At 60.2% G+C, this 115,343-nt stretch carries 101 protein-coding genes and 2 tRNA genes (1 of these 103 running past the window's edge); 27 read left to right on the top strand and 76 right to left on the bottom strand.

The genetic code is table 11. From position 1 onward, the window contains the following. Nucleotides 1-888, bottom strand: partial view of an FtsX-like permease family protein gene (locus tag ACQQ92_RS00515; protein WP_427795511.1) — the start only. The gene continues 1,314 nt to the left of window position 1, outside the view; 888 of the gene's 2,202 nt are visible here — the first part of the coding sequence; the start codon lies at nt 886-888; its stop codon lies beyond the left edge, outside the window. Continuing rightward, on the bottom strand, nt 878-1,663 hold the full coding sequence (locus tag ACQQ92_RS00510) for an ABC transporter ATP-binding protein (RefSeq protein WP_427795510.1): 786 nt from the start codon (nt 1,661-1,663) through the stop codon (nt 878-880). Before ACQQ92_RS00510 ends, ACQQ92_RS00515 begins: the two co-directional genes overlap by 11 nt. A 262-nt stretch (nt 1,664-1,925) precedes the next feature. On the opposite strand from ACQQ92_RS00510, the gene vsr reads away from it, so the two are divergent. Next, entirely contained in the window at nt 1,926-2,915 is a 990-nt protein-coding gene (gene vsr, locus ACQQ92_RS00505) for a DNA mismatch endonuclease Vsr (protein ID WP_427795509.1), read from the top strand. A 359-nt stretch (nt 2,916-3,274) separates the two neighbouring features. Here vsr and ACQQ92_RS00500 read toward each other — a convergent pair whose 3' ends face one another. After that, nucleotides 3,275-4,132 (bottom strand): class II fructose-bisphosphate aldolase, encoded by an 858-nt coding sequence (locus ACQQ92_RS00500; protein ID WP_022095149.1) that lies wholly within the window; start codon nt 4,130-4,132, stop codon nt 3,275-3,277. Between the two features lie 334 nt (nt 4,133-4,466). Here ACQQ92_RS00500 and ACQQ92_RS00495 point away from each other — a divergent pair, with 334 nt between their 5' ends. Continuing rightward, complete coding sequence (locus tag ACQQ92_RS00495) at nt 4,467-5,270, top strand: DeoR/GlpR family DNA-binding transcription regulator (RefSeq protein WP_427728567.1); 804 nt, start codon at nt 4,467-4,469, stop codon at nt 5,268-5,270. A gap of 64 nt (nt 5,271-5,334) precedes the next feature. Here the strand turns inward: ACQQ92_RS00495 and ACQQ92_RS00490 are convergent, their stop codons facing one another. Together ACQQ92_RS00490 and ACQQ92_RS00485 are read right to left on the bottom strand one after the other, a co-directional pair. After that, complete coding sequence (locus ACQQ92_RS00490; protein WP_427795508.1) at nt 5,335-6,495, bottom strand: FprA family A-type flavoprotein; 1,161 nt, start codon at nt 6,493-6,495, stop codon at nt 5,335-5,337. 129 nt (nt 6,496-6,624) lie between these two features. Next, the gene (locus ACQQ92_RS00485; protein WP_427795563.1) at nt 6,625-7,611 is read right to left on the bottom strand and encodes a LacI family DNA-binding transcriptional regulator; all 987 of its coding nucleotides are present in this window, start codon (nt 7,609-7,611) and stop codon (nt 6,625-6,627) included. 383 nt (nt 7,612-7,994) lie between these two features. Between ACQQ92_RS00485 and ACQQ92_RS00480 the strand changes: the two genes are divergently transcribed. Together ACQQ92_RS00480 and ACQQ92_RS00475 are read left to right on the top strand one after the other, a co-directional pair. Then, a complete protein-coding gene (locus tag ACQQ92_RS00480) occupies nt 7,995-9,200 on the top strand; it encodes a galactokinase (protein WP_427795507.1) in 1,206 nt (401 codons plus the stop codon). After that, nucleotides 9,191-10,819 (top strand): UDP-glucose--hexose-1-phosphate uridylyltransferase, encoded by a 1,629-nt coding sequence (locus tag ACQQ92_RS00475; RefSeq protein WP_427795506.1) that lies wholly within the window; start codon nt 9,191-9,193, stop codon nt 10,817-10,819. The genes ACQQ92_RS00480 and ACQQ92_RS00475 overlap by 10 nt, the downstream gene beginning before the upstream one ends. A 269-nt stretch (nt 10,820-11,088) precedes the next feature. Here the strand turns inward: ACQQ92_RS00475 and ACQQ92_RS00470 are convergent, their stop codons facing one another. The 6 genes from ACQQ92_RS00470 to ACQQ92_RS00445 form a co-directional block, all read right to left on the bottom strand. Beyond that, nucleotides 11,089-12,024 (bottom strand): hexose kinase, encoded by a 936-nt coding sequence (locus ACQQ92_RS00470; RefSeq protein WP_427795505.1) that lies wholly within the window; start codon nt 12,022-12,024, stop codon nt 11,089-11,091. 342 nt (nt 12,025-12,366) lie between these two features. Beyond that, nucleotides 12,367-12,891: a galactose-6-phosphate isomerase subunit LacB gene (gene lacB / locus ACQQ92_RS00465; RefSeq protein WP_196032983.1), complete on the bottom strand. Its 525-nt coding sequence runs from the start codon at nt 12,889-12,891 to the stop codon at nt 12,367-12,369. Nucleotides 12,892-12,954: 63 nt separating this feature from the next. After that, nucleotides 12,955-13,383: a galactose-6-phosphate isomerase subunit LacA gene (gene lacA, locus ACQQ92_RS00460; protein WP_006234830.1), complete on the bottom strand. Its 429-nt coding sequence runs from the start codon at nt 13,381-13,383 to the stop codon at nt 12,955-12,957. Nucleotides 13,384-13,693: 310 nt separating this feature from the next. Then, on the bottom strand, nt 13,694-14,704 hold the full coding sequence (locus tag ACQQ92_RS00455) for a hypothetical protein (RefSeq protein ID WP_427747998.1): 1,011 nt from the start codon (nt 14,702-14,704) through the stop codon (nt 13,694-13,696). A 411-nt stretch (nt 14,705-15,115) separates the two neighbouring features. Further along, the gene (locus ACQQ92_RS00450; RefSeq protein ID WP_055252615.1) at nt 15,116-15,454 is read right to left on the bottom strand and encodes a PTS lactose/cellobiose transporter subunit IIA; all 339 of its coding nucleotides are present in this window, start codon (nt 15,452-15,454) and stop codon (nt 15,116-15,118) included. 214 nt (nt 15,455-15,668) lie between these two features. After that, nucleotides 15,669-16,673 carry a LacI family DNA-binding transcriptional regulator gene (locus ACQQ92_RS00445; protein WP_427795504.1) on the bottom strand — a complete coding sequence of 335 codons (1,005 nt, stop codon included), beginning with the start codon at nt 16,671-16,673 and terminating at the stop codon, nt 15,669-15,671. A gap of 357 nt (nt 16,674-17,030) precedes the next feature. Here ACQQ92_RS00445 and ACQQ92_RS00440 point away from each other — a divergent pair, with 357 nt between their 5' ends. Together ACQQ92_RS00440 and lacG (ACQQ92_RS00435) are read left to right on the top strand one after the other, a co-directional pair. Continuing rightward, nucleotides 17,031-18,806, top strand: coding sequence for a lactose/cellobiose PTS transporter subunit IIB (locus ACQQ92_RS00440; protein ID WP_427728585.1), 1,776 nt, complete (start codon nt 17,031-17,033; stop codon nt 18,804-18,806). A 66-nt stretch (nt 18,807-18,872) separates the two neighbouring features. Beyond that, nucleotides 18,873-20,312, top strand: a complete 1,440-nt coding sequence (lacG, locus tag ACQQ92_RS00435) for a 6-phospho-beta-galactosidase (protein ID WP_427795503.1) — start codon at nt 18,873-18,875, stop codon at nt 20,310-20,312. A 357-nt stretch (nt 20,313-20,669) separates the two neighbouring features. Here the strand turns inward: lacG (ACQQ92_RS00435) and ACQQ92_RS00430 are convergent, their stop codons facing one another. Then, nucleotides 20,670-21,671, bottom strand: coding sequence for a LacI family DNA-binding transcriptional regulator (locus ACQQ92_RS00430; protein ID WP_427795502.1), 1,002 nt, complete (start codon nt 21,669-21,671; stop codon nt 20,670-20,672). 285 nt (nt 21,672-21,956) lie between these two features. On the opposite strand from ACQQ92_RS00430, the gene ACQQ92_RS00425 reads away from it, so the two are divergent. Beyond that, nucleotides 21,957-23,735, top strand: a complete 1,779-nt coding sequence (locus ACQQ92_RS00425; RefSeq protein ID WP_427795501.1) for a PTS lactose transporter subunit IIBC — start codon at nt 21,957-21,959, stop codon at nt 23,733-23,735. A 75-nt stretch (nt 23,736-23,810) separates the two neighbouring features. Then, on the top strand, nt 23,811-25,232 hold the full coding sequence (gene lacG, locus ACQQ92_RS00420) for a 6-phospho-beta-galactosidase (protein ID WP_427795500.1): 1,422 nt from the start codon (nt 23,811-23,813) through the stop codon (nt 25,230-25,232). A 511-nt stretch (nt 25,233-25,743) separates the two neighbouring features. Here the strand turns inward: lacG (ACQQ92_RS00420) and ACQQ92_RS00415 are convergent. Continuing rightward, on the bottom strand, nt 25,744-26,508 hold the full coding sequence (locus ACQQ92_RS00415) for a DeoR/GlpR family DNA-binding transcription regulator (protein ID WP_427795499.1): 765 nt from the start codon (nt 26,506-26,508) through the stop codon (nt 25,744-25,746). Between the two features lie 206 nt (nt 26,509-26,714). On the opposite strand from ACQQ92_RS00415, the gene ACQQ92_RS00410 reads away from it, so the two are divergent. Both ACQQ92_RS00410 and ACQQ92_RS00405 read left to right on the top strand, forming a co-directional pair. Then, the gene (locus ACQQ92_RS00410; RefSeq protein WP_427795498.1) at nt 26,715-27,767 is read left to right on the top strand and encodes an aldose epimerase family protein; all 1,053 of its coding nucleotides are present in this window, start codon (nt 26,715-26,717) and stop codon (nt 27,765-27,767) included. A gap of 206 nt (nt 27,768-27,973) precedes the next feature. After that, nucleotides 27,974-28,049: transfer RNA gene (locus ACQQ92_RS00405), tRNA-Thr, on the top strand. A 297-nt stretch (nt 28,050-28,346) separates the two neighbouring features. On the opposite strand, the gene ACQQ92_RS00400 is transcribed toward ACQQ92_RS00405, so the two are convergent. The 4 genes from ACQQ92_RS00400 to ACQQ92_RS00385 form a co-directional block, all read right to left on the bottom strand. Then, nucleotides 28,347-28,562, bottom strand: a complete 216-nt coding sequence (locus ACQQ92_RS00400) for a DUF3006 domain-containing protein (RefSeq protein ID WP_427795497.1) — start codon at nt 28,560-28,562, stop codon at nt 28,347-28,349. A gap of 11 nt (nt 28,563-28,573) precedes the next feature. After that, complete coding sequence (locus ACQQ92_RS00395; RefSeq protein ID WP_427795496.1) at nt 28,574-29,791, bottom strand: ComEC/Rec2 family competence protein; 1,218 nt, start codon at nt 29,789-29,791, stop codon at nt 28,574-28,576. Between the two features lie 275 nt (nt 29,792-30,066). Continuing rightward, the gene (locus ACQQ92_RS00390) at nt 30,067-30,744 is read right to left on the bottom strand and encodes a DUF4357 domain-containing protein (protein ID WP_427795495.1); all 678 of its coding nucleotides are present in this window, start codon (nt 30,742-30,744) and stop codon (nt 30,067-30,069) included. A gap of 30 nt (nt 30,745-30,774) precedes the next feature. Then, nucleotides 30,775-35,760: a type ISP restriction/modification enzyme gene (locus tag ACQQ92_RS00385; RefSeq protein WP_427795494.1), complete on the bottom strand. Its 4,986-nt coding sequence runs from the start codon at nt 35,758-35,760 to the stop codon at nt 30,775-30,777. A 152-nt stretch (nt 35,761-35,912) separates the two neighbouring features. Here ACQQ92_RS00385 and ACQQ92_RS00380 point away from each other — a divergent pair, with 152 nt between their 5' ends. Then, on the top strand, nt 35,913-36,902 hold the full coding sequence (locus tag ACQQ92_RS00380; RefSeq protein WP_427795493.1) for a restriction endonuclease: 990 nt from the start codon (nt 35,913-35,915) through the stop codon (nt 36,900-36,902). Nucleotides 36,903-37,021: 119 nt separating this feature from the next. Here ACQQ92_RS00380 and ACQQ92_RS00375 read toward each other — a convergent pair whose 3' ends face one another. Both ACQQ92_RS00375 and ACQQ92_RS00370 read right to left on the bottom strand, forming a co-directional pair. Continuing rightward, on the bottom strand, nt 37,022-37,918 hold the full coding sequence (locus tag ACQQ92_RS00375) for an HNH endonuclease (protein WP_427795492.1): 897 nt from the start codon (nt 37,916-37,918) through the stop codon (nt 37,022-37,024). 71 nt (nt 37,919-37,989) lie between these two features. Next, nucleotides 37,990-38,229 (bottom strand): hypothetical protein, encoded by a 240-nt coding sequence (locus ACQQ92_RS00370; protein ID WP_427795491.1) that lies wholly within the window; start codon nt 38,227-38,229, stop codon nt 37,990-37,992. 358 nt (nt 38,230-38,587) lie between these two features. On the opposite strand from ACQQ92_RS00370, the gene ACQQ92_RS00365 reads away from it, so the two are divergent. Next, a complete protein-coding gene (locus ACQQ92_RS00365) occupies nt 38,588-38,887 on the top strand; it encodes a DUF2958 domain-containing protein (protein ID WP_158567277.1) in 300 nt (99 codons plus the stop codon). 4 nt (nt 38,888-38,891) lie between these two features. Further along, nucleotides 38,892-39,491: a hypothetical protein gene (locus ACQQ92_RS00360; protein WP_427795490.1), complete on the top strand. Its 600-nt coding sequence runs from the start codon at nt 38,892-38,894 to the stop codon at nt 39,489-39,491. Nucleotides 39,492-39,933: 442 nt separating this feature from the next. Here ACQQ92_RS00360 and ACQQ92_RS00355 read toward each other — a convergent pair whose 3' ends face one another. The 4 genes from ACQQ92_RS00355 to ACQQ92_RS00340 all read right to left on the bottom strand — a co-directional run bounded on the left by ACQQ92_RS00355 (nt 39,934) and on the right by ACQQ92_RS00340 (nt 44,338). Then, on the bottom strand, nt 39,934-40,869 hold the full coding sequence (locus ACQQ92_RS00355; RefSeq protein ID WP_427795489.1) for a relaxase/mobilization nuclease domain-containing protein: 936 nt from the start codon (nt 40,867-40,869) through the stop codon (nt 39,934-39,936). Nucleotides 40,870-40,895: 26 nt separating this feature from the next. Further along, nucleotides 40,896-42,800 (bottom strand): type IV secretory system conjugative DNA transfer family protein, encoded by a 1,905-nt coding sequence (locus ACQQ92_RS00350; protein WP_427795488.1) that lies wholly within the window; start codon nt 42,798-42,800, stop codon nt 40,896-40,898. Nucleotides 42,801-42,809: 9 nt separating this feature from the next. Continuing rightward, nucleotides 42,810-43,148 carry a plasmid mobilization protein gene (locus tag ACQQ92_RS00345; protein WP_427795487.1) on the bottom strand — a complete coding sequence of 113 codons (339 nt, stop codon included), beginning with the start codon at nt 43,146-43,148 and terminating at the stop codon, nt 42,810-42,812. 323 nt (nt 43,149-43,471) lie between these two features. After that, complete coding sequence (locus ACQQ92_RS00340; RefSeq protein WP_427795486.1) at nt 43,472-44,338, bottom strand: DnaB-like helicase C-terminal domain-containing protein; 867 nt, start codon at nt 44,336-44,338, stop codon at nt 43,472-43,474. A 504-nt stretch (nt 44,339-44,842) separates the two neighbouring features. Here ACQQ92_RS00340 and ACQQ92_RS00335 point away from each other — a divergent pair. Next, nucleotides 44,843-45,607, top strand: coding sequence for a hypothetical protein (locus ACQQ92_RS00335; protein WP_427795485.1), 765 nt, complete (start codon nt 44,843-44,845; stop codon nt 45,605-45,607). Between the two features lie 27 nt (nt 45,608-45,634). Here ACQQ92_RS00335 and ACQQ92_RS00330 read toward each other — a convergent pair whose 3' ends face one another. The 18 genes from ACQQ92_RS00330 to tmk all read right to left on the bottom strand — a co-directional run bounded on the left by ACQQ92_RS00330 (nt 45,635) and on the right by tmk (nt 66,038). Further along, entirely contained in the window at nt 45,635-46,618 is a 984-nt protein-coding gene (locus ACQQ92_RS00330) for a site-specific integrase (protein ID WP_427795484.1), read from the bottom strand. A 778-nt stretch (nt 46,619-47,396) separates the two neighbouring features. Continuing rightward, nucleotides 47,397-47,870, bottom strand: coding sequence for a YhcH/YjgK/YiaL family protein (locus tag ACQQ92_RS00325; RefSeq protein ID WP_427795483.1), 474 nt, complete (start codon nt 47,868-47,870; stop codon nt 47,397-47,399). Nucleotides 47,871-47,902: 32 nt separating this feature from the next. Then, nucleotides 47,903-49,072: an N-acetylglucosamine-6-phosphate deacetylase gene (gene nagA, locus ACQQ92_RS00320; RefSeq protein WP_427728596.1), complete on the bottom strand. Its 1,170-nt coding sequence runs from the start codon at nt 49,070-49,072 to the stop codon at nt 47,903-47,905. 143 nt (nt 49,073-49,215) lie between these two features. Continuing rightward, nucleotides 49,216-49,947: a GntR family transcriptional regulator gene (locus ACQQ92_RS00315; RefSeq protein WP_427718969.1), complete on the bottom strand. Its 732-nt coding sequence runs from the start codon at nt 49,945-49,947 to the stop codon at nt 49,216-49,218. Between the two features lie 232 nt (nt 49,948-50,179). After that, the gene (locus ACQQ92_RS00310; protein WP_427728598.1) at nt 50,180-51,670 is read right to left on the bottom strand and encodes a PTS transporter subunit EIIC; all 1,491 of its coding nucleotides are present in this window, start codon (nt 51,668-51,670) and stop codon (nt 50,180-50,182) included. Nucleotides 51,671-52,202: 532 nt separating this feature from the next. After that, complete coding sequence (locus tag ACQQ92_RS00305) at nt 52,203-53,288, bottom strand: hypothetical protein (RefSeq protein ID WP_427795482.1); 1,086 nt, start codon at nt 53,286-53,288, stop codon at nt 52,203-52,205. Between the two features lie 126 nt (nt 53,289-53,414). Then, entirely contained in the window at nt 53,415-54,500 is a 1,086-nt protein-coding gene (locus ACQQ92_RS00300) for an isocitrate/isopropylmalate dehydrogenase family protein (RefSeq protein ID WP_427795481.1), read from the bottom strand. Nucleotides 54,501-54,506: 6 nt separating this feature from the next. Further along, on the bottom strand, nt 54,507-55,205 hold the full coding sequence (locus tag ACQQ92_RS00295) for a hypothetical protein (protein WP_427718960.1): 699 nt from the start codon (nt 55,203-55,205) through the stop codon (nt 54,507-54,509). Between the two features lie 15 nt (nt 55,206-55,220). Further along, nucleotides 55,221-55,649 carry a hypothetical protein gene (locus ACQQ92_RS00290; protein WP_427795480.1) on the bottom strand — a complete coding sequence of 143 codons (429 nt, stop codon included), beginning with the start codon at nt 55,647-55,649 and terminating at the stop codon, nt 55,221-55,223. Between the two features lie 5 nt (nt 55,650-55,654). Beyond that, entirely contained in the window at nt 55,655-56,734 is a 1,080-nt protein-coding gene (locus tag ACQQ92_RS00285) for an NAD(P)-binding domain-containing protein (protein ID WP_427795479.1), read from the bottom strand. 98 nt (nt 56,735-56,832) lie between these two features. Next, nucleotides 56,833-57,786 carry a DegV family protein gene (locus tag ACQQ92_RS00280; RefSeq protein WP_427794010.1) on the bottom strand — a complete coding sequence of 318 codons (954 nt, stop codon included), beginning with the start codon at nt 57,784-57,786 and terminating at the stop codon, nt 56,833-56,835. Between the two features lie 80 nt (nt 57,787-57,866). Beyond that, nucleotides 57,867-58,451, bottom strand: a complete 585-nt coding sequence (hpf, locus tag ACQQ92_RS00275; RefSeq protein WP_055285508.1) for a ribosome hibernation-promoting factor, HPF/YfiA family — start codon at nt 58,449-58,451, stop codon at nt 57,867-57,869. A 317-nt stretch (nt 58,452-58,768) separates the two neighbouring features. Beyond that, nucleotides 58,769-59,761, bottom strand: a complete 993-nt coding sequence (locus ACQQ92_RS00270) for a substrate-binding periplasmic protein (RefSeq protein ID WP_427794017.1) — start codon at nt 59,759-59,761, stop codon at nt 58,769-58,771. Between the two features lie 750 nt (nt 59,762-60,511). Next, nucleotides 60,512-61,621, bottom strand: coding sequence for a hypothetical protein (locus tag ACQQ92_RS00265; protein ID WP_427795478.1), 1,110 nt, complete (start codon nt 61,619-61,621; stop codon nt 60,512-60,514). A gap of 10 nt (nt 61,622-61,631) precedes the next feature. Next, on the bottom strand, nt 61,632-62,390 hold the full coding sequence (locus ACQQ92_RS00260; protein ID WP_427795477.1) for a ComF family protein: 759 nt from the start codon (nt 62,388-62,390) through the stop codon (nt 61,632-61,634). Nucleotides 62,391-62,540: 150 nt separating this feature from the next. Then, on the bottom strand, nt 62,541-64,235 hold the full coding sequence (locus ACQQ92_RS00255) for a PSP1 domain-containing protein (RefSeq protein WP_427795476.1): 1,695 nt from the start codon (nt 64,233-64,235) through the stop codon (nt 62,541-62,543). Continuing rightward, a complete protein-coding gene (locus ACQQ92_RS00250; protein WP_427794013.1) occupies nt 64,226-65,353 on the bottom strand; it encodes an ATP-binding protein in 1,128 nt (375 codons plus the stop codon). The genes ACQQ92_RS00255 and ACQQ92_RS00250 overlap by 10 nt, the downstream gene beginning before the upstream one ends. Nucleotide 65,354: 1 nt before the next feature. After that, the gene (tmk, locus tag ACQQ92_RS00245) at nt 65,355-66,038 is read right to left on the bottom strand and encodes a dTMP kinase (protein ID WP_427795475.1); all 684 of its coding nucleotides are present in this window, start codon (nt 66,036-66,038) and stop codon (nt 65,355-65,357) included. Nucleotides 66,039-66,334: 296 nt separating this feature from the next. Between tmk and ACQQ92_RS00240 the strand changes: the two genes are divergently transcribed. Then, nucleotides 66,335-67,321 carry a zinc-ribbon domain-containing protein gene (locus ACQQ92_RS00240; RefSeq protein ID WP_427795474.1) on the top strand — a complete coding sequence of 329 codons (987 nt, stop codon included), beginning with the start codon at nt 66,335-66,337 and terminating at the stop codon, nt 67,319-67,321. A 152-nt stretch (nt 67,322-67,473) separates the two neighbouring features. Here ACQQ92_RS00240 and ACQQ92_RS00235 read toward each other — a convergent pair whose 3' ends face one another. The 7 genes from ACQQ92_RS00235 to ACQQ92_RS00205 all read right to left on the bottom strand — a co-directional run bounded on the left by ACQQ92_RS00235 (nt 67,474) and on the right by ACQQ92_RS00205 (nt 74,423). Continuing rightward, nucleotides 67,474-70,062, bottom strand: coding sequence for a DNA topoisomerase I (locus tag ACQQ92_RS00235; protein ID WP_427795473.1), 2,589 nt, complete (start codon nt 70,060-70,062; stop codon nt 67,474-67,476). Nucleotides 70,063-70,116: 54 nt separating this feature from the next. After that, entirely contained in the window at nt 70,117-70,800 is a 684-nt protein-coding gene (hypB, locus tag ACQQ92_RS00230) for a hydrogenase nickel incorporation protein HypB (protein WP_427795472.1), read from the bottom strand. Nucleotides 70,801-70,854: 54 nt separating this feature from the next. Then, the gene (gene hypA, locus ACQQ92_RS00225; RefSeq protein ID WP_152068469.1) at nt 70,855-71,211 is read right to left on the bottom strand and encodes a hydrogenase maturation nickel metallochaperone HypA; all 357 of its coding nucleotides are present in this window, start codon (nt 71,209-71,211) and stop codon (nt 70,855-70,857) included. 6 nt (nt 71,212-71,217) lie between these two features. Then, on the bottom strand, nt 71,218-72,012 hold the full coding sequence (tatC, locus tag ACQQ92_RS00220) for a twin-arginine translocase subunit TatC (protein WP_193221504.1): 795 nt from the start codon (nt 72,010-72,012) through the stop codon (nt 71,218-71,220). Next, on the bottom strand, nt 72,012-72,584 hold the full coding sequence (locus ACQQ92_RS00215; RefSeq protein ID WP_427794240.1) for a twin-arginine translocase TatA/TatE family subunit: 573 nt from the start codon (nt 72,582-72,584) through the stop codon (nt 72,012-72,014). Before ACQQ92_RS00215 ends, tatC begins: the two co-directional genes overlap by 1 nt. Nucleotides 72,585-72,737: 153 nt before the next feature. Then, on the bottom strand, nt 72,738-73,052 hold the full coding sequence (locus tag ACQQ92_RS00210) for an STAS domain-containing protein (protein WP_154515032.1): 315 nt from the start codon (nt 73,050-73,052) through the stop codon (nt 72,738-72,740). 66 nt (nt 73,053-73,118) lie between these two features. Further along, nucleotides 73,119-74,423: an aminotransferase class I/II-fold pyridoxal phosphate-dependent enzyme gene (locus ACQQ92_RS00205; RefSeq protein ID WP_427795471.1), complete on the bottom strand. Its 1,305-nt coding sequence runs from the start codon at nt 74,421-74,423 to the stop codon at nt 73,119-73,121. A gap of 158 nt (nt 74,424-74,581) precedes the next feature. Here ACQQ92_RS00205 and ACQQ92_RS00200 point away from each other — a divergent pair, with 158 nt between their 5' ends. Then, nucleotides 74,582-74,836 carry a hypothetical protein gene (locus ACQQ92_RS00200; protein ID WP_154515036.1) on the top strand — a complete coding sequence of 85 codons (255 nt, stop codon included), beginning with the start codon at nt 74,582-74,584 and terminating at the stop codon, nt 74,834-74,836. Nucleotides 74,837-74,936: 100 nt separating this feature from the next. Here ACQQ92_RS00200 and nhaA read toward each other — a convergent pair whose 3' ends face one another. From nhaA to ACQQ92_RS00185, 3 genes are all read right to left on the bottom strand, one after another. Next, nucleotides 74,937-76,295, bottom strand: coding sequence for a Na+/H+ antiporter NhaA (nhaA, locus tag ACQQ92_RS00195; RefSeq protein WP_427795470.1), 1,359 nt, complete (start codon nt 76,293-76,295; stop codon nt 74,937-74,939). Between the two features lie 263 nt (nt 76,296-76,558). Further along, on the bottom strand, nt 76,559-77,482 hold the full coding sequence (locus ACQQ92_RS00190) for a manganese-dependent inorganic pyrophosphatase (RefSeq protein WP_427718922.1): 924 nt from the start codon (nt 77,480-77,482) through the stop codon (nt 76,559-76,561). A gap of 166 nt (nt 77,483-77,648) precedes the next feature. Beyond that, nucleotides 77,649-78,602 (bottom strand): ROK family protein, encoded by a 954-nt coding sequence (locus ACQQ92_RS00185; RefSeq protein ID WP_427728539.1) that lies wholly within the window; start codon nt 78,600-78,602, stop codon nt 77,649-77,651. 340 nt (nt 78,603-78,942) lie between these two features. On the opposite strand from ACQQ92_RS00185, the gene ACQQ92_RS00180 reads away from it, so the two are divergent. Next, the gene (locus ACQQ92_RS00180; protein ID WP_427795469.1) at nt 78,943-79,662 is read left to right on the top strand and encodes a GntR family transcriptional regulator; all 720 of its coding nucleotides are present in this window, start codon (nt 78,943-78,945) and stop codon (nt 79,660-79,662) included. Between the two features lie 72 nt (nt 79,663-79,734). Continuing rightward, entirely contained in the window at nt 79,735-80,667 is a 933-nt protein-coding gene (locus ACQQ92_RS00175; RefSeq protein ID WP_427795468.1) for a type I phosphomannose isomerase catalytic subunit, read from the top strand. Nucleotides 80,668-80,954: 287 nt separating this feature from the next. Here ACQQ92_RS00175 and ACQQ92_RS00170 read toward each other — a convergent pair whose 3' ends face one another. Beyond that, nucleotides 80,955-83,858 (bottom strand): ATP-dependent helicase, encoded by a 2,904-nt coding sequence (locus ACQQ92_RS00170; RefSeq protein WP_427795467.1) that lies wholly within the window; start codon nt 83,856-83,858, stop codon nt 80,955-80,957. 146 nt (nt 83,859-84,004) lie between these two features. Continuing rightward, the gene (locus ACQQ92_RS00165; protein WP_427795466.1) at nt 84,005-84,985 is read right to left on the bottom strand and encodes an undecaprenyl-diphosphate phosphatase; all 981 of its coding nucleotides are present in this window, start codon (nt 84,983-84,985) and stop codon (nt 84,005-84,007) included. Nucleotides 84,986-85,227: 242 nt separating this feature from the next. Between ACQQ92_RS00165 and ACQQ92_RS00160 the strand changes: the two genes are divergently transcribed. Then, a complete protein-coding gene (locus ACQQ92_RS00160; RefSeq protein ID WP_154515052.1) occupies nt 85,228-85,665 on the top strand; it encodes a universal stress protein in 438 nt (145 codons plus the stop codon). Nucleotides 85,666-85,938: 273 nt separating this feature from the next. On the opposite strand, the gene ACQQ92_RS00155 is transcribed toward ACQQ92_RS00160, so the two are convergent. From ACQQ92_RS00155 to purH, 4 genes are all read right to left on the bottom strand, one after another. Further along, nucleotides 85,939-86,982, bottom strand: coding sequence for a sensor histidine kinase (locus ACQQ92_RS00155; protein ID WP_427795465.1), 1,044 nt, complete (start codon nt 86,980-86,982; stop codon nt 85,939-85,941). 9 nt (nt 86,983-86,991) lie between these two features. Continuing rightward, nucleotides 86,992-87,663: a response regulator transcription factor gene (locus tag ACQQ92_RS00150; protein WP_427728526.1), complete on the bottom strand. Its 672-nt coding sequence runs from the start codon at nt 87,661-87,663 to the stop codon at nt 86,992-86,994. Between the two features lie 177 nt (nt 87,664-87,840). Next, nucleotides 87,841-88,548 (bottom strand): hypothetical protein, encoded by a 708-nt coding sequence (locus ACQQ92_RS00145; RefSeq protein WP_427795464.1) that lies wholly within the window; start codon nt 88,546-88,548, stop codon nt 87,841-87,843. A 278-nt stretch (nt 88,549-88,826) separates the two neighbouring features. After that, entirely contained in the window at nt 88,827-90,434 is a 1,608-nt protein-coding gene (gene purH / locus ACQQ92_RS00140; RefSeq protein ID WP_427795463.1) for a bifunctional phosphoribosylaminoimidazolecarboxamide formyltransferase/IMP cyclohydrolase, read from the bottom strand. 277 nt (nt 90,435-90,711) lie between these two features. Here purH and ACQQ92_RS00135 point away from each other — a divergent pair, with 277 nt between their 5' ends. After that, complete coding sequence (locus tag ACQQ92_RS00135; protein WP_427728515.1) at nt 90,712-91,353, top strand: GNAT family N-acetyltransferase; 642 nt, start codon at nt 90,712-90,714, stop codon at nt 91,351-91,353. A 459-nt stretch (nt 91,354-91,812) separates the two neighbouring features. Here ACQQ92_RS00135 and ACQQ92_RS00130 read toward each other — a convergent pair whose 3' ends face one another. Beyond that, nucleotides 91,813-93,756, bottom strand: a complete 1,944-nt coding sequence (locus tag ACQQ92_RS00130; RefSeq protein WP_427795462.1) for a DUF2207 family protein — start codon at nt 93,754-93,756, stop codon at nt 91,813-91,815. Between the two features lie 525 nt (nt 93,757-94,281). Between ACQQ92_RS00130 and gluQRS the strand changes: the two genes are divergently transcribed. Then, the gene (gene gluQRS, locus ACQQ92_RS00125) at nt 94,282-95,292 is read left to right on the top strand and encodes a tRNA glutamyl-Q(34) synthetase GluQRS (RefSeq protein WP_427795461.1); all 1,011 of its coding nucleotides are present in this window, start codon (nt 94,282-94,284) and stop codon (nt 95,290-95,292) included. Nucleotides 95,293-95,307: 15 nt separating this feature from the next. On the opposite strand, the gene ACQQ92_RS00120 is transcribed toward gluQRS, so the two are convergent. Both ACQQ92_RS00120 and ACQQ92_RS00115 read right to left on the bottom strand, forming a co-directional pair. Further along, nucleotides 95,308-96,033 carry a metallophosphoesterase gene (locus ACQQ92_RS00120; RefSeq protein WP_427795460.1) on the bottom strand — a complete coding sequence of 242 codons (726 nt, stop codon included), beginning with the start codon at nt 96,031-96,033 and terminating at the stop codon, nt 95,308-95,310. Between the two features lie 85 nt (nt 96,034-96,118). Next, nucleotides 96,119-96,358: a hypothetical protein gene (locus tag ACQQ92_RS00115; protein ID WP_427795459.1), complete on the bottom strand. Its 240-nt coding sequence runs from the start codon at nt 96,356-96,358 to the stop codon at nt 96,119-96,121. 555 nt (nt 96,359-96,913) lie between these two features. Here ACQQ92_RS00115 and ACQQ92_RS00110 point away from each other — a divergent pair. The 3 genes from ACQQ92_RS00110 to ACQQ92_RS00100 are packed head-to-tail and all read left to right on the top strand — an operon-like array spanning nt 96,914 to nt 99,536. Continuing rightward, on the top strand, nt 96,914-97,456 hold the full coding sequence (locus ACQQ92_RS00110; RefSeq protein ID WP_427795458.1) for a DUF4342 domain-containing protein: 543 nt from the start codon (nt 96,914-96,916) through the stop codon (nt 97,454-97,456). An 18-nt stretch (nt 97,457-97,474) separates the two neighbouring features. After that, nucleotides 97,475-98,260, top strand: a complete 786-nt coding sequence (locus ACQQ92_RS00105; protein ID WP_427795457.1) for a response regulator transcription factor — start codon at nt 97,475-97,477, stop codon at nt 98,258-98,260. Continuing rightward, a complete protein-coding gene (locus ACQQ92_RS00100) occupies nt 98,244-99,536 on the top strand; it encodes a sensor histidine kinase (protein WP_427795456.1) in 1,293 nt (430 codons plus the stop codon). Before ACQQ92_RS00105 ends, ACQQ92_RS00100 begins: the two co-directional genes overlap by 17 nt. A 291-nt stretch (nt 99,537-99,827) precedes the next feature. Here the strand turns inward: ACQQ92_RS00100 and ACQQ92_RS00095 are convergent, their stop codons facing one another. Beyond that, nucleotides 99,828-100,202 (bottom strand): VOC family protein, encoded by a 375-nt coding sequence (locus ACQQ92_RS00095; RefSeq protein WP_427718886.1) that lies wholly within the window; start codon nt 100,200-100,202, stop codon nt 99,828-99,830. Nucleotides 100,203-100,213: 11 nt separating this feature from the next. Next, a complete protein-coding gene (locus ACQQ92_RS00090) occupies nt 100,214-100,501 on the bottom strand; it encodes a PTS sugar transporter subunit IIB (protein WP_055252380.1) in 288 nt (95 codons plus the stop codon). A gap of 163 nt (nt 100,502-100,664) precedes the next feature. Between ACQQ92_RS00090 and ACQQ92_RS00085 the strand changes: the two genes are divergently transcribed. Both ACQQ92_RS00085 and ACQQ92_RS00080 read left to right on the top strand, forming a co-directional pair. Beyond that, nucleotides 100,665-101,288, top strand: coding sequence for a hypothetical protein (locus ACQQ92_RS00085; protein ID WP_154515083.1), 624 nt, complete (start codon nt 100,665-100,667; stop codon nt 101,286-101,288). Nucleotides 101,289-101,319: 31 nt separating this feature from the next. After that, nucleotides 101,320-101,404, top strand: a tRNA-Leu gene (locus ACQQ92_RS00080). 152 nt (nt 101,405-101,556) lie between these two features. Here ACQQ92_RS00080 and ACQQ92_RS00075 read toward each other — a convergent pair. From ACQQ92_RS00075 to larC, 5 genes are all read right to left on the bottom strand, one after another. After that, a complete protein-coding gene (locus tag ACQQ92_RS00075; RefSeq protein ID WP_427795455.1) occupies nt 101,557-102,558 on the bottom strand; it encodes a hypothetical protein in 1,002 nt (333 codons plus the stop codon). Between the two features lie 19 nt (nt 102,559-102,577). Further along, on the bottom strand, nt 102,578-103,162 hold the full coding sequence (locus ACQQ92_RS00070) for a hypothetical protein (RefSeq protein WP_427795454.1): 585 nt from the start codon (nt 103,160-103,162) through the stop codon (nt 102,578-102,580). Nucleotides 103,163-103,507: 345 nt separating this feature from the next. Then, a complete protein-coding gene (mazG, locus tag ACQQ92_RS00065) occupies nt 103,508-104,368 on the bottom strand; it encodes a nucleoside triphosphate pyrophosphohydrolase (RefSeq protein WP_427795453.1) in 861 nt (286 codons plus the stop codon). A 2-nt stretch (nt 104,369-104,370) separates the two neighbouring features. Continuing rightward, complete coding sequence (yfcE, locus tag ACQQ92_RS00060) at nt 104,371-104,919, bottom strand: phosphodiesterase (RefSeq protein WP_427728491.1); 549 nt, start codon at nt 104,917-104,919, stop codon at nt 104,371-104,373. A 68-nt stretch (nt 104,920-104,987) separates the two neighbouring features. Then, complete coding sequence (larC, locus tag ACQQ92_RS00055) at nt 104,988-105,464, bottom strand: nickel insertion protein (protein ID WP_427728489.1); 477 nt, start codon at nt 105,462-105,464, stop codon at nt 104,988-104,990. 338 nt (nt 105,465-105,802) lie between these two features. Here larC and ACQQ92_RS00050 point away from each other — a divergent pair, with 338 nt between their 5' ends. Further along, nucleotides 105,803-106,714, top strand: a complete 912-nt coding sequence (locus tag ACQQ92_RS00050; RefSeq protein WP_427795452.1) for a hypothetical protein — start codon at nt 105,803-105,805, stop codon at nt 106,712-106,714. 110 nt (nt 106,715-106,824) lie between these two features. Here the strand turns inward: ACQQ92_RS00050 and hisE are convergent, their stop codons facing one another. The 9 genes from hisE to hisG all read right to left on the bottom strand — a co-directional run bounded on the left by hisE (nt 106,825) and on the right by hisG (nt 114,988). Next, on the bottom strand, nt 106,825-107,142 hold the full coding sequence (gene hisE, locus ACQQ92_RS00045) for a phosphoribosyl-ATP diphosphatase (protein WP_006235893.1): 318 nt from the start codon (nt 107,140-107,142) through the stop codon (nt 106,825-106,827). Between the two features lie 46 nt (nt 107,143-107,188). Continuing rightward, on the bottom strand, nt 107,189-107,518 hold the full coding sequence (gene hisI, locus ACQQ92_RS00040) for a phosphoribosyl-AMP cyclohydrolase (RefSeq protein WP_154515095.1): 330 nt from the start codon (nt 107,516-107,518) through the stop codon (nt 107,189-107,191). 142 nt (nt 107,519-107,660) lie between these two features. Further along, complete coding sequence (gene hisF / locus ACQQ92_RS00035; RefSeq protein WP_117769949.1) at nt 107,661-108,443, bottom strand: imidazole glycerol phosphate synthase subunit HisF; 783 nt, start codon at nt 108,441-108,443, stop codon at nt 107,661-107,663. Between the two features lie 3 nt (nt 108,444-108,446). Continuing rightward, nucleotides 108,447-109,190: a HisA/HisF-related TIM barrel protein gene (locus ACQQ92_RS00030; protein WP_427718862.1), complete on the bottom strand. Its 744-nt coding sequence runs from the start codon at nt 109,188-109,190 to the stop codon at nt 108,447-108,449. Then, nucleotides 109,187-109,888, bottom strand: a complete 702-nt coding sequence (locus tag ACQQ92_RS00025) for an imidazole glycerol phosphate synthase subunit HisH (protein WP_427718859.1) — start codon at nt 109,886-109,888, stop codon at nt 109,187-109,189. Before ACQQ92_RS00025 ends, ACQQ92_RS00030 begins: the two co-directional genes overlap by 4 nt. A 137-nt stretch (nt 109,889-110,025) precedes the next feature. Then, the gene (hisB, locus tag ACQQ92_RS00020; protein ID WP_427795451.1) at nt 110,026-110,613 is read right to left on the bottom strand and encodes an imidazoleglycerol-phosphate dehydratase HisB; all 588 of its coding nucleotides are present in this window, start codon (nt 110,611-110,613) and stop codon (nt 110,026-110,028) included. Further along, entirely contained in the window at nt 110,614-111,729 is a 1,116-nt protein-coding gene (gene hisC / locus ACQQ92_RS00015) for a histidinol-phosphate transaminase (protein ID WP_427795450.1), read from the bottom strand. It abuts the gene before it with no gap. 1 nt (nt 111,730) lies between these two features. Further along, a complete protein-coding gene (gene hisD, locus ACQQ92_RS00010; protein ID WP_152067999.1) occupies nt 111,731-113,167 on the bottom strand; it encodes a histidinol dehydrogenase in 1,437 nt (478 codons plus the stop codon). 105 nt (nt 113,168-113,272) lie between these two features. After that, entirely contained in the window at nt 113,273-114,988 is a 1,716-nt protein-coding gene (gene hisG, locus ACQQ92_RS00005) for an ATP phosphoribosyltransferase (protein WP_427728471.1), read from the bottom strand. Nucleotides 114,989-115,343: the final 355 nt, after the last annotated feature.

Here is a 115,343-nt window from a genome sequence, read left to right as displayed (position 1 = left end):
GCACACCGTGTTGACCTTGGCCGCAAGCTGGCGCACGATAAACATGTTGAGGCCGCGCCAATACACGCCGCGCAGGCTCTGCAGCAGCTTGATAAGCATGCCCGAGAGTCCCCAAAACAGGGCAAAGGTACCCACGGTAACCATAGCGGTCGTAATGCCAAACTGGTTCATGGCCTCTTGCAGCTTGCTGTCCGTCGCGGTTAGCGGGAACCCATCACGTAGCAGACGGTAATAGGCCACGCCCACAAGCACCACGCCCACAGCAAAGATGGCAATCGCGATCCAGGGGTTGCGTGTCTTGATGCTCTCGTTGCGACGCTCGGCACCCATAAGCTCGATGAGTTTGGTACGACGTACGGCGCGAAGGTTCAGCAGTAGCGTGAGCACAAACATTACGAGCATGCAGGCAAGGGTCAGGTTGAACGCATGCACCGAGAAAAAGAAGTGGAAATTGGCGATCTGTGTCTTAAAGAGCGAGGCCGTAAAGAACGTCATGAGCTGGGAGAGTCCCACACCCAGCACAATGCCGGCGACAAAGGCCACAACCGATACTATCACGGTCTCGAGCGCCATGATCGTGGCGACGCGCCCGCGCCCCATGCCGAGTACCTGGTACAGGCCAAACTCCTTCTTGCGGCGTTTCATGATGAAGTTATTGGCATACACCATCAAAAAGGCCATGACACCGGCCAAAAAGTACGTCAGGTAGCCGAGCATGCTGCCCATAACCTGCGCCAAGCCCTCTTCATCGATTCCGGCGATGTCGACCTGCATCGAGATGGTGTTAAAGGCATAGAAGACCGTGACGCCCAGGGTGAGCGTCAAAAGGTAGACGAGGTAGTCGCGGCCGGCGCGGCGGACGTTGCCCCAAGCGAGTTTACAGAGCATCGGAGCCCTCACCGCCCATCATGGCAACGACCTCCATAATGCGGTCGAAGAACTCGCGGCGGTCGGTGTCTCCGCGGCGCAGCTCGGTGAAGATCTTGCCGTCGCGAATAAACAGCACACGGCTCGTGTAGCTGGCGGCAAAGCTGTCGTGCGTGACCATGAGCACGGTGGCGCGCAGGCGGCGGTTAAGGGCCTCCAGGATCTCGAGCAGCAGGCGAGCGCTCTTGGAATCGAGGGCGCCGGTGGGCTCGTCGGCCATGATCATGGTGGGGTCGGTGACGAGCGCGCGAGCCGCGGCAACGCGCTGCTGCTGACCGCCGGACATCTGGTAGGGATACTTGTCGAGCACCTGACTGATGGACAGGCGCGCTGCCACATCCTGCACGCGGGTCGAGATCTCTGCCGAGCTTGTGCGGGCGATGGTGAGCGGCAGGGCGATGTTCTCGCGTGCCGTGAGCGTATCGAGCAGGTTGGAGTCCTGGAAGATAAAGCCGAGCTCCTCGCGGCGGAACTGCGAAAGCTTAACCTGCTTCATGCGCGTCACGTCCTGGCCGTTGATGCGGATCGTGCCACTTGTGGCACTATCGATGGTCGACACGCAGTTGAGCAACGTCGACTTGCCCGAGCCCGAAGCGCCCATGATGCCAACGAATTCGCCGCGGTTGACGGTAAAGCTGACGTCGTTGAGCGCGCGGGTCACGTTGCCCAGCGCTCCGTATACCTTTTCGAGATGCACGACTTCCAGTACCGGAGTCGCCATGTGCGTGGTTTGCATACCGAGTCCTTTCTTGCGATTAGTCTACGTCATCTATAGTCGCAAGAAGCCGAGTCGGCTACCATCGATATCGCTTACGCTTGCCTTACCGTTGCGTAAGGTAGGGGTAGTCTTTTTGGGACGGGGCTTTTTTAGCTACCCTATCCGTAGCCTTCGAAGCATGAGGCCGCATTTGACATAGGGCAGCTAAAAAAGCCCCGTCCCAAAAAGACTACCCAAATGAGCTACCCTGCCACGTGTTGATGCTGAGAGAGGACTCCTGTTGAAGACTGTTCATGTTGCCGCTGGGATCATTCGCAAGGAAGGATCCGATGAGCTGCTTGCCGTGCAGCGCGGCTACGGCGACATGCAGGGACTTTGGGAGTTCCCCGGTGGCAAGCTCATGCGCGGCGAGACGCCCGAGGACGCCGTACGCCGCGAGCTCATAGAAGAGCTGCAGGTAAAAGTCACCAACCTGCGCGATTTCTATACCGTTGAGTACGACTACCCCGATTTTCATCTCTCCATGGAGTGCTACTACTGCTCGCTCGCCGATGACTCCGATGAGCCCCAGAAGCACGACCGCCAGCTCGATATCCGCTGGATTCCGCGCACCTCGCTTGCCACCGTTGAGTGGATGCCCGCCGACAAAGGGCTTATCGATGCTCTGATTGAGTTGAAGGAAGATCGGCTTGAGGCCAACGGCGCCGCCGATGACGCCACGCCCAACACGGCCGACAAACCCGCCACCAAGCCCAAGCGCGCACCTAAGCGCCGCAGCAAAAAGCGTCCCAAACCAGGTCTGCTCGACGGCATCGATACCTCGGACCTCTCCGCTGACGAGCGCGAACTGGTGCGCCGTCGCGCCGCTATAAAAAAGTCCATGAAGGGCAACAAGCGCGCCAACACCAAACCCGAGCTGCTCGTTCGCCAGCGCCTGCGGGCAGCGGGCCTTACGGGATACCGTCTGGAATGGAAGGTACCCGGCAAGCCTGACATCGCCTTTCCCGGGCGCAAGATCGCCATTTTCGTCAACGGCTGCTTTTGGCATCGCTGCCCTAAGTGCAATCCGAGCCAGCCCAAGCGCAATGTTGAGTTTTGGGAGGCAAAGTTTCGCCGCAACGTCGAGCGCGACCGAGCCGCCATCGACGCGCTTACCCAAATGGGCTGGACGCCCATCACCGTCTGGGAATGTGAGCTCAAGAAAGACCGCATCGACGCCACCATGGAAAAGGTCATCGAACAGGTACGCGCCGCCGCACCGCAGCGCTAACAGCGATCATTCACACGCTCCGCACGTCCGCGCCACATCCGAGCCGCAAACCTTAGAAAGCCCTTAAGCTCAAAATCTTTCAAGAGTGTTATTCGATACCTTTGACCTGCGGTTTCATTGTTATATCAAACCTGATTAAGCCTTTCTTTAGTGCTTCTTTGCAGCAGCCGCGGCATAATACTGCCAACGAACGGGACCTAGCAGCACACCCCGTGCGCAACCTTTTGGTGGACATCGAGACGGAGGAAGCCCCGCAGCGCGTAGCGCGCAGCGGGGCTTCCGACATGTCCGAGGACGTTCTGAGAGATAGGCCCTTTTCCGTTTCCGGACGGCCCGGTGGGATCAGAGTACCCTTGCTGTTACTCTGCTTTGCCCACAGAGTTGAGGTTGGTCATGCGGATCTTAACCAGCTCGGTGATCTCACGCATGCCCTCCTTGGCCGGCTTCTTGGGATCGAAGCAGGCGGGGTTCTCGGCCATGTAGGCCATGAAGCCCTTGGTGTAGGCCTGACGCAGCTCGGTAGCGTAGTTAACCTTGCAGATGCCGTTCTTCACAGCCTCGGCAACCTGCTCATCGGGCACACCGGAAGTGCCGTGCAGAACCAGCGGCACGTCGACGGCGTCGCGGATAGCCTTGACCACGGACTGCTCGATGTGCGGATCGCTCGTGTACACGCCGTGGCTGGTGCCAACGCCAATGGCCAGCGAGGTGCAGCCGGTGCGCTCGACGAACTCCTTGGCCTCGGCAGGATCGGTGTAGGGGCTCTCGCCCTCAACCGCGGGACCGTCGTCCTCCTTGCCGCCAACCTTGCCGAGCTCGGCCTCGACGGGCACGCCCATGGCGCGGCCAGCGTCGGCGACGGACTTGGTCAGGGCAATGTTGTCCTCGAAGGACTCGTGCGAGCCGTCGATCATGACGGAGGTGTAGCCCGTGCGGAAAGCCTGCATGCAGCGGTCATAGCCATCGCCGTGATCGAGGTGCAGAGCGACGGGCACGGAAGCGCGCTCGGCAGCGGCCTTCACCATGCCGTAGAAGTAGTCCAGACCAGCGGTCTTGATGGTGCCCGGGGTGGTCTGCATGATGACGGGGGACTTGGTCTCCTCGGCAGCGGCCAGAACGGCCATAACAAACTCGAGGTTCTCGACGTTGAACGCGCCGACGGCGTAGTGGCCGGCCTGAGCGTCCTTGAGCATCTTTTCGGTGGTAACAAGTGCCATGAGCGTTTGCTCCTCTCCCTCGCCCGCATCTGGACATCGGGCGTAGTTGTTCACAAGGCGTTTTACCTTGCGTTTTACTGCGCTCATTGTATGAAATTCAGCGGCTTTGCACGTGCGAGATATTGAGTCCATGCAGGCCAATACAGTCGTTTTTGAAAAGTAAACGGAAGGAATCGGAACCGAGTGGGCGTGTTCGATATTGAATTTTGAGCGTTTAGCGTCTTTCTTTTATAGAAAAGATAAGTAATCGAAAGGTGTTTTCTTACTCAAAAAGAAAATGAACGAAAATAGAGTCAACACAATTCCTGCAAATATAGCCGAGAATGGAGCAAACATGGCCCAAGCTACCAACCGTGCTTTTGCTGACGAGCGCCGTACCGCCATTATGGAAATACTCGAGCATAACGCCTCGGTGCAGGTAGCAGAAATCGCCCAGACCTTTGGTGTGTCCTCCGTCACCGCCCGCGCCGACCTGGACGCGCTCGCCGAAGCAGGCAAGCTGCGTCGCACACATGGTGGTGCCGTATCGCTCCACAAACGCCTGACCGTCTCCACGCAAGATCGCCGCATCAATGTCAACGTCGCCGCCAAGCAGGCCATCGCGCAAAGCGCCATCGAGCTCGTTAATGACGGCGACACGCTGCTCGTCGACTCGGGCACCACGGCGCTCGAATTCGTCCGGCTCCTCGATCAGCGCGACGGCATCACCGTTATCACGGCCGACATTACCATCGCCGATTATATTGACGAGAGCATGCCCTCGGTCGATGTCGTCATGCTGGGCGGGGCACTGCGCAAAGGTCATCGCTATCTGTACGGCCCACTTACCATGCAGGCGCTCCAAATGGTCCACGCCGACCTTGCCGTCATGTGTCCTGGCGCTTTTGTTCCCGGCTGCGGCTTTACGACCGACTTTCCGCAGATGGCCGAGACCAAAGCGGCTATGGTCGGTGCCGCCCGTCAAAGCGTCGCCCTCATGGACGCCAGTAAGGTCAACGGACGCGGCATGTACCGTTTTGCCGAGCTTGCCGACGTCGACATCATCGTGATGGACAGCGACCCCGACGCCGCCGTCGCCACCTCAATCGCCGAGGCCGCCGACAGCGCACGTCCAGCCCTCATCATCGCCGGCGCTTAAACAAAAACCACCACAAAGGGCCTGTCCCTTTGTGGTGGTTTTGCCCGTTAAAAGCGAAATATCGCTACTTGGAAAGCTCGTCGGCGAGGGCCTCGATCTGGGCGCGTGATGTGTCGTTGAGCGAGCCCAGCACGGTCACCTTGTTCTGCGCCAGGGTGATGTCCTTCATGCCCTCGAGCTCCTTGGTCATAACCTTGGCAGCGGCGGGCGTCCAGGAACCGGCCTCGACGAGCGCCACGGTGCGGTTCTGGTAGGCATGCTCGGCGAGCGTGTGGATAAAGGTGCTCATGAACGGGAAGATCTCGCCCTGATAGGTGATGGAGGCGAGCACCAGGCGGTCATAGCGGAACGCATCCTCAACGGCCTCGGCCATGTCGTCGCGAGCTAGGTCAAAGACGGAAACCTTCTGGCCGCGAGCCTCGAGCGCAGATGCGAGCTCCTCGACGGCAGCCTTCAGATGTCCATACACACTCGCGTAGGCAATCGTGATGCCCTCGTCCTCGGGCTGATAGCTCGACCAGGTGTTGTAGGTGTCGAGGTAATAGCCCAGATTCTCGGTAAGGACAGGACCGTGGAGCGGGCAGATGATCTGAATATCCAGATCGGCAGCCTTTTTGAGCACGGCCTGCACAAACTTGCCAAACTTTCCCACGATGCCAAAGTAGTAGCGGCGAGCCTCACAGGCCCAGCCCTCGGGATCCTCGATGTCGTTGGCGCCAAACTTGCCAAAGCCGTCGGCGCTAAAGAGCACCTTGTCGGTGGCCTCATAGGAGAAGAGCACCTCGGGCCAGTGAACATTGGGAGCACCGATAAAGGTCAGGCTGTGGCCGCCCAGGTCGAGCACGTCGCCCTCTTTGACAACCATTTTGCGCTCGGGGAAGTCGGTGCCAAAGTAGTTGACCATCATGCGGAAAGCACCCATGCTGGCCACAATCTGCGCCTGGGGATAGCGCTCCATAAAGGCGGCGATACCGGCGGAGTGATCAGGCTCCATATGATGGATGACCAGGTAGTCGGGCGTACGGCCATCGAGCGCGGCCTCGAGGTTGCCGAGCCACTCGTCGACAAAACCACCGTCGACCGAATCAGCGACAGCGATTTTATCGCCCAAGATAACGTAGCTGTTGTATGCCATACCGTTCTCGGACACATCGTACTGGCCCTCGAACAGGTCAATGTCGTGATCGTTGACGCCAATGTAGCGGATATCCTTGGTGATCTCCATCAGGCACAGCCTCCTAGATAGACAAAATAACCTGTCTATCATAGCACTTGGCAGCATTCCAACTGTTGTCTGCCGGCATCCTTACCGATTGTTATTAAAATACGATAAATCGCCGTTTACCTGCCTAAACTATGAGCATGGCATCGCTGTGCTATGTCGGATAATGAGCTGGCCGGGAATACGAATAGCAACGGTTTTGCCCGCCGTACCCGCCTCGGGAACCGCGTGCTCAAACACCTCGCGTCCACGCTGATGTAAATCGAATCGAACGGTCGTGAGCTCGTTATGCGCGACAAAATCGTCGAGCGAATCGTCGACGCCCACCACGCTTACGTCCTCGGGCACGCGCAGGCCGCTATCACGCAGCGCGGTAATCGCGCCATTTGCCATCTGATCGTTTGCCGCATAAATCGCCGTCATGGTGCGATCGTGCTCGGCCAGGTACCTGCCGGCCTCGTAGCCGCTGTTGGCAGACCAGTCGCCCTCGAGCGGCGCCTGCGGCTTAATGTGCTTGTGCTCGAGCGCATCCTGCCAGCCGGCGCGACGAAATTGCTCGTCGACCGAGAACGACGGGCCGCCAATATAGCGAATTTGCTCGTGCCCCAGCTCAAACAGATGATCCATAAGCAAGAGCGAGCAGCCGTAATGGTCGGAGTCGACCGTGGTCACCCGCGGGTGCGCGTACATGGTAACAATAACCGTGCCAATGCCCGGCAGCGGATCAAACGTCTCAAAATCGGGCGCCATGCGGCTCATGCCGATGATGATGCCGTCCACCGGCAGCGCAGCCATACGACGCGTGGCCTCGGCAAGCGAAAACTCCTCGGTCTTGGACATCTCGACCAGCGTAATGGCGCAATTATGCTCGCGAGCAGCGCTGGCGATGCCGTCGATCATTGAGAGGTTGCCAAACTTGGTGATATCGTTGACGCACAGACCGACCGAATGGTAACGGCCGTCGCGCAGCGAGCGGCCGGCATAACTCGGACGAAAACCGAGCTCTTGCATAGCGGCCTGCACGCGCTGGCGCGTCTGCTCGTTAACGTTGGGCAAGCCGTTGGCGACGCGCGAAACCGTCTGCTGCGAAACACCGGCAGCGCGGGCGACGTCGGCCATGGAGACCGGACGCGTACCTGTATCGTTGGACGAGTGCCTTGCCACAGAATCACCTTCACCCTTGCGAGATCTGAATAGCGTGCATGCCGGCCCGGGCAGAAATACACCCCGCGCCGAGGCCCGCTATCGTCGGACGCATGTTAACGTACTCTACTTTTTCTATCTGCATCTCTTCTGCTTTATAAGTCCATACGGCGGTACCGTTCACGGCTGTAATTCTACCGACTACCGGATTCTCAAAAAGTGGCAAGCGTTGTGTTATGAGTACGTTAACATAGCCCGTAACGTGCGGCATCGTGAACACTTGGTTCATGCCGCTTCAAGTTGTTAACGTACTCATAGCGACGCAAAACTCACCCGTGCGCGCCAAGGAAAGGACTCCCATGACCACCCCCGACGAAAAGACACTCACCATGCTCACCAAGCTGTTTGAGGAGGAGTTTGGACCCATCGGCGACCGCCAGGTGCTCTACGTGCACGCGCCCGGGCGTTCTGAGATCAGCGGCAATCACACCGATCACGAGGGCGGCCATGTTATCGCCGGCTCGCTCGATGTCGCCGTTGACGGTATCGCCGTGGCAACCGACTCCAACAAGATCCGCGTCGCCGACGAGGGCTATCCCACCTTTGAGATCACGCTCGACACGCTGGATATTCAAGAGCCCGAGAAGGGCACGTCCGCGAGCCTCGTCCGCGGTATGGCCCACGAAATCGCCGCTCTGGGCGTTGAGCCCCAGGGCTTCGACTTCGCCTTCACCTGCTCCGTCCCCTCGGGCGGCGGCCTTTCCAGCTCTGCCGCCGTCGAGGCGGCGTACGGTCGTGCCATGGAGACGCTCTGGGGCGCACCCGCCATTGAGCCCGTCGCGCTCGCCCAGATGAGCCAGCGCACCGAGAACAACTATTACGGCAAGCCCTGCGGTCTGATGGACCAGGCCGCCGTTTGCTTGGGCGGCCTCGCCTACATGGACTTTGAGGACCAGGCTCAGCCTAAAACCCAGAAGCTCGAACTCAACTTTGAGGATCACGGCTATGCGCTCATGCTCGTTAAGGTTGGCGCCGACCATGTGGCAGCTACCGACGACTACGCCGCCGTTCCGCGCGAGATGCAGGACGTCGCCGCCGAGTTTGGCAAGACACGCCTGTGCGAGGTAAACGTGGCGGATTTTGACGCCAAGCTCCCTGAGCTACGCGCCAAGCTGGGCGACCGTGCCTGCTTGCGCGCCGTTCACTACTGGTACGAGAACGGCCTGGTCGATAAGCGCTGGGCAGCCCTTAGCGCCGGCGAAATCGACCAGTTCCTGGTCCTGACGCGCGAGTCCGGTGCCAGCTCCGCCATGTACCTGCAGAATGTCGTTGCCAAGCTGGGCTCCGAGCAGCCCTCGATGTATGCCCTAGCACTGGCTGAGCATGTGCTTGACGGCCGCGGCGCCGTCCGCATCCACGGCGGCGGCTTTGGTGGCACTATCCAGGCCTTCGTGCCGCTCGACCTGGTCGACACCTTCATCACCAAGATGAACGGCTGGCTGGGCGAGGGCTCTGCCCGCCACTACGCAATTTCTGACAAGGGGGCTTACGCGGCATGGCTGTAATGACTGATGTGCGCGAGGCCGCACAGGGCCTGATTGAGTATGCCATCCATCGATCCATGATCGGGCAGGATGACCGCATCTGGGCCTACAACACCATTCTCGAGTGCATCGGCGCCACGGGTCCCGCGCTCGACATGGCTTGGGCGATGCAGAACGAGAAGCTCTCGCTCTTGCACCCCGATATGCTCCCCAATTTTGACCTGGAGGGCACGCTTGCCGCGCTTTCCGAGGACGCCGTTGCCAACGGCGCTGCCGAGGACACGGCGTCGGGCCGTGACCGCATCGCCATGCGCATCATGGGCGCGCTCATGCCGAGGCCTTCGGTTGTAAACGAGGAGTTCAACGGACGCATGGGCGTCAACGAGCCCCGCGCCGCGACCGACTGGTTCTATGGTCTGTGCTGTGACGCCGGTTACGTGCGCCGCGCCGCCATCGCGCGCAATATCAAATGGAGCACCCCCACCAACTGGGGCGACCTGGAAATCACCATTAACCTGTCGAAGCCCGAGAAGGACCCGCGCGACATTGCCGCGGCCGGCGCCGCAAAGAACACGGGCGAGAAGTATCCCGCCTGTCAACTGTGCATCGAGAACGAGGGCTACCCTGGACGCTCCGCCGCAGCCGACGGCGGCGCCCATCCCGCTCGCCAGAACCTGCGCGTTATCCCCATCCAGCTCAACGGCGAGCGCTGGGGCTTCCAGTACAGCCCGTACGCGTACTTTAACGAGCACTGCATTGCTATGAGCTCCGAGCATCGCCCGATGCACGTCGACCGTAAGGGACTGACCTGCCTGTTCGATTTTGTGGACCTGTTCCCGCACTACTTTATTGGCTCCAACGCCGACCTGCCCATCGTAGGCGGCTCGATTCTGTCGCACGACCACTTCCAGGGCGGCGCGCACGAGTTCCCCATGATGCATGCCGCCGAGGTCTCGCAGTTTAACGTGCCCGGCTTTGACCAGGTCAGCGGCACCGTGTTGCTGTGGCCGCTCTCGGTGCTGAGACTGCGCTCGCACGACCGCGCCCAGCTGCTCGACGCCGCCGAGAAGATTATCCTCGCCTGGCGCGAGTGGACCGATGAGTCTGTGGGCGTCATCGCGCACACAGCCGACGGCGTGGCGCATAACACTGTGACGCCCGTCATCCGCCGCGTCGACTCTCGCGGCAATGCCGGCGGCAAGATCTACGAGGCCTACCTGGCGCTTCGCTGCAACATCACAACCGACGAGCATCCGCTGGGCGTATTTCACCCGCATGCCGAGTACCACCACATCAAGAAAGAGAACATCGGCTTGATCGAGGTCATGGGCCTGGCCATTTTGCCGCCGCGCTTGGTTCCCGAGCTCGGCGCTGTCCGCGAGCACTTGCTGGCAGCCAAGGCCGATGTCAGTTACGACCTTGCCGGCGCGCTCGAGTGCGACGACCTTTGCCGCAGCCACGCCGCATGGGCCGAGGATGTCTTTGCCCGCCGCGCCGACGAGCTTACGGCCGACAACGCCATCGACATCCTGCACGAGGAGGTCGGCATGGTGTTTGGCCACGTGCTCGACAACGCCGGCGTCTTTAAATGGGACGAAGCCGGTCGCGCCGCCCAGCAGCGCTTTATCAACTCGCTGTAATGATCCCTCTGGGACGGAGGAAAACGGATCATTTCGTCTTCAAGACAACGGCGCCCGCCGGCAACATCGCCGGCGGGCGCCGTTTTTGGTGCAAGGGCAGCTAATTTGGGACGGGGCTATTTTGACTACTTTGCATCTAGAAGTAGTCAAAATAGCCCCGTCCCAAATTAGCTGCCTCTCATGAGAGTGGAAAATCTCCCACTCTAAGCCCGCTTGCGAGCCCAAAATGGGAGATTATCCACTCTCGTTTTGTTCGGTACGCCGTAACTCTAAAGTTCGGTTACCTCTACGCTGTTGTAGACCTCGTCCCAGCGGTCCATGACCAGGTGGCCGGTCTTGGGATCCATGGCGTTGAGCTTGCCGCAGGTATTGGCGGTCTTGAGCACCGTGACGTCGTCGGCACCAGCAGCAATGGCATGCGCAAAACCGGCGATGGTCGAGTCACCGGAACCCGTCGCGTTCACAGCCGCAATCGCGGGCGTCTTGGCGCGGAACGCGCGGCCCTCATGGAAGCCCACCGAACCGGCAGCGCCCATCGAAACGACGACCCAGGGAATACCGGCAAAACGGTCATCGGCGGCAAGCGCCTCGCGCAGGGCATCGACATCATCAGTCGTAAAGGACGTACCCAGCAGGCCGTTAATCTCGGTCAGGTTGGGCTTTACGAGCTCGGGCTTAGCGTCGGACTCCAGCGCGGCCTCCAGCGATGCACCCGAGGTGTCGAGTAGCACCTTGGCGCCCGCCTCCTCGGCGATCTTAACGAGCTCGGCATAGTAGCCGGCATCGATGCCACGCGGCAGCGAGCCCGAAAGCGTCACAACGTCCGCCTTCGCTGCAAGCTCGGCGAACTTGGCCGTAAAGGCCTCGAGCTCGGTCGGGGCGATCTGCGGGCCGCTCTCCAAAAGCTCGGTCTGATTGCCCTCGTGCAGAATATTCAGGCAAATGCGCGTCTCGCCGGCAATGGGCACAAAGTCGTTCTTGACGCCGTCGGCATCCATGAGCTCGGCCATATAGGCACCCATGTGACCGCCAAGCAGGCCGGTTGCAAGTACGTCGTCGCCTAGCTGCAGCAGCACGCGGCTCACGTTGAGGCCCTTGCCGCCAGCGGTCTTTTCGGGCGTCACACGGTTAACATCGTCGATGACCAGCTTATCGAGCTGATAGCGCGTATCAATCGACGGGTTCATGGTAACAGTCAGAATCATATTGAACTCCTGTTTAAAAAACCGGCCCGCGCCCCATCACAGAAACGCGAGCCGTCAATTAAAAAGCTGCAGAATGCCGGGTCCGTCAATAACGAAGCACACAAGTCAAGCCAAGCAAACGTGTTATCGGAGCAGCTCGCCGAGCCAGAACGCTTCGCAACAACAGCGGTAACCCCGCAGGTACCCCCAACGTCAGCGAGAAGCCAGCTGGCGAGGCAAGGTGCCGTGAAGCGAGGCGGCATTGACCTTCTGGTCATGCCGTCGAAGCTGAACGGCAGATTGCCCGCCAGATGGCTTCGCAGCGTCGGCCGGTCCGGCGTTCGGTAGAACGCCGGAATCTCCTTAGTCGTGGTATTCGCCGCGGTCCCACTTCTCCAGGAACTCGTCAAAGAAGTGCGGGTCAGTCTGAGCCTCGGCGTCGGCCTTATTGCAAGCATCGATCTTGGCGATCAGGGCATCGTGCTCGGGGGTCTTCTCGTAAGGCTCCTCCAGGAAGGCAAGCATGATGTCGGCCATCAGGAACTCGCCGGTGATCTTGCCACCAAAGCCCACGATGTTGGCGTTGAGCTCACGACGGGCATACAGGGCAGAGGTCATGTCGCGAACCAGGGCGCAGCGGGCGCCGGGAACCTTGTTGACGGCGTTGGTGATGCCGATGCCGGTGCCGCACAGGGCCACGCCAAAGTCGGCCTTGCCGCTGGCAACAGCCTCGCCCACGGCCTTGCCGTAGATGGGATAGTGCGTACGGGTGTGGCTGTAGGTGCCGCAGTCGAGCACCTTGTAGCCAGCCTGCTCCAGGCGGTCGGCCAGATAGATCTTCTCGTCCGTAACGATATGGTCGCAACCGATTGCGATGGTCTTCTTCATCAGAACGTCCTTTCGTCTGAATTCACAAGTTGAGGTAGAAGTTCGAGTTCTCGGTGGCTCTCGTTAGGCCATCTTGTTGAGCATGTCGACACGGATCTGGTGACGGCCGCCGGCGTACTGTGCACGCAGGAACTCGCGGGCGATCTTCTTGGCGACCTCGGTGCCCACAACGCCCGGGCCCATGGTGACCATGCGCGAGCCGTTGTGCTCGCGGGTCATGTAGGCGGAACGCTCGTCGGAAATGTTGGCGACGACCATGCCCTTGATCTTGACGGCGGCCATATAGGAGCCGACACCGTACTTATCGAATGCGAAGCCCTGGGAATCCTTGTGCTCCAGCAGGTCCTTGGCAACGGCGGTAGCGGAATCGACAAAGTCCGCGGCAGGGGTCTCGGAATAGTCGACGACCTCGTGACCATCGGCGATGAGCATCTCCTTGATGGACTCCTTCATCGACATACCGTCGGCATCGGAAGCGATTACAACCCTCATGACATCCTCCTTGAGAGATACGCAGGTGCGTTGTTTCTGTTTGGAAGTGTTGAATCTCGTTCAGGTCCGGGCATCTGAATGTGCGATTCTTCACTGTTCATGTTTATTTGAACACATTCGAACAGTAACTGCAACAACTATTTGTTTATCTTTGTTCTTTTTTGAACAAATACCGTTCACGGATGATTGCTGACCGTTTGGACCGGGCGCGGGCGTAGCGACCATGTGTTCAACAAACAAAAGGGCGGCCGAGAACGTGTCTCGGCCGCCCTTCGGCGGTATTCCCCGGTATATACAGCTGTTTTAGCTACTAGGACTGCCCGCCCTTCTTGGCATGCTTGGACGGAGTGCCCAGAAAGCGGCCCGTCAAATAATTCGTCGGCCCGGAAATATCAATCCCCAGCAGTGTGTGCCCCAGCCACAAAAACGCCGCGAGCACCAGCAATGGGATAACGCACGAGGTCACTATCATCACGATGACGCCTTCGATCAGATCGGTCACCTGCTGCACAATCTCATCGGTCATCTGCTTGGCGCCGCTGGTCACCGTCGTGACGAGACCCGAGGCACCGTCGGCAAGCTGTTCAAGCACGTTCTTGGACTCTGCGGACTCAGTCTTTTTCTTGGTTGCTTTGGAGCTATCGCTATCTGCCGCACTCGCAGCGTCAGTCGCCTTTTGCTCGGCCGCCTCGATGCTCACTCGATACGTTTCATCGACCTTCTGCGACACCCATACGCTCGCGGGCACCAACACCATGCTAATGATGGCGACCACCAGCACACGCGTTGCCACGCGACGAATGACCGTGCTCGTGCTCCAGCGTCCGTGAATGCCAAGCGACGCTGCAAAGAGCACCAGCGCAAACGGGATCAGGATGCCAAGGCCAACCGACCACAAAATCGTGAGTAAATATTTCTCTAGGTATAGCACGGCAAGCACGATACCAAGATTACCCGAAAGCTGAGCGAGCTGCTCAGCAACCGGCGTTCCCGTATCGCCCGGCAGCGCAGTGATACCCGCAGATAGGGCGACGCACGAGGTCGTGAGCGCCAATACATTGCCCTTCTTTTGATCGATGACCTCGATGGTAGAGTCCCAAGTCTTGGTATCGGCAAAATGCGGACGAGCCACAAACCCCGACAGCAGCGCCAGTGCCACGAGCGCAACGATGAGGCCAATCTGCAGTTTTTTGTTTGCGCACACGACATCGGATAGGCTGGGCTGCAGCTCGGTCACCGTTGTTTGCTCGGTTATCTGGACAGGACGCCCATGAGCCATCTCGCTCGCGTCTCTCTTTTGAATCGATCCGTTGTCCGGCATTTGGATACCTCCTCATTCCGGCCTGTATTGCGGATGGAAGTATACCCACCCAGCGAAAAACCGAACGGCAAGAGGCGCAACAGACTGCTGCATGGCCTGCCCGCCATGAAATGGGCCCATCTACTACGTTTAACCGCCTATCTCCGACCATGCCCCGTGGCGTAAAAACAAAACCACAGGTAGAACGCTTGCAGTTTTTCATGAAACGCAGGTGTGTTCGGGGGTATCGGGTTAAACGTAGTAGATGCGCCAGTTTCGTGGCGACGCTGCCAACCGATCCCCTGGGGACGGAGGAGAACGGATCATTTTGGGCCGTCAGCCCCTATTTCACCGCAACTTGGAGGAGGACAGAAAAAGCCCTGCTGCGGGTAGCGGCAGGACTTTTGGAAGGGGCTTGGTTGTGAGGGCTCGTTAGGCGAGCTTGGCCTCGAGCTCGGCGATGCGCTTGTAGGCATCGATGGTAAAGCGGGCCTGCTTCTCCAAGATCATAGTGGTCATGAGGGTGTCCTGAGCGTGAGCCATGATGAAGGTCATCTCCATCTCGCCGCCGCCGGCCTCCTGCGAAAGCAGCTTGGTCTGCGTGTCGTGGGCGCCGATGAGTGCATCGCTGGCATCCTTGTGCAGCTGTTCGGCCTTCTCAAAGTCACCCTCGCGAGCAGCATCGAGCGCTGCAAGCAGATCGGTCTGGGCGTCACCTGCGTATGCGACAATCTCGAATCCAACCATCGAGATTTCTTCTTTGGTTGCCATATTGCGTTCCTTTCACATATGAACCAACGGAGAGCATCGCGTCCGGGCATCCGCGCTGCGCTGTGTATGACAGAAACATTAACATTCAAACAAAAAAGAACAATACAAAACGTAATTTCGAGCTATGAACGGTCACTTTTAACCCGCGAACGGTTTCCAAACCATTTCGAACAATATCAAACATGATTAACGGAAACCCAAACAGGACCGCGCCCTAACGCAAATCGCGCACCGTATCGCCCTCTACGAGCACGCCGGGGATCAGCATGTGCTCCACGCCAGACGCAACTCCCTCGGCGCCGGCGATCTTGTCGACTGCCCACATGCCGACACGCTTGTTGTCAAAGCGCACGGTGGTCAGGCGACGATCGGGCACGATGTCGCCCAGACTATCATCAACCCCCACCACGCTCACGTCCTCGGGCACACGCCTTCCGCGCGACTCGAGTCCGCGAATGCAGCCGTAGGCCATGGCGTCATTGGAGGCATAGATGGCAGTACAGGTCGGATCGTCCGCCAGAGCCTGGCCTGCGGCATATCCACTCCGCGCCGTCCAGTCGCCACGGATGAGTCGCGGCAGCTCAATACCATGCGCGCGCAATGTCTCGCGCCAGCCCTCCTCGCGCTGCATGCCCGAAAGCGAGCGTTCGGGACACGAGATAAAGTGCACGGTCTTGTGTCCCTGCCCCAGCAAGTACTCGACAACCTGGCGCGAACAATCGAACTGATCGTTATCGACCGTCGAGCACAGCGGGTGCTCCAGCATGGTAACGAGCACCGTCTGCATACCAGGCAGCGGCTCAAAGGTGCCAAAGTCCGCCGGCATGCGATTCATGATCACAACCATGCCGTCTACCGGCAGTGCGCTCATGCGCGACGATGCGCTCTCGAGGGTATAGGGATGTCCATCTACTTTAGTGAGGGTAATGGCGTAGCCGTGCTTATCGGCGGCGGCGGCAAAGCCCTCCATACGGTCGAGGTTGCCGGTACCGGTAATGTTGAACATGGCGACGCCGACGGTCTTAAACTTGCCGCGGCGCAGCGATCGACCGGCAAAATTGGGGCGATACCCCAGCTCGCGCATGGCGGCACGCACGCGCTCCTTGGTCTCGGGGCGCACGCTGGGCGAATCGTGGACGGTGCGCGAGACCGTCTGTTCTGAGACGCCCGCGAGGCGCGCCACATCCTTAACGGAAACCGATTTTTTAACAGCGGCCATAGGTCGATCTTTCTATGTCAACGATGCCATTGGTGGCACCCTACGCAGTCAAATGAAACGTCTTCAAGTATATCTAACGCCTCACCCACCATACGCTCACCACCCAAAACCTACCGTTCACCGACATTTTTGCTTCCCCGAACGGCTTTTATCGCCCAAATGTTAACGTTGCCATTGTGCAAACACAGAGCCACCGGGCGGCTCAAACGTTTACGCGCAAGAAATCGACGGTCCGCAGGCACAGGGGCCATCGGTTCGCATCTTATTTTGTGTCACAAAATGGCAACGTCAGCATTTTGGCAACCAAACGTCAAAAGCTACCATCGTTGCTAACCCACCGACTCTTAGGAGCTTTGCATGGAGCAACTCATCGCCACCATCGAAAAGGGCCAGCCCTTTTTCAACGCGATCGCCCGCAACAAGTACCTCAAGGCGATCCGCGACGGTTTTATCTCCGTCATCCCCATCATCATCTTCTCGTCCATCTTTTGCCTGGTAGCCTCGGTCCCCAACATCTGGGGTTTCTACTGGCCCGATGACATCAACAACGCCCTGTGGAAGTGCTACAACTACTCCATGGGCATCCTGGCCATCGCCTGCGCCGCTACCACGGCCAAGCATTTCGCCGACGCCCAGAACCGCGATCTGCCCAAGAATAACCAGATCAACTTTATCTCGTGCATGTGCGCGGCCATCATCGGCTTCTTGCTCCTTTCGAGCGACACCATCGCCACGGATGCCGCCAGTGGCTTCAACACCACCTACCTTGGTTCCAAGGGCCTACTGACCGCCTTCATCGCTGCGTTTGTGACCGGCATCATCTACAAGTTCTTTATCAAGCGCAACATCACCGTCAAGATGCCCGAGCAGGTTCCGCCCAACATCTCGCAGACCTTTAAGGACATCATCCCCTTCTCCGTCTGCATCACCGTCTTTTGGGTCTTTGACATCGTCTTCCGCGCTGCCTTTGGCTTCTGCTTTGCCCAGGGCGTCATCCAGGTGTTCCAGCCCCTGTTCACCGCTGCCGACGGCTACATCGGCCTTGCTGTGATTTACGGCGCCATGAGCCTGTTCTGGTTCGTGGGCGTCCACGGCCCCTCGATCGTCGAGCCCGCCATCGCCGCCGCCCTCGTTGCCAACATGACCGACAACCTGGCTGCGTTCCAGGCCGGCCAGCACGCTTCCGCTGTCCTGACCCAGGGTGCCCAGTACTTCGTCGTCTGCATGGGCGGCACCGGCGCCACGCTCGTCCTGGTCTTTATGTTCTGCTTCCTGGCCAAGTCCCAGGAGATGCGCGCTGTCGGTAAGGCCGCCATCGTCCCCGTGTGCTTTGCCGTCAACGAGCCGCTGCTGTTCGCCGCGCCTATCGTGCTCAACCCCGTCTTCTTTGTCCCGTTTGTCTTTGCCCCGATCGCCAACATCTGGATCCTCAAGATCTTTATCGACTTCTTGGGCATGAACGGCTTTATGTACACCCTGCCTTGGACCGTCCCCGGCCCCATCGGCACCATCATGGGCCTGGGCTTCCAGCCGCTCGCCTTTGTGATGCTCGCCCTTATCCTGGTCGTCGACTTCGTTCTGTACTATCCGTTCTTCCGTGCCTATGACGCCCAGAAGTGCGCCGAGGAGGCCGAGATTTCCCAGGAGGAGCTCGCCGCCAAGAACGCCGAGAAGGCCGCCAAGCTCAACGATGCCTTCCAGGGCAAGGCCGACGCCAAGAGCGTTGCCGCCGGCGCTGCTGCCGAGGCCGTGGAAGCCGGCGCTCCCGCCGCTTCCGCAGCACCCGCTGCCGAGGCAACGGCCACCAGCGACCTCAACGGCAAACGCGTGCTCGTGCTCTGCCAGGGTGGCGGTACCTCGGGCCTGCTCGCCAACGCGCTGGCCAAGGCCGCCAAGGAGCGCGGCATCAATCTTGAAACCGCTGCCGAGGCCTATGGCAACCACGTGGACATGCTCCCCGACTTCGATCTGGTCGTCCTGGCCCCGCAAGCCGCAAGCTACCTGGCCGACCTGCAGAAGGACTGCGAGCGCGTGGGCAACAAGTGCGTCGCCTGCCGCGGTAAGCAGTACATTGAGCTTTCCCAGAACGGCGATAAGTCTCTCGCCTTCGTAAGCGAGCAACTCTCGAAGTAAGTAACGCACAGGGCCAGCCGACCATCCAAGACCGGCTGGCCCTTCGATTTAGACGATTGGATCATCATGCCCGTTAACCCTGCTAGCGTCACCAACCCGCCTGCGCAGTTTCCCGAGGACTTTGTCTTTGGCGGCGCCACTGCTGCCTACCAGGTAGAGGGCGAGACCCGCACCCACGGTAAAGGCAAGGTTGCCTGGGACGACTTCCTGGAGGCCCAGGGGCGCTTTTCCCCCGATCCCGCTTCGGACTTCTACAACCAGTACCCCGTCGATCTGGAGCTGTGCGAGGAGTTCGGCATCAACGGCATTCGCCTCTCCATTGCCTGGAGCCGCATCTTCCCCAACGGCACCGGCGAGATCAACCCCGAGGGCGTGCAGTTCTACCACGATCTCTTCGCCGAGTGCCACAAGCACCACGTTGAGCCGTTTGTCACGCTGCATCACTTCGACACGCCGCTTGCCCTCTTTGAGAAGGGCGACTTCCTCAACCGCGAGACCATCGATGCCTTTGTGGACTTTGCCACCTTCTGCTTTAAGGAGTACGCCGACCAGGTGACCTACTGGTTCACCTTTAACGAGATTTGGGCCGATGCCTCCAACACCTACATCGAGGGCACCTTCCCCGGCGGCGTCAAGGCGCATCTGGCCGAGGCTTTCCAGTGCGAGCACAACATGATGCTCGCCCACGCCAAGGCCGTACTGGCCTTCCACAACGGCGGTTTTAAGGGCAAGATCGGCGTCATTCAGTCGTTGGAGTTTAAGTATCCGCTCAACGAGAACGACCCCGCCGACATCAAAGCCGCCAACAACGAGCACGTGTTGCAGAACCAGTTCTTGCTCGACGCCACCTTCCGAGGCGACTACGCGCCCGACACCCTCGAATGCGCCAACCGTCTGGCTGCCGTCTCGGGCGGCACCATCGAGATCTTGGACGAGGACCTCGAGATTATGCGCGAGGCCGCGCTCTACAACGACTACCTGGGCGTCAACAACTACCAGTGCCGCTTCTTGAAGGCTTACGACGGCGAGAACGACCTGCACCACAACGGTACGGGCGAGAAGGGCACCGGCCGCTGGCGCGTTAAGGGTATTGGCGAGCACGTGAACAAGCCTGGCATCCCCACCACCGACTGGGACTGGATCATCTATCCCGAGGGCCTGTTCGATCTGCTCGTCTACATTAAGCAGCGCTACCCCAACTACAAGCAGATCTTCATTACAGAAAACGGCATGGGCTACAAGGATCCCTACAAGGACGGTTTTGTGGACGATCAGCCGCGCATCGACTACATCGAGCAGCACTTGCGCTGGCTGCTCAAGGCCATGGAGGTGGGCGTCAACGTGGGCGGCTACTTCCTGTGGAGTCTGCAGGATCAGTTCTCCTGGACCAATGGTTACAACAAGCGCTATGGCTTCTTCTACGTTGACTTTGAAACCCAGAAGCGCACGCCCAAGGCAAGCGCCTACTGGTACAAGCACGTGGCGCAGACCCGTCGTCTGGACTAGCGGCTGGCGACCAGCGGAATTGCCCCGCTCACATAACCTGTCCCCATTTCTCAGCCGGGGGTGGCACGTCACACGGCGCGCCGCCCCCGGCCTTTTGTTTTTGTTCGGCTGGGGGGCCGTTTGTCTCGATCTGTAACATCTAGCCGAGTTTTTGGTCCCTAGCTGTTACAAATCAAGACAAACCGGGAAGACGGGGCCGAATTGTCTAAATCTGTAACACTAAAACCGGTTTTGGACGTCTGGTTGTTACAGATTGAGATAAACGCACAGGACAATCCTCTCAATCTCGATCTGTAACATCTAGCCGAGTATTTCGGTCCTAACTGTTACAGATTGAGATGAACGAGCTGAGCACGTCTACGCCCGCAGGTCCTTTACGCTGGAACGCTCGATCAGCACGCCCGACACAAGCGTACGGCTTCTGGAGCTCGGAGCCTCAAGACCTGCGACGACCTCGTTAAGTGCACGGATGCCCAGCTCGCGATGGCGAAACTTCACCGACGTCAGAATCGAGTTGGGAATCGTCTTGTAGAGCTCATCGTCGAAGCCGATCACGGACACGTCGTCGGGCACACTGAGCCCTTTGTCACGTAGAGCCATCATCACGCCGTTTGCCATGCAGTCGTTAGCAGCGAGGACCGCCGTGCAATCGGGTTTATCGGCAAGCACAAGGCCCGCGGCATAGCCACTATCCGCATTCCAATCACCTTGCAGAGGCTCGGGCGGCTCAATGCCACGCGTCTCGAGTGCCGCACGCCAACCTTTCATACGGCACTGGCTCGACAGCGACTCTTTCTTACCAGAAACGAAATACACGTTCTTGTGCCCGTGATTCAAGAAGTACTCGCACGCCATGCGCGCGCCGCCCTCTTGGTCGTCACTGACGGTAGAGCAGGTAGGATGCTCCATCGGTGTGATAATCACCGTCTTGAGGTCTTTCGGCGCCTCAAAGGTATCAAAGTCATCGACCATCTGACGTAGGTTGAAGATCATGCCATCAACAGGCAGCTGCGACATCCTGCGCGCCGCTTCGGCAAGGGTCATCTTCTCCCCCGCCCGCTTTTTGATCATCGTGAGCGCAAAGCCTCGCTCTTCGGCGGCATCGGCGATACCGTCAATCATGTCCACGGCGCCGCCCGACAAGTGGAACATCACCACGCCGATGCACCCGTAACGGCCCAACTTGAGTGAACGCGCGGCAAAGTTCGCCCGGAACCCAAGCGCCTCCATGGCAGCATGGACCCTATCGCGTGTCGACTCTCGTACGCTATCGGGCTCGTTGATTACGCGCGACACCGTCTTGAGAGAAACGCCCGCGGCAATCGCCACATCATTCATTGAGACATTTTTCTTGTCCATCGTTGCCACTGCTTCTCCAGTCGGTTCTCTATCGCTTGTTTTTTTGTGTTCTAGCATATACTACCTGCCTGACTGATAAATCAGCCGTTTATCGGACGATATCGACCGTTCACCTGTAAATCCTTGTTGCTCATCCAAAAATGTCTTACGTTGTCATTAACGAAATGACAACGTTGTCATTTCGCAATGCCTTCCTTAAGCGGGAAGGTTTCCGGGCAGTCCTGACCATCCATCGACGACCAGTTCCATCCACATGCATCGCGCATCAAGTAGCAAAGGAGCTCTATGGACGCCATCGTAAAGATGCTCGAAAAGCATCAACCGTTCTTTGAGAAGATCTCGAGGAACATCTACCTCCAGGCCATCAAGGACGGATTCCTTGGGTGCATGCCCATTGTCCTCACCTCTTCGATCTTCCTGTTGATCGCCACCCTTCCTGGCGTAGTTGGCATCACGCTGCACCAGCCGCTCATCGACTGGTGCAACAAGCTGTACAACTTCACCATGGGCGTCATGGGCATCATGGTCGCCGGTACCACCGCCAAGAACTTTACGGCTTCCATGAACCGTCGCATGCCCGCCGGCAAGGTGCTCAACGACGGCTCCACCATGGTAGCCGCCCAGTGCAGCATGCTGCTGCTCGCTGTTACGCAGTTCACCACCAAGTTCGACGGCTCCGAGCTTTCGGTCTTCGATTGCACCAGCATGGGTACGCGCGGTCTGTTCTCGGCCTATATCGCCGCGTTCATTACCGTGTGGGTCTATAAGTTCTGCGTCTCGCGCGATCTGACCATTAAGCTGCCCAAGGAGGTTCCGGGCGCCATCGCTCAGAACTTCCGCGACATCATCCCCTTTGGCGGCGCCGTCATCATCTGCGGCATCATCGATGTCGTCGTGCGCAACCTCATGGGCGTTCCGTTCTCCGAGCTGCTCATCAAACTGCTCTCCCCGCTCTTTACCGCTGCAGAAACCTATCCTGGCCTTATCCTTATCCAGGCAGCCACCGCGTTCTTCTGGTTCATCGGTGTCCATGGTCCTTCGATTGTCCAGCCGGGCATCGACCCCATCCGTCTTGCCAACCAGGCCGAGAACCTGCAGGTTCTGCTGGCCGGTGGTCACCCCGCCCATTCCCTCACCTTTAACATGTCGCTCGTGGGTGAGTTCGGCGGCACCGGCGCCACGTTCATCGTGCCGCTTCTGCTGATTCTCTTTATGAAGTCCAAGCAGCTCAAAGCCGTCGGTAAGGCCTCGATCGTACCGGTCGCCTTTGCTGTCAACGAGCCGCTGCTCTTTGGCGCGCCCATGATCCTCAACCCCTACATGCTCATCCCCTTTGTTGCTGCCGGCTGCGTCAATGTGAGTGTTGCCAAGTTCTTTATCGATAACGTGGGTATGAACGGCTTCTCCTTCGTGGTGCCTTGGGCCACCCCCGCCCCCATCGGCATTTTCATCACCACAAACTTCCAGCTTATCGCCCTAGTATTTGTCGCGATCATCATCTTGCTGGACGCCATCATCTACCTGCCGTTCTTGAAGGCATACGACAAGCTGCTCTGCGACCAGGAGGCCGAGCGCGCCGCCGAGCTGGGTCTTGAGTCCGATGGTGCTGCCACCATCGCCGCCAGCACCTCCGCACCCGCTGTCGAGCAGGCTACCGCTTCCGTCGAGCCGACCGCCGCTGCCACCGACAGCAAGCCTGTCGCCGATCAGCCCGAGCCCGCCGCCGATGCATCCGCCAAGAAGGATGTCGACGGTCTGAAGGTCCTCGTCCTGTGCGCCGGCGCCGGCACCTCTGCCATGCTTGCCAACGCCATCAAGGAAGGTGCCGCGCAGACCGGAGAGAACATCGCTTCCTCCGCGGGCGCTTATGGCCAGCACACTGCCATCATGGATCAGTACGACGTTATCGTGCTTGCCCCGCAGGTCCGTAGCTACTACAACGACATGAAGGCCGACACCGATCGTCTGGGCATTAAGCTGCTCGCCCCGCGCGGTAAGGAATATATCGACCTTACCCGCGACCCCGCTGGCGCCATCAAGTGGCTCCGCGAGAACCTCGACTAGCTCCTCCCTCTGTTGGTGCCCGAATCCCCAGTTCGGGCACCTCTCCCTATTCGTATCCCACAGAAAGGATGCCTCATGACCAACCCCATGCAGTTCCCCGACGGCTTTGTGTTTGGCGGCGCCACCGCTGCTTACCAGGTTGAGGGCGAGACCCGTACGTACGGCAAGGGCAAAGTGCCCTGGGACGATTTCCTGGCTGCCCAGGGTCGCTTCTCCCCCGACCCCGCAAGCGACTTCTACAACAAGTACCCGGTCGATATCGACTTGTGCCAGCGCTTTGGCATTAACGGCATTCGCGTCTCCATCGCTTGGAGCCGCATCTTCCCCAAAGGCACCGGTGAGATTAACCCCGAGGGTGTTGCCTTCTATCACGAGCTCTTTGCCACCTGCAACAATGCCGGCGTTATCCCCTATGTCACGCTCGATCACTTCGATACGCCCGAGGCCTTTTACCAGAACGGCGGCGAGGGTTTCCTGACGCGCACGACGATCGACGCCTTTGTCGAGTACGCCAAGTTCTGCTTTGCCGAGTTCACCGAGGTCAAGCACTGGTTCACGTTTAACGAGATTCCCGCAACCGCCGAGGGCAGCTTTATCGTCGGCAACTGGCCGCACGGCGAGAAGTACCGCCTGGACAAGGCCTTCCAGCTCATGCACAACATGATGGTGGCCCACGCCAAGGCTGTCGTCGCCTTCCATGAGGGCGGCTTTGAGGGCGAGATCGGCATTGTCCAGAACCTGGAGCCCAAGTATCCCCTCGACCCCAACAGCGCTGCCGACTGCGAGGCCGCCCGCATGGCCGACGTCATCAACAACCGCTGGGTGCTCGACGCCACCTTCCGCGGCCACTATGCAGCCGACACCATGGAAGCCGCAACCAAGCTGGCCCATATCGCCGGCGGCGAGCTCGACGTCCGCGACGAGGACATCGCCGCGCTGACCGCCGCGCTCCCCTACAACGATTGCCTGGGCGTCAACACCTACAAGTGCCAGTTCCTGCGTGCCGCCGAGGGCGAAAACGACATCAACCACAATGGCACTGGCGACAAGGGATCTTCGCGCTGGTTCCTCAAGGGCGTAGGCGAGGCATGCGTGCGCGAAGGCGTACCCACCACCGATTGGGACTGGATCATCTATCCCGAGGGCCTGTACGACCTGCTGCTGCGCATTAAGAACGATTACCCCAACTATAAAAAGATCTACATCACCGAGAACGGCATGGGCTATAAGGACGACTTCGAGGATGGCTTTATCGACGACGCCCCTCGTATCGACTACATGCGCCAGCATCTCGCGTGGATCCTCAAGGCAATCGACGGCGGCGTAAACGTCGACGGCTACTTTGTGTGGTCGCTGCAGGACCAGTTCTCCTGGACCAACGGCTACAACAAGCGCTACGGCCTGTTCTACATCGACTTTGAGACCCAGAAGCGCTATCCCAAGGCGAGCGCGTACTGGTACAAGAACGTCGCGGAGACCGGCCTGCTCATGGCCTAACTTTTGCTGCATACCCCCTGTCGGCCGCATACGAATCCCTCCACGGGTTCGCATGCGGCCTCTTTTGTTTTGGCGCGGCCCGAGCAGGTCGTTTGTCTCGATTTGTAACATCTAGCCGAATATTTCGGCCCTAGCTGTTACAAATCGAGACAAACAGAACGCCCGAGCAGAAATATCTCAATCTGTAACATCTAACTCGCTTTTAACCGTCTAACTGTTACAGATCAAGACAAAGGTGATGGCTGGATAGACAAAATCTCGATCTGTAACAACTAGTCGAGTTTTTGGGTCCTAGCTGTTACAGATTGAGACAAATACACAGGACAATCCTCTCAATCTCAATCTGTAACATCTGGTTGGTGACTTCACCCCTACCTGTTACAGGTTGAGACAATTTGATAGCGAAGTCCTCATTTGCGCGTCATATCGCGTAGCGCTGACGCGCTGGTTCCCACAATGACAGGAGGTAAAAGTCCTCCCGCATCGCCTGTTGGCAATCTCGTAGCGCTAGCTAGCAAATGACCTGCGTGTGTTCCTCGATGGCGGCGCGGTCCTCGACCGAGATACCCGGCTCGCACACCACGGCATCCAGGCTGTCCAGGCGGCAGAAAGTGTAGAAGTCGCGCCTGCCGATCTTGCTGGAGTCGGCGATCAGATAGCGCGAGTCTGCCTTGCTAAAAGCGAGCTGCTGGATACGGCCCTCGTCCATGTTGGACGTAGATACGTCACCGTCCAAGATGCCGTTGGCGCCGATAAACGCCGCATCGATACCCAGCGCACGCAGGGTATCCTCGGCCGTTGGTCCCACAAAAGCGGCGGTGCGGCGACGATACATGCCGCCCACGAGGCACAGGTCGCAGTCTTCGCGCGCCTCGAGCAGGTTAAACACCGAAAGCGAATTGGTCACAATGCGCAGGCGAAACGCCGGCAGCATCGAGGCCATCTGCTCAACCGTGGTGCCCGTGCCCAAAAAGATGGTCGAGCCTTCCTCGATAAGCTCCACAGAACGGCGCGCAATCTGCAACTTTTCCTCGGCATGCTTCGTGCGCTTTTCGCTGTGCGAATACTCATGGCGCAGCATAGCGTGTGGACGGCCCTGTGCACTGCGGGCTCCGCCGTGCACGCGCTCGATCTCGCCCAGGCTCGCAAGCTCCTCAAGGTCACGGCGGATCGTCATATCCGAGACACCTAACGCATCCGAAATCTCCTTGACCGAGACCGTTCCCTGCTCCTCGAGCAGCTGACGAACCTTATCCTGTCGCTCCGCTTTAATCACGATGAGTCCTCGCCGTTCTTTGCGCGCATATCATTCAAACAGTAACGAACAAATTGTATCAGACTCGTGCGCGTCAAAAATGAACGCCCGCACAGCTCCAATCATCACTTTTTTGAGAAAAATACCCCCTGCTTTAGTGGGGTGTAGTGATAATCTCACCTGTTCGCGCTACAGTTTGTCGGAAATACCTCGATGTTAGGAACCAAATGATCACTTCTGAGCTTTTCGGCACCGCGCCGTGCGGTACCCCCGTTCATCGTTACACCCTCAACGGGCCCGAGATCTGCGTTCGCATTATGGACTATGGCGCCACCGTGCTGGGTATCGATGTGCCCGACATTCCCGGCAACGTGCGCGATGTGGTGCTGGGCTTCGATAAGCTCGAGGATTACTTTGACAACCCCGCCTGCTTTGGCGCGACCATTGGCCCCGTGGCAAACCGCACTGCGGGTGCAACGATCACCATCGACGGTACGGACTGGCATATGCCCGCCAACGAGGGCGCCAACAACCTGCACAGCGATCTTGAGCACGGCCTGCACAAGCGCGTGTGGGATGTTGAGCTCGACGAGGCCCATAACGCCGTGCGCATGACCACCTCACTTGAGGATGGCGAGTTGGGCCTGCCCGGCAACCGCACCTTTACGGCCGTGTTTACCGTGACGCACACCGGCCGCTTCCGTATCGAATATGGCTGCGAGAGCGACCGCGCCACGTACGTGTCCATGACCAACCACACGTACTTTAACCTTGCCGGTCATAATGCCGGCATGGACTGCGAGCACTTCTTTGTTGCTAACGCTGCCCACTACCTGCCCATCGACGACCAGAACATTCCTACTGGCGAGATTGCTCCGGTCGAGGGAACACCGTTTGATTTTCGCGAGTTACGCCCCGTCGCGCCTGGCATGGAGGCCGACCATCCGCAGATTAAGCAGGCACGCGGCTACGATCACTGCCTGTGCATTGGCGGCTATCAGTACGGCCGCAATCTGCGCCGTGCCCTGCACGTCGAGGAGATGTGGACCGGCCGTGAGCTGGACTACTACACCACCGCCCCGGGCGTGCAGCTCTACACCGGCAACTGGCTAGGCGATGAGCACGCCAAGGACGATGCCAACTACGGCTGGGGCGCCGGCTTTGCCCTCGAGGCCGAGATGTACCCCGACACGCCGCACCGCCCGCTGTTCCCCCAGGGCATCGTGGGCCCGGGTCATCCCTACAGCAATGTGATCGAATACCACTTTATGAGGCACTAAGCTCATAACGCAACATATCGCACAGCAGCGCCCGCCGGCACACCGCCGACGGGCGTTTTTCTACCTAGTTGTAGGCAACCAGGCACATCCCGGCTTGAATGATTAGTGCATTTAACGTGAGAAAAGCTATCAGAGCACTTGCGCGGATTTGCGATGTCCCGTATCATAGACAGCCGTTGACGCCTCAGCTGCGTCACCACATGGCCGCCAGCGTAGCTCAGTTGGTAGAGCACCGCTCTCGTAAAGCGGGGGTCACCGGTTCGAGCCCGGTCGCTGGCTCCATTGCATTAGTCCAGCTCAGAAGCATAATTGCTTCTGAGCTTTTTCTTTTTCTCTCCAAATTTCATATCTTCTGAGGAGTGAAAATGGAGTGAAAATATTTTTTAATCAATTTGATGCGCATGCCTGTCTACATATCATCCGCATAAGATCCCAACTTAAATCGAGTTGCATACGGGATAGACGCCCGGCAACATGCCGAAAAATACGGGTCAACATTCCAACCGACATAGAAAAAGCCCGCACCCCATACAATTCGCGTTCAGGGTACGGGCCTGTCACAATGTAGCCGTGTTGTTATCAGTGTTTAAAGAGTGAAGCCATTAGATCGGCATTGGCTTTCAGGCGCTCAGCCTTTGCACCGTCGTCTTTCACCCATGCACCGGGTCCGCCTTCATAGACATCGCCCTCGGCACAGCCCTCAGGCATCTCGGCGAGTGGCACGTCCATAAACTTGGTGCCGTCGACCTCGAGTACCGCCATATCGCCTTCAATGCGATCAACGATTGCCTGCATATCGTCCTCCCTTAGGGGTTGCAGACGCCACAGGGGGCGTATCCTTGAGCCTGAGCCTGTGACTTCGTCATTTCGGTCAAACTTTTACTGCGTGACGTGGTGCGACAACCGGGACGATGGTATTTACTTCCCGTTGGCGTAATCACAACCGTCGTGTCGGCACTGGGATCAGCCGCTGGCGCAGATGGCGCCGGCTGAGCGGGAGCTGCCTGCTGCTCGGCGGTTCCGCTCGATCCACCACCGCCGCCGCCCGAGCCGATACCTTGGGAGTCGGCACCGGAATCCTGGCTCGCGGCCTCAATGGTGCCCTCGGTAGCTGTCGAAGCCGTAACATCCTTGCCGTTCGAGACGACGGTAACCGTGCCATGGACGTAGGTGCCGTATACCTGCGCACCGACGGAAGACAAGGCGTCGAGAACGACCTGAGTCGGATGCCCATAGGAGTTCTTGCCATACGAAAGCACGGCAATCGTAGGCGTCAGCTTCGCCGCAAGAGCGCTGCTCATTCCCGACGCGCTGCCATGGTGCGAGACCTTCAGCACGTCAACGTGCCCATCAACGAAACTGTTCTGAGCCTCAACTGGCGCGTCGCCCGTAAAGAGGAACGTATTCTGGCCGTAGGTAACCTTAATAACGACCGAATAGGCGTTGTCCTCGGAATAACTCGCACCTTGCTGCGGCCACAGGATATCAATAGAGTAATTCTCACCGGTTGCGATCTGACGGCCGGCGTAGGCAGGCTCAATCCCCATGCCCTTATTCGAGATGCTCGTCAGGAAACGTGTATAGGTCTGCGTGGAACTGTTCGCCTCGGGCGCCCAGATAGATCCGATATCCATCGAAGAAATAATGCCGTCGAGTCCACCGATGTGGTCGGCATCCGGATGGGTCGCCACCAGCCAATCAATCGTCGGTCGACCATCCGCCCTCAGCGTCGCCATCACGGTATCGGCCTTGCCCCGCGGCGTGTCGATCAGCATCGTCTTACCGTCGGGGAACTCGATAATGCTCGCATCGCCCTGGCCAACATCGACAAACTTCACGACCAAATCGGTCAGCGTAGCAGGATCCGGCTCGGGTTCAGGCTCAGCGACAGCAACCGGTTCAGTCGAAGACTTTTTCTTAGCCTTGGATTTCTTCGGCACTGTCTGCTCAATAGCAGGTTGTTCAGACGCAGCGGAAACATCGCCGCCTTCGAGCGCGGCGCCGACGCCGATAATTGCAAACATCACTGCAAAGAAAGCAACAGAACCGACAATCAGCCTGTGCGTATCCCGCTGTTGTTGGCGCCGTTTCATCTCACGGTGGCGTGATAGGGGTTTCCATTTCGGAGGCAGAGGCTCCTCATAGGTCGGATCGACAAAATCCTTAACCTTCGAGGCGGCCTTGCCCACCAAGTCAGACGTCTTGGAGGCCTTTTTCGGCCCCTCAACCCGCTCCTGCTCAGCAGGCTCCTTTTTCTTCTTCCCCGGCAATTTCACAACGCTGCCCTTTCTGTGAGAAGTTATTTCTTCCTGTACTCGTCGAGCATCTTGCCGCTCTCGTCCTTCCAGACATTCCAGCCGTTAGTTGAACCACCAAGCACAACCCAACCAGCAGTCGAAGGCGATTTCGTCACAACATCCGCCTGCAGCACGCCGTCCACGATCGGTGCCGTACGTCGTGGCTCGGGGGTCCAGACGACCCCCTCGTTAACCGGCAGGCATTTCGCACCGGCCTTAACGATAAACGCGCCGTCCTCAACAACCATCTGAGCCACAGCAGTGCCTTTGCCCTTACGGGTCTGCTTCAGGTGATAGGTTCCATCAGGAATGGAGGTCCAGTCATCCTTCATATGGCGCTTTTCGGTCGCCTGGTCAAAGGACTCCTCGCGCGTCTCGGTCTCGGGATAGACCTGCTTACCGTCAAAGGAAGCAAGCAGCTGAATCACCAAGTCAATATCGAGAGCAAAGAGTTCCGAGCCCGGCACGCGAGCCTTAGAGAAGATCTCGTCAAGCAGCGCCTCCTTCTCGTCATAGTCCTCAACCTCGATAGCAAAGCGCCTTTTCAAACCGACGACATTGAAGTAGCCGTTACGCTCAAGCGAGTACATACGGCCCTCAAAGTTGCCGGTGCCGGTCTTGCCGATCTTCACGAGACCAGGAACGACGGTCTCCATCACGTAAATTATGCCTTTGGCCATGAGTCCCTCCCGGTCTCGAAAACCACTGTCTTATTTCCAAACCGTAGGCCAGCAATCAGGGTGCGGAAGTTCGTTAAGCGGCGGAAGGGAATCGATGATTTCCAATGTTCTCATCGAAACCGTCGTCACTTTTTTAACCAAATCAACGATATATCGCTTGTCGGGCTGCCCGTTACCCTTCGTCGAGTAGGTATTGGGGTCATTCACGATGCCGCTCTTGTCGTACTCCTTGATTTGATATCGATCCACTATCCACTCGAGCGCGGACTTGCCATTTACGACATATCTCTGCGCTTCAACAGGAATGTTGCGTAATTCAAGATTCTCGGCGACCTTGAGCGTGGTGTAATCCTTGACCTTTTTGCCGGTATCGGGATCGGTGACGTTGCCCCAAGCCATCTTGATGGTCTTGCCCGGGTTCTCGGAATCACCTTCCTCGGTAATTCCTGACCAAGGGGTTCGAGCCTCATAGTCGACATGGAAATCTTTCAATTCGCGCCCAGCGCGCATAAATGCTCTGAAATCGCGAGCCAGCGGTATGCGCGGCAGCTCCTTCTGCAGATTGTTGCCAAAGCGCTCCCGATACTCGGGCGAATGGAAGATACCGTAGACGTAATAGAAGATGTCCTCTTTCGAGATCTCTATATCAGGATACGCAGCCCTAAAAACCTCAAGCGCCGAGTCGTTAATAGCATCATGACGCACCCACTCAACACGCTTTTCAACCTTATCGTCAAACAACCCAAGCTGGTCCCCGCCGAACAAAGACGCTTGCCCGGAAACCTGCGGCACTCTTACTTCGACTTCCTTGCTCGAATACCAGTAGAGGGGGAAGCACTGAGACTTTTGCTGCATATCGAGACACGGAACGAGGTCCGTAATCATGCATGAAAAGCCATTATTGCCAGGGCCGGTCACACATATCTCAAGATTTTCCGCCCCATCGTACGGAAACAGCTTCGGCTGTTGATACGTACGGTTATTGAACTGCTGGTCCATATAAAGCCATTGCTTGCAAAAAGGACGGTATAGGGAAAGCCTGATGTGGTCTTCGCAATAGCGCGCGCCCCTATCGCGTTTTACGTCTTCGTAAACCTCATGCGTCCATTTGATAATTGTGGTGTCAGTTGTTAAGAAAGATCTGACATCCTGCGGTTTGCCGGCAGCACGCCATCTGTCCAACTCGGATAGATAGGTTTTCACTGTCAGTTTCATATTGTTGGCAACAGTCGTTTTTCTAAAGTTGTAGCACCACTCATCGCGATTCGTCTTAACGCCTTGCGACCAGATATTGAATAGACCGCTATCGAGTTTCTTTGTTCCATCTTGCATTCCGCAAGGAATAAAGCGCTCGAAAGAGTCGTCTCTCAAATCAAGCCAGTCGCCATGAACATCAGGCTCCAAATCAACCCACTCGGGATCACCCTTGACGGCTTCCTTCAAAATATTCAGCTTCTCATCGCGTGTCTTGTAGTCACCAATATCGCGATAGTGAATCTTGCCATGCTCATCGGAAGCAGGATTCTTGACCAGCAGCGCAATGGCAATCGTCGCTCGGGAGCCGGAATCGAAAATCTTGCCACCCTCGCGACGCGACTCTTCACCCTGAGTGCGCTGATTACCACGCAGGTTGTAAACGTAAATTGAATTGAATTCCTTTACAAAGCACTTTCTTACACCGGCAGAAGCCTCTCCCTTGAGCCAGCCACCGTTGGAGACAAAGCAGACGATTCCGGAGTCGCCGATACGGTCCGACGCCCACCTGAAAGCGCGAATGTAATGATCGTAAAGAGAATTCTTCAGTACGGCATTCGAGTCTTTGGCATAGGTCTCCTCAATGCGCGTATCGAGCGTTGGGTACTTTGTATTCTGATTGCCGGTGTTTTCCTTATCGCCCGCACGGTACGGGGGATTTCCCACAATGACGCGAATCGGAGCATTCAGCTGTTTGAGAATGCGCTCCGAATTCTCGGTAAACACCTTCGCATCGATCGTATTGCTATCCTCGTGCATGTGGAACGTGTCCGTGAGGAGCGCACCCGGAAACGTCGTATACTCTCCGCCCATGCGCGAGTGGTAAGACTGCTCGATGTTGATGTCCATAATCGACGCGGCAAGTGGAACGATCTCATTGCTGTGCAGGTCGTTCAGATACTTATACTCAAGGTCTTCGTCGGCGATCAGGCTCTCGTCCTCAATGAGTCTGCACATATACGTACCGGTGCCCGCGAAGCCGTCCAGGATATGGACACCCTTGTCGCCCAGCTTCATACCGAACTCACGCTCCATGGCCCTTTGAACCATGTGCAGCTGGGCATCGACAACTTCTACAGGCGTATAGACGATACCCAAAGAGTCGGCGGTGTCCTTGAAGGCGACCTTAAAGAACTCGTTGTAGATTTCCTTCACCAAGCGCTGGCGGCTAGCGTCAGTCGTGAGCGCCCTCACCTGATCGCGAACGGACGCGTACACCTCAGCGAGCTCGCGATCGTCCTCAGAGCTGGGAAGACCCGCTTCATAGAGCGATGCCAAGGCACGGTCGAGTCCACGCGTAATCGGATTATTGGCCACAACCTCTTCATTGTCGAAAAGAGCGCAGAAGACGGGGCGCGTGACCTCATGCTGCGCCAAAACCTCGATGGCCTGCTTGTCAGTGAAGTCATCGTTGAGCGATTCGCGAAGTCCCTTCAGGAAAGCATCGAAGCGCTTTCCGACAGCTTCGTTCTGCTTGACCAAGTCGGCAATCTGCTTCGTGCGCATCTGCGTAATCTTGGCGACACGGCCAGTCCATTCGGTCCAATAGATTTTGTTGCCGCACTTCTTTACAATCTGAGCGCGAATGGCCCTTCCGAGACCGCGAAGATCGGAAACATCGACGCTAAAATCAAGTCCGAGCTCCTCTTCTTCAATTCCGGGTTTGCCCTCGCGCTCCCCGATTTTATGCTTCTTACCGCCAGCATTCTTTTTCGGCTTTTTAAGCTTCGACTCATCGAGGACCTCAACCTCGACAATCTTCTCGAGCTCGCTGTCATCGCCAAAGTTGCCAGCGTTGATAACGGCATCGAGGCGCTCGTCGTGCGAGCGGAGTGCGCGAACGACGTCCCAAACAACCTTGTAGTCCTTAGAACTGGAGAGAGCCGCTGCTTCGTCAGTACCGGCGGGGACAAAAACGGGAATGATGATATAGCCGAACTGCTTTCCGGCGGCTTTGCGCATCACGCGTCCGACCGACTGAATAATGTCGACCTTACTCTTGCGGGAAGATAGGTAAATGACGGCATCAAGGGCGGGAACGTCCACACCCTCAGCAAGACAACGCGCGTTAGAAAGAATATGGCAAGTGTCCTCGCCCTCTTTGGCGGCCAGCCAATCAAGCTTCTCCTTGCGCACGCCGGAGTCCATCGTGCCGTCGACATGCTGAACCCCGACAGTCACTTTCCTGCCCTGATCAATGAGCTGTTGAATGTCAGCAATCTCCCCATCCTTGGCCTCGTCAGCGATGGTTTCCAGATACGCATCGACTACGGTCTGGAACTCCGTGGAAAGTGCCTTAGAAGCCTTGATGCTCGCAGCAAATGCGATGGCATGGTGCAGCGTTCGATTGTTCTCGCCCGTACCCTTGATAGCGTTGTAAATCTGGCTGGGATCGAGATAGCCATCACCATGGCGGCGGTCAAACAACGCCTTCCAACAACCGATAAACTTTGCGACATCGGGCATTTCAAGCGACATGTCGTCACGAGCGGCAAGTCGCTGCATCGTGGTCGAAATCATAGACTCAGAAATCTTCATGACAACGACTTTGTAATCGGTCAATAGGCCATCGGAAACAGCCTTACCGAAAGACAAACGGTACGCGACGGGGCCGTACGTCTTCACGTCATCCATCGATGCAACCTGCACAGAGGCAGACTTTGCCTTCTTCTTAGCATCTTCGCCAAAGATGCGCGGCGTGGCCGTCATGTACATACGCTTGGCAGCGTGGATGTAATCCGCATCGTGAATCATGCGGAAAGAAGTCTCGCCGTCAAGCACGCCCGTAGTACGGTGCGCCTCGTCACAAATCGCCAAATCAAAATCGGGCAGACCAAGCTGCTGAGCCTCATGAACCTTATCAATGGACTGATAGGTCGAGAAGATGACGTTCAGCCCCTCGTGAATCTTATGAAACCTATTTGCGACTGTCTTTGGGTTCGTCGTCGCAGGGAAGGGAACGTCAAGCAACGAGCCGTAGCTTTCGGCGTCCGCACCAAGATCCGAGGCAGTCGAATCAGAACAAATTACATAGGGATTGATTTTCTCCCTAACCTCATTGGACCAGGCACGCATAGACTGCGAAACCAAGCTAATGGAAGGCGCGAGGAACAGAACAGTGCCACCAGGACACAGCTCTTCGGCAGCGCGAAGCGCCATAAGGGTCTTACCCGTACCGCAGGCCATGAAAACGGAGCATCTGTCATGATCGTTAAGGGTTTTCTTGACGCCTTCTATGGCTTTACCCTGATGAGGCAGGGGCTCATGAACCTTGCGCTTACTGGGCTTAACGCCATGGACGAAAGCATTCCATCCAAGATTTGCAGCCTTGATGTCATCGATTGAAACCCTGACAACGTCCTTGGAATTATGCTCGTTGTGAACAACCTTAAGGAGGTTCTGAGACCATTCTTGAACGCTGTCGGCAATCATCAGGTGGTCATATCGGGAATCAAGTGCAGCAGTTCCGATAAACGTCGTAACGTCGCCTTCATACAGTCTTTTCTTCGAATAGCACTTCGCCTGGACAGCCCAATAGGAGCCATCGTAGTCAAGGGCAACGAGATCAATACCAAGGTCCTTTTTGCTGCCGTCGTTGGTCGGCGCGTCTTTCCAGAGCCAGACCATCTCGAGACGCGAAGACCAGGCAGGGTCATTCTCGAGGAAGAACTTGACCGCACGTTCATAACGAGAGCCCTGCTGCTTCGTGTCGGTCGACTCTTCAATTATCTCTTCGAAGATGCCCTCGATATCAGCTTCCATGGCCACTCCCGTCATGTCGAATCTTACGAATTAGAGTTTAATGGTTTGCCGAGTTTAATGTCATTGAACCAAATACCAATCTGTAAAAGGCACCGCTTAATAATCGCCTGCGCGAGCGTGTATACTCACCTCCAGCTACAGAAAGGACCACCATGGCTACTTGGATGATTCGCGCCGGTCGCGGCGGCGTCTACGCAAAAGACTGGGTCGAGAACGGCTACGTCGGTATCGGCTGGGATTTCGGCGGCGTCGATATCGCATCCACGTCGCATGAGCAACTCAGAGGCGTTTACGAAGCTGCCAACCCCGACATAAGCGCTCAAAAGGTCGCCTTTGCCGCCAGCCAGGCAAGCAAGTTCGCGCATACCATCGTGGCTGGCTCCACAGTAGTCACGTACGACCCCGAGGCGCGCGTCTACCACATCGGCAAAATCACCGGTGAGTGCATTCCCTCGCCCGATGTCGACGGCGTAACCTACACGCGCAAGGTCGACTGGAAACGCAGCGCCCCGCGCGATCGGCTCTCCATGTCCTCGCGAAACAGTCTCGGCAGCCTCACGACCATCTTCAACATCTCTGCCGAAGTCGCAGGCGAGCTCAACGCAGCCGCCGGCAAAGGCATCGGAAAGCCCGAGCCCGGCATCGAGACAGGTGACTCCGCAGACGACGAGGAGGCACGCTTCGCCACCTACGATGACGGCATCGAGCGTATCAAGGACCGCGCCCTCTCGCTAACCTGGGAGGACATGGAGCAGTTCGTGGCGGGGCTTTTGCGCACCATGGGCTACCACGCCACGGTGACGCCCAAGGGCCCGGACGGCGGTCGCGACATCGTCGCCTCGCCCGATGCCCTCGGACTCGAGTCGCCGCGTATCGTTGTCGAGGTCAAGCATCGTAAGGGCACGATCGGAGCCCCGATGGTCCGCTCGTTCCTCGGCGGACTTCGCGCCGGCGACCGAGGTCTGTACGTATCCACCGGCGGCTTCAGCACCGAGGCCCGCTACGAGGCCGACCGAGCGACCGTCCCGGTGCGCCTGCTCGACCTCGACGGACTCATCAGGCTCTACGTTGAGACCTACGACAAAGCCGACGCCGAGACGCGCTCGCTCCTCCCGCTCACGCGTATCTGGTGGCCCGCATAATCACGCCTCATCGCCCGCGCCCAGCGCGGGCTTTTCTTCTGCAAAAGAGTATGCCTTGCCCTTTTCCACACCGCCCAGATCGGAGCGTCGCGTCTCCAGAGCCTCCCGTTCCAGCGTTTCTAGCCTTGTGCGGGATGGGCCTTCGCGCGTTCCGATGCAATTTTTTTGAGCTTCTCGACGTCCTTGCCATTATTAAGAACGTGCATTTTCCTATGGCAGTTGGGGCAGAGGGCGACGACGTTGTCGAGTCTGTCCTTGCCGCCGCGCGACAGCCATTTGATATGGTGGATTTCCAGGTACGGCGTTTTATCCGTAATCCAAAAGGGCACCGCCCCGCACAGGTCGCACGATTTGGCTTCCCTCTTGATGCAGCCGGAGATGAGCCCGCTTCTTCGGTATTCGCTGCGCGAGACGACCTTCTTGCGTCCCTCGCCGGTGCCCTTCTCCGGCTCCTCCGCCTCTCGTGCACGCCTCCATATCTCATCGTCCGATATGCCGTCTGCCCCAGAAAGGACCCAGCGCTCATCCGTCTCGAAAGCCAAGTCGCTCGCTTTAACCAGAGGGAATATCCAGCCGCCATCGGTCTTCCAAGGCTTTTCAGAGGGGGACGGAACGACCTCCCCCTCGAATTGAAACATTGTCGTCCGCCCGAGCGCGCCGTTTCGGCCCCCCCTCCCATCCCGCTTCCCGATGCCCACGAGAACCTTGCTGAAAAGGAAGATCTTCCTTTGTTTCCCGGAATGCGGGCCATACTGCTCTTTCAGCTGGAGCCCGAATCTGCCGTACTCCCTGTCGCTGTCGGTCTTCGCATTTTCATTGAGAGTCGGCCCGTGATAGTAGATCGTGTCGCCTTCCCACCTGTCGTCATATTCCGCATCAGGGCCGAAGCCGGAAATCAGGACCATGGCGTTGGCCTCGTTGCTCAGGCGTATCCCGCCTTGCGTTTGGCCTCCGAATATGTCGTGAATGCGGCCATTCGAGACCACTTGGCCGATATTAAGCTCCTGTTCGAACATATCGCGCTCCGCCCTGCTGGGATTGAATAGCTCGCCAGAGCGTACCGCCGCGAGCCGGCGAGGTCAACGGCCTACAGCCAGGTGGATCTGGCGGCATCCCGCCACTCGGCGCGGACGCGGGTGGCCACGAGCAGGGCCCCACACACCGCAAAGAGCTCGTAGTCCGCCAATGCCGTCGCCGTCTGCATGAGCTCAGTCAGGAGATCGAGACGGTCGGCGGCTCCAAGGTCGCCGAATGCCTCGATCGCATTAGCAATCTGGCGAGCCTCTTGGCTGATGTTCGGATTATTAAGATCCTTGTCGGGGTTCATGGGCTTCCTTCCTTCTCGGTCCCAGCCGACAGGATAGGAATACCTGCACAGCAGACGTAAACCATAGTTTACGTTCCGGGAAAACTCGCGGGAAAATCAAACTCGGCATCCGCCGGGAAGCGGCCACGGCTCCGTGACCGGGTTGCACCTCCACTGCACGGCATCAAGGGGGCCCACGGAATCGCCCACAATTCTCCTCTTCGATACGAATGGCGGGGATTGCCGTGGACCTCCCTTGACCCCGCTCCGCTCCGGTGCGGCTTCTGCAGGAGCAGAAGCAAGCGCCGCCGACGCAGCGCTTCGCTTCTGCGCGCAGGGGCGAGAGTCTAGGGGCCACGTGCCCGGAACGGAGGAAGACATGCAGCAGCTTATGACCGAGGAAATCGCCAAGACGGTACCGAGGCTCTACGAGCAGGACGGGGCGGAGGACCCCACGGTCTACGCCCACTACTTCTCGTGCGTGAACGGATGGGACTGGTGGCTGCTCGAGTTTGACGGCACGGACGAGGCATTCGGCCTCGTCGAGGGCTACGACGACGAGCTCGGCTACTTCAGCATCAAGGAGATGGCCGAGCTGAACCGCCAGATGGGGTTCGCCGCCGTCGAGCGCGACGAGCACTTCTCCCCGAAGCCGCTCAGCGCCGTCAGGAGGAGGTAGCCGCATGGTCACGGTCGAGTTCGACTCCATGGGCGAGGCGGTCCGCCTCGCCCTCGTGGCCGGGGAGTATTTGGGCGGCGGCCTGGCCGTCCTCCTCCTCGACGCCACGGACCCGCGCTCCGAGGGCTACATGGCCGAGTGGGGCGTGCTCACGGCGAACGTGCCGGCGGCCGAGTGGTGCCGCGGACGCGGCAACATCGCCATCGACGCCGACGTGCCCGCGGCGCTCCTCGAGGCGCTCGAGGCCGCCGGCACGGTCCGGATGGCCGACCGCTCGGCGGCGTCCGGGATGGCCCGCTACCCGCTGGCCACGGTCGCCGGGAACGCCCTCGCCGGCATGGGCGGCCTGAGCGAGACCCTCGAGGAGGCCCTCGGCTCGACGGTCGTCGTCGAGTACGAGTCGGGAGGCGACGGCGGGGCGTTCGAGGTGGGGACCGCGCCGGCGGGCTCGGCCGAGCTCGAGCGCCTCATCGCCGCCGCGAGGTCCGAGGCCGACGCGCTGGCAGCCGCCGGCGGATGGGCTGCCGTCCGAATCGGTTTCGGGGATGCCGAGACCATCGACTGCGAGACGGGCCGGACGGTCTATATGGCCGGGATGGAATAGCACCGGGCCGCCACCCGCACGGGCATGCCGGCGACGGCGCGCCCGTGCGGCGTTTCACGGGGATGTCTCGCGCCATCCCCGGACCCCTGCGCGCCAAAGGGATGAATCCCCTTGGAACCCCGGGCTGCCGCCGGCGAGCCGTGAACGGCGGGCCAATCACTCGGCTTCAACTCGCGATTGCACCGCCGTGTCACGCCCCGCCGGCTTTCGCTCCGGCTCCGTTCGATGGCTCCCATGGGTCGCCATCACTGCACCTCCGCTCACCTGTCCCGTTGCACTCCGACCGGTTCGGCCTACGTTTCTCGGGACATGCAAGATATGTATTCCGTGCAACGGAATATCTTGCCCGGCAGAAGCCGGGATGTGCGAACCGCTCCGAAGTCGCTCCCGCAGAACAGTGCAACAGCTTTGCCGGCTGTTGCACGGACCCCAGATATGAAAGTCAGTCCCGGCCTCTTCCGTCATCCGCACCCTCGCGGGCGAGCTCCCAGGCTGCCCGCATGGCAAGGTCGATTCCCCTTGCCGTGAACCTCATGATCCGCCCGGTCGAGCGGTTGACGGCGTAGCCGAGCCTCGCGCCGTTGATCTTCCTCGTCTTGCCGAGGGACTCCGAGTGATAGCGGTATTGCAGCGCCCCCCGCTTGGATCGGGCGATCTCGATCCCATCCGATTCCAACCGCCTTGCAAACTCTCCGAAGCGGTCGGGGCAGCTCTTGAGCCTCCCGACCTCCTCTGCCCTCTGGGCGACAATCGCTCGGACCCTTGCGTTCTCGGATTTGTCGGATCTCCCCCTCTTTGCCATCTCGCGCTCCTCGCGACCGGGCTGGCGCGCGTGCACCTTCGAGTTCGAGAGGCCCCTTTCGAGCTGGCTCAGGCCGTACTCCGCATCGAGGTCCTTCACCGTTCTCACGCGCGATTTCGCCGCCGCCCTCGCCGGCCCGTCGTTCAAGCGCCGTCCCGTCTCGAGGTCCGTCCTATTGATGGCGAGATGAGCTGCAAATCGGGCCGATCCATCCGACTTGCACCTCTCCTCATGCAGCACAATCACGATCTCCTGGTTGGGATAGCGCTTGGCGATGTAGTCCCTCGCGTACTCCATGCAACGCGAGGGCGTCATCGGCCCGCCGTTGCAGGAGCACTCGTCCGGGTTGAAGCCGATCACCTGATGCTGCATGTACGTGCACCTTGCGCCCTGCTTCCCGGGCCGGTTGTGCCCGGCCGCCTCCCGGGTGGCGTCCATTTCCTCGAACCATCGGTCCTCATCGATGATGTGCTGGGTATCGTGGTCCAGGACTTTCTCCCTGTCCCAATCGAAATACCGCTTGAGGTTTTGGAGGTGCTCCCTGCTCATGACGCTCGTCTGCTTGATTGCGGTCATTTTCCAACTCCCTTCAAAAGCCGCTGTCAGTCGACGAAGAGGCCGGACCATCCATCGGCAACAGGCGGCTCCGCGGCGTCTTCCTCAAATTCGGGAGTCCAGAGATCGACGCCGTCCTCCCGACCCATTTGCCTTGATATCAGCCTGGCCTGGTATTCCATCCTCTTGGCCGTCTCGTGCTCGCGCGTCCCCAGATCGAAGTGCTCCTTCGTCGGCATCCGCGTGCAATCGCAGACAGGGGCCCGGAAGCACCCCGCATGTTCCCTGCCCACGCCGTTCTCCGCGGCCTTCACCACGATGACGCCGTCCTTGTCGGGGGACATCTCCGTCCACTCCCAAGGATGGATCAGGTCGTCGGCGTGCTCGCTGTAGGATGTCGACCCCGTACCGCCCGAAGGCCCCCTGCTCGAGCTGGTTCCCATGGTGTGCCGCGTCGTCTTCCCGACTAGCTCGGTGAAATACTGGCGGTCCTCGGCCTCGCCCAGCTTCATGGCGACCTTGACGCCGCAGTTCGCAAGAATCTTCTTCCGCCCGTCGCGCTCGCCGTACTTGTTCAGCTGAGAAATGTTCTGGACCGCGCCCATCCAGAACAGGCCATACGAGCGTCCAAGGCTGAGAAGGCTCGGCAGGCACTCGACCTTAGGCAGGTTCCCCCATTCGTCACCGAGAATGGACACCGGTCGCGGCAGCTTTCCGCCAGCTGCGTCCGCGATGGAATATACGGCGGCATAAAGCTGCTCGAACAGGACCGCCGCGATCGCGTTATAGGGGGAGCCCTCGTCCATCACATGGAGGAACAGCGCGGTCTTCTCGCTCAGGATTCTCATCGGGTCGATATCGTTGCCCGAGGTCATGCGCGCAATCGGCGCTGAAGCGTAAATCCTCAGGTTGACCTTGAGCGTGGAGACGATACTCCTCAGCTCGTTGCCGCCGCTCGAGATGAACTGCGAGGCACGCGAGCGAGCAGGATGCCCCTGCGGCAGTGCGCGGAACAATCTCTTCAGCGGTTCACACGGATCCTCGCCGGCCCCCTCCGTCCCCAGGCATATGATGTGGTAGACCGTCGCGAGGTGCTTGCAACCCCGCGGGCAGCCCCCATCCAGCACGGTCAGAAGGATCGTCGCCGCGAGCAGCGACCGCGCTGATTCCGTCCAGTGGCTCGCCTTCGCATCGCTCTCCCCGGCGATGAGCGTACGGGCGACGGCGTCCGCGGCCTGCTCCGCCCTCGGCAGATCTCCCCCACTCGCGAGTTTATCGACCATCTCCAGGGGATTGAACGTGTCGCTCCTCTCGGGATGCTGGGCATCCAGCAGAAGCACCCGGTACCCGCGGCGCTCCAGCTCGTCGCCCGTCAACTCGATGAGCTCGCTCTTCACGTCGGAAACGATGATGGTCTGCGGGCTAGATTCCCCGTCATCCGCCCCAAACGTAAGCAAGTCGATTGTCGGGATCAACAACGACCTGGATTTTCCAGCGCCCGTTGAGCCGTCGAGAAACATGTGCCGCCTCGGTTCGAACAGATACTTGGAGCCGAACAACGTCTTCTCAAAACCGTACACGAATCCCCTGCTTTTCGGCTGTCCGTGCCCGTCCCAAATCTCCGAGCCCCGGATGGTCTCCGGCCCCGTTTTCACCCGCGCCTCTCCGAGCACGCCTCCATCGGCGGCCCGCTCCTTCGAGGAGACCGATAGCTGCATGAGCAAGAATACCGACAGGAACAGGGCGAATGAGGCTAGGCAGCCCGGGATGCAGCGGGGTGCCACGTTGACCCACCACCAAATGATGCTATCCACACTCAAGGTGAATCCGATCGAGCTCAGCTCGATTGGAAGTCCGAGGATCATGCAATCGAGGGGAATGGCGACAAGGGGTGCAAACCCAGCGGTAAGCAGCACCGCGAAAACCAGTGCCATGACCAGTTTCTCCTTCACGAGAACCACCTACTCTCTCGCACGGGCGAGTAGGTCGTTGACCCAGCCCACCGCGGTTGAAACGATTGAAGTCGCCCGGTTGAGGTTGTTGAGAACAACCGGGTCGGGGCCGTAGGTATTGAGGGCACGGACCGCCTGGTTGAGGTTCGTCCCGATCTTCTTCAACTCGGCCCTGATACCGGCAAGCTCCCCCGTATCGGCGACCTTGACCGGCTTCTCGCCGCAGAGCAGGGCGGCGTCACGCATGAAGGTAGACGCCGGCATATTCATGGCCGCTGCCTTCTTCTCGATCGCTTTACGCTGTGCCTCACTCATTCGCACGTTGACATGCGTATTCATGGATGACATGGCTATCCAATCCGGATGGGACCGATACCGGCCCCATCCCTTCTATTTAATTGACATTGTTTGGAGCATCTGACCGATACGCCCAATCCTCGCCCTCGCCCAGGCGTCAAAGGGGACTCCCGGCAATGTTCCGAGATATATACGGTATGGCCGCCATTGCTCTCTATAGACATCAAGAGCATCGAGCAAGCGCTTCCGTTCCCAATTGAGTTCAGCGGCCGAGAGTAAAGGAAGGTCTCTGTTCTCGGCTCGAGCGAGCTCATCAGACGACAAGCATGGGTTGGGCGCCCGGTACCCACCAATGCAGGGTCCGGGCTCCATAATTAACCGATCTCGGTAAACGTTGCGGCTGGAGCGTTAAACTCAAACTCAACGACGCCGCATGAACCGTAACGATTCTTTGTGATTGATGCAATGACTGGTCGCTTCTTAAGCAACATATTGGCATTGCGCTCTTCGGGTTTATCTCCTTTAATAGACAGCGACATGACGAGATCCGCCGAATACTCGAACATATTGCACCCGCCTATCGCCTGAAGCCCGGTAGTCTGCTTGTCATAGTTCATTCTATTGATCGATGAGATTGCAAACAGCGGGCAATGCACCTCATCCACGATTCTACGAAGCTCGGATGCAACGAGCTTTAGACCGATGCGCTCATCCGCAATACGCAGCTCCTGCGGCAAAGTGACGATTTGCGCATAATCGACGATAACCAGCGGCGGCTCTCCATATTTATCGGCCACTTCTTCAATCGCTTTGCGCATTCCGGCATTTTTAATTTCGCCCGAAATAATAAACATTCGTTCGGCAATACTGCGCGCATAGATATCGACCGTACTGTCGAATAGCTCGCGTTTTGCTGCGGGCATGTCACCGCTGTACATATCATCGTAAGTTAGCTCGCCGCCAGAAATACGCGTCAAGCTCTTCGCAAGCATGCTCGCACGGGCGAGCTCGCCCTCAAAGATCACAACAGGATGGCCCGCAATGGCCCAGCTATCACCGAGCTGGTGCATAAAAGTGGTCTTGCCTGTGCCAGGTCCGCCCGGAACGATGCAAAGGTACTGACGAATGCCGCCAAGAATTGCATCCAACGCACTATGCTCGATATGGCCGAGCGGATTATTCCTTAAGATGTCAAGAACGGTTTCATTGAGGCCGTGGCTCATGGAGTTTACAGACGGCACGGTTCGCTCACCTCCAGCTCGCGGAGATACGCAAAGAAACTCGACTCAAGGATGTAGACGCGACGATGCAACGCAATTGCGCGCCCGCTCTCTTTCATAAGCTTTGACGCCGTAACCGGGCTGAGACCGGTTATCTTACACACTTCCGCAATGCCCAAAAGGCGCTCGCGGCCTAAACTCTGATTTACAGAGACCGCAGGTGAAGCCTGTACGGCAGCGTACGGCTCGTTTGATTCAACCGGCATGGTAGAATCCTTTCTGGCTGGCTCGCCCCTCCCCTCTGGTCTGCAAACTTTGATGGGAAGGGCGGGCGGCTTTTTATTTATTGACCGAAAACGAAATACCTCCTTTCGACCTAGCTGGTCAGGCTTTTGCGCTACACCATTATACTATTTCATACGTATATTCGACTATTTTATCTCATCCAATTTCTAAACCTCTTTCTAACGTCATGGCTTTTTTCGTCTAACTGAATTACAATCATGTACAGAGATTGGAGTTATCATGGGTCGTTTACCATTATCCGGAAGCAAGATGAAAAAAATTAAATACGGAACAACTGTTCAGGAGACCACGCCCGGGAGAATCGACGAGCTGCGCCGTAAAAACCCCGAATCGATCAGGAGCACCGGCGAGGCAATTGACTACCTGTGCAATTTGCTTACAGGGCTTACTCCCCGATTCGCAAAAGTCCTGGAAGACGCTTGTGCCAAGGAGATCCAGCTCATCACCAACGAGATGAGAGCCCTTCCCATCGACGGGACTGAAGAGCTGACGTTTAGCACTAAAGAGTTGGAACGTGAACAGTTCCAGCGCCTCTACGACCATCTTTCTCTCTACTATGAGGAGGCAGAAGAGCCCCAGGGCATGAGGCGCGTCAATCTTCTGGGCGGCGACTACGCAGTTTTTCCCTCCTCATGGACGCTTCTGGAGCCGGGAGATTGCGCAGAATCGTGCAGCCAGGTCGGAGTTATTGAAATTCGCGGTGGCTCCAAGTACGATGCCCCCCATTTTGTTTTCTTCCACAATGGCGACTATAACCAAAGGGACAAATTACAGCGCGCAACTAAACTCTGGCCCCGCATGAACGATGTTATCCGCGATGAGGTCAAACTGGTCACGGATGACGAGGGGCACTACCTTAATATGGACGAACACCTAGCCGCCCCCATCATTTGCTATTTCAATCTTCTGGATGCCAGCTACTATCAATCAATGGAACTGGAGCCGCCATATGGCGCAATGATCTACCGAAGCAATGTCGCTTAAGAAGAGGCCCGAACGGGCCTCTTTTTTTTAGCTTTTCAGCAGATTGTCCAATACCGACGCAGCCTTCTGGTCATTTGCCTCGATAAAGTGACTATAGATGGACAGGGTCGTCGACGGACTAGCATGGCCCAGGCGCGCTTGGATCGTCTTGATATCTGCATTGGCCCCAACGAGCAGAGTCGCCTGCGTGTGTCTCAGCTCATGAGGCTTCAGTCCGCTGTAGCCCGTATAGCGTGTGCGAGCGACGCCGTCGCTCCCAACGACCTCCCTGCTCTCTTCAAAAGAACCGAAGCCGTTTTTCGCAGCAAACAGCCTAAACGCCCTCGAATAGTTATGTCCGTCCATCCGGGTCACAAAGGCCCGTTTGCCGTTAGCGGCATCGACGACCCCAATGGAATGGACAATCGGCGTTTCTCCAGTCTGCCCCACTGCAAAGGAATCGAACTCACTCCGTTGAATGGCTTTCCATCTGTCCAGATAATCGGCAAGCTCATTTCCAACCGAGATCTTACGCCTGCTCATCTTTGATTTAGGCGGCCTCAGCGTCCTGTCATTCGTATATTGCTTTACTATCCTCAGCGTCCTGGCGTCAGGGTCATAATCCTCCCATGAAAGGCCCAGGGCTTCCCCCTTCCTCAAGCCACAGAGAAGCAGAAGCATTGTGCATGTGACAAAGGGAGACGGCTTCTCTTCCAAAAGAATTGCAAGCAGCCTTGCCGCTTCTTCAGCGCTTAACGCCTTGCGAGCCTCGACATTCTGTTTGGGCAGCTTCACTCCCCTGCAAGGGTTCTTGCCCACAAGGTCGTTATCGACGGCATCCTCCATTATCTGTTTGAGCTTGATGTGGATACGGCGAATTTCACTCTCGCTAAATCGGCCGTCTTTTCTAGCCTTGGTATATGCGACGCGAATGTCATCAGATTTAAGCCGATCGAGATCGGGATTACCGAACAACTCGCGTATGTGACGAATATCCAAACCTTCACGCTCATAAGCAAGAGGTGATCCCATGGTCGACTCCCTGTTCGCGTGAAACCTGTCGGCATAATCCGATAGGCCCAGAGGACCATTGTCCCGGTTGGAAGCGCCCTCAAGCTCGGCTCTATAGGCCTCCAGCGCCTTGGCGACTTCACTCGGCCAGTTTTTCGGGTTCTTGCTTCTGCAGTGAACCCTGCGTGACGGACTACGGCGGTACCGTCCTGTCTCAGGATCCTTTCCCAGAGAAAAGTAGATCCGATAGATCCCCTTGCTCCTGTCGATACACTCCGATGTTCCACGAGCGGTCTTTTTTATCGTGCCCTGCAATTGCATCCCTCATTTAGTTTTCGATTAGGCTAGGGGGCGTAGCTTTAAAGGCTACGCCCCCTAGCCTAATCGAAGTTTTTCACACTTTCAAGTCCAGTTAAGAGTGAAAAGAGTGGGAAATTTGATTCTAATAGCTAACTCGATATTTGCTAATTACCTATATTTACCTGCAATTCTTTTAAATTCAGTGAAATTGGTCTCATCTCGTCAAATGCCGAATTCACGTACTCGTAAAGCGGGGGTCACCGGTTCGAGCCCGGTCGCTGGCTCCATCGCACAAGACAGCCGCCTTCGGGCGGCTTTTTTGTTGCCGATTTTGAGTGCGCGTGCCAATCCACGCATCGCAACAGCGTCAGCTCCCCTATTCAAAAACAGAAACCCCGTTAATCGTGATTCCCCTAGGGAAAACACGATTAACGGGGTCGTAGCGTGCTTCCCTTAGGGAAAACACGCCATCAGACGAACGGCTCAGTCGGGCAGTTCGCTACTCCTCCCAGTAGGCGTCTGCAAGCAGCTTAAAGCAGATCTTCTTGACCGGCTGCGCGCCATCGCCCGGGAACTCGAGCGTGGGCATGTGAGGCTCGCCGGCAACAAACAGCGCAAACTTGTCGTCGGCAAGATCGCCGGCGATCGAGGCGTCGGAATCGACCAGATCGTAGTCGTCCTTCTCGTCAAACTCCTGGACCAGCGTCAGGCTGCCCGTGGCGACCTTAAAGGCCTCGCGACCCTCGACGTCGATCTGCAGGTCGTGATAGCGCTGATGCGTCTCATAGTGAGCCTCGGCCTCGGGACGCGTCATGGGAGCCATGACGTTCGCAAAGACCTTGTCGCCCAGAATCGGATGGCTGCCGACCTCGAGCTCCGCCGGGTCGTTCTCCTCGAGCCAGTCGATCAGCACGTCGAGGCCCTTAAGCATTCCGCGATACTCCTCGATATCGCCCAATGCACCGTAAATCATCTAAATCCCCTCTCGGATCGTTTCTTTGGCGGCTACTCGGCAAACGCGTTACCGACGCTGTTGCCACCCACATACGTCTCGACCAGGGTAAGGTCGGGATTGAACACGACAAAATCGGCATCGCGGCCAGGCATAATGCTGCCACATTTATCCTCGACGTGAGCAGAGCGCGCGGGCACCTCGGTCGCCATGCGAATTGCGATATCGGCGCTCGCGAGACCCCAGTCGACAATGTTCTTGACACCCTGTGCGAGCGTGAGCACCGAGCCGGCGATAGCAGAGCCATCGGCAAGCCAGCAAAGGTTGTCCTTCATAATGACATCCATGCCACCGCTGGTGTACTTGCCCTCGGGCATGCCGCCGCAACCCAGGCAGTCGGTGATCAGCACTGTGTGCTGCCAGCCCTTGGCCTGCAGCAGCGCCTTAATAGCAGCAGGGTTCACGTGTTTGCCGTCGCAAATGATCTCGGCATAGGTGTTGGGCGTGGTCATAGCGGCCCCGACGACACCGGGCTCACGGTGATGCAGACCGCGCTGGCCGTTGTAGGTATGCGTAAAGCAGCTGGCGCCAGCATTGATGGCGGCAGCACACTCATCATAGGTGGCATCAGAGTGGCCGATGCAGGTCACGACGCCCCTTGCGCTCAGAGCCGCGGCGTAAGCGGCGGCGCCGTCACGCTCGGCCGCCATAGCGCTCTTGACGATTCGACCGCCGGCGGCCTCCTGCCACTCGTCAAAAACTTTCTCGGACGGGCCGATCAGATAAGCAGGGTTCTGGGCGCCCACATGCTTCATGGTAAAGAACGGACCCTCCAGGTAGATGCCCTGAATACGAGCACCGCAGAACTCAGGTCCGCGCTCCTCGTCCGCCTGTGCAATGGCAGCGCAGGCGTCCTTGATCTGCTCCACGCCGTCGGTAAAGGTCGTAGGCAGCCAGCTGGTGGTACCACGACGAGCGAGCTCGGTCGAGCTGATGTTGATACCCTCGGCATCATTATCGGTCGTGGCATGGTTATAGAAGCCATGAATGTGGGTGTCCACCATGCCCGGCGCAATCCATGTACCCGAATAATCTTTGATCTCACAAGCGGGCTCATCGGCCTGCCAAGCGCCAAAGACGCCATCTTCGACCATGAGGTAGCCGCCCAGCTGCGGCCCCGCCGGCAAAAAGAACTTGTCGGCCTTGATAGCATACGTGCTCATCTATGCTCCCGTACCCGCAGTGCGTTTTAGGGCGGATCAAAAACCACTGCATTGTTAATTCGAGCGATTGTTCGTTGCCTTCTACCGCTTGGCGCATTTTGCACCCGCCGCAAAACACACCAAGCCGTTTATACCCAATAACTCTAGACTGCGCGGTTGTGGTAGACCTTGTATTTAAACTGGTCGGCGCGCGCAACCGAACGCGTATACTCGATAACCTCGTTGTTCATGTCATATGTGGTACGAATCAAATCCAGGACCGGTGCGCCTTCGGCAATCTCGAGCAGACGGGCGTCGGAATGGCGGGCGATACTCGCGTAGAATTCTTCCTCTGCCACGCGAACTTTCTCGTGAAAGTCCTGCTCGATCATGTCGTACAGCGATTTGTTCTCGATCATGGGGCGCTTAAGCGCAAAGAACTTGCGACTCGGCAGATATGTACACTCAATCATCAGCGGCACACAATCGGCAATACGCAGGCGCTTGATCTTGTACAGACGCTCGCCAAGACGCGCGTTCATCTCTACGGCAATATTCTTGTCGGCCTCGACCTCGGTAAACTCAAGAATCGTCGTCTTGGGCACACGGCCGATCGCCTTCATCTGCTCGGTAAAGCTATAGATTTGCGAGAGGTTTGCCGTTTGCAGAGAGCGGTCGCACACCATGGTTCCACGGCCGCGCTGACGAACCACCAGGCCCAGGCGCTCAAGCTCCTGCAGGGCAAGGCGAACCGTCGTACGCGAGAGCCCGTAGCGTTCCGACAGGTCACGCTCTGACGGCAAATAGTCGCCGGGTCGAAGTTCGTGATCGATTTTATCGGTCAGCAAATCGACGAGCTGATCGTACAGAGGCTGTTTGCGCGCTCCCATTGCCATGATGATACCTGCCGGATAAATGACTCGAAATTGGTTGCAACCAGACACCACGTACTATAGCAGTTTTAACGTAATAACAGCAGGTCAACCAGCACATTGCAATATTGTTTACCGGTTAATTGCCCGTGTACTGTAATACCAATCGCACCGCCTCATCAAGTATCGAGGTAGCAAAAAGGGCCGCCCCCGCGGAGCGGGACGACCCTTTGCAAGACACGTACGTCTCTAAGGCTTAGAGAAGCTTCTTGAGCTCCTCGGCAACAGCCTGGACCTGCGTACCGATGATGACCTGGGTAGCACCCTTGTCCATCTTCATAACGCCCAGAGCGCCAGCCTTCTTGCAGGCAGCCTCGTCGACCAGAGCGGAATCGCCGAGCTCGAAGCGAAGGCGAGTAGCGCAGCAGTCAACGGTCTTAACGTTCTCCTTGCCACCGACGGCAGCGAGAACAGCGGCGGCCAGAGCGGCGAACTTGTCGTCGCCAGCAGCGGCGGAAGCGGAGGTTTCCTCGACATCCTCATCCTCGCGACCAGGGGTCATGAGGTTGAACTTGGTGATGGCGAAGCGGAACACGAGGTAGAAGACCAGGAAGGCAGCGATGCCCATCGGGATGATCATCCAGGTGTTGGCAGCAGCCGGGAGGCTAGCGGAGAACAGGAGGTCGGTAGCGCCAGCAGAGAAGCAGAAGCCAGCACGGAAACCAACATAGTAGGTGATGATGGTGAAGATGCCGTACAGGGCAGCGTACACAACGTAGAGCGGGAAGCACAGGAACATGAAGCCGAACTCGAAGGGCTCGGTGACGCCACAGACGAAGGCGCAGATGGCGGCGGAGACAACCAGGCCGATAGCAGCCTTCTTGTTCTTAGCGGTCTGAACCATAGCCAGGGCAGCGCCCGGGATACCGAACATCATGCAGGGGAAGAAGCCAGACATGTACATGCCGAGGCTCCACTTGACGTCGGCAGAGGTCTCGCCAGCCCAGAAGTGGGTCAGGTCGCCAAGGCCGATGGTGTCGAACCAGAACACGTTGTTCAGAGCATGGTGGAGACCAGTCGGGATGAGCAGGCGGTTGAGGAAGGCGTAGATGCCAGCGCCGATGCCACCCATAGCAGCGATACCCTCGCCCAGAGCGACGAGCGCACCGAAGATGAGGGGCCAAGCGAAGAGCAGGACGACGGAAACGACGATGCAGATGACAGCAGTCATGATGGCGACGCAACGCTTGCCGGAGAAGAAGGCCAGCCAGTCGGGAAGACGGGTGTCCTTGAACTTGTTGTAGCAGGTGCCACCGATGATGGCGGACAGGATACCAATGAAGGAGTTACCAGCGATCTTGGAGAACGCGATGCCCTCGGTAGTGGCGAGCCAAGCGGTCTGGGCGTCGGCATCCATACCACGGATAGTGCCAACAACGGCAGGGTTCAGGAGCTGCTGAATCATCAGGAAGGCGACGAGGCCAGCGAGGCCAGCGGTGCCATCGTGATCGTCGGCAAGGCCGACAGCGGCGCCGACTGCGAACAGCCAGGCCATGTTATCGATAAGAGCGCCGCCTGCCTTGATGAGCAGGAAACCGGCGGTATAGGCAAAACCGGTAGTGTCACCGGCAGCACCCATGACTGCGGGAGCGAGCAGGTAGCCCACGCCCATAAGAATACCTGCGACGGGAAGCGCCGCGACGGGAAGCATCAGCGCTTTGCCGAGCTTCTGGAGGTACTTCATCATATGGTATCTCCTCCAACCTTTCTTTCGTTGTTCACCAACGAGTTCCATGTCCGCGCCTTGTGCATACCGGCTTCTCCGCTTGCCGGCATTGGCGCGCAAACTTAGACAACCCAGTCCCTATTTGGGGTTGCTGGTATGTACGGTAGCACACACTCAATTCAAACATCCACCACATTTCGTTCAAATTACTATTTCGTTGCCAAACGGTTATTTTTGGCCCGTAAACGGTAATTTACGCAGGTAGAAGTGCTGCGTTTCTTTCATTACCAAACTAATTCTTAGCAATTTCCATTCGATTTCGAATCAAAATTGGTTACTACCAGATGAACAGTGGTACCACATTGTTACTACCAGTTTGGCCGAAATCGTTTTCACTTTACATGAATAAAGTCTCCAAGAATTTGTATATTAAACCCCTCCTACTCTCTCTTCCCCGCCCTTTCCTCCAACGCAAAAAGCCCCCTAGAACGATGTCCGTTCTAGGGGGCTTCATCAGACATTTCGGCTTCGTACTCGAAGGCTCAGGTAATCTTTACGCAAACAGGCCGTAGATGCTGATATTGGCCTTGGCGTAGAGGCCGTTGGCGTACTCGGTCCACTTGGAGCTGGCGCTCGAAGCCTGCGAAGAGTACTGCTGGTAGGCGGTGTAATAGGCGGTCATGGCCTGCTTATAGGTAGCGCTATCGGCCGTAAAGGCATCGTCGGCAAAAGCCTTAGCGTAGGTGCTATCGGCGTCCTTCCAGGTACCCTTCTTGCTATCCCACTCGTCACCGGCAAGGTTGATGATGTAGTCGGCGTAGTCCTTGCTCGCGGTGTCCTCGTTGCCGTCAGAAGGCTCGGTCGGAGCGATCGGCATGCTTGCGGAGCTATCGCCCACCTTCTTCTTGTAGAGCTTCTGCAGCGTCGCGGACTGGCGGACAATCTGCTTGGCCTGGTCCTTGGACACGCCATACTGCGTGGCCATGGTCTTGTAGTCCGAAGTGCCGATAGAATCCTCGGCGTACTCCTTCATCTCCTTAGAAGAGACGGTGATGCCCTCGTCCTCGGCGGCGTCGAGCAGAATCTTGTTGCGCACGTAGGACAGGATAACGTCGGCAGAGGGAGCGGTGTAGTTGCCATCGCTATCCTTGACGGTATCAAGGCTGTACTGGCTCTCGATGGCCTCGCGCGCGGTGATGTCGCTCTTCTTGCCGTTGTAGCTGTAGCTTGCCACGGTCGAATCGAGCTGGTCCTCGGTGAGGGTCGCCGAGCCGACGCCCTTGCCGCCAAAACCACCGTTGCCGATAAAGAAGCCGACCACAGCAGCGATCACGATGGCGACCACAAAGGCGGCAATCATCGTCTTCTTGTGCTTGGATGCGCTGTCGTCCACGTCGGAGTCATCGTCCTCGTCCTGCTCCTCAGGCATGAGGTTCTCGTCGGCGGCATCCGCGGTAATCTGAGCCTCCAGGCGGGCGTCCTCCTCCTCGGCGGTCGTGCCGGCAGCAATGTGCTCGGCAGACGTACCTGCGACCAGATCGATCTTCTCGTCCTCGTCACCGTCGGGGCCTTCGCCGCGCTCGATGATCTGGATGCCGTCGATCTCGTCCTTTTCGTCCTTCTTTTGAATCAGACCCATATCAGTTACTCCTTGTTAAGAAACATAGTCCTCAATAGAATACGCCCGACAGAGCGCCGGGCGTATTCATTCTCAGGTTATCCGCAAACGTATAAGTACCGCTTAGGCGTTTGAAGCCGTATCCCCTTAGGCAAGATGCGCGATAACGGCATCGGCAAAGGCCTGCGTGCCCACGGCGCCCTCAATGGAGCCGGTCTGGGCACGACGCACGTCACCGGTAACCTGCTCGCCCTCGTCGAGCGTGGCAGATACGGCGGCGCGAATGTGATTGGCAGCATCGTTCTCGCCCAGGTGATCGAGCATCATGGCGGCAGACAGAATCTCGGCCGTGGGGTTAGCGATATCCTGGCCAGCGATATCGGGCGCGGAGCCATGCGTGGCCTCAAAGATGGCGCAGTCGGCTCCGATATTGGAGCCGGGGGCCATGCCAAGGCCGCCCACAAGACCGGCGCACAAGTCGCTGACGATATCGCCATACAAATTGGGCAGGACTAGAACATCGAAGTCGTTGGGGTTCTGAACCAGACCCATGCAGGTGGCGTCGACGATCTTGTCGTTGAACTCGATATCGGGATAGTTGGCAGCCACCTCGCGAGCCACGCGCAGGAACAGGCCGTCAGTCGCCTTCATGATGTTGGCCTTATGCACGGCCGTCACCTTTTTGCGGCCGCAGCGGCGAGCATACTCAAAGGCGTACTCCACAATACGGCGGCTCTTGGCGATGGAGATGGGCTTGATCGAGATGGCGGAATCCGCGGCGAAGGTTTTCTGACCCGAGCGCTCGACAAGCTGTGAAAGCTCCTCGACCTCGGCAGCGCCTTCGTCGAACTCAATACCAGCGTAGAGGTCCTCGGTGTTCTCGCGCACGATAACCAGGTCGACATCGCGGAAGCGCGAGCCATCGCCCGGTTGCGACAGGCAGGGGCGCACGCAGGCGTACAGATCGAAGTGCTTACGCAGGGCAACGTTGACGCTGCGGAACCCCGTACCGACCGGCGTGGTGATGGGGCCCTTGATGGCAACTTTGGTCTGGGCGACGGCATCGAGCACATGCTGGGGCAGCGGCGTGCCAAACTCGTCCATGACGCCGGCACCGGCCTCCTGGACGTTCCAATTGATCTGGACACCGGCGGCCTCGACCACGCGGCGCATGGCCTGCGTAATCTCGGGACCGATCCCGTCACCGGGAATCAGGACTACATCGTGCGCCATAATCTGTTACTCCTCGTCTTCGGCGTCGTCAGATTTTTTAACGCTAGCACGCTTCTTCTTTTTGGAGAGATCCAGGCCAAAACGTTTAACAAGCATTTCGCAAATCTCGCTCGAACGGGCCTTGAGATAGCTGCCCTTGCCGTTCTCGGCATCGAACTTAAGGCGCAGCGCAAGCTTCTCGGCGATCTCGGCATCGATCTCGCCTTTGCCAAACTCGTACAGGCAGCCGAGCATATCGCGATACTCGAGGTCACCGTGGTAGCACTGGATGGCCTCGTCCAGGATGGGCCAAGCCTCGCGCGAACGCTCGACGCTCGTGGCACCCCACACGCACAGCAGGCGGAAGGCGGCATAGCGCAGCGTGGAGGAAATCTCGTCAAACAGTGCGGTCTCGGCGCCCTCAAAGGCATCGCCCAGCTGGTCGGGGCAGGTGGTGGCGAGCGCCGCCAGGGCATCGAGGGCCTCCCAGCGAGTCTGAGCCTCGGGCCGGTCGAGCGCCTCGATCAGCGCGGGCACGCAGGGCACGACGCGCTGCGGGTCGCGCTCGGCAAGCAGGTGCAGCACGCGGGCGGCAAACTGGCGGATACGGCGCGTGGGGCAGCCGAGCTCCTGGACCAAGCGGTCGACGGTGTTCTCGTTCTCCTCTGCCAGCTGAAGCTGTGCCAGCTCCTCGTCGGTGAGCTGTTCGTCTTTGTTTTCTGCCATAGTTACCTCTTCTTACTATTTCTTAGTGTGCCTGCCAGCACCCTTGCTGTCATCGGTGACCGAGATGAGCTGTCGGTCAGCCGCGCCATTGTGACGCGCGCGGCGGCGCTCCTCGGCGTCTCCTGCGTCGGCGGCGGCGCGATGAGCCTGGTTGACGTTAAAGACCTCATCGTGCTTGCGCCACGGACCAACGGACTCGCCAAAGCTCATCTTAAGGCCGGCGATAAAGCCGCCAAGCCAGCCGATCGGCGCAAACTGCACCAGCGGGAACAGCGAGAACACCCAGGTCAGCAGGACGACTGCCGCCGCCCCTGCAAAGTTGGCAATCCAGTAGTCGCGCTTGGTGATGACGCGCTTTTCGCACGCCCACTGGCCGCACAAAAAGCCAATGTAGATCGCAAAGAGAAAGAGCACTAGTGCAAGCACCACGAACGTCCAGCTCATGGGCGCTACTCCTCGTGATGGTGGCCGCAGCAGCACTCGTGGCCGTCGTCATGGCCGTGGCCGCCGCAGCACTCGTGGTCCTCGCCATGGTGGTGGCCACAACCGCACTCGTGGTCGTCGCCATGCTCGCCGCAACCACAGCCTTCCTCGTGAGCACCATGCTCCTCGGGACGATACTGCGACCAGTCCAGACCGGCGGCAATGGCGTCGGCCTCCTCCTTATAGAGGACATTGATGGCCTGGGTACCCAGCTTGGCACCACCGATAGCGTCGAGCATGTCATAGAGCGTAAAGGCCACGTCGGCGCCGGGCAGCGCAAGCTCGCGGTCGTCGGCATAGGCGAGCGCCAAGCGCAGGTCCTTGATGAAGTGCTCCACCATAAAACCGGGCTTGTAGTCGCCGTCGAGCGCCTTGGGCGCCAAGCTCTCCATGGCACCGGACTTGCCGGTGCCACCCAGGATCATCTGACGGGTCTTCTCCATATCAAGGCCGCTCAGCTCGGCAAACGCCAGCGCATCGGCCATGCCGACCATGCAGGCGCCCAGCGACACCTGGTTGGCAAGCTTGGCAGCCTGGCCCTTGCCGGCGCCGTCGAAGCAGCAGATGGTTGCCGCAAAGGTGGAAAGGATATCGCGGACCGGGGCAATGTCGTTCTCGGTAGCGCCCACGATAGCCGTAAGCGTGCCGGCGATAGCACCCGACTCGCCGCCGGTGACGGGGCAGTCAAACGCCATGCGGCCGGAAACCTGGGCGGCCTCGGCAATGTCGCGCGCCAGCTCGGGCGAGCTCGTGGTGAGGTCGATCAGGACCGCACCGGGCTTAGTGCACGCGAGCAGACCGTCGCCCGCCAGGTAGAGCTCCTCGACCTCGGAGGGATAGCCCACCATGGTAAAGACGACGTCGGCGTTCGCCGCGGCATCTGCCGGCGTATCGGCCCAGACGGCACCGCGCTCAACAAGCGCTCTAGCCTTGGACTTGGTGCGGTTGTTGACCGTGACGGGATAGCCAGCGTCCAGAATGTGGCCGGCGATAGGGGCACCCATGATTCCGGTGCCGATAAATGCGACAGAGAGCTTGTTTGCCATGAAACCTTTCCTTTTGGGTTGGGTGTTATTACCAGGTTGAATACTCGTTGCCAGCGTTTGGGCTGTGAGTCGAGGGCGATTACGGACGCAGCGCTTGTCTACTGGCCGCGCACGCGGCGGGCGATGCGGTCGGAAAGCGACGCCTTGTCGGTGCGGTTCTTGCCCCAAAACGCGCAGGCCACCATGCCGGGGCCCACGTGCGAGCCGATGGTGGGGCCCACGGAGCTGCGAATGATCGTGACGTCGGCGCAGCCCTCCTCCTTGCGGATGGCGGCTTCGAGCCAGTCACCGTCCTTTTCGGCATCGGCCGTCATGATGGCGATGGGCATGGTGCGATCGGGCACGTAGTTCTCGCGGAACGACTTGAGGATGGACTTGAGCGCCTTCTTGCGGCCGCGGTTGACGCCGATCAGCGACAGCGAGCCGGCAAGGTCGTAGGAGAGCTCGGGCTTGACGTCGAGCTTTGCCGTGAGCTGCGCCGCCGCGGGCGGAATGCGGCCGCCGGCAGCCAGCGCATCGAAGCTCTCGAGCGTAAAGTAGCCGTGCACGTAGGTCTTGGCCTCGTTTGCCCAATCGACCAGCTGCTTGGCAGTCAGTCCCGCCGAACGCTGGCGCACGGCCTCAAGCGCCAGGAGCTCGCCGGTCGCGCAGGGCAGGGCGTTGTCGACCACGTAGAGCTCAAAGTTGGGATACTCGGCGCGCACGGCATCTGCCGCCTGGCACGCAGAGTTGTAGCTCGACGACAGCGCCGAGGTAAAGCACAGGTAAACCGTGGGCGTGCCCTCTTTGGCGCACTCGGTAAAGAACTCGATATAGCGACCGAGCGACACAGCCGAGGTGGACACGCGGGCACCGGCGCGCATACGGTCGTAGAACTCCTTAGGGCTCATGCTCGACCAGATGTCGTCCGTGCGCTCCTTGCCATCGATAATGAAAGGGAAGCCCAAGATATCGACATCGAGGTTCGCGGCGACCTCGGGGTTAAAGTCGCAGCAGGTATCGACGACGATACGGCAACGGTCCGAATGACCGGCGGATGCGGCCTTGTCCATCAAAGCGACTCCTTACGTAAAAAAGGCGGCCACCCGCATGGGATGGCCGCCAACCGTTAACTCATGCAAGTTAACGTATTTTACTCGTCAAGTGTTTCGATGCGGGGCTTGATGATGCCATATCCACCATTCTTACGGTGATACACCACATTGATGAGGCCAGTCGTCGCGTTCTCGAACACGTAGAAGTCGTGGCCGAGCAGATCGGTCTGCACCAGCGCCTGCTCCTCAGTCATCGGGGTGACATCGATGACCTTCTCGCGGACGAGCAGGTCGTCGTCCTCCTCGGGCAGCAGCAGGTCGGCCAGATCCTCGACGCGCTCGACCGGTGCGACATCCGCGGCGCTGGCACCGCCCTGGCGGTTGTCCACAACCTTGGTCTTGAACTTGCGCAGCTGGCGGGTGACCTTATCGGCGGAGAGATCGATGGCGGCATACATATCTGCGCCGTGCTCGGCGACGCGAATCACAGAGCCGCGGGCACGAACCGTGACCTCGACGATTGCCGGGTTGGGGTTCGAGGGGTTCTTCTCATAACGAAGCACGACGTCGACTGTCATGGGCTCGATATCGAAAACCTTGAGCGCCTCGCCGATCTTCTCGTCCACATGCGCACGCAGAGCATCGGTTACCGTCGTCTTGCGTCCAGAAACCTTGATATCCATACGTGGCTCCAATCTGCCTCGGGGACTTACTGTACTGGCTATGTACCCATTGCCGTGCATTTAATCACCCGAATTCCCAAAGGCCCGAATAACGACTGCTTGATACCGCATACCGAAGTCTCGCACTTTTCCGCGGCAAAGTGCGCTATATGAGGGCGTCGGCGGAGTTGGTTTTTCTCCTGGAAATTGCCCTTGAGCTGCTGGTTTTATCAAAATTGAAAAGCCGGGCTCCCCTATGGGGGAGACCCGGCCATGCGTGTTGAAATCGTGAAGAAGCACCTTGTTCAATGTATGGCAGGCGCCACCCCTACCAATAACTAGCTATTGAGCTTGTTGATGTCATCGTCGGTGATGGCGCCCTCCTGGCTAGACGACGGGCTGTCGCCGTTGTTATCGGAGGTGTCGCCATCGGAGGACTCGGTCTCGTTGGACGTGGATTCGGATGCCTGCACATTGGCCCCCGAAACAGTCTTGGCGGTAAGGTCATAGGGCATTTGGCCGTACCAGACGCAGTGGACCGCCTCGAGCGTGCCGTCGACCGTGATGTCGTCGAGGGCATCGCCCACGGCACGGCACAGCTCATCGTTAGAGCTAAGGCCTGCGACGCCAAGCGTGGAGGGCGTCTCGAGCGTGCCGACACAGGAGATCTGGCTCATCAGGCGCGCGAGGTAACCACCGGCCGTGGAATCACAGATCACGTAATCGACCTCGCCCGACTCGAGTGCCTCGAAGCACTCGTTGATGTTGGAGAAGGTCTTTTGGTTGGCCGTGATGCCCTGTTTGGCGAGCGCTTCCTGCGAGGCCGAGAAGGTCTGAACGCCCAGGGTAGCGGTGTTAAGCGTTTCGGTGGAAACGCTCAACGACTCGCCGTCAGTGCTCTTGCCGAATACGGCGGGGGCGTCGTACAGACAGGTGCCAAGCGAGCTGATATCGCCGTCCGTAGAGCTGACGTCGCCAATGAAGATATCGGCCTTTTTATCGCTGAGCGCGGAATCGGCCGAGGACGCATCGACAAAGGCGACCTTGAGACCCATGCGGCATGCGAGGGCGCGAGCGGAATCGACCGCATAGCCCGTGAGGTTTCCGTCGGCATCCTGCATGGCTTGCGGGGCATCGGAAGTATCGAGGGCGACCGTCAGGGTTCCCGGCGTGACCAGGGCATCGTCCGATACCGTGGGGGTAACGGTCTCGCGCTCGATCTGGTCGATCGTGGGCGTCGTGAACGTGGACAGTGGATTGAACGCGCACCCACTCAGGCCCAAAACGGCAATGACCGCCGCGGTCCCAGCACCCAACCGAGCTGCATGCATCAAGCTGCCCCTCACCATGTCCGCTACCCTGCCTTCTGTGTCGTATACGATCCGTGCCCTGCACGGAATATCGGGTTGTTCCCACCAGCTGACCTGGTATTTGACCCCACACTTGCGCACCGGGGCGTTTGCTCGGGAGGCCGCAGCCACCTTCACGACTGGCCCGCTCGCCCGCGAGGCGGTATTGCCCCAAAGAAAGTAGAACGGACGGTGCGGCTTACATCTAGGACGCGCCATGATCGCGCCGCGCGCACGCGGTCGCTTACGTGGATCCCTTTGACCGCGTCTGTCTTGGACTTGGATGGGCGCATTGCCCGTCCGCAACCACAGCCTGGCGGGAACGTAGCGCATTATAGCTAAGTTCAAGCTAAAGTTTAAGGTTAGGTCGTCATTCGCACCGCGAGTACAGATTTCGCAGGTCGGAGCGGACCATTCGTGCCCCCATGAAGCCCGGAGCTCCCCTACGGGGAGCTCCGGGGCACCCATCTCAGGGCGCCGTGGCCAAAAAATGGCAAATATGAGTACTGTTACCAATTTTGTAACAGGCAATTTTGGCCTCTCGGACAGATTTTGCGCTTAGCGTCGCCAATCTGATGCTTAGTTATTCTACATTTGTTTATTATCTTCTTTCTTTACGCCGGCTCCGAGTCCTAAATTCTTTGATTTTGCTGTTACTGATTTAGTGACAGTACTCATATTTGCCATTTTTTGGCCAGGGCATATGATTAACCCCCCTATTTTCGACGCGAATTATACCGGCTTAAGCCCAAAACACGCCCGCAGCGTGTTAAGCAACGCCTCTTGCTTCTTCCTGCGGGCATCGACACGATTCCGGTACCGCTTTCGCATACGCTGGTGGATGCGCCATGCGAGTGCCTCCATTGCCTCCATGTCGCAGAGCATCTCGTTATTGACCGTCGCGACCTCGATTCCCATAGTAATCAAGCCCGTGTTGCGTTTTTCATCATGGACACGTCCCCTTCGAGAGGAATGACCCAGCTCACCGTTGTATTCAAGGTCAAACCGGGCTGCTTCCTGATACGCATCGCAAACTGCATGCGGCATCCCCGAGATTGCCTGCGCGCGGTCATCGAACTCGATCTTGTAGTCGGTCTTAAAGGGACCGCAAGCAAATCCGCCATAGGGAAACGGAAGCGAAAACAGGGCAAGCATGATGCACTCCATGGGTGAGCGCAGGTTTTCCGACAGATAGGGACACAGGCGCAGCAGCTGTTTGGCCACATTCCCCTTGCATGCCGCGAGGTAATCTGTCAGGCGATCGGACGTCAGCACCGGCTCGACTTCAAAGTAGCCCACGTCTGCCGGTTGGTCCTTGTCCTTTGCAAGTCTATTCGCAACAGGCGAGGTATAGGGAGGTAGATACTTCCCGCGATCGCTCAGTGAAATCTTGGAACACAGTTCCTGGGCCAGGGCAAACGCCTGGATACAGCCGACCTCGCGGGCGACGGCAACACAAAGGGCCTCGGGAGATAGGCTGTACACCCCCGGTTCCACCTCTAGAATCGATCCGGCAGGCAACCCGGAACACACGGACCAGCCCACGCCAGGCATGCGGCGGCGCTGCTTCGCCGACCCCACCAGCAGGCACAGATCTTCTTGCACCTCGCCGCTTTTGGCTCCAATTCGCACCAGGTCGGGAAGATAGATGTCCTCGGCCGAGGGAGACGATGCGTACAGCACGCGGCGCTCCTCCTCGGGCTCAAGGTCCTTCCAGCCGATGTAGCCCATCTGCCGGCGCTCGGCGCGCATCATGCGTAGCGCCGAGGCGCCGGTCAGGATTACAGAGGCTGCCAGTTGCTCGCCTGCCGGCTCGACGCGCCGCGCAATCTTCACTGCCACAAAACCACCCCTACCAAACGCGTGCGATAGCGAGGCCATCGACGGCTTTGGCGCCGGCGCGCTTAAGCTCCGCCGAGGCCGCTGCCATTGTCGCGCCCGTGGTAATGACATCGTCGATGAGCAGCAGACGGCAGCCACGTACATCCTCGACCGTCTCGTACATGTCCCGGGCATGTTCCCGGCGCTCGGCGCGACCGAGTTCGCGCTGGTCGCCATGACCGTATTTGACCAAGGCGTCCAGCAATGGCACGCCCGAAAGATCGCAAAACGAGCGCGCGATTGCTTCCATGTGATCAAATCCACGCCGCCGAAACGCCGCCGCAGTCGCGGGCACAAATACCACCGCGTCGGCACCGGACAGCACGCCGCCGTAACGGTCGGGTGCTGCTACCTGGGCATGCAAGGCGGTGTCGTAGAGCAGCTCCGCCAGATACGGTGCCAGACGGCGCTCGCCCGCATCCTTGTATGCCTTGATGATGCGCGGCAACGGATGTGCATAGACAGCGCACGCCAGGCAGCGATCGAGGGCCTTGGCCACCGCCGAAGACGCACCCTCGACCGAGCACTCGGTACACAGCAGGTCTCCAAACGGAGCGCCGCACCTCGTGCAGCTGTGGCGCGGATCGACAAGCGTGAGCGACGCCAGGCACTCCCGACAAATAAGCGCACCGGCACGCTCGCAACCGGCGCATCGCGTGGGCGAAAGAACCTCGAGCGCCTCATGCGCCGCGCGCTCGGCAAACGGTAGCAATTCATCCGCAAACGGCAAGATGCCGGCACTCCGTAAGCGGCTCAAACCATTCAGACAGTTATTTATGACAAAACCCTCCCTGCGCTTGGGCGAAGGGAGGGTTGTCGATTCAGTGCCATGATACCCCGTTGCACTTGGGATCAGACAAGTCGAATCCGCTTGCGGGCGCTATTCGCCGGCAGGCGGTTGCGGTGCGGACGAGGTGTGGGTCGAGCCTTCGCCACCATCCTGGCGCGGCTTGCGGGAACGGCGACGGCGGCGGCGCTTCTGACACTGGTCGGCCGAACCCTCGCCGCTGCGATCCTCACGCGGTTCGCGCTCGTCGCGAGCACCGCCGCGCGAAGCCTTGGCGGCAGCTCCTCCGCCATCGCCGGGGCGACGGCGCGTGACCTTGACTTCACCATCCGAAACCTGATCGGCCACAGAAGGAACCGAGGGTTTCTGCTGCGTGCCCGAGGAATGGCGACGGCGCGGACGCGGCGCGCGCTCCTCCTCGCCACGTGGCCTGCCAGCCTTGTCGGCAGGCGCGTCGGAGGCCGAGGCGCCCTTGGGAGCGGCACCGGCCTCGCGAGCGGCTGCGGCGCGGAAGGCATCCTCGCGCTCCTCGCTCGACAGGTGGCGGCGACGACGGCGCGTGGGGTTCATGCCGCCGCCGCGGTTTTGCTGCTGGGGCTGCTGAGCCTCGCGCTCGCGAGAGGCGTTCTTGCCCGCGGTCTCGCCGTTGTCGACGGACGCCGCGCGCTTGCGGCGACGACGGCCGCCGGCCGCCTCCTCGGCCTCGGGCGCCTCGGCCTTGCCGCGGCCCTTTCCGCGGCCACGACCCTCGCCCTGGCCCTGACTGGCACAAGCATCGGATTCGGCATCGCGACGACGGCGCTTGGGCATCGACGTGCCGGCCAGACGGTCGGCACTCGACAGGCCATCGCCCACGTCGACGCCGTTCTCGCGATCGAGCTCCATGAGCGCCAGGCGCATCTCGGGCGACTCGATGCGCTCGAGCACATCGCGCGTCACGCAGTCGGGGCGGCAGCTGCAGCCCTGCTCGGCGGCCTTCTTTTTGCAGCCCTCCGAGCACGTCATATCGGCCAGGTTGACCTTAAAGACTTTACCGTTCTCCAGGCGCAGCACCAGCTGCTCACGCGGCGTGTCATATTCCTGAATACGCGCCTTGCCGAGCGGCGTATCGATGAGCGTCTTCTTTTTGGGCGCACGGCTCTTAAAGTCCTTGTACGCCTCGAACTCATAGCGCAGGCAGCACATCAGGCGGCCGCACACGCCGCTGATCTTAGACGAATTGAGCGGCAGGTCCTGCTCTTTTGCCATGCGAATCGAGACGGGCTCAAACTGTCCGCCAAAGCGCGTGCAGCAGAGCTCCTGTCCGCATTGGGCATAGCCGCCCACCAAGCGGGTCTCGTCGCGCACGCCAATCTGGCGCATGTCAACGCGAATGTGCAGCGTCGAGGACAGGTCCTTGACGAGCTGACGAAAATCGACGCGCTCCTCGGCCGCAAAGTAGAACACGGCTTTCTCGCCGCCAAACAGGTATTCGACACCCACCGGCTTCATCTCGAGGTCGAGATCTTTGACCAGACGGCGGAAATCGACCATGGCCTCATCGCCCTGGATGGCTAGGTCGTCGGCAAGCTGCAGGTCGATATCGCTCGCCACACGCAGCACGGGCTTGAGCGGCTGACCGATCTCGTCTTGCGGCACCTCGAAGGGATCGGCCGTGACCAGGCCGATCTCGGTTCCGCGCTCGGTGGAGCAAATGGCATAATCGGCCTCGAGGATATCCAGATCCTGCGGGTCAAACCACAGGTCGCGCGAGGCGTAGGTAAACTTAACGGGTACGACTAACGGCATTTCAGTGCCTTCCTGATATCGAACAGCATGACCTCGATGGCCAGCTGGGGAGTAACGTTTCTGGCAATGTTGCGCTCGGCGGTCGCGACCGCCTCGAGCGCCCGGGTGGCACCCGCAACATTCGTCGCGGCGGCAAGCCGCCCGATCGTGTCGCGCACGTCCTCGTTCACAATGTCTGCCGCCTCATCCTGAAGCGTCAGCAGCACGTCGCGCATGAGCGTCCGCGCGCTCGCCAGCGCTTCCATGATACCCGAACGCTCGCGCGCGTTGAGTTCGCGCTTGTTGCGGTCCTCAAGCTGCTTCAATGCTCCACGCGACAGATAATCGGCGTTTTGCTCGAGCACCTTTTCCTGCGTGGACTTGACCTCGGCGAGCGGAGCCTTAACGGCGACGATGAGCGACTTGGCGCGGCTGAGTACATCGGCCTCGTCGGCGGCGATGAGCGAATCGATGGCGCGGATCATCTGGCGGCGAGCATCCTGACGCTCGGCGCTCTTAAGGAACTCGATGCCGCGCGTGGGGCTCCCCGCCACGGCGACCGCCATGCGACAGCGTGCGAGATCCTGGCCCGTCGCGCGGCTCACGGCCTTCGTGGCCACGGCGGGCGACACCAGCCGAAACGGCACGCACTGGCAGCGGCTCACGATGGTGGGCAACATCACGTCTGCCGAGGTGCCCAGCAAGATAAACATAACGCCCTCGGGCGGCTCCTCGAGCGTCTTGAGCAGTGCGTTGGCGGTGTTGGCGCGCAGCTGCTCGGCACGGTCGATGATGTAGACCTTGGCCTTGGCACGGATGGGCGCCAGCGGCACGTCGTCGAGCAGCTCGCGGGTCTGGGCGATGAGGTAGCCCGTGGCGCTCTCGGGCGTGTAATAGTGCACGTCGGGGTGCGTATGGCGGGCGACACGCACACAACTATCGCATGAGCCGCAGCCGTCCTGCTCGCACAGGAAGGCTTGGGCGAGCGCCCAGGCGGCATCGAGCTTGCCGGCACCGGGAGCGCCCAAAAACAGGTAGGCGTGCGATGCGCGGCCGCTGGCGACGGCGTTGGTCAAAAAATCGCGTACGCGCTCTTGGGTGTCGAGCTTGGCCAGCAGGCTTGCCTGAGCGGGGGCCATGTTACTCGGCCTCCTGGGCAAGCGTGGCGGTGACGGCGTCCTGGGAAATGTCGAGACCGTACGCGCGAACCTGCTCGACCGTCTGCGCGAAGACGTCCTCGATGGAAGCGGTGGCGTCGATGAGCTTCACGCGATCTGGCTCCTCGGCGGCAATGGCACTAAATCCCTGGTAAACGCGCTCCTGGAACGCCATGCCCTTGGCCTCCATGCGGTCGACCGCACCACGGGCGGACATGCGCAGCGCCGCCTGCTCGGGCGTGATGTGATAGACGAGCGTGAGCGCCGGGTGCGTCCCCGCGACAGCAAGGTTGTTGGCGTCGCGTACCATCTGGCGATCGAGGCCGTCGGCAAACGCCTGGTAGCAGGTCGTGGAATCATAGAAGCGGTCACACAGGACCACCTTGCCGGCCGCAAGGGCGGGAGCTATGACCTCGTGCACCAGCTGGGCGCGTGCGGCCTCGTAGAGCAGCAGCTCGCAGGTATCCCCCATCGCCGTATTGGCGGGGTCGAGCAGCAGGGCACGGATCTTTTCACTAATGGCGGTACCACCCGGCTCACGCAGGGTCACGACCTGGTAGCCAGCGAGCTCGAGCGCACGGGCCAGCAGGCGCGCCTGCGTGGACTTACCGGCACCATCGACGCCCTCGAGCGTGATAAAGCTATGTTGATCGGGCTCAAAAGCCATGGGCGCAGTCCCTTCCTACAAGGCGCGTAAATGCAGATATATCAACCAAATCATGATACCCCAGGGGCAGGCGCACCCCAAATCCAACCTAGTCATTGGGGACGTTCTTAAATGACTGGTCGTTTAAGAACGTCCCCAATGACTAAAGGTGCCTTTCCAAAGTTGCGGTGAAATAGGGACTGATTGAAGCTCTAAGACCGCCAAACAGCCCCTATTTCACCGCAACTTATGATGGGGAATTTTGGATGCTTGGTATAATCGTCGTATGGCATTGAAATGTGGCGAAAGGAGTGGCAATGTCTCGGTATTGCGCCTCGTGCGGCAAGCTTCTTGCAGATAATGCCAAGTTCTGCACCTCGTGCGGTGCACCCGTTGAGCAAACAGCCGCGAGCGATAGCCAGCCCGCTTTTGAGCAGACCGGGCCCCTTGATACGCCGCAAGCCAAGACGGACGATCCCCTCGCTTATCGCCCCGACCCCGCCGCAAGCCCCGCGGCCGTCGAGACCACGCAGTGCATACCCGTCGCGAGCGGCTCGTCCCAACAGCAGCCGGCTCCCGCATACGCGCCTGCTTCGCCACAGACCCCCGCTCCCAAAAAGATCGGCACCGGGGCGCTTGTCGCCGTTATCGTTGCGCTGGTGGCAATCATCATCGCCCTGGTCATCTTCTTTGTGATCAAACCGTTCGACAACTCCGCCACGCAGACGACTGCCGAGGTTACCAAGCTGCACCACGATGTTGACGATGATGACCTCAAGCCTCTCGGCGACCCCAATAGCCTTTACGACGATGACGATGACGACGAGGACGAGGCTGGCGGCGAAGCAACCCTCTCCGAGCAGAACCTCTACCGTCGCCTGAGCGAATACTACGACCTGCTCGAGGACCTCGATAGCCAGGTCCGCGCCTGCGCGCAGGCCTTCAATGGTAGCTATCTGGAAGAAGATCGCACCACCCGTCAAAATCTCGCCGACGTCGCCGAGCGCACGGAGGAGACCATCGAGCAGTATTACGATATCGTCGAGGACCTGGACGTCCCCATGAGCTCCAAGAACTACCACTCCTGGAAAGACATCATTGCCCTGTATGACGACCTGGATCACCGCATCGACGCGATCTGCGATGCCTGGGAGATCAGTCTAAAGTACGCAAAGCCCTCGGACCATAAGGACGAAATCGTGGCGCCGCTGGCACGCGACAACGAGCCGGGAACCAGCAGCAACAAGTATCGCTTGGACTTTGAGGACCGCTATCCCAGCGCCAAACCCGTCGAGGTGAACTAGCGTTTTGTCGTTCCCGAGCTGGCAGTTAGGGACGTTCCTACACTGCCGGCAGAAAAGGAACGCCCCCAACTGCCGAACTGCCGAACAAAAAACGGGCGAGGATCATGGGACCCTCGCCCGCTTTTGTTTTGGGCAATGTTTCGGCTGCGCCGTTACTTGCTGGCGGCCGCCTTCTTTGTGGTCGTCTTTTTCGCGGCAGCCTTCTTGGCAGTCATCTTTTTCGCCGTGGTCTTCTTCGCCGTGGTCTTCTTCGCCGTACTCGCCTTGGTCGTCGTCTTGCGGCCGCGGGCGGGCTTCTTCTCCTTGGTCGGGCAGTCCATGTTGACGCAGATGCGCCACGGACCGCGCGCCGTGTTGACCACCACGATGGGAGCGCCGCACTCGGGGCAGGTCTCACCCGTCGCCTCGAGCTTACCGCGCGCCGGCAGCGGATAGCTCACGCCGCAATCGTCATAGTTGGTGCAGCGGATAAAGCGCTTGCCGCTCTTCTCGCTCTTGTGCGCAATCAGATCGCCATGGCGTCCGGCCTCGGCACACACCTTGCACTCGCCCACCTTAAGGTCGGGTTCGTAGTTGGTGGGGCACGTGGGGTTCACGCAGATCTCGAAAGCCTTCTGGCGGAACGGCTGGCACTTAATGCGCGGCGCGCCGCATTCGGAGCACACGGCGGCCTCGCCCTCGAGCGGGCTCACCTTGACGCCGCTCGGCACCGGATAGGTCACGTCGCAGTCGGGCCAGCCCATGCAGCCGATAAAGCTGCCGCGGGTCTTGGCGCTCGTCTTCATAACCAGATCCTTGCCGCACTTGGGGCAGGCGCCCACGCGCGCATCGGCCGTGACGGCATCGCTGATGGCGTCGCCCAGCTCCTGCGTATGCTTGAGCAGCTCATCGAGCACGCCGGCCAGCAGCGCGCGCGAGTGCGTCACGACATGCTCTTCGGTATCTTCGCCGCGCTCCACGCGGGTCATGTCGCCGTCGAGCTCGCTGGTCATATCGGGGCTCGTGATGCGCGGGGCAAACTGCGTCAGCGCGTCGATGATGGCAATGCCCAGCTGGCTCGGCTCAACGGGATCGTTTTTGAGGTAGCGCACGGCGTACAGGCGCTCGATGATGCTCGCGCGCGTGGACTTGGTACCCAGGCCGCGCTTCTCCATCTCCTGCACGAGCTTGCCCTGGCTGTAGCGCGCGGGCGGCTCGGTCTGCTTGGCCTCGAGCTTAATGTCGAACACGTCGACCGTATCGCCCTGCTCCAGCGGCGGCATCTGCTCGTCGCGCTTAAGGCCGTACGGATAGGCCTCGCGGAAGCCAGGGGTCACGAGCACGTCGCCCGAGGCCACGAACGGCTCGCCGTTGACGTCGAGCTCGAGCTTGGTGTTCTCGATGGTCGCGGGACCCATAAGCGTCGCCAAGAAGCGGCGAGCGATGAGGTCGTAGAGCTTGCGCTGGCCACCGTCGAGCGTGGACGGATCGCCCTCGCCCGTGGGGTAGATAGGCGGGTGGTCGGTGGTCTCGACCTTGCCGCGCGTGGGCTTCATGGGACCGGCGAGCACCTTTTTGCACACGGGCGCCAGCGCCGGGTTGATCTTTGCCAGGTCACTCACCACGGCGCCCAGATCGAGCGTCGCGGGGTACACGGTGTTGTCGACACGCGGATAGCTGATAAGACCCGCCATGTAGAGGGACTCGGCGATGCGCATGGTGCGTGCGGGCGAGATGCCCTCGGCCGCAGCGGCAGCCTGCAGCGAGGTGGTCGCAAACGGCGTGGGCGGCTGCTGCTTGCGCGAGCGCTTGGTCACCGCGGCAACGGTTGCCGTCTTGGCACCGTCAACGTGACCGTACGCCGTCTCAGCAGCATCCTTGTCGGTAAAGCGCGCCGTCTTGTGCGCGATCTTAAAGCAATCGTCCTCGGTAGCAGCCTGCGCGGCAGCCATGCCGCGAATCTGCCAGTAGTCCTCGGGCACAAACGCCATGCGCTCGCGCTCGCGCTCGACCACCAAGGCGAGCGTCGGGGTCTGCACGCGGCCGGCAGAACGCACGTTGCCAAAGCCGCCAAACTTGGCGAGCGTCAGGTAGCGCGTGAGCACCGCACCCCAAATGAGGTCGATGTGCTGACGGCTCTCGCCGGCATCGGCCAGGTTCTGGTCGAGCGAGACGAGGTTATCAAAGGCCTGCGTGATCTCGGCCTTGGTAAACGAAGAATACTGGGCGCGGGCAACCGGCAAGTCGGGCGCAACCTCGCGCACCTTGTTGAGGGCGTCCGAACCAATCAGCTCGCCCTCGCGATCGAAGTCCGTGGCGATGATGACGCTGTCGGACTTCTTGGCAAGGTTCTTGAGCGAGCGAATGAGTTCTTTCTCGGCCGGCAGCTTGATAACGGGCGCCCAGGTAAGGTAGGGCAGGCTCTCGAGCTTCCAGCCTTTGATGGAGATACCGTCGGCAAGGAACGGTTTGCGCTTGGTGTCATAGGGCGGACGCGCCAGGCCATCGGGTATGTCGGCCGGCAGCATCTCGCCGTCCTCGGTGACCGAATACCAACCCAGCTTTTTATCGAACAGCACGCTGTCGCAAAAATCGGGCGCAAGGATGTGACCGGCAAGGCCGATTGTCACGCACTCCTCGCCCTTCCACTCAAAACGGTAGATGGGGGTGTTGTACACCTTGTCCTTTTTGGGCTTGCCCGTGGAAAGACGCTCGGCAATCTGACGCGCGGCGTCGTTTTTCTCGGCGATGATGAGCTTCAAAAGAGGCTCCTATCTCGTGTGTCTGCGGCTGCGCCCGCACGTACGACGGCCGACTTACGCCCTTGCTTGTTCGATCTGCCCGATGAGCCAATCGCACCAGGCATCCATGCCCTCGCCCTTGCGTGCGCTCACGGCAAACCGCGGCGCCTGCGGATTGAGGTCATCGAGTGTCTTAGTATACCTATCCATGTCAAAATCGAAAGCCGGGGCCACATCGACCTTGTTGAGCAGCTGTGCGCCAGCGTGCTGGAAGATGCCCGGGTACTTAATGGGCTTGTCGTCGCCCTCGGGCACCGAGAGAATCATGATGGACAGGTTCTCGCCCAGGTCAAAGTCGACCGGACAGACCAGATTTCCCACGTTTTCGATAAAGATAACATCGATGTTTTGAAGGCCCACTGCCTGGTCGAACGCGTCAACGGCCTCCATGATCATGTTGCCCTCGAGGTGGCACAGACCGCCCGTGTTGATCTGAATGGCGGGCATGCCGGCTTCCTTCATGGTGATGGCGTCGACATCCGAGGCGATATCGCCCTCGATGACGGCACAGCGCAGGCCGGCTTTGTCGCGCAGGCGCTCGTTGGTGCCCAGAATCGTGGTGGTCTTACCAGAGCCGGGACTCGACAGCACATTGATCACATAGGTGCCTGTCTCTTTGAATCGCTGACGCAGCTGATCTGCCAGGCGCTCATTGCGCGACAGAATCGGCGATGCGATATCAATAGTTTTCTCGGCCATACTCGGCACTCCTTACTTCTACCATTTATACCCCGTCCCCAAATGGCAGGCTGGTTAATTGTCGGGGGTTTCAATCTCGATGCTGGCGATGTCGAGCTCGCGGCCGTGCAGCAGGCGCACGTTGGTGCCGCCACACTGAGGACAGCGGCAATGGAAGCGGTCGTGCTCAAAGACCTCGCGGCAGTCCAGGCACTCGCTTTGTGGATGGACTTCCTCCACGGCAAGCTCGCAGCCGCGCGTGAGCATGTCCTCGTCGCGAAACGTCTCCCACGCAAAGTCGAGCGCCTCACGCACAACTTCGGTCATATCCCCAATGCGCAGCGTTACCAAAACAGCGCGCGAGGCCCCCGCCCCACGCGCCGCGCGAATCACTGTATCGAGTATGCCGTTGACAATGCCAACCTCGTGCATACGGATTTACTCCTCGTCGTCCTCGTCGTCGTTCGAGAACAGATCCAGACGGCTCACAAACAAGCCTTCCTTGCCATCGCGCGCGGTAATGACCACGCGGGCGATGGCGAGCGAAATCTCGTAGAGCGAGAGCAGGGCGCCATACATGAGACCCAGTGTAACGGGCGAGCCGTCGGGCGTAATCACAGCCGAGCCCGCAAGCAGGCCAACATATACGTAACGCCAGGCACCGCGGAAGGCCGCATAGGACACGATATGGAAGACAGAAAGGTAGAAGATGATGAGCGGCAGCTCAAACGCCACGCCAAAGCCGATCATAAAGAGCAGCTCCATGTTGACGTAGTTCTCCAGATCGGGCAGCGCCGTAGCGACGGCCGAGGTTTCGCCGATGAGCCACTCAAAGCCCGCAGGGATGATGATGAAGTAGCAAAAGATTGCACCCAGGAAGAACAGCACCGTCGAGGCGAGCACCGTGGGCACAACCCACTTGCGCTCGTTGGGGCGAAGCGCCGGCAGGAAAAACGCCAGAATCTGCCAAATGATCATAGGCGTGCACATGACAACGGCCATCTTGAGGGCCAGCGAAAAGCGCAGACCAAAGCCGCCGAGCGTGGTGGTGATGTAGAACTTACCGTCCGGCACAAAGGAGCGGATGGGGTCTTCCAGGATGTCGAGCACCACGGGCGTGGCGAAATACAGCACGATGGCGGCGGCAAAGACTGACACGACCACGATGGTCAGGCGACGACGGAGCTCACCCAGATGATCGAAGAGCGGCATGCGCGCAGGTCCGATAGGCATTACTCATCGCCTCCCTTCGGGGCATGGGCGGCAGCGGCGTCGTCCTCGGCCTCGAGCTCGCGAGCGAGCTGGTCGACGACGGCCTTGCGCTTGCGGGGACGACGGGCGTAGAGGTCAGCCGTCGTGGGCTCTGCCGGCTCGGGCTCGGGCTCCGGCTCTGCAGCAGGCTCGGGCTCGACGGCGGCAGCGGCAGACTCGGCGCCCTCAGCCTCACCAGCAGCACCTTCGTCCTCGGCAGCACCCTCACTCGCGGCCTTCTCGGCGGCAAGGCGGGCACGGCGCTCGGCAAAGGTCTCCTTCTTTGCGGGCGCGGCCGTATCGACGGCATCCTCGTCCGCATCGGAATCGTCATCGACGGCAGCCTTCTTGGGCTTGACCGGAGCCGAAGCGGCCTCGCTTACCGGATCGATAATCTCGGACTGAACAACAGCCGTCATCTTTTCCTGCGTCTCGCGGAACTGACGGATGGCACGGCCGATCGTGCGGCCCATCTGCGGGAGCTTATCCGGGCCAAACAGCAAAAAGCCGAAGACCACGATGATCGCGAGCTCACCCTCTCCAATACCAAACACACATACCTCCAAGGCTCGATGTGAGTCGAGCCCGCACCGCGCCATTCGGCCGGAACTCGTCTATTCATTCGGTCAAGTATAGCGCCCGGACGTCAAAACATCCGAGCGCATCACAAACATATACCAAACGGCACGCCCTTTTTGGGGCAGGGCTTATGCCGCCGTAATTGAAATCTCCTGGTCGACACCCAGCAACTGAACCACGCGCATCACCGGGGGCTGCACGTTGACGCAGCCAAACCGCTTGTCGTGATCGGCTGCGTGGTGCGCGGCGCCCACAAGTACGCCAATACCTGTCGAGTCGATATAGCTCACCTGGGCAAAGTCGAGCTCAACGGCCTCGGTGGGCTGCTCGAGCGCCAAGTCGATGGCGTTACGCAAGCTGTCGGCGTTAGAGATATCAATCTCACCGGTCACCCTGATGGTGTAGAGCTCCGGCGTGGGGTTGGTGGAAATACCCAAATCCATATATACGCTCCTTTGCGTATCGAGAGTGCGGATGGTACTGGACGCGGATTTGCGGGGCCCTACGCGTTAGGCGCGCTCGGCACGAGCAAGCTCGGCAGCGACGAGCTTGACGGCCAGCACCAGCACGTCGAGTGCGGCCTCCAGGTCCTCGACCGTGGGATAACTCGGCGCGATGCGGATGTTGGTGTCGCGCGGATCCTTGCCATAAGGCCAGGTGGCACCTGCCGGCGTGAGCTTGACACCCAGGTCGGCGCAAAGCGCTGCGACCTTTTGGGCCGAGCCCTCGGGGCCATCAAAGCTCACAAAGTAGCCGCCGCGGGGATGCGTCCAAGTAGCGCAACCCGTATCGCCCAGGCCCTCAGTGAGCTTGCGCTCGACGGCCTCAAAGCGCGGACGCAAGAACTCGGCATGCTTTTTCATGTGCTCCTTGACCGCCTCGATGGTGGGAAGGAAGCGCACGTGGCGTAGCTGGTTGAGCTTGTCGGCGCTGATAAGACCGGCCTTCAGGCGCTTAGAGAACTCCGCGATGACCGCGGGACTCGCACCGATAAAGCCGATGCCCGCGCCCGGGAAGGTAATCTTGGACGTCGAGGCGAATGCCACCACGCGGTCCTCGGTACCCGCCGCGCGGGCAAGATCGAAGATGTTGGCGAGCTCGTCGGTCTCGTCGTACAGGTCGTGCACGCAGTAGGCGTTGTCCCAAAAGATGCGAAAATCGGGCGCGGCCGTGGGCATCTCGACCAAGCGGCGCACGGTGTCCTCGCTAAAGGTGATGCCCGTGGGGTTGGAATACTTGGGCACGCACCAGATGCCCTTGATGGAGTCGTCGGCGGCAACCAGGCGCTCTACCTCGTCCATGTCGGGGCCGCTGCCGGTCATCGCGACGGGGACGTTCTCGATACCCAGGTCGGCGGTGATGCCAAAATGACGGTCGTAGCCAGGAACCGGGCACAGGAACCTGACCTTCTTACCGTCGTGCGCGGCCTCATAAGCCTCCCAAGGCTCGCTGCCGCACGAGCCGCAGCGCCAGAACATACCGGCGATATCGTGCTCGATCAAAAGGCTCGACGAACCCAGTACGAGCGTCTGATCGGCGGGGCAACCCAGGAACTCCCCCGCCAGCTTGCGTGCCGAGGGGATGCCCTCAAAGCAGCCGTAGTTGGAGCAGTCGACGTTACCGTCGTGCAGATCGGCGTCGGCATTGAGGATATCGAGCATGGGGCGCGAGATGTCCACCTGGGAGGGCGACGGCTTGCCGCGCGCCATGTCGAGCGCCAGGCCCTTGGCCTTGACCTCGGCAACCTCGGCTTTGAGCGCCTCGATGGCGGCATCGAGTTCGGTGGTTTCCATCTTCTGGTAGATCGTCTGCATGGGTGCGACCTTTCGCAAAGCGGGACGTTGCAGTTTGTCTAAGTATAGACCGCTACCGCCGCAACGGTATGAAGCCGTGATAGATTAAGTCCATCGCAATGAATTACGATATCCACCGTATGACCCGTATAGCCGCATGGCACATCCAAGGAGGCAGTATGGAATACGGCTCTTTTCAAGCCGAGGAGTTCGGAGACCTGCAGCGTCTGGTCGACGGCTTGTTTTATGACCGTAAGGCCATTGACCGCCTGGATCTAATCGTTCAGGCGGAGATCTTGGACCTGGCGCCCGATCTCATGGAAATCGTGAATCTTTTGCCGCCCGGCCACTACGACCGCCAATCGCTTTGCGACCAGCTTAACTCGGCCCTTGCCGCCCACGGCTGGGGCGCCGTCTACGGCACCGTGGAATAAAAATGGCAAATAAATGAAATGCCGTTTGTGACAGTGCTCACAAACGGCATTTTTTCACACGAGGGCATCCGGGGCATGTCCGGCCCCGGTTTTCGCGCTCCTACTCGTCCTTGGGCGAAGGATGCTTGCAGACCACGCTCATGTAGATCATGCCCAGCACGGCCGCGGTAACAGAACCGGCAAGAATGGCGGCCTTGGCGGCCAGAACCTCGAACTGGGCCGTCGGGAAGGCGAGGCCGCTGATGAGGATCGACATGGTAAAGCCGATGCCACCCAAAATGCCCACGCCGGCGATCATATGCCAGTTAACGTTATGAGGCAGCTCGCAAGCCTTAAGCTTGACCAGGGCAAACGTCACGCCAAAGATACCGATCGGCTTACCCAGCAGCATGCCAAAGTACACGCCGAGGGTCACCGGGTCGGTAAGCAGCACGCTCATGTCCACGCCCACAAGGCGAACCTGCGCGTTGACAAACGCAAAGATCGGCAGGATCACAAAGTTGACCGGCGTGGAGATCAGGCGCTCCATGCGGATGAGCGGCGGGGTCACACGGTGCATGACACGCTCGACCTTGGTAGTCGAAAGGGTAAAGTCGTGCTGGCCCAGGATGTGCGCCTCGTCGTCGTAACGGTCGTCGAGCAACGGCAGGTACTCGCCTAGCCAATCGGTAAGGCTATCGAGCTTAACACCGCACTTGGCCGGAATGGTGAAGGCCAGGATGACACCGGCAAGCGTGGCGTGCACGCCGCTCTTAAACATGCAAAACCACAGCAGCAGACCAAGCACCGAGTACGGGGCAAGGCGATAATGCTGAGTCTTGTTGAGCCACACAAGTGCGCAGGTCACAACTGCAGCGGCACCCAGCCAAAACGGACTGGGGCTCTGGCCGTAGAAAATGGCGATGGCGGCGATGGAGATGAGGTCGTCGGCGATGGCGAGCGTCGAGAAGAACACGCGCACGCCGTTGGGCACGCGATTGCCCAAAAGCGACAGCACGCCCAGCGCAAAGGCAATATCGGTTGCCATGGGGATGGCCCAACCGTTGCGGGCGCCGGCATGGTTAAAGATCAGGTAGATGCAGGCGGGAACGACGACGCCGCCCACGGCTGCCAGCATGGGAAGCATGGCCTGACGCGGATTCTTGAGCTCGCCGACCGTCATCTCGTACTTAAGCTCAATGCCCACCAACAAAAAGAAGATCGCCATGAGAAAGTCGTTGACGAAAAGCTCGACGGTGAGGCCAGCCGCAAGGTTGCCCAGACCCACATACAGCGGGGTCTCCAAAAAGTGATGGATAGCCTCGTAGACATCGGTGTTGGCGCAGATAACGGCGGCGATGGCGGCGATGACCATGACGGCGGCGGAAATCGTGCCGTTCTCGGCGATGCGCTCCCAGATGTCATGACGTTCAAAGCGCTTGCGCTCACGAACGTTGAACAGCTGCTCAGTTGCTGCCATGGGCGGCTCCTTTCACGGGAAAGCTCCCGTCTTAAAAAAGCACGGCCCGCCCAAGTGGCGGCACCGCGCTCCAACGTATTACGCTTGCATCTAGCCTACCCTGCACGACAAGCACGCAGGCGTGGCCGAAAAGCGGAACCACAGGTTGAACATTATTTGCCCAACGGTACGGGCGCCCCTGTCCAATAGAGGACGCGGTCCCGCGCACAAAAAACGACCGGAGCGCGGGGCGTCCGCGGTCCGGTCGTAGCAGGTTACAAAACCTAGCAGGCGGCCATGATGGGGGCAGCGACCTGCTTCTTACGGGAGAGGACGCCCGGCATCCAGACGCCGTCGTGCTCGTCGGCAATGCCCAAGCCCTTCTGAGCGGCCTCGGTCTCGCCCTCGAGCAGGACCTGCGAGCCCTCCTCCATGATGTCGGTGATGCACAGGACGATGCCGTCGGCACCCTTCTCGGCGGCGTAGGCGCGCATGGCCTCGCGGATCTCGTCGATCATGCCGAGCGCACGGCTCTTGTCGACGGTCTCGTACTGGCCGATGAGCAGCTTCTTGCCGGCGGGCTCGAACATCTTGATGTCGTTGCCGACCATCTCGGCTGCGGTGAAGGAGCCGGACGGACGGGTGAGGAAGACCTCCATGCCAAACTTGACCGGGTCGACACCCACCTGCTCGCCGAGCTTGGCGGCGACGGCGCGGTCGACATCGGTGGTGGTGGGGCTCTTGAGCATGAGCGTGTCGGTCATCATGGCCGAGAGCAGCAGCTTGGCCTGAACGTCGGAAAGCTCAACGCCGAGCACGCCGGCGAGCTTAGTGACGATGGTGCAGCTGGAACCCCAGGGCAGGCAGATGTAGTGCAGCGGGCCGGCGGTCTCAAAGTCGCCGATGCGGTGATGGTCAACGACGCCAAAGACCGTGGCGTCCTTAAGGCCGGCGACGGACTGGGCGGACTCGTTGTGGTCGGTGAGAACGACAAGCTGGCCGGCCTCGACGGACTCAATCACGCGGGGCTCGGCAATGCCGGCGTCTGCGAGCAGCTTGGCGGACTCTGCCGGAAGCTGACCAAGAGCGCAGACCTCATAGGTGTTGCCGGCATACTCAACCTGATTGAGCAGCTGAGACAGAACGACGGCGCTCATGATGGCGTCGTTATCGGGGTTCTGGTGACCAAAGACAAGAACGTTTGCCATGGGTATCCTCCACTTGGTATGTGTACTTAGACGTAGCTATGGTAGCACGCTGGCAGCTGGCCTTTGGGGACGGAAGGGCCACGGCATATTTTGTGGCAGGCATGGGGGCCAAGGCTGTCCCTTTTGCACCATGTTGGTGCAAAGTAACCTGGCCCCCTTGCACCAGCTATTTACCGGCGGCGCGCAGGGCTACGTAGGCAGAACCGATGATGCCGGCGTCGTTTCCGAGCGAGGCAACCTTAATGGGCGTCTCGCGCGAGGCGGAAAGCGCGTAGCGCTGGAAGTACTCGCGAACCTTATCGAGGTAGACATCGGCCGAGGCGGAGGCGCCGCCGCCGATCAGGAACATCTCGGGATCGACCACGTTGGCAATAAGCGCCAGGGCGCGGCCGAGATAGTCGGCCATGGTATCGGCCGCGGCCAGCGCGAGCTTATCACCCTCGCGGCAGGCTTGGAACACGTCCTTGGAATCGGAGGGGCCGGTGAGCTCGATGGGCTCGACGCCCGCCTTCTTGCACTCGGCAAGGTAGTTGCTCACCACGCCGGTGGCGCTGGAATACTGCTCCAGGTGGCCATGGCCGCCGCAGCCGCAAGTGCGCTCCTCAGCCGGATTCAGGCACATATGGCCAATCTCGCCGCCGGCGCCCACAACACCCGACACCACATCGCCGTTGACGATAACGCCGCCGCCCACGCCGGTACCGATGGTGACCATCACCACATTCTGCACGTCCTTGGCAGAACCGAGCCAAGCCTCGCCCATGGCAGCGGCGTTGGCATCGTTCTCGTACTTAACGACCGCATCGGGGCAGTGCTCCTGAATGGCGATCTTCAACTCGGGCAGGTTAATGGCAATGTTGGCCTTGACCTTGGCATCGCCCGCTGCCGGAATGGGGCACGGAACAGCAAGGCCAATGCCCGCCACAAAGGCGCGCGGAATCTGTGCCTTGGCGACCACCTGGTCGATAGCCTCGGTCACCGCGGCAAAGCCCGCAGCGTCAACGATGGGAGGCGTGGGCACGCTGACCTTCGCAAGCAGGTTGCCATCCCCGTCGAACAGGCCCTCCTTAACCGAAGTGCCGCCGACGTCGATGCCGATGTAGTACTGCTTAGGTTCCATAGGGGCCCGCCTTTCTCGTTTAAACATTGTCTGTATGGTACCGCTCCCAAGGCAAAAACCTACCAAAAAGGGACAGGTTTGTTTTGGTAGGTTTTATCTGAGGAAATGCAGAATACAGGATTCGGTTCGCTGGGTGCTAAATCGGTTCGGCCCCGTCCTCGGACCGATTAGATTTCTCAACACGACATTATTCGAATGTATATTTATTTAGAGCGCTTTTATTTTTAGCGCAAAGCGACTTTTAGTAATATATCTATCGAACTTTTCAATGACTCAATAGGGATACTTAGGTGTTGAGTATACTTTCTTTTATACTCAATCAAGTTGGAAAGGAGGTTCCATGATTCCCAAATACGAGGCGATAGCTGCAGATATTCGTCGAAGTATTGAGGCTGGCGCTCTTAAACCAGGCGACAAGCTTCCCACCGTCGTTGAGTTCTGCGAGCTCTATAGCGTTTCCAAAATCACCGTCAAACGAGCTATCGAGCAAATCACCGAGGAAGGTCTTGTTACCAGCCGTCGTGGATCGGGTACCTACGTTAAGGACACGGCGGGGCTTCCCGGCCAGGCGTTTTTTCAGGGCAAAAACGACCGTGCCCAGGGCTTTTCGTATGAGCACCGCGGGGAGAAGGTGACCTCGGTGGTCTATGATTTCTCGATTGTTAATCCACCAGCGGACATCGCAGCCCAGCTGGGAATTGCCGAGGATGACTTTGCCTATCACATCGTGCGCGTGCGTCAGGCCGATGAGAAGCCCATCGTTATCGAGTACACCTACATGCCCCTCGAGCTGATTCCGGGCCTTAAAAAGAAGGACCTGTACGGATCGGTCTACCGCTTTGTCCGCGAGCAATGTGGGTTGAAGATCTCGAGCTTCCACCGTACCATTCGCGCCGTGGCAGCAACCGAGGAAGAAGCCGAGCGCCTGGACACCAAACCTGGCTCTCCCCTGCTCGAGCTCAACCAGATTGGCTTTTTGGACAGCGGCGCGGCCTTTGAGTATTCGGTCTCGCGCAACGTTGGCGACCGCTTTGAGTTGCACAACGTAACGTTGGCATAGGTTTTTGTAGTCATGCGGGCGCTCGTTTTGAGCTGTTTGTGCAACGCCCGCGCAACACAATGGGGTATGAATATGTCCGATTTGATTAAACTGACGCCGATCTTCCACGAGAAGATCTGGGGCGGCCGCCAGCTCGAAACCGTATTTGGCTACGACATTCCCGATGGACCCATCGGTGAGTGTTGGGCCATCTCGGCCCACCCCAACGGCGACTGCCAGATTGCGGAAGGCCCGTATGCAGGCCACACGCTGTCGTGGCTGTGGGCCGAGCACCGCGAGCTCTTTGGCAGGTGCGAGGGCAAGGAGTTCCCGCTGCTCGTTAAGATTCTGGACGCCAAGGACGACCTTTCGATCCAGATTCATCCCAACGACGAGTACGCCGCCAAGCACGAGAACGGCAGTCTGGGCAAAACCGAGTGCTGGTATGTGCTGGACTGCGAGCCCGGCGCCACGATCATCGTCGGCCAGCGCGCGCATGACCGCGCCGAGGCCGCACAGATGATCGAGGGGGGCCGTTGGGACGACATGCTCAACGTGCTGCCGATCCACAAGGGCGACTTTTTCCAGATTGATTCCGGTACCGTACACGCCATCAAGACCGGCACGCTCATTTTGGAGACGCAGCAGTCAAGCGACGTGACATATCGCCTGTACGACTACGACCGTCCCGGCACCGACGGCAAGCTGCGTCCGCTGCACATTGAGCAGAGCCTCGACTGCATCGACTTTGATGCTCAGGCTCCGACCGACGGCACGGTGGCCGCGCCCGAGGTGAACGGCGTAACCGAGCTCGAGTCTAACTCCTGCTACACCGTCGATCGCGTACGCGTCGACGGCAGCAAGACCTTGGAGCAGCGCTGGCCCTTCATGTGCCTGTCGGTCATCGACGGCAAAGGCTCCGTCTGCGGCGACCCCGTCCACAAGGGAAGCCATCTGCTGGCACCCAGCACCGTCAGCTCCATCGACCTCGAAGGCAAGATGGAACTGATTATCAGCCACCTCTAGGTCGCGCCAACAACCAAAACGCAACAAGGGGCTCTCCCGTCCATGTACGGGAGAGCCCCTACTCGTATCTATATATCAGCCCACCCGGTTCTCCAGATCAAAAAGCGAACGAGCAGAGCGACGTTCGCAAGCTGCAGGCCAAAACGCCACAAGGAAGAGGGCGCGCCGGGGGCTTTGGTCGATCGCGAGTTCCGCACGAGCCGGAGAGCACTTAATGTGCTCTCCGTGCGAGCAGGACTGTCCGAGCAGGCGACCAAAGCCCCCGGCGCGCCCGGTCAACCTCGCAGTTAGGCATTCAGCTTGACGATCGGCGCAAAGCCTTTCATAAGCTTTTTGGTCTGGCCGGTCTTTTCGAATTGGACCTCGATCATGTCTCCAGCGACCGAGATCACGGTACCCGTGCCAAAGGTCTTATGACTCACGGTATCGCCCGCGGCAAAGTCCTGCGACGCGCTGGCGCGATCGACCTTGCGCTCCACTGTTGGGGACACCTTGGACGACGGCTTTTTGGCTCGCGGTGCGCCCGAGCCAAAGGTCGAGGCAACGCGACCGGCGTCGGGCGAGACCCCACGATGGCGCTCGGTCCCGTAGCTGCTGCCGCCAAAGAAATCGTCGAAGCTCGATCCGCCGCGCGAACCGGAACCGCCGGTCGAGCGCGTATGCGAACCAAACACCTTGCCGCCATACATATCCGAACCCATGCCCGAGCCAAAGGTGCCGCGACGGTCGCCGCGTTTCTCCCAGCCCGTGCCCTCAAAACCGGCAGAACCGATACCGCTAAACTCGATATCCTCAAACGGAATCTCGTTGAGAAAGCGCGAACGCGGGTTGGCGGAGGTCGAACCGTAGGTGCGACGCGTGGCCGCATAGGTCAAGAACAGGCGCTTGCGGGCACGCGTGATGGCGACGTAGGCCAGGCGACGCTCCTCCTCGAGCTTGCCCGGATCATCGCTGCCGCCAAAGTCGTGCACGTGCGGAAAGATACCCTCCTCCATGCCGGCCACGAACACCGCCGGAAACTCCAGGCCCTTGGCGGAGTGGATGGTCATCATGGTAATGGCATGCGTCTCGCCGGCCAGGGAATCCAAGTCGGAGCGCAAGGCCAGCCACTCCATGAGTGCCGGCAGCGCCTTACAGGTGAGCGGACCGTAGGTACGCTCGATCTCGCCGGCATGCACGGCACCCGCCGACAGCTCCGTCGGCGCGGCATACGCGTTGCCTGCGATGGCGGCGGCCAGGGCATCCTGCGGAGACAGCGCCGGAGCGGCCAAGCCATCGAGCGGATTGGAGCCCGCGGCGTCACGGGCGCCGACGAGCGCCTCAAACGAGGATGCCGGGACAGATGGCCCCGGTACGGGCGCAGGCGCTCTCACCACGACGGGCTCGGGCTCGGCGCCGGCAGGAACGTCGGCAACACCGGCTGCGCGCAGCTCTTCTAGGCTCTCGAGCGTACCCTCGATATCCTCGTGCGTCTCCTCAAATTCCGCCGCAACGCCCAGAAATTCCTGGATGTTCTCGGCGCGGCTCTCAGATTCCATGGTGCCCTCGGCGCGAAACGCCTGCAGCAGGCCCGTCTTATCGACGATCATCTCGACAACGTCCTTGAGCTCGCCGTCCATGCGGCGGCCCTCGCGCACCAGTGAGACAAAGCTCGACAGGCCGTTGCGCACCTTGGCGCTAAACATGCCGGTTTCGGCGCACGCGATCTCGCAAGCCTGGAAGAACGAGCAACGGTTGTCGCGTGCCAGCTGCTCGATCTTTTGGATTGAGGTGGAGCCAATGCCGCGGCGCGGTGTGTTGATGACGCGCTTGACGCTCATCTCGTCGGCCGGGTTCACGATCATCTTGAGGTAGGCCATGACGTCGCGAATCTCGGCACGGTCGAAGAATCGAGTGCCGCCCACGATCTTGTAGGGCACGCCCGCGCGCAGAAACATATCTTCGAGAATACGCGACTGGGCGTTGGTGCGATAAAACACGGCGATGTCGTCGTAACTCGTGCCTTTGGCATGCAGTTTCTCGATCTCACCGGCAATCCAGCGGCCCTCGTCGCGCTCGTCGCTCGCCTGGAAGGCCTGAATCTTCTCGCCATCGCCCTCGGCCGTAAACAGGCGCTTGTCCTTGCGCTGCGAGTTGTGGCGTACCACGGCGTTGGCGGCGTTTAGGATATGGCCCGTAGAGCGGTAGTTCTGCTCGAGCTTAACGGTCTTGCAGTTTTTAAAGTCCTGCTCAAAGTCCAAGATGTTGGTGATGTCGGCGCCACGCCAGCTGTAAATGGACTGGTCATCGTCGCCCACAACCATGAGGTTTTGGTACTTGGCGGCCAGAAGGTTGGCGATTTCGTACTGGACGTGGTTGGTGTCCTGATACTCGTCGACGCTAATGTAGCGGAAGCGCTCCTGGTACTTGTCGAGCACCTCGGGGCGGGTGCGCAGCAGTTCGAGTGTGCGCACGAGCAAATCGTCGAAGTCCATCGCGTTGGCGGCGCGCAGGCGGCGCTCCAGCTCCAGGTAGACCTGCGCGGCCTTTTTGTCGTTGGGGCTATCGGCGGATTTGAGCATGTCCTCGGGGCCGATCATGGCGTTTTTGGCCGAACTGATCTTGCTGCGAATCATGTTGATGGGGAACTGCTTTTGCTCGATGCCGAGCGCCTGCATAATGTCACGCACCATGCGCTTTGAGTCATCGTCATCGTAGATGGTGAACTGACCGGTGTAACCCAGCAGGTCGGCGTCCTCGCGCAGCATGCGCACGCACATGGCGTGGAAGGTGCACACCCACATGCCGCGGGTACCGCTGGGAATGAGCGCCGTCAGACGCTCGCGCATCTCGGCCGCGGCTTTGTTGGTAAACGTGATGGCAAGAACCTGCCAAGGCTTAACACCCAGGTCGCCGAGCATATGCGCGATGCGGAAGGTCAGGACGCGAGTCTTGCCCGAGCCTGCGCCGGCGAGGACCAGCAACGGGCCCTCGGTGGTCAGGACGGCCTCGCGCTGGGCGGGATTAAGGCTGTCGATGTCGACGAGCGGCTTGACGGGCTTGGGTGCCGGCGCGGGAGCGTCGTAGATGTCGAGCGGAACGAGCTCGGGCTCCGGCGCAGCGGGGGCGGTGTATGCATCGAGCGGCACGGGTTCCGGCGCGGGCGGCACGGGTACCGCGGCGTTCTTTTCCCAGGGCAAGGGCTGGGTCATGGGCGACTCCTCATCTGACGGACGGCGCGCCTGCGGGCGGCGCCATAGTTTGAGCCGTACCAGTATACCGAGCCGCGCGGACACCGATGCAAATCACACCACGACTCCGTGCGCCGCGCTCTGGCCGCCGCGCAGCGTCAACCAAGTTACAGGCCGAGCATAGGCTCCAGAACAAAGAAGTACGCGAGCACCACGATGCCCAGAATAATGCGGTAGACGCCAAAGCACTTAAAGTCGTGACGGCGAACGAAGCCCATGAGCCACTTGATGGCAATAAGCGAAACCACAAAGGCCACGACGCAGCCCACGCCCAGAATGGCAATCTCGTTGGTGCCAAACGTACCGCCCTTAACGAAGTACTTGACCAGCTTGAGCGCGCTCGCGCCAAACATAACGGGAATGGCCAGGAAAAACGTGAACTTGGACGCCACCGAGCGCGTGCAGCCCAGCAACAGGCCGCCGATAATGGTAGAGCCGGAGCGTGATGTGCCCGGAATCAGCGAAAGCACCTGGAAGCAACCGATACCCAATGCGGTCTTCCAGCTCAGGTCCTCGAGCGTGGCGATGGATCCAAAGTCCAAATCCTCGTCATCGTCATTGTCTTCGGCAATATCCGCCGCAGGCGCCGCGAAGTGTGCACCGGCGGGACGCCCACCCGCCACCACAGCACGCGAACCAAACGAATCGGCAAGGACGGCGTTCTCGCGCTTACTCGCACGCCAGTTCTCAATCACGATAAACAACACGCCGTACACGATGAGCGCCAGCGCCACGACAGGAGCGTTATAGAAATGCTCCTCCATCCAGTCGTTGAGCGGCAGACCGATCGCCGCGGCGGGAATACAGCCAAGCACGATCTTGCCCCACAGCACCCAGGTGTCGCGACGACCCTCCTTGCCCTTGCTGGGCGAGAACGGATTTAAGTCGTAGAAGAACAGAACGCAGACGGCCAAAATGGCGCCAAGCTGAATCACGACCAGGAACATATTCCAGAATGTCTCGCTCACATTCATCTTGACGAACTCGTCCACCAAGATCATGTGGCCCGTCGACGAAACGGGCAGCCATTCGGTGATGCCCTCGACCAGGCCCATGAAGGCAGATTTTAGAAGCTCGATGATATCCAAAGGGACCCCCTCGTTTGTCACCCGCCGATAGTTGTTCTGCGGACGGTTGCGGGCGATGTCCCATTATCAACCGTTCGGCCGCGGCCGCGCCCACCCTTACCAAAAATCTCGCCCGTTCACAGAATTGCGAGCGGTCAAACCGAAATCCTTGGGTATAACTGCAACAAGCTAAAGTGTCCGGCGGCCAACACGTCGTCCGATGCACGAGCCCCGCGCCCGTGCGATAGACCAAGGAGGAAACCATGAACGAGGGCTATACCAAGGTATTTGTTTCACTCGACGGTACTGAGCAGCAGGATTTTGTGCTCACACGCGCTATCAAGGTCGCCGCAAACAATGGCGCCAAGCTGATCATCGGTCACGTCATCGATTCCACGGCGCTCGAGAGCGCCGGTTCCTATCCGGTCGATCTGGTCAACGGCCTGGAGGAGGCCTTTAAGAACTCCATCGCCAAGCAGCTCGAAGAGGCCAAGGCTAATCCCAACATTCCCGAGGTCGAAGTCATGATTCGCGCCGGCCGTATTCGCGAGACGCTCAAGGACGAGATGCTCGACGTGGTCAAGCCCGATCTGGTGCTCTGCGGCGCTCGTGGCCTTTCCTCGATCAAGTATGCGCTCCTGGGTTCGATTTCGACATTCCTGCTGCGCAACACCGACTGCGACATTCTGGTCGTGAAGTAGCGTTGCTCCCACCGGCCGCGGGGCCTGCGGGGTTTCCTAAGGGCACGTCCTCGCCGCGTTGCGGCTGCGGGATGTGCCCTTAGGAAACCCCTCCCGGCCCCGCGGCCTTCGCAACCTTACTTCAACGAGTTGGCTGATAAAAAATGGCGTGCCCCCCCAAACGGGGCGGCACGTTTTGTTCGGGGCGGCACGTTTTGTTTGGGTGATTTTTTAGAGCCTCATAGCCATGTTCACGCTCGGGAACATAGCCATCCGCACCACAAGACGGCCCGACTACTCGAAGTATTGAAACTTGTTGGTCGAGAAAGCGAATGTTACGACAAAACCTTCGCCGGAGTCGGATGCCGCGGTGACGTCGATGCCCATCTTGGAACACAGGCGCGCCACCAGGTAGAGGCCGATGCCCGTTGCGCGCTTGGTGGTGCGGCCGTTATCGCCGGTAAAGCCCTTCTCGAACACGCGCGGCAGGTCAGCCGCGCTCACGCCGCAGCCGTTGTCCGCGACGGTAAGCTCGATGCGCTCGTTTGCCAGGCCCTCGTCCAGCAACGCACCCGAAAACACAATCTTCGCGCCGTCCTCACGCGCATATTTAATGCTGTTCTGAATGAGCTGGCCCAGAATAAACTCGAGCCATTTCTCGTCGGTGAACACCTCAAAGTCGAGGTTCTCGCACACCGGAGCCACGTGCGCCGCAATGAGCTCGCGCGCGTTGGCTTTAATCGCGCCCGTCACCAAGCTCTTGAGACCCCAGCGGCGAATTAGGTAGTCGCGCTCTACGACTTCCGAGCGCGCATAGTACAGCGCCTGATCGATATAGCGCTCCACGCGAGCCAGCTCGCGACCCAGGTCATCCACGCGCGACAGGTCGTCTTCGCTGCCGTCCAGGTTTTCTAAAATCAGATGAGCCGCCGCCAGGGGCAGCTTGGCCTCGTGGACCCAGCTCTCGATATAGTCGCGGTAGTCATCGGTCTGGCGCCGGCCTTCCGCCACCTCGTCGCAAGCGGCTTTGCCCACCCGGCGCAAGACCTCATATTCGAGCTCGCCCTCGGCATAGGTCGGGCATTGCACCATCTCCTGCACCCAAGCGGGGCTCCCCAGCTCCTCTGCCGCGCGCTCCAGCTGGCACAGAAAACGACGACGGCGCACGTACTCGATCACGATGCCCAGCATGCCAAAGATAAAGGACACACCGACCGCCACGACCACGATGGATGCCGGGGCGCCGGCGACCGTCAGTACAAAACAGCTCAGCAGCACGCCGCAGGTCCACACGGCAATGGGAAACAGTGCATCTTTAAAGAACTTGGCAAACGACATAACCGGCTCCTAGACCGAATAGCCTTGGCCGCGATGCGTCGTCAAATACCCCTTGATGCCGATTTTTTCGAGCGTGGTGCGCAGGCGGTTGATATTGACGGTGAGCGTATTGTCGTCCACGAAGGCGTCGGAGTCCCACAGGTCCTGCATGATAGCCGAGCGCGAGACAATCTTGCCCGCGCGGCCCAAGAGCAGCGAGAGGATACGCAGCTCGTTTTTGGTGAGCTCGGTACTGTCGCCGGTTGCCGTATTGGTGACCATGGAGCGGGCGAGGTCGAGCTCCAGCCCCTTGTGGACGAGCGTGCTGCGATCGCCCGCCGCCGCGGTGCGGCGCAGCAACGCATTGATGTGCGCCACGAGCACACGGGCGCTGTAAGGCTTGGGAACAAAGTCGTCCGCGCCAAGCGTCATGGCCATGACCTCGTCGATCTCGGTCGTGCGCGACGTGAGGACGATGATAGGAACCTCGGATTCGCGGCGAACCTCGTGGCAGATATGTTGGCCGTCCTTGACGGGAAGCGTGAGGTCGAGCAACACCAGGTCGGGCGCGGCGGCAAGGATATCGCGCGAGACATGCTCAAACGATTCGCAGGCCTCGATTTCAAACCCGGCGCGGGCAAGGATGTCGACAAGCTCACGACGAATGCGCTCGTCGTCCTCAACGACATAGATCAGCGCCATGGATTCCGCTCCCCTCTTGGTTGTCTTGCCCCATTATGACCGCGGAGCCGCAGGTGCGTGCCTCGCGAGGCACCAAGGTGACAGAACTGTTCGCGAACGAAAGCGTTTGGCTCGCCCCTCGCTCGCAACGGGAGCGAGGATCAAATGATTATTAAATCCCCGTCCCAGGAAAATCATTTAGCGGTGGGCACGGAGCTTTTCGTAGCCTTCGGCAAAGAAGGCAACCGTAGCGGCGTCGGACTCGACGGCGTCCGTCTCGGCGGCAGGGACCACGCCGTGCTCGTCACTCACCAGGAACAGCGCGCCCTTGAGCTGCGCGGGAATGTCCACGCGCGTGACCGGGATGCCCTTGGTCTGAGCCAACTGCTCGATAAGCGTCGCCGTGCCACACAGGCACTCGTCCGCCGGTGCCACAAAGACCAGCTCGCCGTCGTTGACGGCGGCGAGCAGCTCGGGCGCCACGCCGGTTTCATCGGCCTCGGAGCGGGCCTCGGCGGAGCGGGCACGCAGCGCCTTGGCCGAAGTATCGGCCAGCGGCTCGTACTCCCCCACCGTCATGGCGGCATTGCCGTTAACGTCGATCACCAGCATGAGCACGCCGTCGCGCGCGGTGTAATCGCCCTCGGCAAGCGACCACTCAACGTGCTGCTTGGCCCAGCTGAGCATATTATGGGTGAGCGGCTCGCCCTGCACCAGGCGCTCGGACAGCGCACGAATGTGACGGTTGAGCATGGGCACCTTTTTGTTGGACATGCGCCAACGGCAGACAAGCGCGGGCTTGTCGAGCGTAAACTTCTCGACCGCCTCCTGATTGGCGCAAAAGTCCTCGTACGCACGCTGGTCCTCGGCATTGCCAAACAGCTCGACATCATCCACAACGGCCATATCCAACCTTTCTCAAAAACATACACCGCACCGTTATACCCAAAAAAGCCGCCCGCACCAACCGGCACGGACGGCAATAGATAGCTTTAGCTCGGGGCGAGCCAATACCGCTGGTGGAGCACAAGCCAGCGAGCCGGACCCAAGTGCCTCAGGTCGCCGCAAAAGAGGAACGACGCGTACTTCTGTACGCGAGCGACGGTTTGAGCGGCGAGATGAGGTGCTTGGGGCTGGCGCAGCGTCGAGCAGTTACGCGGTTTGGTAAAACCGCATAACGATCATTAGTGGCGGAAGTGGCGGGCGCCCGTAAAGACCATAGCAATATTGTGCTCGTTGCAGGCCTGGATGCTCTCGTCGTCGCGCTTGGAGCCGCCGGGCTGGATGATGCAGGTCACGCCGTGCTCAGCAAGCACGTCGACGTTGTCACGGAACGGGAAGAACGCGTCGCTTGCACAGGCAAAGCCGCCCTTCTCCACGCCCTCGCGCTCGCAGAAGTCCTCGGCGCGCTCGCAGGCAAGCAGTGCGGAGTCAACGCGGTTGGGCTGGCCCGGGCCCATGCCAATGCCGGCCTTACCCTTGGAGACCAGGATGGCGTTGGACTTGACGCCCTTGCAGACCTTCCAGGCAAACTCAAGCTCGGCCATCTCGGCATCGGTGGGCTTGCGGTCGGTGGGGAACGTAAAGGTCGCGGGATCCTCGATCACGTGGTCGACCTCCTGCACCAGCATGCCGCCGTCGATGGAGCGCAGCTCCACCTTGGCGCCGTGGTCCACGCCGCCGGTAGCCAGCACGCGCAGATTGGGGCGCTTGGCCATGCGCTCGAGCGCCTCGGCGGTGTAGCTCGGGGCGATGATGACCTCGACGAACTGCTTGTTCTGATCGGCAAAATGCTCAACCAGCTCAAAGGGAACCTCGCGGTTGCAGGCGATGATGCCGCCGAAAGCGCTCTTGGGATCGCAGGCAAAGGCGCGGTCGTAGGCAGCCGTGATGTCCTCGGCAACGGCGGAGCCGCAGGGGTTCTGATGCTTGAGGATCACGCAGGCAGGCTCGTCGAACTCGCGAACCAGGTTCCAAGCGGCATCGGCGTCCAAATAGTTGTTGTAGCTGAGCGGCTTGCCCTGAATCTGCTCGGAGCCCACGAGCGGGAACTGCGAGCTCGCGGAGTTCTCGCAGCCATCGGCAAAGCGGTAGACCGTAGCCTTCTGCTGAGGATTCTCGCCATAGCGCAGGTCGTCGACCTTCTCCAGCGAGACCTCGAGTTTGGCAGAGGTGTCCGCCACGTCGCTTGCCTGGGCAGCAAGCCAACGGGAGATAGCCGTGTCGTAGGCGGCGGTGGTCTGGTAGACCTTCACCTGCAGGCGACGACGGGTGGAAAGCGTGGTGCAGCCACCGGTCTCGCGCATCTCGGCCAGGACGGCATCATAGTCGGCCGGGTCGGAGATGACGGTAACGCTCGCGGCGTTCTTGGCGGCAGAGCGAAGCATGGAGGGGCCACCGATATCGATGTGCTCGATGGCATCCGCGAAGGTGACCTCGGGGTTGGCGACGGTCTTCTCGAACTCGTACAGGTTGACGACGACCAGGTCGATCAGCTTAATGCCGTGCTGAGCTGCCTCCTGCATGTGCTGCTCGGAATCGCGGCGAGCCAGCAGCGCGCCGTGAACCTTGGGGTGCAGCGTCTTGACGCGGCCGTCCATCATCTCGGGATAGCCCGTGAACTCCTCGATGGGGGTTACGGGAACGCCCGCGTCCTCGATGGCACGAGCCGTGCCGCCCGTAGAGATGATCTCGACGCCAAAGTCGTCAACCAGCGTCCGTGCGAAATCGACGACGCCCGTCTTATCGGTAACCGAGATCAACGCGCGTGCGATCTTCACATCAGATCCCATGCAGTCCTCCTGTCTGGTACGCCGCCGTGCTCTGTGAGTCGGTGATACGTCGATCTGCAGCGCTCGCGCAGCGGCATTGAAAATACTGATTCAATGTAGCGCATCGAGCGCATCGATGCACCCCGTAACGGGCGCATGTGCAGAAAAAGCTTGCGAGCGGGGGTTGCAGGAGCGCCACTGGGCACGGTGAGTTGATGGAACACAGGGGCACCATAATTAGATGCCAATGGCATGGTAGAACTGTGCTCGATATGCATCCGCAATAGAAAGAGGCACTATGGTCTCGCGGGTTCTCTACCGACCGTTTGATACCGAAGACTTCGACGCCATCGCGCTGATCTTGCAGCAGCTTTGGCATAACAATTCGGATAACGAAGAGTACAACCGCCTTGAGGCCGCGTGCGATCTTGCCTATTGCCTTTCTTCCTCGACGTTTTCGCAGGTCGCCGTAATCGACGGCCAGGCGCGCGGCATTGCACTCGCACGTGCGGGGCAAAGCAGCGGCGCCACCGTTAAGGAGCATTGGATGGATACCGAACGCGCATTGCTGTCGCAGATGCGTGAGCTGGAGCCCGATGCCTGTGCCGAGTATCTCTCGTTTGTGCGCGCCACCATCCGGACCAACAACCGCCTGCTCGAGAGCAGCCCGCTGCCGCATGACAACGAGGTCACGCTGCTTGCCGTGGATCGCGATGTCCACGGCCTGGGCGTTGGCTCGGTTCTGCTCGATGCCGCGGTCTCGCACCTGTCCTCGCGCGGAGCGTCGAGAGCGCACCTGTATACCGACTCCAACTGCTCGTGGAAGTTCTACGAGCTGCACGGCTTTAAGCGCACGGCCACGCACCGCGCCAACCGCGAAGAGCGCCGCCACGACATGCCGCGCGAAAGCTTCCTCTACGAACTCGACCTGACAGCCTAAAACCGGTAGTCAAGGGAGTGTCCCCAAGTGCCGACATCCGGGGAAGTTCCTAAACTGCCGGCATAAAAAGAACGCCCCTAAGTGCCGTCCGTGGAGCAAGCAGCCCCACTCGAAAACTCACAGGGAAAGCGCATCCCAGAATTCGCCTAAATTGCGGGATGTGGTTTCCGGAAGAGAGCCTCTTGAGAAACTGCATCCCGGTTTGAGCGCATATTCTGGGATGCACTTTCCGAATGGCACGTCTGGCGGAAACTGTGACCCAGAATCGAGGCCCAGAGTGGGATGCGCTTTCCGAAATCATCCCATCGGGAAAGACCATCCCGCTCTGCGCCTAAATAGCGGGATGCGGTTTCCGCGAAAGCTCGCCTTGGGAAAGCCTGCATCGCTTCTGAGCATAAAAATGGGATGGATCTTCCGGCAACAGCCGCCGGGGAAGACCCATCCCATGATTTGCGCTCGCTAGAACGTTCCGCCGCCGCCTCCGCCGACGCCGCCGCCCCCGCCGCCCGAGAAGCCACCACCGCCGCCGCCGCTCGAGCTATCGGAACTCGAAGCCAGCTCACGGATGCTCTCGTGATACACGCCATCGAACGAATCGAGCGGAGACTGGTTTCCGTAGTGATGGTAGTACCACCAGTAGCAGGGGTAATTGTCGTAGAAGCCGTCGGCCTCGCGCACCTCGGGCGGCACGGCCTCGGCAAGCTGACGCAGAACTTCCTTGGAAACGCCCAGCGCCGCACCCATCACCAGAAGTTTATTCCACAGCACCAGATCGCCGGGGACGGCTTCCTTTAGACGCGTGAAGTCCTCGAGCCAATGCTTGAGCGCCTTGCAGCGAGCCGCCACCTCGGCGCCCTCCGGCGTAAGGCGGCGGAACGTAAGGCCCACGCCAATACCCACCAGCACAATCGGCACCGAGATAACCGCGGCGACAATGTTCACCTGTGCGCCGTCGGTAAAGAAGATGGATCCCACGGGAACAAAGGCGATCAGAGTACCAAGAACCAGGCAAAACACCATTGCGACAATGCCGTCCGAGGCAACGTACTCGCTATCGGCCAGTTTGCCCTTAACGGTGCTCTGATAGTCCTTGAGCTTGTCGCCCACGGGCGTAGCGTGCTGCTTAACATAGTGTTGCAGCTCGTCAAACGTGCGCGAGCGATCGCCGTTCTCGTCGGGCTTAGCACCGGCAAAGAAAACCTTGAGCACCATGCGGTCAATGCCCTTGGCCGACCTCCAGCCCGCATCACTCACCGTCACACGATACGTCTGTTCCTCTTTTTCGCGATGGAGCAGGCCCTTCTTGCCCTTGGTCGCGATTGCCTCCTCTAACTTGATCACGCGATCGTCGGTGAGCTTCATGAGCGTGGCGATATATGCCTGATCGGGCACCTCGTTCCAGCTCATGAGGGCCGAAAGCACGGCGGGATGGTCGGCCGAGGGCACGTCGCGGAAGTATTCGTCCTGGAACAGCGGTTTGGGCTTGCGCTTGCGCAACTTGAGCACGACGATTGTGCCGGTAAAGGCCACCGCCGCGACAACGCTAACCACGGCAAGTGCATTGGCGATCATGCGGGCGTGAGCGCGGCGGGCGTTGGCCTCCTCGGCCCACGCCTTCTCCTCGCTCAGAATTGTCGACATGCGTTCCTTGCCCGAGGCGGCGAGCTGCGGCACCCAATCGCTGGGGAAGGCGATGCGCGCCTCGGCGAATTCGCCCTGATGCACGCAGGGTATGGTATAGGTGACCATGGGCTCGTCCGCGTCGAGCGACACGTCGCCCGTGAGCGGACCGTGGCCCCATGCACGGAAGTTATCGCCCTTGACGGCCGCCGTTCCGGCAGCGGCATTTGCGAAGTAAACTTCCATCTCGACGTCATCGGAGTCCGCAGACCAGCCGTCGCCCACAAACTTCCAGTAGAGCTCGGCGGTATCGGACCAGTTCATAACCGCACCGGTCATGGTGTAGCTCACGTAATAGATCGCGCTGTCGCCGCTCTCGTGGGGGCTGAACACCTTGATCTTTACGCCGCCGTCGGACTGCTCAACCGTATAGACGCCGTTGTCGCCTTTGTTTGCATAGTCAACCCTGCTAAACGCGGCATCATCTTCCTCGACGCTCAGCACATCGACACCCGCCGTACTACCCTGCTGGTTGGTGCCCGTATTGATATCCCAATACACGCCGTTGATGTCGTCGTCGAAATCAAACTGGCGTCCCTCGACAACGGTCAGCGACCCATCGGCCTCAACCGTGGCACCGATATAGGTTTGGGTCATGGAATACCCGTCGGCACGTGCAACGGCGGGCAACAGCAGCAGCACGCACGCGACGAGTGCGCAAATGGAAGCAAATCGCGCAAGCAGGCAGCGCTGCCGACAAGCATTGGCAACGGGGGCGTTCATAGGCACATCCTTTGTCTGTAAAACCAACAGCGCCATTGTCCCACGTTTGCGGGTACACATGACGAACATCTAGGCGACCGGAGCGCCAAACGGGATGAAAGTCATGCCTGCCGCCAGCAGCTAATCATTGGGTAGTCATTGGGGACGTTCTTAAATGACTAGTCATGAGGGACACCCTTGGCATGGCCCGCGCCAGCAATAGATGCCACTTCACAGCTCCGTCACAGGTGTAGCAGCTTTGTGTGGGCGCGGCACGCGCTGATTGAGCCGCCAGCCGAGGGGCATAAAGCAGTTGAGCGAAACCGGTTTGCCCCTTTGCCATTCGCTCGAGGATCATGTCCCCCTTTTCCGCGGAAACCCCGGCAGTTGCGAAGAGCTGCCGGGGTTTCTGTTGTCTAAGGTACTGAGTTGATCGACAGGAATCAAAGCACCGAGCCTGCGGCCCACCATACGCAATGCGGGGCCTCGACAACTTGCGGACCACAGTGACGCCTCCCCATCGCGCCCCGCGCTATACTCGTCCGCATGGATATCAACGCACGCAACATAGCAACGCCCGCCGCGAACGCGCCAACAACGCCGCCCGCCTCCGTTCCCGTACCTGTCGTAGGCCGTTTTGCCCCGTCGCCCTCGGGCCGCATGCACCTGGGCAACGTGTTCAGCTGCCTGTGCTCGTGGCTTTCGGCCCGCAGCCAAGGCGGCAGCATCGTGTTGCGCATCGAGGACCTGGACGATCGCTGCAAGCGCCCGGAACTTGCCGCTCAATTGATTGACGACCTGGCCTGGCTAGGGCTTGAATGGGACGAAGGCCCCTACTACCAGCACGATCGTCTGGACCTGTACGAGAGTGCCTTGCGCCGGCTGAATGACGCCGACCTCACCTATCCCTGCTTTTGTACGCGTGCCGAGCTCCACGCCGCGAGCGCGCCGCATGCCAGCGACGGCACGCCCATCTACCGCGGCGCCTGCCGAGGCCTTTCTGCCGAGGAGGCTGCCCGCCGCAGTGCCCTGCGCGCTCCCGCCACGCGCCTGCGCGTGCCCGCCGTCGACGACCTCGCCGGCGACGTGATCGAATTCGTGGACCGTACGTACGGCGCCCAATGCGAGGCACTCGCCACCGAGTGCGGCGACTTTTTGGTGCGCCGCAGCGACGGCGTGTTTGCCTACCAGCTAGCCGTGGTGGTCGACGACGCTGCCATGGGCGTCACCGAGGTCGTGCGCGGATGCGATCTGCTGGGCTCTACGCCCCGCCAAATCTATCTGCAGCATCTGCTGGGACTTCCCACGCCGCACTACGCGCACATTCCGCTGCTCATGTCGCCGGACGGCCGCCGTCTATCCAAGCGCGACCGCGACCTGGACCTGGGCAAACTACGCGCCCGCTTTGGCACACCCGAGGCGCTGCTGGGCTGGCTCGCCGGGCAAACGGGCATCACACCGGACACCACGCCGCGCTCTGCCGAGCAGCTGATCGAGCACTTTAGCTGGAATGTCATCCGCGCGCACCGCGAGAACATCGCTGTAACGGCCGAGTAGCCAAATACCTCGCCCCTACGCAACGTCCCAGGGCTGGAGTTCGTCGCCCAAGCGAACGATGCAGTCGTAGAGCACGGTATGGCGCTCGGCAGGGTTGGCGTCCCGATGAAAATGCCCGTAGTACCAGCGCTTGTAATCCAAGCGGTCTTCCAGCTCATCGAAAAATGCTGTAAGTCGGTCGACGGCGGGGTAATTCCAGCCGGGCGCAGGATAGAGCGTGGGCGAAAGCATGCGCGTAGAGCAGGTGTGGGTGACCACGTAGTCAACCTTCCAGCCCACGCTGTCGAGCTTTGTCCGCGCCTCCTCAAAGCTGCGCTCGTCCGGCAGCTCCTGTGGCCACCAGCTGGAATAGGGAATGCGGTATTCCTTATCCACGCTCGTGGCGCCGCCCATGGTAAAGATCGTTGAGCCGTCGAGCTCAAAAACCTCGCCGCGCGTCAGGCGCCGTATGGGAGAGGTGTCCGACAGGCGTTGCGTTAGCCCACCGTGCCACAGCTCCATGGGACGCTCCGCCCAGTGATCGAAGCGCTCGTGGTTGCCGTCGACGAACAGCACGGTATAGGGGCGCGACTCCAGCCAGGCGATGTCGGCGCATTCCTCGGCAGAGAAATCCCACGGAAAGCCAAAGTCGCCGGCGACAAGCAGATAGTCTTCGCTCGTCAGGCCATCCCCAAGGTCCCAGTCGCGCAGCTTTTGCATGTCGAGGCCGCCGTGAATATCGCCCGTCACATAGACCGTCATCGGATCACCGCTTCCCTGTAAGTCGCTAGACCGCATTCTGCACGATCACTAAGCCAACCGTTCCAGCCCTTCCATCCCTTAGGGCTTACCCCTCGTTCTTCCATCCAAACGGATCAAGCACCCAAAAAATCAGATCGAGCACGCCGCCGGTCATCATAGCGCCGGCAAGGGCCATGCAAAAGCGCAGAGAACCGGCACTTCGGAGCACGTCGAATGGTCCCAGAACAGCCAACAGCGCGACCGCTGCGCCGACCACGCACAGCGCGAGGCACGGCCCCGCGTCCTTGACGCACTTCTTTGCGAGATGCTTGGTGTTATCACTCATGAATATCGGACTCCTTAGAGGGCCGTTGTTTGGGTACATGCCGCCGCGGCAGAGCAGGGCGGCAGGGTAAGTGTCACATGCCGTGCGGACATCAATGGAGAAACCACCTGATCGACCAACCCTTAACGCCGTTTTGCACCGGCACCCCATCCCCCGCTATCGAGGTCTAATACTTTTCCGCGAAGTGAACGTCTGCTTTTGGACCCCTGAAGCATCCACATTTTTCGTCGGCAAAATCGCAGGATTTCAGCATCGAAACCGCAGGAAACGGCACCTCTAAAGTGTCGATGCTTCGGGGGTCAGTTTTAGCTCGTTCACTTCTCGGAAAAGTATTAGACCTCGCTGCTAGCTACCCAGAAGGGCACCTCTTCCTTCCCCACAGCACCCAAAAACTCATCCAACATTAATCTTGGCTCAAGAATCGCTTAATCTATAACCTGCACTATAAAGTTCGACCAAGGGCGGGGCGGCGCCGCGCAACGCAGACCGCTGAACGCAACGCTCGCGCCCGGGCAGATCGCCCGGCGTCGCGCCCATCGAACGAAAGGACAGGTCATGGACGACCTCGAAAAAGTTGAAACCATCCGCACCAAGTGCAACGTGAGCTACACCGATGCCAAGGCCGCGCTCGACACCGCCGACGGCAACGTTTTGGACGCCATCATTTGGCTCGAATCGCAAGGCAAGACCCAGACCACATCGGCGCACGCCGCCACCGAATCCGAGCCGGTCGATGAACCCTCGGCCGAGATGGTCGCCGCGCAGGCAGCCTACGAGAAGTCGAGCGAAAAGACTGACTTTTCCAAGAAGATGGACAGCGTGTGGGAGTACCTCAAAAAGCTCTTCCGCCTGAGCCTGGACACCAAGTTTATCGCCACGCGCCGCGACGCCATCATCCTCAACATCCCCATCCTGATCCCCATCGTCGCCCTGTTTGCCTGGGGCGCCACGATATGGCTCATGCTGATTGGCCTATTCTTTGGCATGCGCTACCGCATCGATAGCGACGGCGACGTGCCCGGCAGCATCAACAACCTTATGAATCACGCCGCCGACGCCGCGGACGACATCAAGCAAAACCTGAACGACGACAAGTAATCGCAGACGGGGGCACACATGGCACAGATCCTGATCGTAGAGGACGAGGAGAAAATCGCCCGCTTTGTGACGCTCGAGCTGGAGCACGAGGGCTACCAGGTGGAGCACGCCGCCGACGGCCGCACCGCCGTGGACTTGGCGCTGGAGCACGACTGCGATCTGATTCTGCTCGATGTGCTGTTGCCGCAGTTCAACGGCATGGAGGTCCTGCGACGTGTCCGCAAGCACAAGGATGTGCCGGTGATTATGGTCACCGCACGCGATGCCGTGATGGACAAGGTGGCCGGGCTCGATGCCGGCGCCGACGACTACTTGACCAAGCCGTTTGCGATTGAGGAGCTGTTCGCACGGATTCGCGTGGCGCTGAAGCGCGCGGAGGCCGTGCGGACGGCTTCGGGCGTTGGCGGCGCCGGCGCTGGGGCGGGCATGGCGGGCGGCGCGGGCGGCGACGCCGCTGCGGTGCCCCCGGTCAGCGAGTCGACCAAGGCTTCCGTCGCGCCCTCCCCCGCCGCGCTCACCGTGGGTTCGGTCGTGCTCGACCCCGACCGCCGCGAAGTCACGGTCGGCGGCTCGCCCATCGCGCTCACGGCCCGCGAGTTCGACGTTCTCGCCCTGCTTATGACACATGCCGAAACCGTGCTCACACGCGAGCGCATCGCGCACGAGGCGCTGGGCTACGAATACGTGGGCGACACCAACAACGTCGACGTGCACATCGCGCACCTGCGTGCCAAGATCGAGGACGCCGGCGGCGCCCGCATCATCCAGACCGTGCGCGGGGTGGGCTATGTCTGCCGTGCGTAACGCCGAGGCCAAGCGTGTCACCTCCATCGCCCGCGCCATCAACTGGAGCTATATATGGCGCCGCCTGATGAGCTACGTCTGGCTCGATCTGCTGCTGGTGGTGATTGCGGCGGCGATCCTCGTCTATGGATACAACCAGACGCTGCCCGACGGTGCGTTTACCGCAGGATGGATCCCCAGCGCCGCCGTTCACGGCATGTCGCTGAAGCCCGCGCGCGACTGGGACCTGACAACGCTCACCTATACCGTCGAACTTGCTACCACCAAGACTTTCCCTCTCGCGCAGGACCTCGTCGCGCTATGGCCTCTCTACCTTGTCGTTGTGGGTTGGCAGGTCATCAGCGTGCTCAACATGCTCGGCGGCGCAAGGCACGTGCGTCGCACCATGGCACCGCTCAACGACTTGGCCCTGCGCGTGGACGAACTCGGCCGCATGCAACTCTCCGGCGGCAAAATGGAAACGCTGGAACAGGCCATCGAGCGTGCAAGCGTCGACTCGCCAAGCGTCACCACCGGCGACGCCGACCTGGCAAGCATCGAGGTCGCGCTCAACCGGCTGCTGCGCCAGATGCAAGAGGCCAAGCTGCAGCAGATGCGCTTTGTCAACGATGCAAGCCACGAGCTGCGCACGCCCATCGCGGTGATTCAGGGCTACGTAAACATGCTCGACCGCTGGGGCAAAGACGACCCAGCCGTGCTGGCAGAGTCCATCGCATCCCTCAAGGCCGAAAGCGAGCATATGCAGGAGCTCGTGGAGCAGCTGCTGTTTTTGGCACGCGGCGATGCCGGGCGCACGGTCCTGCGGCGTGCGCATACCAACCTGGCCGCACTGGTCGGCGAGGTGTGCGAGGAATCGCAGATGATCGACGCCGCGCACACGTATCGGCTGGCTTTTGACGCTGCATTTGCCAACGATCCGCGCTGCGACGCACCTGTCGACGTGGCGCTTGTGAAGCAGGCTCTGCGCGTGATCGTGCAGAACGCAGCCAAGTATTCGAACGCGGGAACGACCGTCACGTTTGCCATAACTCCCGATACGGGCACGGGCGCGATCGACATAAGTGTTGAGGACGAGGGTATCGGTATGAACCAGGAGTCCGCAGCTCACGCGTTTGAACGGTTCTACCGCGCCGACAACGCACGCGATGCCGGCGCGCAGGGCTCGGGCCTGGGGCTTGCCATTGCTAAGTGGATTGTCGATAGCCATGGCGGCGCCATTGGCGTGACCTCGGTCGAGGGCGTCGGTAGCCGCTTTACGATTCGCCTGCCACGGTAGGAAGCCCCCTCGTGAATCGAGGTCTAATACTTTTCCGGAAAAGTGAACGAGCGTATTTGGACCCCTGAAGCATCCACATTTTTCGACGGGATAATCGCAGGATTCCAGCATCAAAACCGCAGGAAACGGTACCCTCAAAGTGTCGATGCTTCGGGGGTCCAATTCTGCTCGTTCACTTTTCCGGAAAAGTATTAGACCCCGATTTCATGTCCCCTCAAAAGGTCGCCCCCTCGGCAAAAAGGGATAGGGCCATGCGGCCCTATCCCTTTTTTCGTTATAGCAGCTTGCGCGCTACTCGCGACACAGGTGCACGGCGAAGCCGGCGAACTCGCGCTTAAAGTACACAAGCTTGGTGCCGCCGTCGGGCAGCAGCACGCGCGACTCCTCGTTGACCTCGAGCCCGTGCTCGGCAAACCACTTCTCGGCAGCATCGATGTCGTTGACGGCAAAGCCTATGTGGCCCTTGGCGCCACGACCGTTCTGCTTCATGATCTCGACCAGCGAGTCGTTAAAGTACGAAATCGGGGTCTCGCTGACGGGCAGGCCCATCATCGTCGAGAACAGCTCCGCGATCTCTAGGGCGTCTGCCGGGTCGGTGGCGTTAATGCCCACATGGGCAACGCGCATGCCAAAGAGCTCGACCGGGTTGGCGTTCTGCTCGTTCATACAGGCAGCGCCTACTGAGCCATGACGTCGAGAACGGCCTTCTCGGCAGCGACGCGGTTCATGCCGGTCATAAAGGGCACGCCGCTCACGTACGGGCAGGTGAGGCCCTCGGGGGCAACGGTGGTGGCGATCAGCAGGTCGGCGCCCTCGTCGCAAGCGTCCTTGGCCTCGGAAATGGCGCACTGCACGATCTCATACTTGCCGGCGTAACCGTTGGCGTCGAGCATGGTGGCGACCTTCTGGGCAACGAGCGTGGAAGTAGCAGCGCCAGCACCGCAAGCCAAAACGATCTTCTTCATAGGTAATGTCTCCCTTCATGGTTTACTTTAGGTAAGTGTACCGCAGCGAGCGATGGCGCTCGGCCTCGATGCACTTTTGTGCCAGTTTGCTTGCACGCTGCGTATAATACATCTAGTACGTTTTGTCATACCGCTTGTTTTACGAGCGACCGAGGAGCTCAATATGCCCGATTCCCGCACACTCTGGACCGTCGTCGTTGTCATCTGTATCGTCGTGTCGCTGCTCTTTAGCATCAAAAAACGCACCACGTTTAAACGCCTGCAGCGGCTCATGGCCGCCAAACAGTGGGACGAGTTCGATCGTTTGCTCGACGGCAAACTCACCAGCATGCTGTACCCGCGCTACAACCGCGACTACCTGCGCCTGAACTCCTATCTGCTGCGCGAGGACCACGAGCGCGCCGACGAGATGTTTGACCTGCTGCTGGGGCTCAACCTGCCCAAGATGCAGCGCGTCGATCTGGTGATCAAGGCCTTTAACTACTACGTTGGCCAGGAGGACCGCAAAAAGTCCAAGGAGCTGCTGCACGAGATCAAGGGCTTTGAGGGTGGCCAAGCCGAGGCAGTCGCGCACGAATGCCAGCTGATGTACGACACGATGATCCTCAAGCGCCACAACGACATTCCCGAGCTGGAGCGCATGCTCGAGGATGTCGGCAACGACCCGGTCAAGCGCTGCCGACTGGAGTACCTGCTGGCCCTGCAGTACCAAAACAAGGGCGACGAGGCAAAGTTCCAAGAGTTCCTCGAGAAGTCGGGCCAACACTCGATGGCCGTCAACGCGTAACGGACGGCTTGTGCTAGACTTCTAGTCTTACGGGGGCGTGGCGGAATTGGCATACGCAGGAGACTTAAAATCTCTCGCCGCAAGGATTGTGGGTTCGAGTCCCACCGCCCCTACCACGTATTGTTTACGAGCCCGTGTCCCTTTGGAATGCGGGCTCGCTTCTTTTGGACACCGTCAAGCCTCTAAGAAGTTGCGGTGGAATAGTTCCTGTTTTGGCAGTTTATCAGCCCATTTAGGAACTATTTCACCGCAACTTATGAGGGGATGGTTAAAGGACGCTGAGGCTGGGGGTCCAGGCGATGGTGGGGGTCGCGCCGTCGAGAACCTCGTTGATGGTGGCGGCCATTCCGGCGAGCAGGCTGTTCTCGCTTACAGTGAGCGCGTCGTAGCCGCCGGCTCGCATGAGCTCGCGAATCACCACAGCACCAGCCAGGATCACGCCCGCACGCTTGGGTTGCACGCCTGGCAACGCGGCGATGCCCGCGACATCCAGCGAGGACATGCGCTCGATAGCGTCCGAAACCTGGTCCAGCGAAAGCTCGCGCAGGTGCACAAAACTCGAATCATACGGCTCCAGCTCGTGAACGAGCGCAACGAGCGTGGTGACGGTGCCACCCACCGCGACCAGGCGCTCGGCTCGCTCAAAGTCGACAGGCAAGCTCTTAAAGTAGCCTGCAAACTGCTCGTTTGCCCACGCGCCAGCGGCGGCAAGCTCGCTGCCCGTTGGCGGCAGCGCCGAGAAAAACCGCTCCGTCACGCGGCGACAGCCGATGTCCAGCGAGCGCGTTCCCTCCAGCGCAAAGATCCCACGCTCCGGCGCATAGACGCCCGTCGCGAGCTCCGTGGATCCGCCACCCGAATCGGTAACAATGATGCGCTCGCCGGCAAAGTCGTGCGCCACGCCAAAAAACGTCAGGCGCGCCTCGACCTCGCCCGGAATCACCTGCGGCTCGAGCCCCAGCTCGCGCAGGCCGTCCAGCAGCAGCGCGGCATTGGACGCATCGCGCGCGGCGCTCGTGCACGTGGTGCAGATGCACGCGGCCCCAAAGGCACGGGCCTCGTCCACAAACATTCGGCACGCAGCGAGCACGCGCCCAACGGCCGCCTCGCAAAAGCGCCCCGTTGCGTCCACGCCCTCGCCCAAGTCGGTAATCTCGGTATGCTTGGACGATTCCACGATCGCCCCGTCCTCGACCTGGGCCAGCACCAGTCGCGACGACACCGTTCCCAGGTCAATCGCCGCCACCTTATATCGTTTGCAATTCGTCATTGCGGCCCCCCTCCGGGCGCTACTCGCCATTGGACACGACTGCCTGGCCCTCGACGCCGTTAAATCCAAACAGCATGTCGAGCGTCTGGATGTACCACGGCGCGTCCTTGCCGACCTCTTCGATTTCCTTGGCAACTTCGCTGGCCTTCTTGGCGTTCGACGACTTCTGGCTCGACGAGGTATCGGAATCGTCGTCCAGGCCCTGCACTTCAATCCTCTTCTCGCCGGGCATAACCAGACCCAGGTCCTCGGTCGCCGCGTCCTTAATGCCCTCCTCCGAGAGCAGCTTGTCGACGCTTTTTTGCAGGTCGTCATTATATTGCTCGCGAATCTCGACCTGCTTGGCCAAGATGTCGCTCGAGCGTTTTGCCACATACAGGTCGCGCACCGGGAAGTACAGGCTCACGAGCGCCAGGGCGACGACAATGCCAACAAACAGCCCTCGCTGGGGACCGTGGGTAAAATCATAGATTGCCTTGACCACCGCGTTATCGTTGGCGTAGTGCATAAAGTCCGAGCCCGAAAGACGGCTTGAGGGACGGCGCGGCTTGTCGGACGCCTGGGTCGAAGGGCGCGACGTATGCTTGGAACGCGATGGGCACACCGGACTGTCCGAGGAACTATTTGGCTGAGCATTGGGATGCGAAGTCGCCGGCGAGCTATACCTGGAGCGATCAGCGCCAGCATAACCAGACCCGCCAAGCTGCACCGAATGCGCACGGCGAGGTGACGGTTCGCGCGAACCGGCGGAATAGTGCCTGTTGTCGTAAATCTGATCCATGTGCGCCTTGTGCGGTTGAGGTTTGTTTGCGCTAAGTCCTTTAGTTATAGCACGCGGGCGGACCAGCCGGACGAGCCGTAGGACAAATCCATTACTCGAGCGCGCGTGGTCGCCAACGGGCAAGTCGGCGGGGCGCCGCCCTTACGCCCCGCCGACCAACACCGTGTCCTACTCCTCTGCCTTTGCGGCATCCCACAGGTCGTTGAGCCCGTGGGTCGAAAGCTCGGCAAGATCAACATGGGCATCGGCCGCCATCTGCTCCATTGCGGCCCAACGGCGGCGGAACTTTGCCGTACTGGCACGAAGGGCGCTCTCGGCGTCGATGCCCTCCTTGCGCGCAACGTTGACCAGGGCAAAGAGCAGGTCGCCAAACTCCATCTCGCGCTCGGGCGAGCCGGGCTCCTCGGCCTCAAACTCGGCACGTTCCTCGGCGACCTCGTCCCACACGTCCTGGACCGTCTCCCACTCAAAGCCCACGGCAGCCGCCTTGCGCGACACCTTCTGAGCCTGCATCAGCGCCGGCAGATGCGTGGGCACGCCGTCGAGCAGGCCCTCGGGCGCAGCATCGCCCGCCGCCACGGCCTGGTCCTTGGCGGCCTTCTCGGCAAGCTTGACCTCGTCCCAAATCTTGAGCACCTCGTCGGAGTTGTCGGCATCCACATCGCCAAACACGTGCGGATGGCGGCGAATGAGCTTGGCGTCGATATCGCGCGCCACGTCGGCCAGCGTAAACTCGCCGGCGTCCGCCGCAATCTGTGCATGCAGCACGACTTGCATGAGCACATCGCCCAGCTCCTCGCGAAGATGGGCCGCGTCATCCGCCTCGATGCAGTCGAGCGCCTCGTAGGCCTCCTCGATCATGTTCTTGCCAATGCTCTGGTGCGTCTGCTCGCGGTCCCACGGGCAGCCGTCGGGCTGACGCAGGCGCCAGATAGTCTGTACCAGATGTTGTAACTCGGCCGATGCATCGACCAGCGTGGACAGGTCGCGCGAGCCTTCGGCATTTTGCTGAGCCATGTGCTCGGCCATGGTTAGTCCTCCTCCATGATCACATGGCGGAACGCGCCGCCCTCGTAGATACCATAGCTGTGCGTGCCGTCCTTGGGGATGCTCACGCTGCCGGGATTGAAGAGCCACAGACCCGGGTGTGCGGTGCTTTCCTCGTTGACCTTGACGTGCGTGTGGCCGTAGACGAGCGCGGAGCCCTCGGGCAGCGCGGGCGCGTGGTCGACGCTGTTGTGCATGCCGGCGCCAAAGACGTGGCCGTGCGTCAGGAACAGCTCGCGGCCGACCTCGTCGAACAGTGCGGAGTAGTCGGCCATGACGGGAAAGTCGAGAACCATCTGGTCGACCTCGGCGTCGCAGTTGCCGCGCACCGCGATAATGCGGTCGGCCAGGGCGTTGAGCAGCGGAATCACGCGCTTGGGAGCGTAGTCGCGCGGCAGGTCGTTGCGCGGACCATGATAAAGCAGGTCGCCCAGCAGGACGATGCGGTCGGGCTGCTCGGCTTCGATGGCGGCGCAGAGGCGCTCGGTCCAATATGCCGAGCCGTGGATGTCAGAAGCGATGAGGTATTTCATGGAGGTCCTTTCGGGGTGGGGTTGACGTGGCCGGGCGCGGAATGTCGCCACCAGCCGCGTTATTCAAATCACAGTGCCGCGCTCTGGGCCGCCTGCATCACGCGTTGGAGCGGCACATTGTGCTCACGGGCAAGGCGGGCGCAGTCTTCGTACTCGGGCGCCGCACGCTCACTGCCGTCGGGCAAGGTGGCCACCTTGACGGACACCTCGCCCCACGGCGTCGTTACGCGCTCAAAGTAGCGCGGCAGGCAAACGCGCTCCATAACCTGGCGGCGAATGCCATTGGTCGTGGTTTCCAAAAAGATGATCGTCTGCAGGCGCTCGATATCCTCGTGGGTGCAGATTACCTGCAACTGCCAGCCAGGACGGCCTTTCTTGCAATAGAGGGGCAGCCAGTGCACCTCGCGCGCGCCGGCCTCGCGCAGGCGGTCGGCGGCGTAGGCGAGCACCTCGGGCGACGCGTCGTCGATGTCGCACTCCAGCTTGACGATGGTTTCGGGCGCATCGGTCTCGCGGGACAGCGGAGATGTAGTTCCACGTTGCATACGGTCCGGCTCCTTTCCGCACGGGCTCGTTTTATTCACCCAAACGCTAGCACATCGCGAGCGGCGCAAGTGTGGCGGCGCGCGATGAGCGCGATTTTCCTTGTCTGCAAGAACCGACACTCCACCGCCTCGGCCAAACATGTACATCAGCCTCCAAACATGTCATTTTTTGTCGGTTTTGGAGGCTAAGGTACATGATTCGAAGCAAGGCCGATGTCGCGAGCCCGCCCTTATGCGCCGCCCGTCCTTTCCAGTCGATTTCGGCCCCCGGCGCGCACATCGCACTGGGGGCCGCGCCGTTACAATGGAGCAGATTCGCTTGACGTAAAGGAGCCGCCATGCCTGCTTGCCCGCTGGTCGATTGCCATACTCACACCTCGTTTTCGGACGGACACGCCTCGTTTGAAGACAACGTCCGCGCCGCTGCTGCGGCCGGTTGCCGCACCATGGTCTCGGCCGATCACCTTACCCTGCCTGCCAGCATGGATGCCACCTGCGAGGTACAGGTTGTCGAGGGCGACCTGCCGGCGCATCGTCTGGCTTTTGAGGATGCCCGCAAGCTTGCCGCGCAGATTGCGCCGGAGCTCGAGCTTGTCTATGGCTTTGAGTGCGATTGGTACGAAGGCTGCGAGCCTTTGGTTGAGCGCTGGTCCCGGGGCGCCGTCGTACGCCTGGGCAGCGTGCATTGGATTGGTAACCCGGGCAATATCATGGCAGGCGCTGCGGGCACGACGGGGACAGAGGGCGTCGCACGCCCCGATACGCCCGACTCACGCTGCGGCTGGATCGACGACGACACCAACCTGCACGTTTGGGAAAACTTAGGTGTGCGCGGCGTGTGGGAGTGCTATGTCGATGACTGGTGCCGCGCCTGCGAAAGCTCGCTCAATTTTGATGTGATGGCTCACCCCGACCTGGTCATGCGCTTTTCGAAGGAAGGCTTTGCGCCCGATTTTGACCCTGCACCGTTTTGGCAGCAGATGGCCGAGTGTGCGCACGATACGGGCCGCCGCGTTGAGGTCTCGACCGCCGCACCGCGCAAGGGGCTCGACGACTACTATCCCGCGACCGGCCTTTTGCGCTGCTTTGCCCATGCTGAGGCGCCCATTACCTTTGGCTCGGATGCGCACCGCGCCTGTGATATTTGCTGGAATATCCGCGAGGCCCAAGCCCATGCCTACGACTGCGGCTACCGAACCTTCGACATCCCCCACCCCACCGGCGAATGGGAGTCCATACCCCTCGCCTAGCCATCCCTTCATAAGTTGCGGTGAAATAGTTCCTGTTTATAGCCCCAAGACCGTCAAACAAGAACTATTCCACCGCAACTTCTATGGTCATCGGGGACGTTCTTTAACGACTAGTGGCGGCGGGCGTTGAGTTCGCCGGCCAGCTCGTCGAGGGTAATGCCGTAGCGCTCAAGCGTCACGAGCAGGTGGTAGACCAGGTCACCAGCCTCGTAGCGAATGTGATCATGGTCGTTATCCTTGCAGGCCATGATCACCTCGCTCGCCTCCTCGGCAAGCTTCTTGAGCAGCTCATCCTCCACATCGGTCAGCAGTCGAGCGGTATAGCTTTCCTGCGGCGACGCATCGCGACGACCGTGAATCACCTCGGCCAGCCCCGTTAGCGTCTCGCCGATATTTCCATCCTGAACATTTGCGGTACGCACACCCATGGTTCAATCCTTTCTGGTCGGCCAAGCGCCTGGTCGAGCGCCCGCCCTACGCGAGTTTCTTAAAGAAGCAGGTACGGTTGCCGGTATGGCAGGCCGGACCCGGCGAGTCGACCTTGACCAGCAGCGTGTCGCTATCGCAGTCGGCCCAGAGTTCACGAACCTCCTGCATGTTGCCACTCGTCGCGCCCTTGTTCCAGAGCTCCTGGCGACTGCGGCTCCAGAACCACGTGGTGCCGGTCTTGAGCGTCAGCCCCACCGACTCCTCGTTCATCCAGGCAACCATAAGCACCTCGCCGGTGTCATACTGCTGAACCACACAAGGAATCAGCCCGCGGGCGTCGTACGCAAGCTTTGAAGGATCGGTTATCTCTTCCATTTCTCTCCCCAAATTCAAACATCGCAGGTCGGCGAGGGTTGTCCAGGTGCCCGAGATTCCGAGCGACAAGCCCGACGACGCGTACTTAAGTACGCGAGGAGGGTTGGAGCCGGAAGGTCGGGTGCCTGGGCAAGCCGCAGCGCTAGAAGTCCAACCTGACAGGGATGCCTTGAGAGGCCATATACTCCTTCACCTGGCGAATGCTGAAGGTTCCAAAGTGAAAGACGCTCGCCGCCAGCACGGCGTCGGCCTCGCCCTCGATCACGCCCTCGGCAAAATGCTCGAGCGTGCCCACGCCGCCGCTCGCGATGACGGGGATTGGCACCGCGCGGGCTACGGCGCGGGTGAGCGCCAAATCAAAACCGGCCTTGGTGCCGTCGCGGTCCATGCTGGTGAGCAAGATCTCGCCGGCGCCGCGACGAGCCGCCTCCTCGGCCCACGCCACCGCGTCGATGCCCGTGGCGTTGCGACCTCCTGCGGTAAAGACCTCCCACTTGTCGGCACCGGATGCGCCGGGTAGGCCGACGCGCTTGGCATCGATCGCCACGACCACGGCCTGGCTGCCAAACGCCGCGGCAGCCTGGCTAATCAGCGACGGATCGCGCACGGCCGCCGAGTTGAGCGACACCTTGTCGGCACCGGCGGCAACCATGGTGCGCATGCCCGCCAGGTCGCGAAAGCCGCCGCCCACGGTATAGGGAATGGCGAGCTCCTCGGCCGCATGTGCCGCCATCTCGATGGTCGTCGCGCGGTTGTCGCTCGTGGCAGTAATGTCCAGGAAGACGACCTCGTCCGCACCCTCGCGGTCGTAGGCGCGGGCCAGTTCTACCGGATCGCCCGCATCGCGCAAGCTCACAAAGTTAACCCCCTTGACCACGCGGCCGTCCTTGACGTCCAGACAGGGAATTACGCGCTTGGTAAGCATGGGCTACTCCTCCCCTCGGGCGGCGGCCAACGCCTGGGCCAGCGTAAAGTTGCCCTCGTAAAGCGCACGGCCGGTAATGGCGCCTTCAATCGCGCCCTCACCCACCGCGGCCAGTGCGCGGATGTCGTCGAGCGTCGAGATGCCGCCCGAAGCCACGACGGGAAAGCCCGCGACCTCGGCCACATGGCGATACGCCGCCACATCGATACCCGTCTGCATGCCATCGCGCGCGATGTCGGTATACACCAGATGCTTAAAGCCCAGCTCGGAAAGCTGCGCCACGGCATCGTCGAGCGCCACACCTGCGCCGTCGCGCCAGCCGTTCACCTTGACCTGACCGTCTCGCGCGGCGATGTCTGCCACCAGCAACTCGCCAAAGCCTTGGGCTGCCACTTCGGCAAAACCCGGCTCGGTCACCAGCACGGTGCCCAGCGCGATACGGCATGCGCCGTAGCCTGCCAACTCGTCGATGCGCGCAAGCGAGCGGACGCCGCCGCCCACGTCCACGGACAGACCGTCGACGCCGCAGATGGCCTTAATCGCCGCCGAGTTGGCAGCGCGTGCGCCCTCGTCCTCGCCAAAGGCAGCGGACAGGTCGACGACGTGCACCCAGCTCGCGCCCTGTTCGGCAAACGTGCGGGCAACGGCCACGGGATCGTCGGAATATACCTTGCAGCGGCTGCGGTCACCGCGCTCCAGGCGCACGACCTTGCCGCCGATCAGATCGATTGCGGGAAACAGGATCATCGGCCAACCTCCTCGACGATGCTCACAAAGTTCTTAAGGATGCGCTGACCCAGCGCGGAGGATTTCTCGGGATGGAACTGGCAGCCCCACACGTTGCCATGGCGCACGATGCACGGGAAGCTCCGCGTATAGTGTGTGCACGCCAGCACATCGGCGGCATCGGCGTCGTCAGCCACCGCGTAGCTGTGGGTGAAGTACATGTTGGCACCCTCGGCAAAACCGGCAAGCAGCGGATCGGCCGCACCGGCGGGCGTCATGTGCACCTGGTCCCAGCCCACGTGCGGCACCTTCAGGCGGCTCGACTCCAAGCGCGTGCACGAACCGCGCATAATGCCCAGGCCATCGACCCAGGGACCGCCAGCCTGCTCGGGGGCGCTGCCGTCGGCGACCGCGCCCTCGTCCGCAGGCACGCCCTCGTTGCCGCGCTCAAAAAATAGCTGAAGGCCCAGGCAGATGCCGAACAGCGGGGTTCCGGCGGCAACGGCGTCGAGCACCGCGTCCGCCTCGCCGCTCTGGCGCATAAAGGCGATCGCGTCATAGAACGCACCCACGCCCGGGATGACCAGGCCGTCGGCGCGGCGGATCTGCTCCGGATCGTCCGACGTGCAGGCGGCGGCACCGGCGCGCACAAGCCCGCGCACGACGCTCGACAAGTTGCCCTTGTGGTAGTCGACCACCACGATCTTCGGTTCGCCCACGCGACCCTCCTTTTTCCCATTCAAAACCTGCCAAAAAGGGACAGGTTTATTTTGGTCGGTTAAACGTTCACCCACCGTATGAGACAGCATTTCCGCAGATAAAACCTGCCAAAATAAACCTGTCCCTTTTTGGCAGGCTACAGCGAGCCCTTGGTGCTGGGGATGCCCTGCACGCGGGGATCGAGCTCGCAGGCGTGGCGCATCGTGCGGCCCACGGCCTTAAAGGCGGCCTCGATAATGTGATGCGAGTTGCCGCCTGCGAGCTCGCGCACGTGCAGCGTGAGCTTGGCATCGCGCGCAAAGGCATAGAAGAACTCGACGGCCAGCTCGGTATCGAAGCTGCCCACACGTTCGGTCGGCACGGGCAGCTCGCAGTAGGCCTGGCCGCGACCCGAAATGTCCACGGCGGCCATCACGAGCGTCTCGTCCATGGCAATCGCCGCGTCTGCAAAGCGCGTAATACCCGCCTTGTCGCCCAGCGCTTGGCAAAACGCCTCACCCAGCACAATGCCCGTGTCCTCGACGGTATGGTGCGCGTCGACCTCCACGTCGCCTACTGCATGCACCGTCAAATCAAACAGGCCATGGCGGCCAAAGGCGTTGAGCATGTGGTCGAAAAACGGCACGCCGGTCGAGATGTCGCACACGCCGCATCCGTCCAGGTCGAGTTTGACAACAATGTCGGTCTCCCCCGTCTTGCGGGTCACCTCGGCATAACGGCTCATCTACATCTCCTCCTTCACCAGCGCGGCAAACGCAGCCAGCACCTCATCGTTTTCCTGCGGGGTGCCCACGGTAATGCGCAGACAGTCCGCAAGCCCCGGCGCGTAGCTAAAGTCGCGCACCAAAATCGAATACTCGTCGCGCAGGCGCTCACGCACGCGCGTAGCATGCGGCGTGCGCACGAGCACAAAGTTCGCCGCACTCGGCCATGCCTCCACGGGCAGACCCCCGGCAGCCATTGCGCGCAGGGCACACAGTTCGCGCTCGCGCTCGGATGCGACCTGTGCCACCACGGGAGCATACGCATCGCGGGCACGCACGCAGGCAAGCGCCGCCGCCTGGCTCAGCACGTTGACCGAATAGATCTGGCGAATCGCCGCAAACACGTCGATGACCTCGGGCGCCGCAATCACATAGCCCAGACGCGTGCCGGCGGCGCCAAACGACTTGGACAGCGTATGCAGGATCACCAGGTTGGGATGCTCGGCGATAAGTCCCTGCGCTGTGGTGGCCGCGCCAAACGAATCATCAGCAAACTCCACGTAGGCCTCGTCGACCATCACCACGCCGGGGCACGCATCGCACAGGGCCGCGACAAAGTCGAGCGGTGCCACGTCGCCCGTGGGGTTATTGGGCGAGGTCACGATTGCCAGGTTGCACTCGGGCGCCGCCGCGAGCACGGCAGCCTGGTCGAGCTCAAAGGTCGCGGGGTCTCGCCACACGTCGCGCACCTCGGTCTGGCAGAGCGACGCAAAGAACGCATACTCGCTAAAACACGGCGGGCAGTTGAGCAGGGTCCGCCCCGCGCCGCCAAACGCCAGCAGGTAGTTATAGAGCAGCTCGTCGCCGCCGTTGCCCACGCAGATATTCTCGCGCGCCACGCCATGCCAAGCGGCAAGCTCGTCGCGCAGGTCGTTCGACATGGGATCGGGGTAGCGGTTGAGCGGCGTGGCAGCCAGGGCGGCGTCGACCGCCTCGCGCACGCCAGCCGGCACAGGATAGGTGTTCTCGTTGGCCGAAAGGTTGATGCGCGTGGGCGTAAAGTTGGGATTGTAGGGCTCAATGCCAGCCAAGTAGGGCTGGACGAGCTCCTTCATGCGAGACGTCAGCTCGGCCATATTAGGCCTCCTCGCCAGTCGCGCCAGCGCCATCCGCGCTTGCAGCCGCTAGGTCCACACCCTCGGCGACCGTCGCCACGGCGTCGCCCGGCCAGGCGACCTTGGTCAGGTCGGCCGCGGCCAGAGACTCAGCACTCACGGCACCCTCGCCCTGCTCCAGCACACGGCGACGCAGTGCGGCGGAAAGCGCGTGTGCCCACAGGCCCTCGGCCTCGGCCAGGCGCTGCGTCGCGGGAGCGTCCGAGAGCAGGCCCTCGGGCGTATAGCAAATGACACTCGAGCGCTTGACGAATTCTTCGACCGAAAGCGGGTTGGAGAACATGGCCGTGCCGCCGGTCGGCAGCGTGTGGTTGGGGCCGGCAACATAATCGCCAAGCGGCTCGGAGCTCCAAGCGCCCACAAAGATGGCGCCGGCGTTGCGAATGCCGCCGAGCAGGCCCATCGCATCCTTGCAGTGCAGCTCCAGGTGCTCGGGCGCCACGGTGTTCACCGCCTCGACGGCAGCAGCCATATCGGCGGCCACCACGATGGTGCCCTCGTTGTCGAGCGAGGCGCGCGTGATCTCGGCACGCGGGGACTGTGCCACCAAAATGTCGATACCCGCCTCGACCTCGCGCGCAAACTGCTCGTCGCAGGTCACCAGATAGCAGGCTGCTAGCGGATCGTGCTCGGCCTGGGCCATCAGGTCGGCTGCGACCACCATGGGCTTAGCCGTGGCATCTGCCAGCACGCAGACCTCGGAGGGGCCGGCGACCATGTCGATGCCCACGTCGCCCGAGACAATCTGCTTGGCCGCGGCAACAAAGGCGTTGCCCGGACCGGTGATTTTGTCGACGCGCGGAATGGTCTCGGTACCGTACGCCAGCGCGGCCACGGCCTGGGCGCCGCCCACCATATAGATCTCGTCCACGCCGCCGAGCTTTGCCGCCGCGAGCGTGTAGGGACTGATCAGGCCGTCCTTTTGCGGCGGGGTCACCATGACCACGCGCTCAACGCCGGCCACCTTGGCGGGAATGGCATTCATGAGCACCGTGGAGGGATACTGCGCGCGACCGCCCGGCACGTAGATGCCGGCTGCCGCAAGCGGGGTCACCTTAACGCCGAGCATGGTGCCATCTGCACGCGTGGTAAACCAGCTCTGCTCGACCTCGCGCTGGTGGAACTCGCGAATCTGGCGCGCAGCCTTCTCGAGCGCCGCGACAAAGGCCGGATCGAGGCCCTCGAGCGCGGCATCGATCTGCTCTTGCGGCAGACGGAAGCTCTGCAGCTCAACACCGTCAAAACGCTGACAGTAGTCGCGCACCGCGGCATCGCCGTTGGCGCGCACGTTGGCCACGATATCGCGGGCGGCGTCGACGATGTTTTGCGGCAGCACGCCCTTACGGTTGAGCTGGTTGGTAACGAGACGCTCACCGGGAGCAAGCTTGATAGTCTTCATGTCGGTATCCCCTATCGGTCGAGGTTGTGTTCGAAAAACGAGAGGCCGGGCGGCGGCGCCCATCGGCCCGCAGCCCAGACGTTGGGGCGCCCGTGCGTGCTCGCGCTATTGTGCCGAGCCCGCAACGGGCTCAAAATGCTTGTCCTTAACGGCCGCCGCCAAGCGATCTGCCAGATTGCGTACGCGCGGATCCAAGCGAGCGGCACCCGGGTTGACAAAAAAGCGCGCCGTGCAGTCCATAATGCGGCCGGTGATGACCAAATCGTTGTCGCGCAGCGTGGCACCCGTGGCGGTAATATCCACGATACGGTCGGTCATGCCGACGATGGGGCCCAGCTCGATGTTACCGTGCAGCGAGACGATATCGGCGTTCACACCGCGCTCGGCATACCAGGCACTCGCGATGCGCGGATATTTGGTAGCCACGCGAAGCGACCCGCGGCGGGCATAGTTGCGCTCGGCCTGACCGGCGCGCCACGCGGGCTCCGCCTCGATAAAGGTGCACAGGCCATAGCCCAAGTCGACCAGCTGCAGCAGGTTGAGGTCGGCCTCGATGAGCGAATCCCAGCCGCAGATGCCGCAATCGGCGCCACCGCAGCCCACAAAGGCGGGCGCATCGCTGGGTCGCACGATAACAAACTCGATATCGCCGACCGTGCCCTCACCGGCACGCGTGTCGCGACCGCGCACAATCAGGTGACGGCCGGGGTCACGCAACTCAGAGACATCCAGGCCCGCGGCCTCGAGCACGTCGAGCGTGTCTGCCTTAAGCGAGCCCTTGGGCACGGCAATGCGCAGCGGACCCTCGGCGCCACGGCCCGCGGCGTGATCGCCGTCGGAAGCGGTGTCCTCTGCCGAGGTACGCGCGGCCTCCAGGCGCTCGAGCGAAAAGGCGAAGCCCGCCGCCGGCACCTCGATGCCGTCGCCAAATGCACCGGTAAAGATGGAGTCGTAGCGTCCGCCCGAACCGACCGGATCGGGCAAGCCGCCGGCATAGGCCTTAAAGACCAGGCCCGTGTAGTAATCGAAAGAGTTCATGATGGAGAAATCGAACGACAGCACCTGGGCGTCCTCGGGAGCCAAACCCTCGACCAGGGCACGCAGCTCGCGCGTCGGCGGCGCGGCGATACCGGCGGCCTCCAGCAGCGCGTCCACGCGGTCGAGCACCTCGGCACCACCGTGCAGGCGCGGCAGTTCGCTAATGGCGGCCTTGACGGCATCAGACTCGGTGCTGGCAGCCACGCGGGCATCGAGGCCCACAAAGTCGTTGGCATGCACGCAGCGCAGGGCCTCGGCTGCCAGCTCGCGATCCTCGCACGCCGCGAGCAGCTCCTTAAAAGGACGCACGCTACCTGCGATAATACGAGCATCGGGAAGCGCCAGCTTACGCACGGCCTCGGCCACCAGCGAAACAATCTCTACATCGCCCGCGGTATCGCCCGCACCGATAAGCTCAAAGCCCAGCTGCGTAAACTGACGCGAGCCACCGGCATTGCGCTGGCACTCGCGAACCACCGGCGCCTCGTAGCGAAGGCGCAGGGGCAAATCGGCCGCACGCATGCGGGTCGAAACCAGGCGCACGATCGGCAGCGTGTTGTCGGGACGGACCACCAGCAGGCGACCATCATCGTCAAAGAGCTTAAACGGCGTGTCCGCAATGCGGCCGCCCTCCTCGAGTGAGCCCTTGTCCTCGAGCAGTGGCGTCTCGACCGGCAGGTAATGATGCTCCCTAAAGCAGCCCTTCACCGTACATGCGATCTCCTCGCGCGCCTGAGCCTCCTCGGGCAATATGTCCCGGAATCCCCACGGTGTGGCCGTCATCTGGTGAGCCTCCTCATGCTGTGTTTCATATAGAACGAAAGACCGGCATAGCTCCGCCGGTCTTCTGGGTACTTTAGCATACTAGAGTGCTTGCGGGGAGAACCGTCCCCTTCGGCTCACAGCGTATTCATTTGGAAACATAGGGGTGGATTGCCCGCGGTCCCGCTCGCCCAGCGGAAAAGTTCACGGACGAGGACGAGGGCGGGGCCGGGGTGCTTGGTTTTGGAAGTGGGCTTCGCGAACTTCCAAAACCAAGCACCCCGGCCCCGCCCCGGCAATGTAATCTTGGCTGACCATAGTTAGATGCACGGCTTCTAAGGCAGCGTAAGCAAGGTCCCCATTACATAAAAAAGAA

The organism is Collinsella sp. SGI.241 (assembly GCF_050312955.1).
Taxonomy (GTDB): Bacteria; Actinomycetota; Coriobacteriia; order Coriobacteriales; family Coriobacteriaceae; genus Collinsella.
The sequence above is the reverse complement of the archived record's forward strand: the minus strand, read 5'-3'. Positions and strand labels throughout refer to the sequence as shown.

Excerpts from the sequence above, each read along its gene's own strand:
- ACQQ92_RS00400 (WP_427795497.1), bottom strand. The coding sequence starts at position 28,562 with ATGCAGGCAATCGTTGATCGCATTGAAGGCGATATGGCGGTACTCGAG.
- ACQQ92_RS00085 (WP_154515083.1), top strand. The coding sequence starts at position 100,665 with ATGCCCGATTCCCGCACACTCTGGACCGTCGTCGTTGTCATCTGTATC.
- hisI (WP_154515095.1), bottom strand. The coding sequence starts at position 107,518 with ATGGAAGAGATAACCGATCCTTCAAAGCTTGCGTACGACGCCCGCGGG.
- ACQQ92_RS00185 (WP_427728539.1), bottom strand. The coding sequence starts at position 78,602 with ATGGAACCTAAGCAGTACTACATCGGCATCGACGTCGGCGGCACTTCG.
- ACQQ92_RS00455 (WP_427747998.1), bottom strand. The coding sequence starts at position 14,704 with ATGCCGGACAACGGATCGATTCAAAAGAGAGACGCGAGCGAGATGGCT.
- lacB (WP_196032983.1), bottom strand. The coding sequence starts at position 12,891 with ATGAAGAAGACCATCGCAATCGGTTGCGACCATATCGTTACGGACGAG.
- ACQQ92_RS00030 (WP_427718862.1), bottom strand. The coding sequence starts at position 109,190 with ATGATCCTGTTTCCCGCAATCGATCTGATCGGCGGCAAGGTCGTGCGC.
- ACQQ92_RS00280 (WP_427794010.1), bottom strand. The coding sequence starts at position 57,786 with ATGGACAAGGCCGCATCCGCCGGTCATTCGGACCGTTGCCGTATCGTC.
- ACQQ92_RS00130 (WP_427795462.1), bottom strand. The coding sequence starts at position 93,756 with ATGAACGCCCCCGTTGCCAATGCTTGTCGGCAGCGCTGCCTGCTTGCG.
- ACQQ92_RS00180 (WP_427795469.1), top strand. The coding sequence starts at position 78,943 with ATGATTCCCAAATACGAGGCGATAGCTGCAGATATTCGTCGAAGTATT.
- ACQQ92_RS00440 (WP_427728585.1), top strand. The coding sequence starts at position 17,031 with ATGGAGCAACTCATCGCCACCATCGAAAAGGGCCAGCCCTTTTTCAAC.
- ACQQ92_RS00170 (WP_427795467.1), bottom strand. The coding sequence starts at position 83,858 with ATGACCCAGCCCTTGCCCTGGGAAAAGAACGCCGCGGTACCCGTGCCG.
- ACQQ92_RS00200 (WP_154515036.1), top strand. The coding sequence starts at position 74,582 with ATGGAATACGGCTCTTTTCAAGCCGAGGAGTTCGGAGACCTGCAGCGT.
- tatC (WP_193221504.1), bottom strand. The coding sequence starts at position 72,012 with ATGCCTATCGGACCTGCGCGCATGCCGCTCTTCGATCATCTGGGTGAG.
- ACQQ92_RS00355 (WP_427795489.1), bottom strand. The coding sequence starts at position 40,869 with ATGACCGCAATCAAGCAGACGAGCGTCATGAGCAGGGAGCACCTCCAA.
- gluQRS (WP_427795461.1), top strand. The coding sequence starts at position 94,282 with ATGGATATCAACGCACGCAACATAGCAACGCCCGCCGCGAACGCGCCA.
- hisD (WP_152067999.1), bottom strand. The coding sequence starts at position 113,167 with ATGAAGACTATCAAGCTTGCTCCCGGTGAGCGTCTCGTTACCAACCAG.
- ACQQ92_RS00475 (WP_427795506.1), top strand. The coding sequence starts at position 9,191 with ATGGCTGTAATGACTGATGTGCGCGAGGCCGCACAGGGCCTGATTGAG.
- hisG (WP_427728471.1), bottom strand. The coding sequence starts at position 114,988 with ATGACGGCCACACCGTGGGGATTCCGGGACATATTGCCCGAGGAGGCT.
- ACQQ92_RS00395 (WP_427795496.1), bottom strand. The coding sequence starts at position 29,791 with ATGTTTGCAATTATCGGCGTCGGCGCCGCGCTCGAAGGCGGCGATGTT.
- ACQQ92_RS00250 (WP_427794013.1), bottom strand. The coding sequence starts at position 65,353 with ATGGCCCCCGCTCAGGCAAGCCTGCTGGCCAAGCTCGACACCCAAGAG.
- ACQQ92_RS00380 (WP_427795493.1), top strand. The coding sequence starts at position 35,913 with ATGGCTACTTGGATGATTCGCGCCGGTCGCGGCGGCGTCTACGCAAAA.
- ACQQ92_RS00285 (WP_427795479.1), bottom strand. The coding sequence starts at position 56,734 with ATGGCAAACAAGCTCTCTGTCGCATTTATCGGCACCGGAATCATGGGT.
- ACQQ92_RS00390 (WP_427795495.1), bottom strand. The coding sequence starts at position 30,744 with ATGGCCAAAGGCATAATTTACGTGATGGAGACCGTCGTTCCTGGTCTC.
- ACQQ92_RS00360 (WP_427795490.1), top strand. The coding sequence starts at position 38,892 with ATGGTCACGGTCGAGTTCGACTCCATGGGCGAGGCGGTCCGCCTCGCC.
- ACQQ92_RS00175 (WP_427795468.1), top strand. The coding sequence starts at position 79,735 with ATGTCCGATTTGATTAAACTGACGCCGATCTTCCACGAGAAGATCTGG.
- ACQQ92_RS00290 (WP_427795480.1), bottom strand. The coding sequence starts at position 55,649 with ATGAGCTGGACGTTCGTGGTGCTTGCACTAGTGCTCTTTCTCTTTGCG.
- ACQQ92_RS00315 (WP_427718969.1), bottom strand. The coding sequence starts at position 49,947 with ATGGCAATGGGAGCGCGCAAACAGCCTCTGTACGATCAGCTCGTCGAT.
- ACQQ92_RS00255 (WP_427795476.1), bottom strand. The coding sequence starts at position 64,235 with ATGCCGTTAGTCGTACCCGTTAAGTTTACCTACGCCTCGCGCGACCTG.
- ACQQ92_RS00410 (WP_427795498.1), top strand. The coding sequence starts at position 26,715 with ATGATCACTTCTGAGCTTTTCGGCACCGCGCCGTGCGGTACCCCCGTT.
- ACQQ92_RS00150 (WP_427728526.1), bottom strand. The coding sequence starts at position 87,663 with ATGGCGCTGATCTATGTCGTTGAGGACGACGAGCGCATTCGTCGTGAG.
- ACQQ92_RS00330 (WP_427795484.1), bottom strand. The coding sequence starts at position 46,618 with ATGGGATCACCTCTTGCTTATGAGCGTGAAGGTTTGGATATTCGTCAC.
- ACQQ92_RS00090 (WP_055252380.1), bottom strand. The coding sequence starts at position 100,501 with ATGAAGAAGATCGTTTTGGCTTGCGGTGCTGGCGCTGCTACTTCCACG.
- ACQQ92_RS00310 (WP_427728598.1), bottom strand. The coding sequence starts at position 51,670 with ATGATGAAGTACCTCCAGAAGCTCGGCAAAGCGCTGATGCTTCCCGTC.
- yfcE (WP_427728491.1), bottom strand. The coding sequence starts at position 104,919 with ATGAAATACCTCATCGCTTCTGACATCCACGGCTCGGCATATTGGACC.
- hypB (WP_427795472.1), bottom strand. The coding sequence starts at position 70,800 with ATGGCCGAGAAAACTATTGATATCGCATCGCCGATTCTGTCGCGCAAT.
- ACQQ92_RS00425 (WP_427795501.1), top strand. The coding sequence starts at position 21,957 with ATGGACGCCATCGTAAAGATGCTCGAAAAGCATCAACCGTTCTTTGAG.
- ACQQ92_RS00495 (WP_427728567.1), top strand. The coding sequence starts at position 4,467 with ATGGCCCAAGCTACCAACCGTGCTTTTGCTGACGAGCGCCGTACCGCC.
- nagA (WP_427728596.1), bottom strand. The coding sequence starts at position 49,072 with ATGAGCACGTATGCTATCAAGGCCGACAAGTTCTTTTTGCCGGCGGGG.
- ACQQ92_RS00325 (WP_427795483.1), bottom strand. The coding sequence starts at position 47,870 with ATGATTTACGGTGCATTGGGCGATATCGAGGAGTATCGCGGAATGCTT.
- ACQQ92_RS00510 (WP_427795510.1), bottom strand. The coding sequence starts at position 1,663 with ATGCAAACCACGCACATGGCGACTCCGGTACTGGAAGTCGTGCATCTC.
- ACQQ92_RS00095 (WP_427718886.1), bottom strand. The coding sequence starts at position 100,202 with ATGAACGAGCAGAACGCCAACCCGGTCGAGCTCTTTGGCATGCGCGTT.
- ACQQ92_RS00050 (WP_427795452.1), top strand. The coding sequence starts at position 105,803 with ATGCCTGCTTGCCCGCTGGTCGATTGCCATACTCACACCTCGTTTTCG.
- lacA (WP_006234830.1), bottom strand. The coding sequence starts at position 13,383 with ATGAGGGTTGTAATCGCTTCCGATGCCGACGGTATGTCGATGAAGGAG.
- tmk (WP_427795475.1), bottom strand. The coding sequence starts at position 66,038 with ATGGCTTTTGAGCCCGATCAACATAGCTTTATCACGCTCGAGGGCGTC.
- hisB (WP_427795451.1), bottom strand. The coding sequence starts at position 110,613 with ATGAGCCGTTATGCCGAGGTGACCCGCAAGACGGGGGAGACCGACATT.
- ACQQ92_RS00500 (WP_022095149.1), bottom strand. The coding sequence starts at position 4,132 with ATGGCACTTGTTACCACCGAAAAGATGCTCAAGGACGCTCAGGCCGGC.
- ACQQ92_RS00135 (WP_427728515.1), top strand. The coding sequence starts at position 90,712 with ATGGTCTCGCGGGTTCTCTACCGACCGTTTGATACCGAAGACTTCGAC.
- ACQQ92_RS00115 (WP_427795459.1), bottom strand. The coding sequence starts at position 96,358 with ATGAGTGATAACACCAAGCATCTCGCAAAGAAGTGCGTCAAGGACGCG.
- ACQQ92_RS00385 (WP_427795494.1), bottom strand. The coding sequence starts at position 35,760 with ATGGAAGCTGATATCGAGGGCATCTTCGAAGAGATAATTGAAGAGTCG.
- ACQQ92_RS00345 (WP_427795487.1), bottom strand. The coding sequence starts at position 43,148 with ATGTCATCCATGAATACGCATGTCAACGTGCGAATGAGTGAGGCACAG.
- ACQQ92_RS00240 (WP_427795474.1), top strand. The coding sequence starts at position 66,335 with ATGTCTCGGTATTGCGCCTCGTGCGGCAAGCTTCTTGCAGATAATGCC.
- ACQQ92_RS00075 (WP_427795455.1), bottom strand. The coding sequence starts at position 102,558 with ATGACGAATTGCAAACGATATAAGGTGGCGGCGATTGACCTGGGAACG.
- ACQQ92_RS00295 (WP_427718960.1), bottom strand. The coding sequence starts at position 55,205 with ATGGCAGAAAACAAAGACGAACAGCTCACCGACGAGGAGCTGGCACAG.
- ACQQ92_RS00375 (WP_427795492.1), bottom strand. The coding sequence starts at position 37,918 with ATGTTCGAACAGGAGCTTAATATCGGCCAAGTGGTCTCGAATGGCCGC.
- ACQQ92_RS00450 (WP_055252615.1), bottom strand. The coding sequence starts at position 15,454 with ATGGCAACCAAAGAAGAAATCTCGATGGTTGGATTCGAGATTGTCGCA.
- nhaA (WP_427795470.1), bottom strand. The coding sequence starts at position 76,295 with ATGGCAGCAACTGAGCAGCTGTTCAACGTTCGTGAGCGCAAGCGCTTT.
- ACQQ92_RS00485 (WP_427795563.1), bottom strand. The coding sequence starts at position 7,611 with ATGGCCGACGTCGCCCGCGCTGCCGGTGTTTCGCAGCAGACGGTTTCG.
- ACQQ92_RS00480 (WP_427795507.1), top strand. The coding sequence starts at position 7,995 with ATGACCACCCCCGACGAAAAGACACTCACCATGCTCACCAAGCTGTTT.
- ACQQ92_RS00370 (WP_427795491.1), bottom strand. The coding sequence starts at position 38,229 with ATGAACCCCGACAAGGATCTTAATAATCCGAACATCAGCCAAGAGGCT.
- ACQQ92_RS00120 (WP_427795460.1), bottom strand. The coding sequence starts at position 96,033 with ATGACGGTCTATGTGACGGGCGATATTCACGGCGGCCTCGACATGCAA.
- purH (WP_427795463.1), bottom strand. The coding sequence starts at position 90,434 with ATGGGATCTGATGTGAAGATCGCACGCGCGTTGATCTCGGTTACCGAT.
- ACQQ92_RS00145 (WP_427795464.1), bottom strand. The coding sequence starts at position 88,548 with ATGGCCGTTGTGGATGATGTCGAGCTGTTTGGCAATGCCGAGGACCAG.
- lacG (WP_427795500.1), top strand. The coding sequence starts at position 23,811 with ATGACCAACCCCATGCAGTTCCCCGACGGCTTTGTGTTTGGCGGCGCC.
- ACQQ92_RS00155 (WP_427795465.1), bottom strand. The coding sequence starts at position 86,982 with ATGTCGTTTGCCAAGTTCTTTAAAGATGCACTGTTTCCCATTGCCGTG.
- ACQQ92_RS00160 (WP_154515052.1), top strand. The coding sequence starts at position 85,228 with ATGAACGAGGGCTATACCAAGGTATTTGTTTCACTCGACGGTACTGAG.
- ACQQ92_RS00430 (WP_427795502.1), bottom strand. The coding sequence starts at position 21,671 with ATGGACAAGAAAAATGTCTCAATGAATGATGTGGCGATTGCCGCGGGC.
- ACQQ92_RS00190 (WP_427718922.1), bottom strand. The coding sequence starts at position 77,482 with ATGGCAAACGTTCTTGTCTTTGGTCACCAGAACCCCGATAACGACGCC.
- ACQQ92_RS00100 (WP_427795456.1), top strand. The coding sequence starts at position 98,244 with ATGTCTGCCGTGCGTAACGCCGAGGCCAAGCGTGTCACCTCCATCGCC.
- mazG (WP_427795453.1), bottom strand. The coding sequence starts at position 104,368 with ATGGCCGAGCACATGGCTCAGCAAAATGCCGAAGGCTCGCGCGACCTG.
- hisE (WP_006235893.1), bottom strand. The coding sequence starts at position 107,142 with ATGGGTGTGCGTACCGCAAATGTTCAGGATGGAAATATCGGCGAGACG.
- ACQQ92_RS00300 (WP_427795481.1), bottom strand. The coding sequence starts at position 54,500 with ATGGCGCACGATGTAGTCCTGATTCCCGGTGACGGGATCGGTCCCGAG.
- ACQQ92_RS00365 (WP_158567277.1), top strand. The coding sequence starts at position 38,588 with ATGCAGCAGCTTATGACCGAGGAAATCGCCAAGACGGTACCGAGGCTC.
- hypA (WP_152068469.1), bottom strand. The coding sequence starts at position 71,211 with ATGCACGAGGTTGGCATTGTCAACGGCATACTCGATACAGTGATTCGC.
- lacG (WP_427795503.1), top strand. The coding sequence starts at position 18,873 with ATGCCCGTTAACCCTGCTAGCGTCACCAACCCGCCTGCGCAGTTTCCC.
- ACQQ92_RS00270 (WP_427794017.1), bottom strand. The coding sequence starts at position 59,761 with ATGCATGCAGCTCGGTTGGGTGCTGGGACCGCGGCGGTCATTGCCGTT.
- hisF (WP_117769949.1), bottom strand. The coding sequence starts at position 108,443 with ATGCTTACCAAGCGCGTAATTCCCTGTCTGGACGTCAAGGACGGCCGC.
- ACQQ92_RS00210 (WP_154515032.1), bottom strand. The coding sequence starts at position 73,052 with ATGGATTTGGGTATTTCCACCAACCCCACGCCGGAGCTCTACACCATC.
- ACQQ92_RS00105 (WP_427795457.1), top strand. The coding sequence starts at position 97,475 with ATGGCACAGATCCTGATCGTAGAGGACGAGGAGAAAATCGCCCGCTTT.
- ACQQ92_RS00335 (WP_427795485.1), top strand. The coding sequence starts at position 44,843 with ATGGGTCGTTTACCATTATCCGGAAGCAAGATGAAAAAAATTAAATAC.
- ACQQ92_RS00110 (WP_427795458.1), top strand. The coding sequence starts at position 96,914 with ATGGACGACCTCGAAAAAGTTGAAACCATCCGCACCAAGTGCAACGTG.
- hpf (WP_055285508.1), bottom strand. The coding sequence starts at position 58,451 with ATGGATATCAAGGTTTCTGGACGCAAGACGACGGTAACCGATGCTCTG.
- ACQQ92_RS00470 (WP_427795505.1), bottom strand. The coding sequence starts at position 12,024 with ATGATTCTGACTGTTACCATGAACCCGTCGATTGATACGCGCTATCAG.
- ACQQ92_RS00205 (WP_427795471.1), bottom strand. The coding sequence starts at position 74,423 with ATGCAGACGATCTACCAGAAGATGGAAACCACCGAACTCGATGCCGCC.
- ACQQ92_RS00445 (WP_427795504.1), bottom strand. The coding sequence starts at position 16,673 with ATGGCCGCTGTTAAAAAATCGGTTTCCGTTAAGGATGTGGCGCGCCTC.
- ACQQ92_RS00490 (WP_427795508.1), bottom strand. The coding sequence starts at position 6,495 with ATGGAGATCACCAAGGATATCCGCTACATTGGCGTCAACGATCACGAC.
- hisC (WP_427795450.1), bottom strand. The coding sequence starts at position 111,729 with ATGGCCGAGCTGACGTCTCGCATGAAGGAGCTCGTCCAGCCCTACTTG.
- larC (WP_427728489.1), bottom strand. The coding sequence starts at position 105,464 with ATGCAACGTGGAACTACATCTCCGCTGTCCCGCGAGACCGATGCGCCC.
- ACQQ92_RS00305 (WP_427795482.1), bottom strand. The coding sequence starts at position 53,288 with ATGGGTCTGATTCAAAAGAAGGACGAAAAGGACGAGATCGACGGCATC.